Genomic DNA, 115,343 nt, shown 5'->3' with positions numbered 1-115,343 from the left:
CATTCACGAATATCATCTGGTGCGAACCGGGAACGCACCTGTTTGAATTATTTCCGGCCAACATGATTGTCGATCACTTTGCGTACCTCGCTCAGGTTATGGACATGCGCTACTCAGCCTACAGCCATGTCATTAAAATGGGGCAGACAAAGCATCATATCGAGGAAGACGTCTTTGTCTCCATTGCCGATCTGGAGAAAAGTCTCGACGTGTTATTTGTGCAGGTGTAAGCAATCGCAATAATCAAACAGCTGTAGAGCGCAGCTTTGCCAAAAGTTTTTCTTGATTACTTACCGTATTGCGGGATCGGGTAAGCGGTGCCCAGCGTAACGATTTACATAAACAGTAACTCTGACAGGACTCCTAGCCTAAGGTCAGGTGGTCAGTAGGCTGGTTTTATGAAACCAGACCACAATTATGTAAAAACCCTATCGGGAAAGCGTAGTTATTTTGTCAGACCAACGGTGGTCGATAAAATGACAACGATTATGGAAACCATGCAACACAACCACAGCCACACGGACACTTGTTTTAGCTGCGCGGAAGCCTGCGAACGATGCGCCACTGCCTGCCTGGAAATGGGCGACAAAGATGGCAAAGGGCACGACATGACGACCTGCATAAAGCTCTGCCGCGATTGCGCGGATATTTGCACACTCTGTGGGCGGTTAGATGCTCGTGGGTCTGAATTTTCCCGCGATTTCATGGCTTTATGCGCCGAAGTATGCGAAGCCTGTGCCGAAGAATGCGAAAAACATGCGGATCACTTCGCCCACTGTAAAGCCTGTGCCGAAGCCTGCCGCAAATGTGCTGAAGAGTGCCGGTCCATGTCGGCAAATGCGTAAAATGACTTCCCGTGTAGTATAAAAACATTGATTAGTAGTACGCAAACGGCTACTAATCAATGTTAAAACACGCCTTCGATCAAGGGCATAGCCCGTATTCCTTCGTTCAGGTAGGGGCAGACCCCAAACGACGTTATGACTAGGACACTTCTCATTTTTTGGTTCATAGCGCTGGCTGGTGCCGCTCATGCGCAACATCAGCACCATGACGGCATGAAAGTGCCCACTCCCAATACGCCAGCGAAAGCAAAAACGCCCGGTAAAATAAACGCTGATACCACCAAATCCATGGATCATTCCGGGCATGGCGGTATGAATATGAGCCAGCACAAAGACATGGACATGACCGGGTCAATGGGTGACATGAAAACCCTGAATCAGGGCCTGACAATGGACACGACGATGGGCATGACGCATTCGTTGTCGCGAAACTTGCCGATGAATCGGAATGGGTCCGGCACATCGTGGCATCCTGACAATACACCCATGTATGCCTACATGAGCCAGCCAACACCCAAAGGCTGGAGTTACATGTTGCACTATGCCATCTACCTGCGATATACAAGTCAGAATGGCAACAATCCTGACGGTCGTGGTCGTGGGCAGCAATTGGGTGCACCGAATTGGTTTATGGGTATGGCACAGCGTAAAGTTGGGCAGCGGGGCTTGTTTCAGGTGCGCGCCATGCTGTCGCTCGATCCGCTGACGGTTAGCAACGGTGGGTACCCGTTGCTGTTTCAAACGGGCGAAACCTACAAAGGTCAGCCGCTGATAGACCGACAACACCCGCACGATCTTGTATCGGAGCTTTCGGTGAGTTATAGTCATGCTCTTAGCAAAGATGTTGATCTATACGGGTACGTCGGTTATCCAGGCGAACCTGCTCTTGGGCCGCCTGCCTTTATGCACCGCATTTCCTCGTTCAACAACCCCGACGCGCCCCTGAGTCACCACTGGCAGGATGCTACCCATATCTTGTTTGGGGTTGCTACGGCGGGTTTCCGGTACAAATGGGCTAAACTGGAGGCATCAACCTTTAAAGGACGTGAACCCGACGAGAACCGCTATAACTTCGACGTCCCCAAATTTGACAGTTATTCTTATCGGTTATCGATCAATCCATCGCCTTCGTTTGCTTTTCAATTCTCGCAGGGATTTCTGCACAGTCCTGAAGAAGCACATCCCGAAGAAAACATCACCCGAACAACGGCATCCATTTTGCACAGTAAAGGACTGGGACCTGGTAGCTACGTAACGTCGGCGGTTGTTTGGGGACGCAATAGTCACGATGGCGCTGGTGAGAGTTCGTATCTGGCTGAAAGCAGCCTGCAAATGGATAAAGTTGCTTTTTATGGTCGCTATGAAAATGTTAGAAAATCAGCGGAAGAGTTAGGGATTTACCAGCCGCCATCAGGTGAAATTGGGCAGATCACCCGCGAGCAATCGTTCCTAATCAATAACCTGACATTGGGTATGAACTACCGAATCATTCAGCAGCACAATACGGACCTGGTGCTGGGAGCCCAGGTAACGGCCAGCATGCCCGATCGTTTTTTACAATCTCTTTATGGAAACATGCCCATTTCGGGAGAAATCTACCTGCGCCTGACGCCCAGCCTGATGACCATGAAAAGCATGAACCATTCGGGGCATCGTCAAATGAAGGGAATGAATCACTAAGCAAGCATCTGATTTGTTAAGCAAGACCACTCCAGACCGGGCACCATTTGTCATAAATTGTCGTTATTCATTCACCATAAACCACATACAACTATGTTGCGTAACCTGTTTCTAACCGCCCTGACATCCTTACTGCTTTTGGGTAACCTGTTCGCCAGCGCACCAACCCGCGACGATAAGGAAAAAGAAGTTAAAATTAAGACATCGGCCATTTGTGGTATGTGTAAATCCCGTATTGAACGGAATCTGTCTTACGAAAAAGGTGTCAAAGAAGCTGATCTCGACGTGAAGTCTAAAGTCGTCACGATCAAATACAATCCGGCCAAAACGGACGTATCCAAACTGAAAGCGAACATCAGCAAAACAGGCTACGACGCGGAAGAAGTAGCGGCTGACGAAGCTGGGTATAACAAACTGCCAAGCTGCTGCAAAAAAGACAGCGGTATGGCTCATCAATAAACGTGCTGACCCAAACAAACAGCCCCACGTCTCATAAGACATGGGGCTGTTTGTTTGTAGGGAAATCAGCTTTACTTGAATGCGTTGATTAGCTGGGTAGCCGCCAGGGTCTGTGCCTGTTGGGCTTCGGGAACAATGGCGTACATACCAAAAAACTCGTGCGTTACGCCAGTATACAGTTGATACGTGACCGATACACCCACCGATTGGAGCTTGTCGCGCAGTAACATGCCTTCGGTTTGCAGCGGGTCAATTTCAGCTGCAATAATGGTTGTCGGTGGCAAACCGCTGAGGTTAGCGACATCGACCAGCGAAATCAGCGGACTATCGCCATCAGCTGGCGTGCGGAAATAGTTGTCCGTAAAGTACTGAATCAAAGGGCGGTTCAATGGTTTGGCGTTGGCGTAGCGGTTGTACGATTCCGTGAAGAGATCGTTGTTCGCTACCGGAAACACCGACAAGATATGGATCGGAAGAGCCAAACCGCGATCACGGGCCATCATCGCGACAGTGATGGCCATGTTACCACCAGCGCTCTCGCCGGCAACGGCTACTTTCGCGGGATTTCCATTAATGGTAGCTGCATTATTTTTTGCCCACTCATAGGCGCGATATGCGTCTTCGTGCGCCGTTGGAAATTTGAACTCAGGAGCCAGCCGATAATCGACGGACATAACGATTGCGCCAGTTTCTTCGGCCAGCGCCAGCGTTGAGTATTCATACACTTCCGGACTGCCGATCACCCAGCCTCCGCCGTGGTAATACACAATAACCGGCATTGGGGCCGACCCGTTGTTGGGGGTGTAAACTTTGACTCGTATCTGAGCGTTGTCAGCCCCTGTAATCATCCGTTCGCTGATGGTGACGTTGGCTTTTGGGCGAGGAATATTATTCTTGTCAAGCAATGAATTGACGGCGTCTTTGAACGATGGCTGTTTTCGGGCATCCTGTGGAGAAAGCTGGTTGAGTGGAGTGGGAGCCAGGCGGCCTAGCTCCTCAATAACGGCCAACATTTGGGGGGTGATGGTTGGTCCCCAGTCGGGTTTAGGGCTGTTGGACTGAATACTCTGACCGGGCTGTGGCAACCGGTGGTCCTGACAGGCAGTTAATGAGAACGTAGCAAGTAAGGCAAGAAATGCGTACTGTAGAGTCTGACGGCAATGTGTTTTTGTTACTAAAAGATTTTTCATAAAACGTTGTTTAATTTAGTAGAACAACTTGTAATATATTCTACTGTTTTAGTAGATCTTTTAATTGGTTAACTTATTTGTTAATCGGTAATTTTTGTCGGGTGTCAAGGTTGCCAATGAGGTCGTGATTTCAGGTTGAAAGACTTTTACTGAAACCGGCTGGATTAAAAGGACATTTGCCAATCTTTGGGGACAATTTCGCTACTCATGCGCACACATCTGGTTACTGCTCTCATTACCCTGCTTACCCTGATTGTATCATCAAAAACGCAGGCGCAGCATACGCCCAAAAACTACCAGAAATACCCTTATTTGCTCTATCTACCGAAAGACTACAACACTACCAAAGACAGTTACCCTGTAGTCATTTACCTGCACGGCGGGTCGCAGCGGGGGCAGGATTTGAGTAAGCTGAAGATATACGGACTCCCGTACCTGGTCGATAAAGGCCGTGAATTTCCGTTTATTATTGCCTCACCTCAATGCCCGGATGGAAAATTCTGGTCGACCGATAACTGGTTCGATTCGCTGTATACTGAGCTAACAACGACGTACCGGGTTGATCCAAAGCGTGTCTATTTGACCGGTATCAGCATGGGTGGCTATGGTGTCTGGCAAACCGCCGTAAACTATCCGGATAAATTTGCAGCCGTGATGCCGCTGTGTGGGGGCTGCGATGATTCGACCCAAATTTGCCGGATCAAACACATGCCAATCTGGACATTTCATGGAACGGCCGACGAGGTAATTCCAATCTCGGAAACAGAGCGATTGGTGAAACGGTTAACTGACTGTCAGGGGCGGGTGAATTTTACCCGACTGGAAAAAGAAGGCCACAGCATTCAATACTTGTATGAGGATAATGCGCTCTATGCATGGTTGCTGAAGCAGCATAAATAGCTTGAATCTGGCACTTGAAAAACCTACACACTCCATCCATGATCTACAAAAATACCCTTGATTTTGCCCGCCAACTCGATCAGACCGACCTGCTTCGTTCGTATCGCGACCGCTTTCACATTCCCCAACGCAATGGACAGGATCTGATTTATCTGTGCGGAAATTCGCTTGGCTTGCAACCCAAAACCGCCAGGGCGGCTCTGGAACAGGAACTTAATACATGGCAGAATCTGGGTGTTGAAGGCTGGTTTGACAAAACAGAAGCCGCCGAACAACCGTGGCTACGGTATCACGAAACCTGTAAAGAGTTACTGGCGCAGATTGTTGGGGCACAGCCCAGCGAAGTTTGCCCCATGAACGCCCTAACCGTGAATCTTCATCTGTTACTGGCCTCCTTTTATCGGCCCCGCATGGATGGGCTAGGCGCTAAGAAATACAGGATCCTGACGATTAAAGGTGATTTTCCGTCGGATCAGTACGCGCTCGAAACCCACGTGAAACTGCATAATTTCCAGCCATCTGATGCGATTATCGAAGTCGCTCCACGACCCGATGATGGTCTAATTCACACGTCCGATATTCAGGCTGCTATTGCCGAATATGCCGACTCGCTGGCGGTGATCTGGATGAGTGGCCTCAATTATTATACGGGTCAGGTCTACAACATGGCTGCCATTGCCGAAACAGCGCGAACGCATTGCGTTCCTATTGGGCTCGATCTGGCACACGCCATTGGTAATGTCCCCCTGCGACTGCACGATTGGGGCGTTGATTTTGCTACCTGGTGTTCGTACAAATACCTCAATGGTGGCCCTGGTGCCGTATCGGGCGTGTTTGTGCATGAAAAACACCACGCTCAGAACTTACCTCGACTGGCCGGCTGGTGGGGCTATCGGGAAGACAAGCGATTCGAGATGACGCCCGGTTTTCTGCCCGCTCCCGGTGCGGATGGCTGGCAGGTCAGCACGCCCAATATCCTGGCCTTATCGCTGCACAGAGCGGCCATTGCCATCACGGCTGAAGCCGGTATGGCAGCGCTCCGGCAAAAAAGTGAACAACTGACGGGTTTTCTGGAGTATATACTGAACCAGTTGAAGGAAGTCATTATTCTGACACCCGATGACCCGAATCAGCGGGGGTGCCAGCTGTCGTTGCTGGTTCGCAAAAACGGCAAAGGCTTATTCAATTACCTGACAGAGCAGGGCATCATTGGCGACTGGCGCGAACCGGACTGTATTCGTCTGGCGCCAACTCCTTTGTACAATACCTTTGAGGAGGTTTGGCGTGTCGGTGAGGCTCTCAAAGCGTACTATGCAGTAGAGCAACCACAATAGTCAGGTAGAATAGGTATCAGGCAGATTTGGCGGAAACAGCTTTATTCGCTGCGAGACGGGTCAGCCGTTGGGGCGACAAAGGAAATGTTTCGTTTCAGACCCTCCAGTTTGGTCCGCTTAACGGCCGACCGGCGGAATATTTCCCGGAAAACATCTTCCGTAATTTCTTCCCAATCGGTTTTAGTCAATTTGGCTAAGTCGGGGTGAGGGTCGAAGGCGGGTGTTTTATGGGGGCGGGCAAAGCGGTTCCAGGGGCACACGTCCTGGCAAATATCACAACCAAACATCCAGTTGTTAAATTTCCCCTGGACTTCAGTTGGAATGGCTTCTTTCAGTTCAATGGTAAAATAGGAAATGCACTTACTACCATCGACCACATATGGACCAACAATGGCATCGGTCGGGCAGGCGTCGATGCAACGCGTACAGGTACCGCAGTAATCGGTTATGGGACCGTCGGGCTCCAGTTCCAGATCAAGAATCAGTTCGCCGATAAAGAAAAACGAACCGATCTCTCTATTGATCAGATTCGTATGTTTGCCCACCCAGCCAAGCCCGGCACGTTTGGCCCAGGCCTTATCCATTACCGGTGCCGAATCAACGAAAGCACGCCCGCCTACCTCGCCAATTTCGTCATGTATAAAAGTCAGTAAATCTTTTAGTTTGTCTTTTATAACAAAGTGATAATCGGTGCCGTAGGCGTATTTGGATAATTTCAAATCATCATCACCTTCAGGAAGTTTCTGCTCGGGATAATAATTAAGTAGTACCGTTAGTACTGATTTTGCATCATCGACCAGCAACCGAGGGTCCAGTCGTTTGTCGAAATGATTGGCCATATAATTCATCTGGCCATGCATCCCATTTTTCAACCAGGTTTCTAACCGGGGCGCTTCATCTTCCAGAAAATCGGCTTTAGCCACCCCGCAAAAGTCAAAGCCTAAGGCTGCGGCTTTCGCTTTAATGAGTTGCGTATAATGGCTGGCTGGCGAGTGCATGACAAAATAAGTAGGCTGCTTTCGTTTTCCATCGAAAGAGAATTGTCGCGCTCAGCGAATTCAAATCCATAATCGTGAAAACGTCTGGAACGGTACGAGCAAAACAGATTTATTAACCAGATAAATCCTGCAAGTAAGTCAAATTACATAAATCCTAGGTCATGTATCGTGCCAAGTTGGCAGGAGATGCGGTTTTGGCCGGTCTTTTGCCCATCTTTGCTTATGAATTTCTGGAAGAGAAATAGAAGCTCAGTAATGGAAAATAAAGACATTTTGGATGATCAGGCATCCAGCGATACGCAACAACCTGACAACCTGACAAATGAAGAGGCTGTAACGGTGAATGGTGGAGAGCCAGCCGAAGCCGATGAAACGACGTCAACAGAAAGCGTCGTGGCTGAAGCCGCACCAACGGACACCAATAAAAGTGCTGGCGAAGTAGCCGAACTGAAAGATAAATATCTCCGTTTATACGCTGATTTTGAGAACTTCCGTCGGCGTACAGCAAAGGAAAAACTCGAGTTGATTAACAATGCCAATGAAGGCGTATTGAAAGCGCTGATCCCGGTTGTTGACGATTTCGAACGGGCCATGCAATCCATCGACAATACAAACGATGTGGCGGCTTTGAAAGAAGGCGTTTCGTTAATCTATACGAAGTTGGTCAAGACGCTTGACGGAAAAGGCCTGAAACCCATGGTTTCCAAAGGCGAAACCTTCGACGCTGACCTGCACGAGTCTGTGACACAATTCCCGGCTCCCAGCGAGGATCTGAAAGGAAAAGTTATCGAAGAAATTGAAAAAGGATATTACCTGAATGACAAGGTCATTCGGTTTGCAAAAGTGATTGTAGGCAGTTAACCTAATGAGTGAATGAGTGAATGAGCGAATGAAGGCTTGCGTCAGCTATGCACTCATTCGCTCATTCACTCATTCACTCATTCAAAAATATGGCAACGAAGCGCGATTATTACGAAATACTAGGCGTTGATAAGAACGTCTCGACAGAAGACCTCAAGAAAGCCTATCGTAAGATGGCGATCAAGTATCACCCAGACAAGAATCCTGACGACCCAACCGCCGAGGAGAAGTTCAAGGAAGCGGCCGAAGCTTATGATGTCTTGAACGATCCTCAGAAAAAAGCCCGGTATGACCAGTTTGGCCATGCTGGAATGGGTGGTGCAGCCGGAGGTGGATACGGCGCTGGCGGCCCATCGATGGAAGATATATTCAGCCAATTTGGCGATGTCTTCGGCGACGATTCGCCGTTTGGCAGTTTCTTCCGGGGCGCTCAGGGTGGTGGCGGTGGTGGTCGGCAGCGCGTTCGTCGCGGCTCCGATCTGCGCATCAAACTGAAGCTGAATTTGCAGGAAGTTGCCAACGGGGTTGAGAAAAAGATAAAAGTAAAACGTCACGTCACCTGTAACACCTGTGGCGGCAACGGGTCCAAAAACGGAACGGCTGTACAGACATGTTCGACCTGTAGCGGTACGGGCCAGACGCGCAAAGTGGTCAACACTATGCTCGGTCAAATGGTCTCAACGAGTACGTGCCCAACCTGTAATGGGGAAGGTAAACTTGTTACCGACCGTTGCGACGCCTGTTTTGGTGAAGGACGTGTCTTGCAGGAAGACGTTATCCCCATCAAGATTCCGGCTGGCGTGGCCGAAGGCATCCAATTGTCGGTTGGTGGCAAAGGCAACGTTCCCCCACGGGGCGGTGTGGCCGGCGATTTACTGATCGTGATTGAAGAAGAGGAAGATGCTGACCTCAAACGCGACGGTAATAACGTTGTATTCGATTTATACGTCAACTTTGTGGACGCGGCCATCGGGACCAACGTCGAAGTGCCGACCATTGATGGGAAAGCCCGCATCACGCTTGAACCCGGTACACAAAGCGGCAAAATTCTTCGTTTGAAAGGGAAAGGTATCAAAGAATTGAACGGCTACGGACGGGGCGATGAACTGGTTCATGTCAACGTCTGGACGCCCAAAATGCTATCGGCCGAAGAGCGCGGTATTCTTGAGAAACTACGCAACTCGCCGAATTTCCAGCCAAAGCCCAATAAAAATGAGAAAGGTTTCTTCGACAAGATGAAGGATTTCTTTCACGGATGAGAACTGATGTGAATTGGTTTGATCATGATTACAACACTAACAAAAAAGCCCCTATCTGGGGCTTTTTTGTTGATTGATGGTATGTGTTTGGACTTGTAATGATAGACTAGCGTTGAAAATGGATACTTTTTTTCTGATTTGTGCTCAAAAGTCTACAATCAGTTATGGTATAAAATGACTCGCTGGCAGAATGGTCTAGCCAAAATGGTGAAGGCGTGGATTTCAGCTGAATTGGTATAATCGAACTCGCTCCGTTCTACTGATTTTCCATAAGAAAACACACTTCCTTAGAAAAGGAAATCCCCAATAAAAATGTGCCAGTTGATTCATAGAACCACAACCAAGTCGAAGAATCTGCGATTGATGTTTATACATAATGCCGGTGTTGTACTATTTTCGTCGCCTACCTCTCCTACACTCATATGCATCAAACACTACTGCTTTGTTTATCCCTACTCCTGGCAATTTCCCTGTTTGTCATGCTGGGCCAGCGGTTACGAATTTCGGCGCCTATTTTCCTAGTTATTAGTGGGCTGGTCGTTAGCCTGATTCCGGGTGTTCCGCGTATCGTCGTTGATCCTGAGCTGATTTTTTTAATTTTTCTGCCGCCCTTACTTTATGAAGCGGCCTGGTTTACGTCCTGGAAAGAGTTCTGGCGGTGGAGACGCATCATTGTCGTGCTGGCTTTTGGGCTGGTTATCTTTACGGCTTTTGCCGTCGCCTATGTGTCAAGTGCCGTTATTCCGGGATTTACGCTCGCGTTAGGCTTCCTGCTGGGAGGCATCATTTCGCCACCCGATGCTGTCGCGGCCACGTCTGTTTTGCGAGGAGTGAATGTGCCGAAGCGGGTAATCAGCATTCTGGAAGGCGAAAGCCTGGTAAACGATGCGTCCAGTCTGGTGGTGTTCCGGTTTGCTTTGGCGGCAGTGTTGTCTGGTTCGTTTGTCTGGCAGAAAGCCGCCACCGGTTTCGTCATGGTTACGCTGATGGGGATTGTCATTGGACTGGCAGTCGCTTTAGTGTTTTACGTTATTCACCGATGGCTACCCACCACAACCCGAATCAGCATTCTGCTGACGTTCATGGCTCCGTATATTATGTACCTAACAGCCGAAGAATTTCACTATTCGGGGGTGATGGCCGTGGTGAGTGGCGGGCTGTTTCTGTCAAATCACAGCCACCAAATTCTGAACCACAGCGCCCGAATTCAGGGCACAGGGATGTGGTCGACGGTTACTTTTGCGTTGAACGGACTGGTCTTCATGCTGATTGGTCTTGAGCTACCCGTTATCATCAATGGGCTGGATGGCTATTCAAAGACAGAATCGATTCTGTACGCATTGCTGATTACGTTTCTGATTATCGTGACCCGGATCGTGGTCGTCCTGTTTTCATCTGTTTTCACCCGGATAATTGGCCGTGTGATTTCTGTCGCCGACCGCAGTCCCGGCTGGCGTGGGCCGGTTATCGTTAGTTGGGCGGGTATGCGCGGGGTGGTGTCGCTCGCATCGGCGCTATCTATTCCGTTGACCTTAACCAATGGCGAGCCTTTTCCACATCGGAACCTGATCCTGTTTATTACGTTTGTCGTTATCTTATTTACGCTTGTTTTTCAGGGCCTTACCTTGCCAATGATTATTAGAAAGGTCAATTATAAAGATCCGGATCATCGGGCTCCCGAGGACCAGCAAGTATCGGCCATCCGGCTTAAATTGCTGAAAGTTGCTTTAAAAGAAGTAGAGGAGAAGTACGCCATCGAAGCCATCAATAATGAACTGGTGAGCAACCTGAGAAATCGAATGGAAAACGACTTGCATTCCATCACAAGGCACCTGGGTTCGCTGGAGCGCGACGGGGTGCAGGTAGATCAGTACAATAAAATTCTGACCGACATTATTACCGCCAAACGCAATGCGCTACTCTATTTTCGTAGCCTGGACGAGTTTGACGATGAGGTGATTCGCCAGGAGGAAGCCCGCCTTGATCTGGAAGAAGAAAAAGTAAATCACCCCATTCATTAAGCGTAATGCATAACAAAGCCCGGACCACATGGCGTAGTCCGGGCTTTGTTGTGAGCAATCGTTTTTATCAACCAAAGGCATTGATGTGCTTCTGGAAGATGGCTTCATACTTATTGGCGGCCGCCGTTTGCTTGGCTTCCTTGCAGGCTTCTACAATCGTTTGGAGAATGTAGAGATCCGAATCAGGGTTGCCGAAGCGGCCATTGCCACTTTTGTCGTACGTCAGCGCCTGATCGGCACGCTTGGCCATGATGTCGGCAATTTCAAGGGCTTTCTTGTTATCGCCTACCTCGAACAGGAACCGCACATAATTTGACGAAATCTGGTCGTACGGGATTGACTTGTCCGGAATAACCTTCAGTGAGTAATTGAGTACCTCAAGCGCCTTGTCCTTTCGGCCCTCCCGAATGAACTGATCGGCCAGACGGAAGAACGCAATGCGCGCCGAAATGACAGGTGGTCCTTTGTAGGTTTCATCATAGTATACGTCCGGATTATCGAACTCGCGCCAGAATGTCTTCTTGGTCATGTTGGTATACATGATGTCGGAATTGACGTACCCATCTGTTGCGCCCGGTACCGCAACCGGCATAAGCCGATACGCATAGCCTTCCAGTTGCATGTAGTTTTTCAGGCTCAGGTAATTGTCGCTCGCCAGCGTGCTCGAAAAATAGATAGGCCGCTTCCAGTTATTGGTCGCAATCATGTCGAGCATAATCAGGTCAGGCTTATAGAGATCTTTCTTGCCAATGGTCCACTGTAGGGTGTCCTTCATGAGCGGGCGCAGCGCAGCGGGTACAAATTTCGCATTGTCAACAGCCGCTTTGTCAATCGGCAGGAACAGCACCGACGAAGGCAGAATACTCGTCATATCGCCGTTCGTGAGCGGCACCTGAACCGCCGGGCTACTGGTTTTAATGAGGCTGATGTATTGCTTAAGGTCAATGCCGTTTTTCACACCCGGCACTTCATAAAACGGCACAATGTCGTTTTTGCCTTTGTTGAAATTGTCGAATTCGAGCGAAATAGGCAGAGCCTCCGACTCATACGTCTTGCGCTTCATCTGCTGAATGTACCACTCAGTACCCAACAAGCTCAGGTTACATACCCGAACATCACGCCGGAATCCCTCCACTTCCTGTACGTACCAGAGCGGGAACGTATCGTTATCACCACCCGTGAAGAGGATCGCGTTTGGCGCACAGGAGTTCAGCAGATTCTTGGCAAAATCAACGGATTGGTAACGTTTGTCGCGGTTGTGGTTATCCCAGCTTTTCGCGCCCATCATCACGGGAACCAGCAAACAAAGACCAGCCACCAGACCATTACGAGCTACGTCGGATTTCAGCGTATTTCGCAAGCCTTCGGCAATGGCCATGACGCCCAGCCCGAGCCAGATCGCAAAGAAATAGAACGAACCGACATAGATATAATCCCGTTCGCGGGGCTCCGATGGGGGCGAGTTCAGGAAAACTTGCAGGGCAATTCCCGTGAATAAAAAGAGCAGCCCAACAATCAGGAAATCACGCCGACGGCGGAAATACTGAAACGTAATTCCGAACAGACCCAGAATAAACGGCAACATATAAAAGTTGTCGCGCGCTTTGTTATGAACCAGCATATCGGGAGCGTTCTGGTCCGTTGACCAGGGCAGTAGGTAGCCTGCGCCTTCTTCGTCACTCTCGCGACCCGCAAAGTTCCACATCAGGTAACGCCACCACATATGGCCTAGCTGGTAGCTGAACAGGAATTTCAGGTTGTCGCCCATTGTTGGTTTCTGCCCTTCGGCTAGGCCAAGCATCTGGCGATACAAAGCGGGATGGTTTTGCTGGCTGCTATACACACGCGGAAACAGCATCTCGTCGCCGGGCGCGTAAACGTACTCGGGTTGGTGATCGAAGACAACATATTTGTTTCCTTCTTTTTTCCACATAGCAGCACCCGGCTTCTGGTCGATGGGGCGGGCCGTGAACACAGGGCCGTATAACAACGAGCGGCTGCCATATTGCTCCCGACGCAGGTACGACAGAAAGTTGAGTTCGTCGCTCGGGTCGTTTTCGTTGATGGGCGGGTTAAAGTCAGCCCGCACCAATACCTGCATGTAAGAGGCATAACCTATCAGGACAAACGCCAGCGCCAACAGGGCCGTGTTCAGCACAACCCGTTTCTGGCTAGCCGACCAGATGATGCCGTACACAATGGCACCAATGAACACCACCGTGAAGAAAATGGCACCCGATGTAAAAGGGAGTCCGAGGATATTCACAAAGAACCGCTCAACGGCAAAGGCCATACCTGGCAGACCCGGAATAATACCGGCGTTGATGATGCCCAAGATAAGCAATCCGATGCCAAACGCGGTGACACCGCCCCAGAAGGTTGGCTTAGGGTACTTCTTAAAGTAATAGATCAGGGCCAGGGCGGGTAGCGTGACCAGGTTCAGTAAGTGAACACCGATGGACAAACCGGTCAGGTAAGCAATAAAAATAAGCCAGCGGTTGGCCGCAGCTTCGTCTTCAATGCGTTCCCATCTGAACGCAGCCCAGACAACAATGGCGGTAAAAAATGACGACATCCCGTACACCTCCGCTTCGACCGCCGAGAACCAGAACGTATCGGAGAAGGTGTACGCTAAAGCGCCCACCGCGCCCGTACCGATAACCAGTAAGGTATCAGCCGTGGTATACTCACTCTCTGGCTTGCTAAGTAGCTTCTGGGCCAGCATGGTAATGGTCCAGAACAGGAAAAGTATGGTAAAGGCACTGGCTAAGACCGAGGCCATGTTGACCCAGTAGGCCACGCTGGTCAGGTTCCCGAAGGAAAACATCGAAAAAATTCGGCCCAACAGCAGGAAGAACGGCGCACCGGGCGGGTGTGGAACCTGGAGCTTGAAGGAACACGCAATGAACTCGCCACAGTCCCAGAAACTGGCTGTCCGTTCGACGGTCATCGCAAAAGTAATGAGCGCGACGGCGAAAGCGAACCAGCCTGTCAGGGTGTTCAGGCGTTTGAATGACGGCATACAAATGAAGATTAAACGGACTGCTTTTGTGTAAGTAGTGGCCCATTCAGGCCCGGCCAAATCCAGGCCGGGCCAAAATTACGCAAAAAGAAGCCCGGCTGAGGCAGGACGGGCTGTTAAAGTTTGTTAAGGATAATCGATGGCTGTCAGTCAGTCGGAATTGATAAGAAACCCGGACCACTACCGACTATTGGTCAAGCTGCGTTTCCCCACTCATATAAGCCAACTTGAATAGTCTGGGTCGGGGGCTTTGCCGATAAGGCAATTTGTTGAATACGACGCACAGTCGCAGGCGTAAAGAACTGTTCGTCAGTAGTAAGGTTGACCCGGGCCGGTACATTCTCAAACACATATAGTTGTCCATTCATATCAAGAATATAGCGGACATGGGTTTCGAGTAACGTATCATTCGGCCAGTTCATGGCCTTCTTCTCTTTAGATTCGTTTCCCATCTGTCAAATGTTGGTTCGTAAACCGTAATAATTTTCAGCAAAGGCCGTGAAGGATAGCTACATTGACTATGTAAAGGTCGTTGGTTTTGAGTATACCCCAAAATTAGACAACTTGGCGCTGTATACTTCGAGTCAGTGCATGACTTGATAATTCAAATAACTCATCCCGTACTTTGTGTTGTATATCCTCAATCATGTCTACTATAAATCTCCCCGCGGGCTGCTTTCAGTGTATTCTGCATCAGCGAGCAAATTGTCATCAGGCCCACGCCACCGGGAACGGGCGTAATGAAGCTCGTTTTAGGGGCCACCTCATCGAATTTTACGTCGCCCTTGAGTGAGAAACCACTCTTTTTGCTGGCGTCGCGCACCCGCTCCAGGCCTACGTCGATAACAACGGCACCCTCTTTCACCATGTCGGCTGTGACAAATTCGGGCTTGCCAAGCGCGGCTACCAGAATATCCGCAGAGCGGCATATCTCGGCCAGGTTCTGGGTGCGGCTATGGGTAATCGTAACGGTGCAGTTGCCAGGATAGGTGTTCCGCTGCATCAGAATAGACATGGGTAGGCCCACAATCTGGCTCCTGCCCACCACTACGCAATGCTTACCGGCCGTTTCGATATCGTAGCGTTTGATCATTTCCAGAACACCCTGTGGTGTAGCCGAAATGTAAGCCGGCAGGCCTTTCGCCATGCGGCCAATATTGATGGGATGAAAACCATCCACGTCTTTAGCCGGGTTAATGGTTTCCATCACCCGGTCGGGGTTGATGTGGTCGGGGAGAGGGAGTTGCACGATCAGCCCATCCATATCGGGGTTCTCATTCACTTCCCGAACCTTATCGAGTAATTCGGCTTCGGTCACCGACGGGTCGAACCGGATGAGCGTTGAGTGCATGCCGACCTCTTCGCAGTTCTTCATTTTAGAGGCAACGTAAGTTTCCGAAGCCCCGTTGTTGCCAACCAGAATGGCCACAAGGTGCGGAATCTTACCGCCCTGCTGGTTGATTTGCGCGACCTCTGCCGCGATTTCCAGTTTGATTTGTGCCGAAAGAAATTTACCGTCAAGGAGTTGCATAGAGTTGTCTTTGCGTTGGTGGCGAAACCGTTGGGCCCTTACGTTTGCTAAAACGAAACGTAAAGTTTCATAGAATGGCGCAAAGGTCGCAAAGATTGGGAAACTACCCGTACTTCAGCTGCCATTCCTTTTTCAGTTTCTTGTAGTCTTCATCTTCCCGTGCTTCCAGATACTTCCCGTAGAAAATACGTGCTGACTCCGCTTTGATGGGGTCTTCCTCGCGGGGAAGCTGCTCGCGGCCATGCGCGCCCGATTGCCCTTTCTTATCATCGGGTACTGCTCCGTCGTATTTTTGGCCGGTTTTATGATTGGCGTAACGCCGGGACCGGGTGTAGCCCATCTGTAAAAACTTTCTGGCCATGTCCATGCCAATGAAGTCTCCGTTCTGTTTGTAGTCGAGAAATAGCTGGTAGATTTTCTCAGACGATTCCCTGGCTATTTCGGGAGTTTTAAATCGCCAGTAGGGTAGTATTTCATCTTTGTAGGGCCGCACCAGCAGAACGCCCATTTCGCCTTTTCCCACCCGGTAAAGTTCGGGTTGTTCGCGAAGGTTCAGGGTACGGTAGTCGAGGTCGTAATTAAAGGCGCGGTCGTTGGTTGCCATTGAACAGAACGAATAAGGTCTTATTCGACATAACAACTAAGCAGCGCAAATGGCTATTATTTTGACAACCGGGAGTCGAATCGGAAGGGCTCTTTGGTAGTAATAACCACCTCAGCCATACGGGGATGGGCTGGATTAATCAAGAAATTGTATTCACCAGCCACCACGGCTGACGGGACTTTCAGCAGTAAAAAGCGATTGTCCGATAACCATTGCTTGGTGATAGCCTTGAGGGCCGTTGGTGCTAGTGGCTCGTTCCAACCCTCAGGTAACTCGTTTAAGGGGACGCTCAGTAATGAATCGTCGGGGACACGAATCACGAGCAGTTGGTAGTGGTCCGGTATAAACGAGACCGGGCTATGACCAGTACTTCCAGGGCGGCCAGTGAGCGGGAGCCAGCGATGTACAATACAGACGTTCCGACATCATTCCAGCAGCCATCGGTTAGGCGGGCACCTGTGCCAGTCAGGTCATCGGCCCGCCGGACATTCGCTAAACGGTATACGTCCATTAAACAAAAACGCCCCAGTCAATCCGAACCAGTTCATCCTGAATGGCCCGAAACCCAAATTGAGTATCTAACAAATCGATTGGCTTTTTGCCGCCAAAAATAGGGCTTGGGTGATTCATCCATCCTTTAAACTTGTCCGGATTGCCAAACACCTCTGCTCCCTGTTTGTAGAGATTAGCCAACTGTAAGGCATTTTCAGTTACTTCCTGAGGAAGTAACTTCTCATCCGTATATCGCTGCCACGTACGGGCTGAGATATGCAGGATAATGAATAATTCTGCCTGGGCGATGCCGAGATGGCGGGCCATGGTTGCAATCGCTTTCTTTGATAAGCCCCGGCGGCTTACTTCCATCAGATCAAACACAGATTGAAGGGGTGGAGCATTTCTGGACCAAAATAGTAATTGATTGTGGTCGTATTCATAAAAACAGCGTCATGTGTCGTTATATTTACGACACATGACGCTGTTTGATTCTGAGCATACTATTTATTTCCTTCAGGCATAGGCAAACCCAATACCGATTCACCGGATTGCTTCCTGTTGTAGCGCCTACGGAGCCAGCCACACCATTTTTGATTCGGGTTCGTATTGAAACAGCGCTCTCACCTGTCCGCTCCGATTAAGTTGCAGGTAATCCATTGCCAGTACCCGGCATTCAATGACCGCAAAATTGGCACGCCCAGCTTCGCTTTCTTCAGCTGATGGCAAGCCAGCGCCCAAATGAGCAGGAAAGCCGGGGTAAGGAGCGGGTTGCTCGCTACCGGGTCGGTACTCCGACAGGTAGTTTTTTCGATTGCCAGCGCCTATGGTTTGCCAATGTTCATCGGCCACATAGTCATCTGTGTGAAGACGGGTTTCGACCGTCAGCCGGAGTTGCACCTGCGATTTTTCATCCCAAAATAATAAGGTGCAGTCGGGGAAGGCTTCAAATTGCATCACTTTGGCTGCTCGTACGTCGGTATGAAACCAGACATACTTTCGATCGGCGTCCACTTTTCGGAGCACCACCGTTCGGGCATCGGCGCCGGTGGCGGTGCGGGAGGCAACAGTCATTGTTTTGAAGCCGGGAGCGGTCGTCTCGCCTGAGCTGTTGTCGAGTACGGTTACAAGTTGTTGCCAGCTTTTTTGTTCAAGAGTAGGCAAGGTAAGCGAAAGGCCGGGGTAATTGGAGGTTTCGGGGGCAGGCATTTGTAAAGGAATAGGTAAAGAAGAGCGTTGGTAAGGCTGATAAACGAATCGTGGTCGTCAATTGTTCGGGTCTGCCAAAGTGGCTGACTCGGAGATGCCACAAAATTTGACTTAATCCATAAAATTGAATAACCGGCAAGGGTGTTTGCTGGTTTATTCAATGTATCAACAGGCCGTCAACCGACGCGTTTATTTCTTGTATGTGTTTCCATAAGTCACTCAATGCCAGTGCCTCCGAGTTGGAGGATCGTTATCAGGCTGCGTTGCCGCCTTCCGCTGGTTTTCAACCGATCTACCACGCCAATGCGTATAATTTACCAGCCTGGCCCATCGTAACCAGACAGGAGCCGGGCAAACTACAGCTTATTCGTTGGGGGCTTATTCCAAACTGGACCCGAAGTCAGGATGCCGCCGAGGAAATTCGTACTAAAACGATCAATGCCCGCTCCGAAACGATTTACGAAAAGCCATCTTTCCGCCCGGCCGCTCAGGCCGGCAGACGGTGTCTGATTCCGGTAACGGGCTTTTTCGAATGGTACACGGAGAAGAGCAAAAAGTATCCCTTTTACATCAGTACCAGCGATCAAAAAATCGCATCCATTGCCGGTTTGTGGGACGAATGGCCAGATCCCGAAACGGGTGAGTTAATACCAACCTACACGTTGCTGACCACCGAAGCCAATCCGCTACTCGCTGCAATTCATAACACAAAAAAACGAATGCCTTGCGTGTTGACGCCCGATGCTGAACAAGCCTGGCTACACGATGATCTGACGGAAAAAGAAGCCCTGGCGTTGCTTGCCCATCAATACCCCGCGAGCAGAATGCACAGCTACAGCATCAGCAAGCGCATTACCTCCCGAACGGAGCCAAGTGATGTACCAGAGGTCCTGGCACCAGCCAATTACCCAGAACTAAGCAATAGTACTCAATTATTTAGCTAAGTAACCTGACCCGCCTGTCCATATGGCCGTCCGTTTGTGTAGAATAAGATTTTATCAGGAAATTTGTGCCGATTTTTGGTCAACTAAGTTGTCTTTGTAAACCCATTAAAGGGTTCTTACAAGGCAAAATACCTTTATTGCTGATTATAACCTGACTATGAAGAAAATAGTACTTTCTGTATGTGTTGTCACTGCTTTGTTAACGGCCCCAACTATCGTTCGGGCGCAGTTTCCAACGATGCCGGGTGGCGCCCAGCAACCGGCGGCCGTCATCCCCGGCACGTCGAGCGATACATCACCTCGTGGCAACGCAAAGCTTACCGGTGTGGTGACAGATTCGACAACGGGTAAGCCCGTTGAATTTGCCAGTATTGCCCTGATTAACGCCGAAACGAAAAAGCCAATCGACGGAACGGTGGCGGATGACAAGGGTAAGTTCACCCTCACCAAATTGCCACAGGGCGACTTTCAACTCCTCATCTCGTTTGTCGGGTATCGCAACAAAACCATCTCAAGCCTTAAACTCGATCGCAAAGGGGATATTAATCTGGGGAATATCAAACTGGGCGCTGATGTTCGTACACTGAAAGAGGTTGAAGTGGTTGGACAGGCTTCGTTAGTCGAGGAAAAAGTGGATCGCTTAGTCTATAACGCTGACAAAGACATTACGGCCAAAGGGGGCGACGCAACCGATGTCATGCGTAAAGTGCCGCTGTTGTCCGTCGACCTGGATGGTAACGTTAGCCTGAGAGGCAGCAGCAACGTGCGGGTGTTGATCAACAACAAACCTTCCACCATTGTGGCCAGCAGCGTTGCCGACGCGTTGAAGCAGATCCCGGCCGACATGATCAAAACCGTTGAGGTTATTACCAGCCCATCGGCAAAATACGACGCTGAAGGGTCGGCGGGGATTATTAACATCATCACCAAGAAAACGACCCTGCAGGGCTTTACGCTGAACATCGATTCGGGAGTAGGTAACCGGGGAAGTAATCTGGGGCTGAACGGGAACCTGCGGACGGGTAAAATGGGCTTTAGCCTGAGTGGTTTCGGACGGGCCAACTACAACGTAATCGGAAATTTTGCCAATACACAAAAAACATTTGGCAGCACCGGAACGACCACTACCGACCAAACGGCGGATACCCGCAACCACAGCCTCTTTGGGCAGTATACCCTCGGTTGGGATTATGACATCAGCAAGACCAGCTCGATTACGGCCAGCCTGCGGTATGGCGCCCGGAATAACTACCAGAATCAGGACAACTTCTTCACCCGCACGCTCTCGCCAAGCTCCTATTTTCCCATCGTGTCGGACCGGAATGTGCTGACCAAAGATCTGTCTGGAACGGTCGATGCAAACATCGATTATACCCGCACTTTTGCCAAACCACAGCAGGAGCTAAGTGTGTCGGCGCAGTTTAGCCGTAACAATCGTAACAACGATTTCACGGCCGATATTCTGAATACGACTGATTTTTCGACCATTACGGCCCGTCAGCAGAATCTTAATAACAGCTTTAACCAGGAATCGACGATTCAGGGCGATTACCAGACACCGATTGGCAAGAATCAACTGCTCGAATTTGGGGGCAAAGGCATATTTCGGCAGGTCCAAAGCGCCTTCAGCTACCGGCTGGGCAGCGGAACAGGCGAATTGATAACCGATCCGACACGTCCCGGCAATACACTGAACTATGACCAGAGCATCGGTGCCGGTTATGTATCGTATACCCTGACCACCAAGAACAAGTACACCATAAAGGCGGGCACGCGTTACGAACACACGGTGATCAACGCAAACTACAGCCAGAATCAGCCGGGTGAGCAGGGGGGAGCTGCTGGTCAGGATCTGGGTATTCCAAGTTACAGCAATCTGGTGCCTAGTATCAATATTTCGAAGTCGTTGAAAGGCGGGAAGACGATCAAGCTGGCGTACAACCGTCGACTGCAACGGCCGGGAATTCAATTCCTGAACCCGAACGTGAACACCTCGAACCCAACCAATATTACAAAAGGGAACCCCTTGCTGTCGCCCGAGTTAACAGATAACCTTGAGTTTAGTACGAGCGCTTACATCAAGAGCGTTTACCTGAACGTGGCCTTATTTGCCCGACAAACGAACAACTCCATCACCAGCGTTCGTGATACGATTACGACCGGTGCCGGACAAGTGACCAACCCGACGCTGGCGCAGGCGATCCAAACGACCTACCTGAACATTGGTCGCGAATCGGCGTACGGAACAAACGTTTTTGGTAACGCCACCTTCTTCTCGAAGTGGCAGATTGGCGGGGGCTTCGATCTATATTATTCCTACCTGACCAACAACAATGCGGGCTCGGTGTATAATGCAACTAATTCGGGATGGGTGACGACAGGCCGTTTCTTCACCAACTTAACACTGAAAAACGGTTGGGGTGTTCAGGGCTTTGGCTTCATTCGGGGTAAGCAAATTCAGCTACAGGGCTACCAGGGCGGGTTTGCTTTCTACAGCATTGGTCTCAAGAAAGATCTGAAAGACAAACGGGGTAGCTTCGGCATTGCGGCCGAAAACTTCTTCAGCCATCCGTTCACTATTAAGTCGGAATCGTCGTCGCCTATTTTTGCGCAGAGCAGTACCACAAACCTGTACAATGCGGGCGTACGGGTCAACTTTAGCTATAAACTGGGTAAGCTCAGTTTCGATGCCCCACAGCGTCAGAAGAAATCGGTTAACAACGACGACGTGAAAGGTGGCGAAGGCGGTGGCGATCAGCCACAACAGCCAGCACCGACGGGTGGTGGCGCTCGCCGACCTCGCTAAAGTCAATTAAGCTGGTCGATACAAATCGGCGTTGGAAAATCAGGTTAATCTGGTTTCCAGCGCCGGTTTATTATTTAATCCCGTCTATAATTGGGCCAGAAGGACGGGAGAAGCAATTGCAGGGACCCTGCCAGCCTGCACCAAGCAGGCTTTCGTCATGCCTACAATCAGTTTTAAACTGCTTTTTTGGGAGTAAAATCACATGAAAAAACTACCAGGTAATCCATTTATTCTGGCGCTGACCGCCCGCAATCTTACAGTAGCGATTCATCAGCATTCAGCCTATCAGATTGTACTGTCCAACGACGAGCCATTTGATTCTACCATTGATGGGCAGTTCCATAAGGCGATCAATGGCTTCCTGATCAAACCCCAGGTCACCCATCTGTGCGTCGCTGAAAATGGAACGCTGAACGTTTTAAATATAGAACCTTATTCCAGCGTGGGTTTGGAGCTTTCAAACTGCTTTGAGGGCGACCGGGGCTACGTTGTGTTTAATTCGAGGGCGGAGGTACGCCAGTTTTTTCAACTCGAAACCAATTCATTTGAAATCAGCACCATTATCAACGCCCTGCTGTCAAAAGTAGCGACTACATCTTACGATGAACGGGTAACCAAAATGGTTGATTACATCCGGACTAATTACTTCGAACGGGATATCTCGCCACAGACGTTTACGGATCTGGTTTTTCTCTCTCCCTCCCGATTAGCATCCTTATTTAAAGAGCAGACTGGCAGTAGCTTATCCAAATATTTGTTGTGGACCAGGTTACGTCAGGCTATTTACATCACCCTTTCAGAAAAGGATAGGGGGCTAACCGATATTGCCTACGACACTGGATTTTATGATTTACCCCAATTTAATAAGTATATGCATGAAATGTTTGGCATGCCACCCATCGCTTTGAAGCACAATAGTGATCTGATACAAGTCTATTAGCCTGTATCCGCCCACCTTTGTCATGTAATCGTTCAGACTAAACAGAACAGAACATGAAAACGATCGCTTATCAGGAGTTTGGCGGCACCGCTGTATTGCAAACCATAGATGAACCGATGCCTACGATCCAGGCAGACCAGGTGTTGGTAAAAATAAAAGCAGTTTCAATTAATCCGTTGGATTGGAAACTTAGAAAGGGAGAGATGAAACTCATGTCCGGCTCGAAATTTCCTAAACACACCGGAACTGATTTTGCTGGTATTATTGACGCAGTCGGTGCATCAGTCACCAACGTCAAAAAAGGAGATGAGGTTTTTGGCACGGTGAAAAACAACATGAAGGAAGGCGTACTGGGCGAATACGCGGCTGTGCCGTCTACCCTGGTTTGGAAAAAACCGGCTGCTATCAATTTCGTTCAGGCTGCGTCTATTCCTACCGTGGGGGCTGCTGCGTTGATGGCTTTGCAAAAGATAGGTAAAACCACGGCCCAGTCCAGGGTTTTAATCAATGGAGCCGCTGGCGGTTTTGGCATGTTTTTACTGCAGCTATTAAGACTTGACGGGGTAAACATAACGGCAGTGGCGGACACTCATGCCCTAAGCTTTGTCAAACAATGGGGAGCGGATTCGGTAGTCGATTATAGCAAGGAAAATGTACTTACTAAAGGCGATACGTATGACGCGATAGTGGATCTTTCCGGAAAAATGGGGTATGAAAACGCCCGGAAGATCATGAAAGCTAAGTCCGTATTTATTAATCCGATCCCCAGCCCGGTTGACATTCTGACAACGCCCATCAAAAATTTGTTCAGAAGCAAAAAGCAAATTGTATTGCTGAGCACACCGGATAAAGAGACGATCGATCGTTTAGTGAAGGCTATCGACAACGGGTTGGAAATCGAAGTAAGTAAGGTATTCCCGTTTGCACAAAGTAAAGAAGCGTATGCGTACGCTGAGAAAGGCGGGTATGTTGGTAAAGTAGCTATCGAAGTAAACTAGCACCATTCATTTCAAACAGATTAAGGTAAGAATGCTACGTGTGCCGTACCTAACCTAAAAATAATCGTACACGTTACTACGCTTATTATAGCGCCACAGTTAATCTGGTCAAATCACCAGATTAACTGTGGCGCTTTTCATTTATTCTGCTTCCATTTCAATTAATAATTAATCACGAAACTTTACCTGTGGCTGAGCCGCTGCTTCGGTAGTAACACAATCGGATCGCCGACGCGGCAACGCGAACTTTACTGGATTGACAATATTCATTCGCGGTTTTACCCGTCAAAGACTCCTCCACTGAACAGAGTTTACAAACGATAATCGACTCTTTTGAAAGGGCTATCCCCAATCTACAGCAGAAAGCCTGTCCACTTTGCGAAGCTGAATACCACGAACAGTGTAGGCTGTGCGGTTCTGCCTAGTTCTTACCGCCACTCACCGACGAAGCTGGTTGTTTTTCAGAAGCTTTCTTGGCCGCTTTGGCAAAGTCACCGGCTTTGATGATCGAAATTTTCGACGGGTCGATGTGTTTTTTCATGGCGGCATTGACTTGTTCGGGTGTGAGGCTTTCCATTTTCTTTTCGAAATCGGCGTCCCAGTTCATGGTCCGGTTCAGGTACAGGTAATTGTTAAGCGTACCCGCCAGCGAAGGGTCCTGCGCCCGCGATACCATCCGGGATTGCAGTAAACCCGAGCGGGCGGCTTTAATTTCATCCGCCGTAAATCCTTCCTTAACCACTTTGTCCATCTCTTCGCGGAAGGCTTTTTCCAGCCGTTCGGCATTTTCCGGATTGTAGATGGCGTAGGTCATAAACATCCCTGTTTTATCGAGCGGATTGGCCGATAACTGCGAGCCGACACCATAGCTGATGCCTTCTTTCTGACGAATACGCACGGCCAGCCGTGAATTGAGGAAGCCGCCCCCCAGCATGTAGTTGCCAAGAACAAGGGCCGGATAATCGGGATCATCATCGCGCAGAGGAATGTTGACACCGGCTACCATGAAGGCATTGGCTTTATCGGGAGCTTCCAGCGATTGGGGAGTTGGCTTGATATCGTTATAGTTCGACACCAGGCGGCTAAACGGCTTCTTCGCTTTCCAGGTACCCAGCTCATCCGTCACTACTTTCCGAACGGGCGTCTCCTCGAAATCACCAACAACGGCCAGCGTTGCGTTTTGGGCACCGTAAAAATCCTTGTGAAATTGTTTCAGATCGTCCAATTTCAGGGCCTTTACATCGGCTACGTCTTCGTCAGGTGTGGAGGTGTACCGGACGTCTTCTTTCGGGTACGGGTTCATTTGGCGCTGAAACGCCGTAAAAGCAAGCGACTGAGGTTCTGAACGTTGTGATTCGATCTGAGCGAGTTGTTCCTGCTTCAGTTTCTCAAACTCGTTGGCGTCGAAGGCCGGGTGTTTCAGCATGTCGCTCACGATCCGGATAACGGCAGGAAGGTTCTCTTTAGTCGTTTTAATGGTTACGTTCACCTGATTACCACCACCAAAGACGCCCACCTGCGCTTTCAGTTTGTCGAGTTCATCTTTAATCTGCTGGCGGCTACGGGTCGTGGTGCCTTTGTCGAGCATGGAGGCTGTAAACACCGAAATTGCACTCTTGTTCATCAGGCTCTTCTGATCCCCATACCGCAGGGTCATACGGGCGTTTACTTCGTTGCCCCGTGTCGATTTCGGCAGGAAAGCCAGTTCAATGGTATTCGGCTGTTCGGAACGGCGGGTACGGCCGTCGATGTTGGCGGGCGATGGGTCAAAGGCTTCACCCTGGGCAACCAATGCCCGGCCTTTGTAGTCTTTCACCAGGGCCGCAATGTCAGGCGCATTGGGTACGTCGACCCGGTCGGGGGTTTGCTCCGGAATGAACAGACCAACGGTGCGGTTGGAGGGCTTAAAGTAGTAATCGGCCACGCGCTTTACGTCGGCGGGAGCTACTTTTTCGAGGGCGTCACGGTAGAGGAACCCCAGCCGCCAGTCGCCCGTTGCGATGTATTCGCTCATGGCCAGGCCCACGCGCTCGGCGCTTTTAAAGCTCAGCTCAACATCTTTTAGCAGCTTGGCTTTGGCGCGTTCAATTTCTTCTTTCGAGGGCGTCTTGATCGCAACGGAGTCCAGCGTCGACAGCAAAGCCGCTTTAGCATCGTCCAGCGATTTATCTTTCAGCATTTCAGCTGCGAAATACACATAACCCGGATCTTTGGTGGTGAACGAATAACCGTATTGCTGCGAGGCTTTCTTGGTTTCAACCAGGGCTTTATATAAGCGGCCTGATGGCTCGTTGGTCAACAGTTCAATCACCACATCCATGGTTGGATAGTCGGGGTGGGAACCGGGCATAATGTGGTACAAAGCGGACACTACTTTCGTGTCGCCCACACGCCGAAGCGTCACCATGCGTTCCCCATCCTGGGTAGGCTCCTGGCTATACGTCGGCTGCAATACCCGCGTCGGGCGGGGAATAGCCCCGAAATACTGGTTGATCATGGCCAGTGTTTTGGACTCGTCAATTTTGCCGGCTACGACCAGGACAGCATTGTCGGGCTGGTAAAATTTCTTGTAAAATGCCTGCAGATTTTCGATAGGCACTTTCTCAATATCCGTCCGGTTACCGATGGTCGAGTTGCCGTAATTATGCCATAGGTAAGCCGACGAAACAACGCGCTCATTCAGGACGTTCTGCGGGGAGTTTTCGCCCATTTCAAACTCGTTCCGAACCACAGAAAACTCGGTAGCTAAGTCTTCTTTTTTAATGAACGAGTTTACCATCCGGTCCGATTCGAGGTCGAGGGCCCATTTCAGGTTCTCGTCGGTAGCCGAAAAGGTTTCGAAGTAATTCGTGCGGTCGAGCCAGGTCGTTCCGTTTGGTCGGGCGCCGTGGGAGGTAAGCTCCTGCGGGATGTTGGTGTGTTTGGTCGACCCTTTGAACACCATATGCTCCAGCAAGTGAGCCATGCCTGTTTCGCCGAGGCCCTCATGACGCGAACCAACGAGGTAGGTAATATTGACCGTAATCGTGGGTTTAGATGGGTCAGGGAAGAGGAGGACTTTCAGGCCATTTTTCAGATTATACTCCGTAATGCCTTCAACAGATGCACCTTTGGTAATGCCTTCGGGTAGGGCTGCGGCTGCTTTGTTGTCCTGTGCCGAAGAGAACGTCAGGCTGCTGGCGAACCAGGCAGCGGCCAACAAACCTCTTTTGGTAAGGTTGTTTTTCATAAAAATACAGTTAGTTGGGTTGTCAATAAACTAACCGTATAGTTACGCAGAAAGGAATTGTTTAACAACGGGTATTATAACGTGTTAACAAAAATTAGGATGAACGGTAGACAGGTCTATTCACCCTTCGATCCAGTGTCGAAAAGCAGCGGCTTTTTCTTTGCTAACCAGCAACTCCAGCGCTTCATGAGGGGGCTTCAGTGCGATCTGAAGTTTACTGTTGTCGAGCGGCCGATAGCCCGCAACCGCATTGAGATGAACCAGGCACTGGCGATTCGCCCGGAAGAAGCAGGCCGGATCGAGGAGTTCTTCCAGTTCATCGAGCGTTTTGTAATCGGTAATTAATTTCCGACCGTCGTTGGTGTATAGGTAGATGAGTTCATTGCGGAGAAAATAGGCTGTCTCTTCCTGGGTAACCGACATAATTTGTCGGAGGTAGTGCCCCGTGAATCGCCGTTTGTATTGTGGGGTAGTAGGTCTTTCGAGTATCTGGCTGAGGAACTGCTGAAATTGTTCACTGAAACCAGTCATGCCGTTTGCCACCCAACGATGGTATTTGACCAGTGCTGTTTTCAAGTCGTTGGGATCAATGGGTTTGAGCAGGTAATCAATGCTATTCAGTTTAAAAGCCCGGATGGCATATTCATCAAAAGCGGTGATAAAAATAACCGGCACATCGAGTCCAACCTGCTGAAAAGCCTCGAAACTCACGCCATCAGCAAGCTGAATGTCAGCGATAACGAGGTCCGGGGTTAGTCGGGCTGTCGAGCGAATCGTGTTGAAATAGGCACAAATGCTCTGAACGCTGGCAAGCGGTCCATCGATGGTAGCTCCTGGCTCCAAGACACGAACCAGTTTCTGTAGTTGCCGGGCAATGAGCGGCTCGTCTTCAATTAACAGAATCGTCATGGGATATTCGGTTTACGCTAATCGGTATAGGGGCGGCTGGTGCTTATAGTTATTCGGGAGCCTTCGCGTCTAACGTAAACCGAAAGCCAAAACCGAGTACTACGTACTCAGCCAACCTCCAACAATGGTAATCGGACGCAAAAAAACGTATCTGTATCGTCAATGTCGACGGGGCGGTCACTCAGGTATGCATACAACAATTTCAGGTTTTCGAGCCCCTGTTTATTGGCCGTTTCGACTTGTCGCTTGCGTTGAATCGGGTTTGTTACGGACACATAACCATCGCCGGCGCTGATGGTGACCGTGAGTGGTCGGGCCTCGCTAATGATGTTGTGCTTAATGGCATTTTCGATTAAAATCTGCAGCGTGACAGGCACAATTTGCTGGTCAAGTGCCTTATCATCGATTTGACATTGAATAATAAAGGCGCCGTCAAAGCGGGTGTGCAGCAACGAAATGTAGTTTTTGATAAACTCTAACTCCGTTTCGAGCGGCACCAGCGCCTTTTCTTTGTGTTGTAACACATACCGGAATACTTTCGATAACTGGTGTAGAAACTGCCGCGCCAGCACCGGGTTGTCATCGATCAGGCTATCGAGCGAAGAAAGACTGTTAAATAAAAAGTGCGGACTAATCTGGTTTTTTAAGCTGTCAAGTTGCACCTGCACTTTCTCTTTTTCCAATTGAGCCGTTCGAATGGCATTTTCCTGCCATCGTTTTAATAAATGGCTGGCCATGAAGCCCAGACAAATGACCGTGTTCACCAGGAAAACCATTACCCCAACGATGATAAAGGTAAACTTATTGATCATGGATAGCACGGGTGTAAAGAGCTCTGTCGCAATAAAGTACCCACAGGTTACGTAAACGGTCTTGACAATAGACCAGCCACCCAGAACCTGAACGATAATGCGCCAGCGTACATTTTTCTCGAATGGTAGCCGCTGATTCAGCCACTCATTAAAGACATAATGAAAGATCCAGATCAGGTTTAACATCACAAAGGATAGCAGGAACAGGAAGGCCTGTAACTGCCAGGTGATGCTGGGAATGAGCCACTGGCGGGCGATAATGCCTCCCAGCGCGATCCAGAGTAAGCCAATTTCGACGTATTTGTTAAACTTTATTTTCATGACTGGCGATGATCATCCCGTCCGACATTTCAATAACGCGATCCGTTCCGGCGGCAAAGTCGGGATCGTGGGTAACAGCAATAATGGTTTGCCCTTTTTGGGCAAGGTCACGAAAAATTTCGAAGACATTTTCGGTATTGGCCCGGTCCAGGTTGCCCGTTGGTTCATCGCCCATGATAATGGTTGGGTCGTTGATGAGGGCCCTGGCAATGGCCACCCGCTGCTGCTGCCCTCCAGATAACTTACTGGCTGGTTTGCGGGCGTAGTCGGCCATGCCAATCAGGCGTAATTTGTCCATTGCACGCTCTTCAATTTCCTTGTCTGAGTATTTGCCCAGTTTCAAACCAGGCAGCATGACGTTTTGTAAGACCGAAAATTCGGGTAGCAGGAAGTGAAACTGAAAAACAAAGCCGAGGTGTTCATTGCGAAAATGAGCGAGAAAATCCTGGCTGCGCCCCGTTACTTTTGTGCCCGCCATCTCAATCTGACCATCGTATTCGGTATCCATTGTCGAGAGCAGGTACAGCAGGGTCGATTTGCCACAGCCCGACTTTCCTACAATAGCCAGAAATTCACCCGCCTGCACATCGAACGTCACGTCGTTCAACACCTGAAATTTTTCCGGGTCGTAAAAGTATTTATTGAGTTGCCGGGCAGAAAGAACAGTGGCCATAGAAAGATGTATGATGTATGATGTAGGCTATAAGATGTATGGCTTGAGAAATACATCCTATATCCTACCTAAATAACTATCCTCTCAAGATAGACACCGGGTCGACCTGGGCGGCTTTTCGGGAGGGGAAATAGCCTGCCAGAACGGTCGTAATTACGCCGAACAGGAGACCCATACCGTAGTATTTAGGTGCAAAAATGACTGGAAACGTTTTGATGCTCAGAAAATCACCTGCGTCAAAGGGAGTGATCGAGAGCAGGTAGCTCAGCCCGAAACCAATTCCCAGTCCCAGCAATCCACCCGACAAACCGATAAAAGCGGCCTGTAACAGAAAAATAGCGATGATATCCCGGCCCTCAAAACCCGTAGCTTTCAGAATCGCGATGTCCTTGATTTTGTTAATGACCGTCATGTTCATGATGTTGTAAATGCCAAACCCGGCCACAACCAGCAACGTAATGGAAACGACGTAAGTCAGCATGTTGCGGATCTTCTCGCCCGCCAGAATCGCGGTGTTGGCCGTAGCCCAGTCCTCTGTATAATAGCCGTACACGGCTCGCAGCCGTTTTCCGAAGGGAAGTGCCTGCAAGGGGTCAACCATTTTAATGTGAATGTCGGTGATGTAGCTCGGGTCTTTCTGCAGCATTTCCTGCACCGTCGACAGATTGGCGTAACTCTTGGTGTTATCGACGGTGCCAACTCCAAAACCAAACGTGCCGACTACGCGCAGAATACGGATGCCGCCCTTGGGCGTTGTCACCGTCACCTTGTCGCCCACAACGACATTAAGTTTTCGGGCCAGCACCGAGCCCATGATCAGGCCATCGGGGTTTGTCTTCAAGGCATTCAGATTGCCCGTCTTGAGCCGGGTGCTTAACTTATACAGCCGGTTTTCCCGGTCAATGTCCACCCCTGAAATCGTGCCGGAAAGCTGTATAGGACCATTATTGTAAAAGGCCTGCGTAGCAACCTGGGGCGATGATCCCAGCACGCCCGGCTCCCGCTCGATTCGTTCGGCAATGGCCATTCCATTTTTAATGCGGGCCTGTTCGTCTTTTGGTTTCTGATGGTAAATGACGTTGAAGTTGCCCGGATGAAGCTCATCGATGAGGCCCGGCCGCTGCGTGTTCACTTCGTTATACATCCGAATGTGTGGGCTGGCGTCCAGGGCGGAATCCTCCAGAAACTGGTTGACACCCTGCATAAACGAAATCATCGTAATGAACATCGCAATACCGAAGGTTACGCCCAGCATGGCAACGAGCGTCTGCCGCTTTTTGGCCAGCAGGTGCGTCTGGGCAATCTGGGAGGTGATGTGTAGATCCATCTTTCGTTAATGAAGCGTGATGAATGAAGAATACATAAACTAGGGCGCACGACTTATTCATCGTTCATAATTTGTCACTCATCATTCAGTAGTAGTTTACTCGTTTCCGTTAGTCCGCCTTTTACCTGGACCAGATCGAAGTTTTCGGCACCTTTCTGAAATTTTACTTTTTGTTTTTTGCCATCTTTTTCCACCAGCACGCTGTCGGCCCCGATGACGTAGGCTTTGGGAATGGTTAGCACGTGTGGATTCTCGCTGATGATAATGTTCGCTTCCACCGTTAAGCCGTAATACGAGTCGGGTTTTTCTCCCGTGAATTCGGCATCCACACGAAAGGATTGATCGGTGCGGTTTAGTTTTGGATACACTTTACTGACGCGCGCCCTGAACACTTTGTCTTTATACACATCCGCTTTAAGTATGACCGATTGGCCCACCCGAATCCGTCCGAAATCGCTTTCATCGACGGCCAGTTGAGCATACAGCTTCGTCCCGCTGCCCACCAACGCCAGTTGATCCCCCAACCGAACAACCTCGCCGGGATCTTTGTAAACCTCGTACACTTTCCCATCCACAAAACTGCGAACGCGGGTATTGCGGCCCGCCACTTCGCTGGTTACAAGTTGACTGCGGTTGTTGGCCACATCGAGCCGGATTTGATCCCGGTTGCGCTGGAACGTATTGAGTTGCGCACGAAGGCTATTGCGAGACAGGGTATAATTCAACTCGGCCCGTTCCAGTTCTGCCCGTGATGTGGCATTCTGGCTATATAATTCCTTGAACCGGTTGTAATTGATCGAGTCGTTGCTGAGCCGGGTTCGGGCGTTTCGTACCTGAGCCTCCAGTTCAGCCAGCACGGGCGATTTGGCCCCCAAATTTGCCCGTGCCTGCCGGTAGGCACGGGCCGCTGCCTGCTGACGGGCATCTTCGGAAGCACTTTCCAGCACGAACAACAACTGATTTCGATGAATCGAATCGCCTTCGTTGACCAAGCGTTGTTGTAACACGCCGGTAGCATCGGCCGTAACCGTATACTCATTGCGGGGATATACATTGCCCGAAGCATAGACGGCTTCTGTCAGCGCCCGATAGGTGGGCGTTGTGCCGTCGCTACTGGATGTACAGGCGGCATTCAGCAGGTAAAGTAAGAGTAAATAAACGTTCGTTTTCATGGAATGTGAATAACTGTAGCTCAGGCACTTCGTTTTGGATCAGGAATCAAGCGGGAGTAGGCCTGAAAAGCTGACGAAACGTTTCAGCGCTTAACGGATTGATCTACTGTCCGTTTCTAATCTGTAAGATGGTTTGGTTGATAAAGGCGTTTGACAAATTGTTCAGATACCGGTTCTGGGCCGTTAAGGCCTCGTTGAATACGTTGAGGTACTGATCGTAGGCGAACAAACCCGACCGGTATTTGATCAGCGCGATCTGCACATTTTGGTTGCTAAGGTCATAATTCTGTCGGTTCAGCTCCAGCGACCGTATGGCCTGGTTATACGTATTTCGGATATCTTCTGTATCGGTCTGCTGTCGATTGCGTTCATACATCAATTGCGATTCTGCCAGTTTTAGTTGTAGCCGGGCCCGTAGTAAATTGCTGGTGCGAAGTCCACCCGTATACAGGGACCAGTTGAACTGCAAACCGGTTACGCCAATCTGGTACCAGGGCTGATTGGCATTCAGGAAGTTGATCTGATTCCGTTGCGCCTGTTCCGTAAATCGACCATAGGCTGACAAGGTTGGCCAGCGTTGTAATCGTTCGCGATTGAGTTGTAATCGGGCCAGTTCGATGCGGGCCTGCTGAAGCGTTATCTGGGGGCGTTCAACCGGATTCGCCGGTATCGTAAAGCTAGTCGTTCCGAGTGAGCGGGTAGACAGGTCTTCCGTAAGCACCAGACTATCGGCGAGGGTTAAGCCAAGCAACAGCTTGAGCTGGTTGAGGTTTCGGGTATACGCCAGTTCATTCTGGTAAAGTACGTCCGCCGTTGTCAACTGCACCGAGCGTATCCGGTTGTATTCCAGGGGTTCAATCAAGCCCTTCGTTAGCCGCTGACTGGCAATTTGGGTCAGTGTATCCGCGGCTGACAGATTCCGCTGAGTAATGGCAATGGCCGACCGGGCCAGAAGGGCCGCGTGATACACACGAGCCGTTTGGGTCGAGATATCATCCTGCAAAACCAGCGTCTGATCATCTGTAATTCGCAGATTTTGTTCCACAATACCCAGGTCAGCGCGGGTTGGGCGGTTAATTATCGGAACCGTTACTTCGACTCCAGCGGCCAGCACATAGGGAAGACCGAATTGGAGCGTTCGAAATTCGCCTGGCTTGCCGCCCAAGAATTCAGCCGGAACAAGGGATACCGGCAGGGCGTAGTTATAATCGAAATTGGTAAACAAGCGGGCCTGGGGTAGCAGGGTCGCTTTGGTGGCTGTGCGTTGCTGGGCCTGTACCAATTGATTTTGACGGGCATTCACCAGGTCTGGGTTGTGCCGCCGGACAAACGTCAGGGCCTCCTGAACCGTGCTTATAACGGTTTGAGCAGTAGCCGTTAGTGAACAAAATAAGAAGACAGCAAGGGCAAACCGATTCATCTTTTTTCGAATGGAAACCCAAATGAAAGAAGTTTTGAAAAGGCAAAGTCGCTTGTTTTTGTGAAACGGAGAAAAACACCCGTAAAGCTGTATCGAACCTGAATAAGGCGCTTCTCAGTCGTTGAATGGCTGCTCGAATCGTACTGCCATTGAGCCAAAATTCGATCCTGCCAGTAGAAAAAGGCTCATGCCGTTTTTTAAGACTACTAAACGTAGTGTTTCCCGTTAGTCAGCATGACCACAAGACGATCATTTTTAAGAAATACGGGCAGCTGTGTGGCCCTGGCTAGTATGACTCCGGCCATTGCATTGGCCAATACACCGGAAACGCGCAGCGCAGCCGGCGATGATTTGTTCAAGCTGGGGATGGCCGGGTTTAGTTTCGTTAACTTCAAGCTCGAGCCAGCGCTTGAGATGATGAAAAAAACGGACGTTCACTACCTATGCATCAAAGATTTCCACCTGCCCTATGCCAGCACCACCGACGAAATTGCGGCCTTTCATGAAAAACTGAAGCAGTCGGGGGTAACAGGCTACGCCGTGGGGCCGATTTACATGAAAACGAAGCAGGAAATCGATAACGGATTCGATTATGCAAAGCGCGTGGGTGTCAACCTGATTATCGGTATTCCCAATCCGGAGGATTTGCCCTATATCGACAAAAAAGTGAAGGAGTTCAATATGCGCTATGCGATTCACAACCACGGACCCGATATCAAATTGTTTCCCAGTGCCACATCGGTGTATACGGCGGTGAAGGATCTTGACCCGCGCATCGGGCTTTGTTTCGACATGGGACATGACAAGCGATACGGCGATGATCCGATTGCGGATCTGGAGAAATACGCCAAGCGAATTTTTGATATTCACCTGAAAAACGTAACCGCAGCTTCTAAAGAAGGTACGACTTGTGAGCTAGGGCGCGGGGTGATTGACATACCGGCCTTCGTGGCCATGCTGCGCAAAACCAAGTACGATGGCTGTTGCAGTCTGGAATATGAAAAAGACATGAAAGATCCGCTGGCGGGCATTGCCGAATCCGTCGGCTACTTCAAAGGTGTATGTGACGCCACAAAACAAGGCAAACGAAAAGCCTAATTGGCGAACTCTATTATTAACCTGAATACAATGGAAACCTCAAGAAGAGAATTTATCAAAACAGCGGCTTTAGGTACCGCAGGCCTGACCGTTGGCGGGCTGGCAAATGGGATGTCGGCTAAAAGCTACGCTAAAATTATTGGAGCAAACGAACGGCTGAATGTCGCCATTGCCGGACTTGGTCGGCGCCTACCGGCTTACTATGAGCCAATTTCCAAAAAAGAAAGCAACGTCGAGCTGGTATATCTGTGCGACGTAATGAAAAAACAGCGCGAGGCCGCGGTGCAAAAATTCTCCAAGCACATCACCTACACGCCCAAGCTGGAAAACGATATCCGGAAGGTGATTGCCGATAAGAATGTGGATGTGCTGATCAACGCGACCCCCGACCATTGGCATGCGCCGGGTACCTGGATGGCCGTGCTGGCGGGGAAACACGTGTACGTGGAAAAGCCCTGTAGCCATAATCCCCGCGAGGGCGAAATTCTGGTTGAGTTCCAGAAAAAATACGGCAAAATTATCCAGATGGGGAATCAGCAACGCTCTGCGCCGGAATCCATTGATATCATTGGCCAGATTCACAATGGTGTGATCGGAACGCCTTACAAAGCGGTGGCCTTTTATGCCAATGCCCGTGGTGAAGTTCCGGCTCCTAAAAAAGCACCGGCTCCCGACGGTCTCGACTGGGACTTGTTTCAGGGGCCAGCCCCCCGCGTACCATACACCCACGACACCTGGGATTACAACTGGCACTGGTACGGCTGGACATATGGCACCGCCGAAGCGGGTAACAATGCGACCCACGAACTGGATGTAGCTCGCTGGGCGCTGCAGGTAGAATTTCCTGAATACGTCACGGTGGAAGCCGCGAAACGGTCATTTCCAGAAGATGGCTGGGCTGTATATGATACAATGGACGCAACCTTCCGGTTTCCCGGCAATAAGATCATCAAATGGGATGGAAAAAGCCGTAACGGGCATAAAACCTACGGCAGCGACCGAGGCACCATCATTTACGGGAGCAATGGCACCGTTTATGTGGATCGCGACGGCTATACGCTCTTCAGCCGCGATGGCAAGGTAATTAAAACAAGTAAATCCAAAGGGTCTGAGTCGGGTACGGCGCTAGGGGGCGGTGGCGATATGACGACGCTCCACATGATGAATTTCTTCGACGCCGTTCGGGGCAAAGCCAAACAGAATTCAACGATTGAGGAAGGAGCCAGAAGTACGCTGCTCTGTCATTTAGCGAACATTGCTTACCGTACCAACAAATCTTTTGCGGTTGATTCTAAAAACGGCCACATCCGCGATGCCGATGCGATGAAACTCTGGACTCGCCAGTACGAAAAAGGCTGGGAGCCTGGAATTTAATGGGTTTTCGTCCCGAACAGCCGCTGACTGTTTACGAGCAGGCTATTAACGTGAGTCTTTTCCTCGAACAGCCAAAGGCTGTTTGGGACACCTAAATATGAAGAAAGCCGAAACCCTAGGGTTTCGGCTTTCTTCATTTCTGGATAGGCCGCTTATAAATCAGCGATTGCCTTATGAATTTCGTCTTTCGTTTTTCCTGTCTTCTGCTGAACCTTGCCCCACATTTCATCTTCCTGGCCTTCCGTATAGGTTAGGTCATCGTCGGTCAAATCGCCATAGGCTTGTTTGATTTTCCCTTTCAATTCGTTCCAGCCGCCTTTGATGGTTGTCTCGTTCATGATTGTAGTGTTTATAACGTTGAATGATCCGTAATCACTCTGATTACCTAAATAGAACTATGACGGGACGAAATTGTTTTCTAAAATGTGATTGGCAATCCGATTTGAGTCTATGCTCAGGTTATACAGCACACCGGTGGCTGGCGTTGTAAAACCCAGAAAATACAGTCCTTTCAGATTAGGCTCGCTAAACCAAAGTCCTTTGGGGAAACCTCGCTCATTTAGAACGGTAGCGGCTAGGTCGGTTCCAAGAACAGCTGCCAGCCCCGGTCGGTAGCCGGTTGCCAGAATTATGGCATCGAATGGAAGCTCCCGTCCATCGGTAAAGGTGACCGTTTTGGCATGAATGCGCTCAACCCCTGGAAGAACCGTAATTTTTCCGGCCTTAATTTGGTCGAGGGTGCCAATGTCGATGACCGGAATCTTGCCCCGTCGCGTATCGTAAGAGGGGGATGTGTTGGTTTGCCCAGGCCAAAAGCCGACACGTCGCCCACCGTTAGCCGCTGTGATAGTCTGGCCATGAAGTCATAAAACCAATTTGGGAACTTGCTCAAAAAAATGGCGGTAGGCTGCGTCGGGCGGCCAAGTGTTTCTCGCTTAACAATGTTAACCGGGCCCCTAACTGAAATAAAGGGGATTGATTCATTCTCCAGTAAATCGAGGGCCAGCTCGGCACCCGTGTTTCCCATGCCAACAATCAAGGTATTTTCGTAGCGAAAAGGCGCTCCATTTCGGTATTCATGGCTGTGCCAGATAATACCCCGAAAGTCGCGCTGACCGGGTAGTTCAGGTAAGTTGGGAATCCGGTTGTAGCCCGTGGCTACCACAACCGCATCGGCGGTGAAAAGGTCAGTTTCGGTTTGGACCTGCCAGCTTTCATCGGCTGAGTGGCGCCGAATGCCAATTACTTTTTGGTTAAAAAGGGGCTTTATGGCAAAGCGTTCCGCGTAACGTTCGAGGTAATCAACTACTTGAAGACGTGACACATAGGTTGGATAGTCGGATGGAAAAGGGAAATGGGGTAACGCGGAGTATTCTTTCACGGTGTGCAGGTGGAGCCGGTCGTAATGATTTCGCCAGGACAGGCCAATGTGGTCACTGGCTTCCAGCACCGTAACCGGCAACTTGCGTTGCGCTAACTGGCCCGCCATCGCCAGCCCAGCCGGTCCCGCACCAATGATGAGTGTCTGCATGGGGTATACGGTAGTTGGTATATGGTTAGTGGTTTACGGTTTGGGATTTACAGTTTACGGTTAGTGGTTGCGCATCCGTGGCCTGTGTCCTCACAAGCCACCTTCGCATCAGCAATCACTTCTCCCAAGAAGAGTGGCCCGTGAGGACACAGGCTACGGATGCGCAACCACTAACCGTAAATCAACTGCCGTATACCCATCAACGCTACTTAATCCGCGTCCATATCTGGGTTTTTCCAAACAGCGAGATGCCTACATAACCACGAACTTCCAGCGTATTGGGGTCTTTTAGGGTCATTTTGCAGTTGTATTCCTTGCCATCTTCCGGGTTGTAAATTTTTCCATCACTCCAGACATTGCCCCCGTCGTACTTAAAGTTATACATTAATGGCATATTCATTAATGGGCGTGATCGCTTCGACACATCAGCGTTTTTCTCGTCGGTTCTGGGCTTCCCGGTAGCTGGGTCGGTGGGCTGACCCAACCACACAAGTTTCCCGAAATAGGTGCCTCCCTGTTTATAGATTTGTACATGCCCTTTTTTAGTGCCATTTAACCAGGTCCCAACAACGGCTTCGGAGTCATCAGCGGGAGCAAAAGCAGTCAGCGTAATAAATAGCGAGAATACAGGCAGCAGAAAACGCATCCGTTTCATAAGGCAGTGATTGTAAGTAAACAGTGATTTTTTTGTACTAACGTAAATATGGCTGAAAATTGTCTGAACCGCCCGGCGGCCCTACCGGATTTTCGCAATTGAAATGATTTCTATGATTTTTGTTTAACATTGTTCAGAATCGTCTGCTGGCTCGTCGGTGTTAGTGAATACAATTCAAGAGCCCATGGACAGATAGCCGTTTCGAAAATCAGACAAATCACTAAAAGCAGACCAATCCTGGTTCAGAAAATGTTCAAACGTGACCCCAACCGTAGTTACCCAACCGAAACCGAATCGCGGGTAATTATTCGCTTTCAGGACTGTGATCCGTTGCAGCACCTCAATAATGCCAAGTATTTCGACTATTATTTCAACGCTCGGGAAGACCAGGTGGCTAAGCTATATGACTTTAATCCAGGACAGTTGTTTCAGGAACTGAAAACGAGCTGGGTCGTCTACCAGCATCAAATTGCCTATGTTCGGCCCGCGCGGGTGAGTGAGTGGGTACGGATCTTGTCGAGGCTTATTTATGTGAATGAAGATACGACTGTGACAGAGTACATTATGACCGACGATGGTAAAACCCACCTCAAAAACGTACTCTGGATGACGTCAAAATACATTAGCGTTGCCACCGGCAAACGCATTCCGCACCATGAACCGGTGAAGCAATTACTTGAAGCAATCCTTGTCCCGAACATCGATTTTCTAAACCTGAACTTCAATGATCGCATTCATGAGATAAAGCAGCAGGTGTTGAAATTGCACACGATATGAGCCCGAGGCAGGATTTATACTGGATATGACGCCCCAGCCCAGTATACATTTTCCATTTTCAGCGTATCTTTCACCCAATGAAACTTCTCAATAACCTCACCGTACGCGTTCTGATAGCCATAACGCTGGGTATTTTGACTGGCTATTTCTTTCCCGAAACAGCCGCTAAACTCAAACCACTGGGCGATATCTTCATCAATTTGATCAAGATGGTTATCGCACCCATTATTTTCCTAACCATTGTGTTGGGAATCAGTAACATGGGCGATCTCAAGAAGGTTGGCCGGGTAGGGGGAAAGGCGTTGCTTTATTTCGAAATCGTGACAACGGGCGCACTGGCCATTGGACTGGTACTGGCGAATCTGATTCGTCCCGGCGATGGGGTAGAAACGGCGGCCGTTAAAGGAGGAGACATCAGCAAATACACCGAACAGGGGGCGGGTATGGACTGGACTGAGTTCTTCATTCACATTGTGCCCAGTAACGCCATTAAGGCATTTGCCGAGGGTGAAATTCTGCAGGTGCTTGTTTTTTCGGTCCTTTTTGGTGTTGGCCTTACCCGTATGGGAGAAACGGGCAAACCGCTTATTCTTACTTTCGAGCGGTTGTCCAAGGTATTTTTTAATATTCTGAGTGTGGTGATGGTGCTGGCTCCCATTGGCGCTTTTGGCGGCATGGCCTTTACTATTGGCAAGTATGGCTTAAGCACATTGTTGCCGCTGGCCAAACTTATGGGAACGGTGTATGCGTCCATGTTCCTGTTTGTATTCGTTATACTGAATCTGATTCTTCGGTATTACAAAGTCAGTTTATGGACTGTACTGAAGTTCATTAAAGAAGAGTTGCTGATCGTGCTGGGTACTTCGTCGTCGGAGTCGGCCCTGCCCCAGATTATGGACAAGCTGGAAACGATGGGTTGCTCCCGGTCGGTGGTAGGGTTAGTGGTTCCGGCTGGCTATTCGTTTAACCTCGACGGCACAACCATTTACCTGGTGATGGCAACGGTATTTCTGGCACAGGTTTTTGGGGTTAACCTGAGCCTTGGGCAGGAACTGACCATCATCGGCATCCTGATGGTTACATCGAAAGGGGCCGCGGGCGTAACGGGTAGTGGTTTTATCGTGCTGGCCAGTACGCTGACTGCCATCAAAGTAATTCCAGTGGAGGGGCTGGCCTTACTGCTGGGTGTCGACCGATTTATGTCCGAAGCCCGTTCCATTACAAACATTATTGGCAATACGGTCGCCACCATCTTCATCGCCAACAACGAAGGTGAATTTGACCGGGCGAAATACGAACAAATTGTCAAACAGGAAGACCAGGCCCCATTAGCGGAATATAAGTATTGAACTCAGTTCACTTTCTGATACTCAACCTGTGCTGGCGGCACCGCTAACACCTCACCAGTCAGGGTTTCGTGCATGTTCCGGCGGATGGTCTGGGCGATTTGATTAAGGGGTAGGTCATTGCAATCGATCCCAAACGGTTCTTCTATCTCGTCGCCAATCATTTCCACACCCAGCAGCGCATAACCCGCAAATGTAATCGCTACAATGGTGAAATACTGATAGGTTTCAACCAGAACAAGTGGCATGAGCAGCAAGTAAAGGGTGATGAATAGTTTGATGAAAAAGCTGTAAGAGAAGGGAATCGGGGTGTTTTTGATCCGTTCGCAGGAACCCGTAATATCAAGCAGCGCCTGGTGATACGACCGCATGGTGATCATATCGCCCTCGCTGATAACGTGTTCGCGTTTCAGCGCCTGTAGACGGCGCATCAACAGGGCAGCCGTCCGGCTCGGCACATGTTTGGCTTGTAGTAGGGTTTCCCGATCACCTGCTTCCGTTTCTTCCAGTTCATCAACCGAGATACCGGTTCGTAAGTGCCCTTTCAGAATCAGGGCGAAATTAGCCAGCGTACGGGCGAAGAAAAGTCGGTTGGCACGATCGTCGTCCGGTAGAAGCGAATCCAGCAGCACCGCCATGTTGCGGCTGTAGTTGACCAGCATGCCCCATTGTCGGCGCCCTTCCCAAAATCGGTCGTAAGCCGTGTTGGTTCTGAACACAAGCAGCAAACTCAGGAGAATACCCAGCAGCGAAAAAAAGGTCCCGTCTATTGGTACCTCAATATCAATCCAATTCTGGTCAATCAGCGTAATCAATGAACCATAGGCGGCCACGAAAGCCACACGGCGAAGGAGCACCTGGATCACATAGCTGGTTTGAAAATGGCGTAGGGCACCCAGCCAATCTTTGGCGTTGTAGATAACCACAGGGAAAAATTTAGAAAGATGACTGGTTGGGTAAACAATCGGTAACCAAGATACAAATCACCACTTTAAGTTTTTTAATAAAATCCTATAATTTCCCTTTTTGGCCTACACTTTATATTTATTTAAAGAATAAATTAAACCATTTGGTGGCGTCTTGTTCAAACCGACAAATACAACCTGAAACAGTACACGACCATGAAAAAAGTATTGCTGACTGCCGCAACCCTCATTGCCTTACTCTCGACCGGTGCCATGGCGCAACGGTACGGGTATCCGTCGCCGAACACGAATTACCCCGCGCAACCGGGGTACAGCCAGCAACCCGGCTATGGCCAGCCGAATTACAACTACGACTATGACGACTATCAATTCGATAGGCACCTCGATTGGTGGGATCGTGAGTTGAATCTGAGCCGGCGGCAGGAGCGTGAAATTCGCCGGATTCGGGAGCGCTTTACGCAGCAGACGCAGAACATAAATAGTCGTGATCCCCGTCAGCGTGATTTCTTCCGGCAGGCGCGGCAACGTCAGTTTTTCGACATGATGGCCGTCCTCAACACCCAACAACGCGACCGGGTCATCGAACGCATGCGGCCTTATGAACGCATGGCAGGACGTGGGCGGGGTAACGGCGGCTACGGTAATGGTGGCTATGGAGATAGCCGCTATTGAGATAGCCGCGGAACAGATAATGGACCCTATGGCTATTGATTGAAGAAGGGAGAGTTGGAAACGGTCGGCCAGATTGGCCGGCCGTTTTTTGTGCTTTTCCACTCACCATAAACTACAACCGTTTGAGCAACATTGCGTTGCAAAATCTGTCGTTGTTTCTTATTTTAGGCGGAAACTCATTTCGTAAACCAGTATGTTAAACCATCAACGAATCAAGCAAACCAGCGTGTTGCTGGCTGTAGCCGCCACAGCGGCTTTGGCCCAGCCCTCGCCCCAACAACCCAAAATGACCCAAAATCCATTTCTTTCGTCGTACACAACACCGCACCAAACGGCGCCGTTCGACAAAATCAAAAATGCGGATTACCTGCCTGCCCTGAAAGACGGCCTGGCGCAGGGACGTAAAGATGTTGATGCCATTGTTGCCAATACCGCCACGCCAACGTTCGAAAACACCATCGTTGCGCTCGAACGCTCGGGTGATCTGCTGGGTAAAGTAACCTCCGTACTTTTCAATTTAAACAGTGCCGAAACAACGCCCGAACTTCAGAAAATTGTGAAAGAAGCATCGCCGTTGTTAAGTGAATACGGCAATGATATTACGCTGAATGAGAAGTTATTTGCCCGAGTGAAAGCGGTATATGACCAGCGTGCCAGCCTGAAGTTAGACCCCGAAAGTGCGATGCTGCTCGAAAAGTCGTACAAACGGTTTGCCCGGAATGGCGCTAACCTGAACGAAAAAGGAAAAGAACGGCTGCGGGCTATCGACAAGGAGCTGTCGCAACTATCGCTGCAATTTGGCGAAAATGTCCTGAATGAAACCAACGAGTACACGATGGTCGTGACGGATGAAAAGGACCTTGCTGGTTTACCTGATTTTGCCCGTGATGCTGCTAAAGCGACGGCTAAGCAGAAAGGTAAAGAAGGCTGGGTATTCACGTTGCAGGCACCAAGTTATGGGCCGTTTATGCAGTATGCCGATAACCGGGAACTGCGCAAAAAGCTGTTCATGGCCTACAACGGTCGCGGTTTCCACGGCGACAAAAACGATAACTCAGCCATTATCAACAAGATTGTCAACCTGCGCTATGAGCGGGCTAATCTGCTGGGCTATAAAACCCACGCCGATTTTGTGCTGGAAGAAAGCATGGCTGGCTCCAGAGATAAGGTGCAGAGTTTCCTCAATGAACTGGTGACCTATGCCCGCCCTGCCGCCGAACGCCAACTGGCCGAGCTGACGACTTATGCGAAAGCCCACGGGTTTACGGATGACAAACTTCAGACCTGGGATAACAGCTACTATGCCGAGAAGCTCAAGAAGGAGAAGTACGATCTTGATGACGAAACCCTGAAGCCGTATTTCAAACTCGAAAACGTGCTGAACGGTGTCTTTACTGTAGCCAACAAACTGTACGGCGTAACCTTTAAGGAACGCACGGATATTCCGGTGTATAATTCAGAGGTGAAAACCTTTGATGTGTTCGATAAAGATGGCAAGTTTCTGGCTGTTTTTTATGGCGATTATTTCCCACGGGCCGGTAAGCGGAGTGGTGCCTGGATGAATGACATTCAGGGTCAGAAAGTTGAGAATGGCGAGAATATTCGACCGCACATCATCAACGTCTGTAACTTCACCCGCCCTACGGATACCAAGCCTTCGTTATTGACTTTCTACGAAGTCACGACGCTTTTCCACGAATTCGGGCATGGGCTGCATGGCATGCTGGCCAACGGAAAGTACGAGAGTCTGAGCGGTACGAGTGTGCCCCGCGATTTCGTGGAGTTGCCTTCGCAGGTGATGGAAAACTGGTGCTATGACCCCGAAGCGCTGAAACTCTTCGCCAAGCATTACCAAACGGGTGAAGTGATTCCAAATGAACTGATCGAAAAAATTCGCGCCAGTCAGAATTTCATGGCGGGTATGGCCAATCTGCGTCAGTTACGCCTGGGTTTGGTCGATATGTATTATCACGGCCAGAAACCGACCGGTGAGACCATTTCTCAAGTTGAGAGCCGGGTCGATTCCGTCGCTAATCTGTTCCCGCATGTCGATGGAATCGCCGTTAGCCCGGCTTTCTCGCACATTTTTGCGGGTGGTTATTCGGCGGGGTATTATAGCTATAAATGGAGCGAAGTGCTTGATGCTGATGCCTTTGAGTTTTTCAAAGAAAAAGGCGGTCTGGACAATAAAGCGGCTGCCGACAGCTTCCGTAAAAACGTCTTGGAAAAAGGCGGTAGCGAAAAGCCGATGGAGCTCTATAAGAAATTCCGTGGGCGCGAGCCATCACCCAAAGCGATGCTACGCCGGAGCGGATTAATTCTGTAGTCAGTATGTGTCAATAAAAACGGGAAGCCTGGTCATTAGGCTTCCCGTTTTTGTTATTGGCTATCGTTAATTAAATGATTGCCTGAATTCGAGTGGAGATACGTTGGTCTTGCTCTTGAATAGCTTATTGAAGGATTGCGGGTATTCAAAACCGAGTTGGTAGGCAATTTCACTGACCGACAGCGAAGTAGTCGTCAAGATCTGTTTTGCTTTGTCAATCAACTTGTTATGAATATGCTGCTGCGCGCTTTGTCCCGTTAGCTTTCTTAATAGATCACTCAAATAAGTGGGCGACACATTCAGTTTATCCGCCAGGTACTGAACCGTCGGAAGGCCCAGTTCCTGCACCTGCTCGTGGTCAAAATAGTCGGATAAGATGCCTTCCAGCCTGGTCAGCAAATCATGGCTGGCGTTTTTTCTGGTAATGAACTGCCGGTTATAAAAGCGGTTAGCATAATTGAGTAACAGCTCAATTTGCGACACAATCACATCCTGGCTGTAGTGATCGATTGTGGAGCGGTATTCCTGTTCGATCTGTTCAATGAGCATCGTCATCATAGCCTCTTCTTTGTCCGAAAGGTGCAACGCTTCATTGACGGCGTAGCTGAAATAACCGTACTCTTTAATATTTTTAGCTAACGCATACGACTGGATAAAATCGGGATGGACAACCAGCCACCACCCGTTCATAGCCATATCCTCGGGCGTAACCGTTGAGATGACCTGTCCGGGTGAAAAAAAAGTCATGACGCCTTCATCGAAATCATAATAATTCTGCCCGTACTTTAACTTCCCGGTGAAGTTCTTTTTGATACAGACCGAATAGAAGTTGTAGATAACGCTCTTGATAGTTTCATCGAAATGGCATTTTATATCACTCATATCAATGACGCTCAGCAGCGGATGCTCCGGTTTTGGTAAGGCCAGTAGGCGATGCAAATCGGAAACTGAATTAATAACGTAGGGTTGAATCGGTTCTTTTCTCATTGAATGAAAGTAACGCGGATCGCACAGTCGCAGTAATAGCTGGCATGTTTACCCAGCACTCAGCCAGGCGGACCAGAGGTCCATGTTACGTAACCAGTTTATTGGTCAATTGATTGCATACCTGATGCGTCATATCGTTCGCCCGTCGATGTTCCCAGGGGAACAATGGCTTCCAGTTGGTCCAGCTCTTCGGATGTTAAGCTGATATTGGCTGCTGCGATGTTTTGTTCTACGTACTTGACCCGTTTTGTGCCGGGAATTGGCAGATGGCCTTTGGCAATCACCCAGGCGATGGCTAACTGAGAAGTAGTCACCCGTTTTTCGGTAGCTAACCGGGTCAATTCGTTGACTAACTCAATATTCTTGTAAAAGAATTCGCCCTGAAAGCGGGGAATGCCCCGTCTGAAATCATTCGCCGGGAAATCGTCCGGACTTTTAATCCTATTTTCGCCCGAAATAAAGCCTCGTCCTAGCGGTGAATAAGCAACAAAACCGATACCCAGTTCCTGAAGTGTATCCAGAATCCCGGCCTCTTCAACACTTCGTTCAAACAGCGAGTACTCGGTTTGAATAGCCGATAACGGATGAACCTGGTGTGCTTTCCGTATGGTGGCCGAAGAAACTTCGGAAAGCCCTATGTAGCCTACTTTTCCCTCTTTCACCAGGTCGGCCATAGCCCCAACGGTGTCTTCAATGGGCGTGTTTGGGTCCAGACGGTGCAGGTAATACAGGTCGATGTAGTCGGTGCCCAGGTTTCTGAGCGAGCGGTCAACAGCTTTTTTTACATAGTCGGGTTTGCCATTGTACTGCCAGGTGAGTTGTTCGTTATCGTCAATCTCGAAACCAAACTTTGTGGCAATAATGTACTTGTCCCGGTTTCCTCTGATGGCTTTAGCGATTAACCGTTCGTTTTGCAGTGGGCCATATAAATCGGCTGTATCGAGGAAGTTGCCGCCTAATTCCAGCGATCGGTGAATGGTGGCGATGGATTCCGTTTCATCGGCTTTGCCGTACACATCGTTACCGGCGATCTGCGTCATACCCATACACCCTAACCCAATGGCGGGCACCACGAGTCCCTGAGAGCCTAAATTCGTTTTTTGAAGCGTGTTCATACCTTGTCTTTCTGTTTTTATTTTCTGGAACAAAGGTCAGGGAGGCCAGAACCGAAACAGTAGCCAAACTACGTATTGTTGTATCCAGATTTAGGTCGTATAGGGGTATGAACTGAAGACCCTAGTAAACAAAAAGCCGGACTCGACGTCCGGCTTTCTGCGTTATTTATCGGCCACCACGGCCAGCTCATGCGGTTGAGTCTGGTATTTGTAGAGGTACTCGATCAGGTCAGCCACCAGCCCTGTCCAGCCGGTTTGGTGGTTAGCGCCTAATCCCATACCATTGTCGCCGTTGAAGTACTCATAGAAGAGATACAGGCCCTGAAAGTTCGGGTCGTCCTGCATCTTTTTATCGGCACCGAAGGCCGCTACCCGACCTGATTCGTCACGTCGGAAGATGTTGAGCAGCCGCTCGATGACCAGCAGTGTCGCCTGCTTCACACTCATTACGTGTCCCGAATTCGTGGGGTACTCGATTTCGAAATCATCCCCGTAATACTGATAAAACTTCAGCAGGGAGTCGATAAGCAGGAAATTGACCGGGAACCAGATCGGGCCGCGCCAGTTTGAATTTCCACCAAACATGCTCATTTCCGACTCGGCCGCTACATAACGCACCTGAAAAATTTCGCTGTTCAGCTCAAACTGGTACGGCATTTTTTCGTGGTATTTCGACAACGCCCGAATACCGTAATCGGACAGAAATTCGGTTTCATCGAACATCCGTTTCAGGATCATCTTCATCCGGTGTCCCCGTAGCAGGCTTAGCAGGTGCGTTTCGCCCTTACCCGGTTCGTGCCAGCGCGACACCAGCGAGGCCAGATCGGGGCGGTTCGTGAGCACCCATTCAACCCGGCGTTTGAAATCAGGTAGTTGCGACAGCAATGATTCATCCAGAATTTCGACCGCGAACAAGGGAATTAAACCCACCATCGACCGGATTTTCAGCAGGCGGGCATTATGATCAGGCATGTGGAGCACGTCATAATAGAACTGATCAACTTCGTCCCATAAGCTGATATTCTGTTTGCCCAGATTGTTCATGGCTGAGGCAATGTGCAGGAAGTGCTCGAAAAACTTACTGGCCATGTCCTGGTAGGAGGGGCGGGTAAGGGAAATTTCACACGCAATCCGCAGCATGTTCAGGGTATACATGGCCATCCATCCAGTCCCATCGGCCTGTTCTATGCGTCCGCCCATAGGCAGGGGCTGGCTCCGGTCAAATACCCCAATGTTATCCAAACCCAGGAAGCCACCGCCAAAAATATTGTTGCCCGATACGTCTTTCCGGTTGACCCACCAGGTAAAGTTTAGCAGCAGCTTATGAAATACCCGCTCCAGGAAGTTTACGTCGCCGACACCGTTATGTTCTTTATCAATCTCATAGACCTTCCAGGTCGCCCAGGCGTGAACCGGTGGGTTGACATCGCTGAAATTCCACTCATAAGCCGGAATCTGGCCATTCGGATGCATGTAATACTCGCGCAGAATAACGGCCAGTTGCCGCTTGGCAAAGTGAGGGTCAAGGCGGGCCAGCGTCAGGGTATGGAAGGCCAGATCCCAGGCCGCAAACCAGGGATACTCCCATTTGTCGGGCATGGACAGGATATTGGCTGTGTACATATGCCGCCAATTTTCATTTCGCGCGTAGACGCGCCCCTGAAACGGAACGGGCATTTTTGGGTCACCCTTCAGCCACTCATTTACGTTGTAATAGTAGAACTGCTTGCTCCAGAGCATGCCCGCGTAGGCTTGCCGCTGAATAGCCAGCAATTCGGGGTCGGTGACGTTCTTTTGTAAGTCGGCGTAAAAGGCATTCGCTTCATCGACCCGTTTGTTCCAGATGTCGTTGAAGTCAGCGAATGGCTGCGTAAGTGTTGTCTGATCGCTGAACCGCAACCGGATACTTATGCTCTCGCCAGCGGGTACGTTGCGGGTGTATTGGGCCGAGGCTTTAGTACCAATCTGGTTGGGATTAATAAATGATTTTTTGCCACCCGATACAACATAGTTGTTAATGCCATCTTTGGTGTATTTCGACACATTTGGTCGCCCATACAACCGCTCGGAATTGGTATCGTTGTCGCAGAATAGTAAGGCGTCGGCCTCTTCGCAGTAGAGTTTATATTTACCCAACTGCTTGTGATTCACTTCAATCTGATTATTGGCAATGCCATGCAACATAGGTCGCGCATTGTATTGCTCATAGCCCCACGACCAGGTATTGCGAAACCAGATGGTCGGCAGCAGCGTGAGTGGAGCCTCTCCGGCTGAACGGTTGTATGCCGTAATTTTCACCAGCCAGTCGTTCTGCGTATCTTTTGCATATTCGATGAATATGTCAAAATATTCATCCTGATCAAAAATGCCGGTATCTGTAAGTTCAAACTCAGGTTCCTGCCGCCCTCTTCGTGTCGATTCAATGACCAGACGATTGTAGGGGAACTCCTGCTGTGGATACTTATACAGCATTTTCATGTACGAGTGCGTGGGTGTGCTATCTAAATAATAGTACAGTTCCTTCACGTCTTCGCCATGATTGCCTTCGGGGCCGTTCAAACCAAAAAGCCGCTCTTTAAGGATATTATCTTTGTGGTTCCAGAATGCCAGCGCAAAGCAAATATGCCCTTTGTTGTCGGAAATGCCACCAATGCCCTCTTCGCCCCAACGGTAAGCGCGGGAGCGGGCCATGTCATGGCTGACGAAGTTCCAGGCATCCCCGTACGGGCTATAATCTTCCCGGACAGTTCCCCAGGCACGATCGGAAAGATAAGGCCCCCATTTCTTCCAGCCTTTATTATCGGCTCGTTCGTAGATACGTTCGCGTTCAGCAGTAGGCATATGAGTCAGTAAATATCAACTTCTACGGTGAGTGTTGTGAGTAGTGCGTGCTCAAAGCTGTCAAAGATAGTATGCACGCTGAGTATTCTTAAGAAAATCTTTTGGCTTTAGTCTTTTTCGTAAGACAAATCTTTTGCCAAATTATATAGAAACAACTAAAAACTTCGGTCAATGTTATGGCGATGTTAAATAAGATGTAACCAGGTAAAAAGACGTGTCAGGTATTAGTCATTTAGACGTCCTTTTTTTTTAATATGTCACAGAGACGGTAACTGAAAGTGCTTGTATCATTAGGTTGAAGGGCTCATTGTCAGGCTATTGCTTAATGAATGCAAGATGGATTTTTTGAGTTAGCTCCCCAATTTTAAGAACAAAGGTGAATTGAAAATACAGGTAATCCGCATTATTCCGTTTTTTGCATCATGAATGCACAGCCCAATAATCCGCTGCACGGCAAAACACTTGAAAGAATACTAACCGAGTTGGTGGCTCATTATGGATGGGCGACCTTGGGGCAGAAGATCAGGATCAACTGTTTTATGAATAACCCCAGCATCAAATCGAGCCTGACGTTCCTGCGCAAAACAGACTGGGCACGAAAACAAGTGGAGGAACTCTATTTGCAGTTATACTCATAGAACGTTATCGGTCCGGCAAAGTCAGAGAATTACTTTCAGTATCTCTACGTCCTGTGTTTGAGTGATTCATCCGTGCCTGGGTGATTCTCCCGTGTCTGTGTCCTTACAGACACGGGAGATCCGATCAAACACAGGGCCGGTATAAATTAACATCAACGCCACGTCTAGCTATTCGGCAATCAATTTAAGAATGTCCTCCAGGATGGCATCAGTCTGGCTGGGGCGTTTAGCATTGGCATCAATGATCTGCCCATTTTTGTTGATCAGGATGTAGCGCGGGATACTCTGAATACCAAAATACTGCACGGTGCGCGACTTCCAGCCGCCTTTTGACAAACCCTGTTCGCCAGACAACTGGAGGCTATTCAAGGCCTTTTTCCACACGTCTTCGGTGTCGTCGATAGATAGGTAAAGAAACACGGTCTGCTCTTTTTGCTTCTTGGTCAGGCGTTCCTGAAGTTGCTTGGAAAACGGAAATTCGGCCCGGCAGGGACCACACCAGCTCGCCCACACGTCAAGGTAAACGACTTTCCCTTTAAACGCATCGAGTGCAACTAATTCCCCTTTCTCATTCGTAAAAGAGAACGCATTGGGATCGATCGCTTTCTTCTTGGATGCTGCCGCGACCGGCTCGTCCTTACGGGCCATCACCTCACCGCAACGAGCTTTCACCGCAGCAATATAACCCGCAGCGTTTGGGGTTTTACTGAGCATATCGAATACAGTCCGAACAGACGACGGGGGGACTCTATCACAGTTTTCGACCAGCACCCGCGCCAGCGCATACTGGTAAACGTTCGCCGTCAGGTGCTGGCGGGCAAACGTAGCTTTGTCGGTCAGGCTGGTCTGAATATCCGTCGGAGTATATTTTGCGAAATTGCGGGCTTTTGAATTGAAATACGTGACGTAGAAAAATAGAAAATTCTGATACGGTTCGGCCGGAAGCGCCGTTTCATCGTTCACAGAGAGGGTGGCTAAATCGTCGACCATGACCGATGGCAGCGACATCACATTCGGCTGGGCGGTTTGGCTATCACCCCGAAGTATGGGATAGGCCAACAGCAAATGCCAGTAGTTCCAACGGATACAGGCGTTAATGTATTGCTGAAATGGTTTCGAAAACTGATCAGCCTGAGGATAACTTTTATAGAACGTAGACTGGGCTTTACGAGCGTCGAAAAGGCTCATTTCCCATGCGTCCAGACCAGTGGTCTTGAGTTTGGCGTATTGGCTGGTTGCGTCAAAATCAGGTTTAAATTTTGTATTGAACTCCGCCAGAAAGGCTTTTTCGGACGCTGTCGTAACCAATGCTTCGGGTTTGGTACCCTGGTAAATGGACTGGGAAAATCCCGGTCCAACGCTTATCAGCCACAGGAGTAGGGTAAAGTGAAATACCTTCATAAATAGTTAGCGGAGGGTGAAACGGTAGGGTGGTCTTCCCCGAAATATAGGCAAACATCATTCCAACTTTTCATTACTTTTTTACAGCTGCCAGCACCCGCTTGATCAGCTCATTTGGGCTACCGTTATGCCAGCGCCATACGATCACGATGTCATGTTCGGGATCGACCCATACCGTATTTGAGCCTGCGCCAAGGGCTGCATAACTGCTGGCGGGGGCGTCGGGCCAGGCTTTCTTGCCCGTAGAGCTAGTGCCTGTGTTTAGCCACCACAGGTAACCATAGTCGGGCCCAACCGGACTGGGCGTTGTTGCCTGCTTTACCCAATCGGCGGAGACAATCTGGCGGTTTTGCCAGCGCCCCTGCCGCAGAAAAAGATACCCGAAACGGGCTTCGTCGCGGGCGCTGATGCGCAGGCCACCGCCCCAGCGGGTTCCGCCACTCACCGACGGCATCGACTTGCCATCAACATCGGCCATCGCATTAGGATAAGGAATGTACTGCCAGCTATCCGACGCGCCAATTGGGTTCATGATCTCGTCGCGCACCACCTCGGGCAGTGGTTTTTTCCATAACCGGAGCAGCGAAAGGGCCATCCGATTGATACGAACATCATTGTACTCATAATAAGCGCCGGGCTTTTGAAGCGTGCGAGGTTTGCGTTCGCCTTTCCCAAACGCTTCTTTCCCGACAAAGTCACTGTTCTTTCCCCAAAGCGATCCTTCCCATTCGCTGGTTTGCTGAAGATGATTCTCCCAGGTAATGCCTTTATTTTGGGCCGATTCATAGCCGCCATCGTGGATCAGGTTGGCCACCGGATCGTGAACATTGGGAATCATGCCCCGCTCAATGGTAATGCCTGTCACCGTCGACAAGACACTCTTGGCGACGCTGTACGTTGGGTCCGGGCGTTGAGTATCGCCCCACTCGGCCACGATATACCCATGCCGCAACACGATGCCATTGGTTGCCGCCCGGCTGGTTGGCATGGGGCCGAGGAGCTTACCGAAAATCTCTTCCTGGGTCGAGAAGTCGGGTGCCATTTGGGTTGTTTCCTGCGTTTTGGCGAAGGCCACGGCTTCATCGAGTAAGGCTTTATCCATGCCTGCTTTTTCGGGAGCAAGGTGAGCCCAGTTGTCGCCTTTGGGTGGGTAATAGGTTGTTGAGGTGGAAAGTTGCCGGTGGCAGGCTACCATCGTTGATAGCGCGAGCAGGGGCACCAGCACCCACATGGGTAATGCACTGTGTTTCATTGGGTAAAGGTTGTCAGATTATGATAAGTAGCTGACTCTCCCTATCGAAAAGTAGACGAACCAGCTATCCACCGACGAAGGTAATTCGCAGCGTTCGCTTTTTGCTCGTTTCTGACGGCTTTTATTCCTGTCAACGTTGCCGAAAAGAAAATGCCTTTGCCTGCGTGTGGTAGCGGATAAAAAAGCGCATAGTTAATCCGCTTCACAGCCATACAGGATAAGGTTTACCCAAAACCCAGCCTAGATTTTCGAGGGTGAAAGGCCGTACGTCTTTTTAAAGGCGAAGGAGAAATGGGAGAGATCTTCAAAACCGAGTTCCAGATACACATCGGAAGGTGCTTTGCCTTTTTCTTTAATCAGATAATAGGCTTCCTGGAGCCTGCGTTGCTGGATCCACCGGCTGGGAGTGCTGTGAAAAATCTTTTCAAAATCCCGCTTGAATGTGGCCAGGCTTCGGCCTGTCAAATAAGCAAATCGCTTCAATTCTACGTTGAAGTGAAAGTTTTTATTCATGAAGCCTTCCAGATCTAGTTTGCCCGGTTCCGAAAAATCGAATAGAATATCTTTTAATCCCGGATTTGCCTGGAGCAGAATCAAGATCGCTTCGTTCAACTTTAGCGCCTGAAGGTTTTCGTTAATGGGCTGTTCGGCCTGCAAATAAGGCAACAGGGAGTCCATGTAACTTTTATACAGCGCATTAGGTGTCAATTCCAAAATGGGATTCCCTTCCTGATGTGGCTCCGCGGTGTAGCCATAGTCCAGGCTGAACTTACGTAACGTTTCCTGATCCAGATAAATAGACAGCGCCTTGAATTCACCATCGGCGGGTGGTTGCTTAACGAATTTAATCAGCTGATTGCGTCGGCTGAACCGGAAATCGCCTTCCCTAAACGTGTAATCATTATGGCCATCGTTCATGGTAAGCGTACCGGCAATCTGGTAGCTAAAAATATGTTCGGGTACGAATTGTTCGCCTTCCCGACTTCTGGTGAAATAGCAGGAATAGACGATTTGTGGAAGCCGGTCAATTTTCTTGAGTTCAGGCATGTTTAGCGAGCTAGGGTATCTGGTAAACAGCAGGGTTGCCCAAATTCGTTACAACCCTGCTGATTTAGTGTTACTTAAATTTGAGGCATAAACCGCGTAAAGCCTTCCCGGATGACGTTAATATACGCCTGGTCGGGTAGTTCAGCTCTGGCCGTCAATCGTTTCTGAAAGTCAGCATTGCCCACAGCATACCGAAGTGTGTCGGTGCCATCGGTGGCAGCCATATAAATGGTTTCGGCAACATCGTCGGCGGTTACCAGCCTGGCGGCCACCATACCCGCAAACATCTTGCCTGCGGCTTCGGTAAACGGGGTGTAGTCGGCCAGACTGGGGTCGTGTGCAAATTGTTCACGGGTGACCTTGCTGAAGTTCGTTTCGGTACCTCCCGGTTCAATAATCTTAACGATAATGTTGAGCGTAGACAGCTCAAAGGAGAGCGCTTCTGAAAAGCCTTCCAGCGCAAACTTCGAGGCTGCATACAGCGAAATCAACGGTAAGGTAAACCGACCCGCGCCCGAACTGATGTTGAGAATCAAGCCCGACTTTTGCTGGCGAAAATGAGGGAGCAGAGCCCGAATCACGTTCATAACCCCGAATACATTCACGTCGAATTGTTGTTGGATCTGCTCTGGCGTAATGGCCTCAAACACCCCGTTCTGCCCGTACCCGGCGTTATTGACAACGGCGTCGATCTGGCCAAACCGGCCAATTCCTGCCTGAATGGCACTGTCAATGCTGGCTGGGTCCTGTACATCCAGTTTAGTAACCAGCACATTTGGGAGTTGAGTTAATTCTTGTTCTTGCTGCGGATTTCGCATGGTAGCAATCACGTTCCAGCCTTCGGCTGCGAATTTTTTAGCGGCTGCTTTCCCTATACCGGAGGAGGCTCCGGTTAGGATAATGGTTTTATTCATGGTCGTCGTTTGTTTATTAGGTAGTGAATACGCCACTCTAGCGATTGATCATCGCCTGCCCTTGTTCCGTATCCAGAAAGTTAATGGCATCGATATGATCAGTAGACAGACTTACCGATTCCCAGGCCTCAAGCTCCGCTTTTCTGTTGGCGTCGGCCTGTTTAAGAATGGCGACCGCTTCACTGCCCAGGATCAGGTGCACGGGCGGCTTAGGCTGCCCAATCAGGTTGATCATCGCGGTGGCGGCTTTGGCTGGGTCGCCCATGGGTACAAAGGAGCCTCCTCTGATGAAGTCAGCGCGTTGATCAACCGTATTTTCGTAGCCTTCTACGGGCGCAGCATAGCTCATGGAATCGCCAGCCCAGTCGGTTCGGAAGCCGCCGGGTTCTACACTGGTTACGTGGATGCCCAGAGGAGCTACCTCTTTGGCGAGCGCTTCGGTAAAACCGCCCAGTCCAAATTTAGCGGCCTGGTACATGGTCAGGCCCGCGTTGCCAACCCGACCGCCGACGGAACTGATTTGCAGGATATGGCCAGAACGTTGCCTGCGCATAATGGGCAAAACAGCGCGGGTTATGTCGATGGGTGCGTAGAGGTTCGTCTCCAACTGACTACGGACTTGTTCGTCGGTGAAGGCTTCGGCGGCCCCGATAATGCCAAAACCAGCATTGTTCACCAACACATCAAGTCGACCGAAATGCGCGACAGTCTGCTCAACCGCAGTGTGAATTTGCGCTTTGTTGGTTACGTCCAGTTGGATGGTCAAGAGCTGATTCGGGTATTTTTCGGCAAGAGCCGACAATTGATCGGGGTTGCGGGCCGTTGCGGCTACGTTGTCGCCTTTAGCGAGTACAGCTTCGGTTAAACTGCGGCCCAGGCCGCGTGAACTTCCGGTAATAAACCAAACAGTTGTCATTTTTATGTGCTTTTTGTTTTGACAAAGGTCGGTCCTGACTCTCCGGGCTGCTTTGTTGTAACGCTCAAAATTGGTTTGTTGAAACGTTCATGACGAGGGTTGGTTCGCTGGAAATGACCAGCGATTGGGTCAGAGTCCTGCCCATCAAGCTGAAAGGAGACCGATATGGCCGTTCCTGCCGGAGAAGGGGCGCCTTCTCCATAACGGCTGATTTTGGTAATGACTGAATTGTTGAAAAGAGACGTGTACCGCATTGTCGCTTCTTCAGCCAATTTCATTATTATTCCTGAACGAGATCTTGTCTGGGCCAAGCTAGAACGGTGCGCCTTTGCGACTTGGCCCAGACAAATTATGCATCTACTCTGTACTTTGGTCAAGTAGTAGTTGTCGGGTTACTGGCTCCGTAGCGGTCGATTGTTACTCGTTAAGTAGGTCAGAACTCGGTAAAGGCCGAGAATAGGGGATAAACCGTGTCGCCATTGACAAGTCCGCCCGGACCGTGAGACTGATAATAAGTAACCGACGCAACCCCAGCTTTTGCTAGGGCACGAAGGCTCTGGCGCGTCCATTCAGCTCCAAAATGAGTGGTTTGTCGCCCATCAGCAGGGGCGTTCAGGCGTTCCAGGGCCGTTTCCGCCACAGTTGTGTAGCGGGGGAGTAGTGTAATGGGCGAAATATGAATTGGCTTGCCTCCGCTGAATAATCGGGCCGAAAACACCGTCTCTGGTTGTCCAGCTATGTTTTCCTCCAGCGTCAGATCGTCATACGCATGAACCTGCGGGTTAATCGAATAAAAGACAAAATCGACCAGACTAAAATCAAAGCGATGCCGGTTCAGTTCGGCGAAATTGTCGTCGGTGCCCCCGCCTATCAACAGATTGGGCCATTCCGCGCGCAATACCGGAACCACCGTCTGTAATAGTCTATCGGAGGTCGTTAAGGTGGCGGCATCGAGGAGCAGCATCGAGCGAACGGATACGGCCTGTCTTTGCAGGAAATTCAGTAATTGCCTTAGTTCTGTCAAAGGGTCGTTCCCGAAAAATACGGTTAACTCAAGCGGAATGTCCAACTGTTGGGCATCCGCTACGGCATTTGTCAGGATTGCCTCCCAGTGGGGAAGGCGAAAGAAAACATCGGCCCGCAGGTGCGACAAGCCTAACCGCCGGAGCAAAGCCGCTTCGGTCGGGGTCAATGGCGGGCCACCAGCCCATTGGCCAACGCCAAGACGAAGGCGATCTGGTTTCGGTGCCGCTACGGACTGAACCGGGTTTTTGGGTAATAAAGCGGTTGGCTGGTTCGATAGGGCTTGGGCCGATGGCCTGAAAACTACGCGCTGGCGAACCTCGTCACCGGCCTGAACCGTTACCGGAAACGGTCGGGTAAGTGGGGTCGAATAAGTTTTAAACGAAGCATCCGTCCAGTTTCGCTGATCTTCCGTTTCGAACACATCACCCGAAAAATCAAGTTGCCAGACAGTGCCGGAAGCGGGTTGCCAGCGCATCGTCCGAAGGTTCAGAAACGGTTGGTGTGGGCTGATTGTCGTTGGGAAATGCGCATCCGTTACCGTGCCGTCGGGGGCAGTCAATTCAGCCGGTTGCCCTAAAACGCCCTCAATTGGATGCAAAACGCAGAGGCCAATTCGGTTTCGCTGAAAAGTCACCAGCGCTTTTCCGTAAAAGTCGACGGTAATAACGCCATGCTGATCACCCAGGATGTCAACATGCCCCGCTATTTGAATAACGGGGTCGCTGGTATGCCAGTCATACTGAATCCGGAAGGCATCGGCATGCTTGTCAATCACTTCATTGGTAATCGTCAGCGCGGCCGTGAGCCAGTTGTGATCCCGAATGGCAAAATAGATCATTCGGATAATTTCTGCATCGCCCTGATTCAGGTAGCGCAGAAAACCGTTTTCGTACTGAGCGCCGATGGGACCGGCTTGCAGGAAGTGGGGCATGGGTAATTATAAGCGGATTTCTGGTTTGTAGGGTACGACGGACAAAAAACGTAGAGGATGAACCGTTGTAACCGCAACTAAAACAATTTCCGATGAAAAAACTCCTTATGCTTATTGGATTGCTGCTTATACAGAGCCTCGTTTGGGCGCAGCAACCGTTTGCCAACGGACGACTGAAGGTGTCAGCCAATAAACGTTATCTGGTTCATCAGAACAATACTCCTTTTTTCTGGCTGGGCGATACGGCCTGGGAACTGTTTCACCGGCTCAACCGCGAAGAGGCTGATCAATACCTCAAACGTCGGGCAGAACAGGGCTTTACAGTGGTGCAGGCGGTAGCGCTGGCCGAATTCGACGGCCTGAAAGAGCCCAATCCCTATGGTGATACGCCCTTGCTCAATAATGATCCGACCACGCCCAATGAGGCCTATTTTAAACATGTCGATTTTATTGTCGACAAAGCAGCTCAGTATGGTATTGTGATTGGTTTCCTGCCAACCTGGGGCGACAAGATATTTAAAAATACCTGGGGCCAGGGTCCTGAAATTTTCACCGTAGCCAATGCGAAGGCATACGGCCGGTATGTTGGTAATCGGTATAAAAACCGTGAGAATATCGTCTGGATTCTGGGTGGTGACCGCAATCCCCGCGAAGGATCGCAGGATTTGGCCATCTGGCGGGCAATGGCTGATGGCATTGAGGAGAGTGTTGGGGGAGCCGACAAGGCGTTAATGACCTACCACCCGCAGCCCAATGGACAGGAGGGAGGAGCCTCGAAATGGTTCCAGGCCGATGATTGGTTCGACTTCAATATGCACCAGAACGGGCATTGCCGGTTTACACCCATTTATGACAATATCAGCATGTCGTATAACCGCCAACCCACCCGCCCAACGATGGACGCTGAACCGATTTATGAAGACCATCCGGTCTGCTTCAATGCCAAAGATCTGGGTACGTCCAACGCGTACGATGTACGCTTATATGCCTACCTCGATCTGTTTGCGGGGGCGCATGGCCATACGTACGGGTGCCACGACATCTGGCAGATGTACAGTGCCAAGCGCCCATCCGTCAATGGGCCTCACTTCTTCTGGCCGGAAGCGATGGAGCTTCCGGGTGCCAATCAAATGGCACATGTGCGTCATCTGATGACATCTCGGCCGCAACTCGACCGGGTCCCCGATCAGTCCCTGATTGTTGAAAATAACCTGAGTGCTGCCGAACGCATTCAGGCTACGCGGGGAACCGACTACGCCTTTGTGTATTCAGCAACTGGCAAAGCATTTACCGTGAATCCGGGTAAGGTTTCGGGAAAAAGTTTAACAGCAACCTGGTTCGATCCGCGAACGGGCAAAACTCAGTCGGCTGGCCATTTCAATAATCAGAAGGCACAGCAATTCAAGCCACCCACCCAGGGCTATGGGCAGGACTGGGTGCTGGTGCTTGACGATGACACAAGGAACTATCCTCGTTTGTGAGTTAGTCCTCGTTTGTAAAGCGGTTGGGATGCAGGCATTTTGACCAATAATCAATGATCGCCTGTAGCTGCAGGCGTATCTCACTAATGCTATCCCTTTTTTCGAAGAAACCCTGAATTGTCAGGTCATACGCTTCTTCAACCATATGCTTGTAAACGGGATGGGTAAAGAAGATAAAGGGGATGGCTCGTTTCCTCAACTGAGCGTCTTCTTCAATCTGTCGACGTAGTTCCAATCCGTTTATTCCCGCTAAGTTGACTTCGGAAATAATTAGAAAAGGGCGCTGTTCGGTTGTTTTTAAATAATCTACCGCTACCTGTCCATTCGTAAAGAATAAAATAGAGCTTAATGGGGCAATTTCTTCTAAGATAGGCTTGAGAATAAGCTGGTCGTCTTCATCATCATCGATAAAGATGATCGGGCCATTTACTTCCATTGTATTAAGATTGGTGGTTGTATAAACTTGTATACGAACACAACCAAAATCGATATTGGAAAAGCTATTTAAGTTTATCCAACGGCCTACAAATCGTCCTGAGTGGCGAGCCAGTGTATTCGTTCGAATCAAAACCTTGTAAACTATTTCCTTATCCGGAAGTTAGCTTAGTATAGAATTCCACTCGTCGGGGTATACATGTATGGACTGCCCGACAACGATTGATTTCGCCACCTAACCATAGTTCGGTTGATGAACCCTTACGAACTTACCGATTGGCAACGCATTCTGTTCGGAGAACAACCCCCCCTGTTTTTACTGGAAGTTTTAGGTCGGTCACTGGTGATGTTTTGCGTTATTTTTCTGGCCCTGCGGGCTACGGGAAAGCGTACTGTCCGGCAGCTATCGGTTATTGAACTAGTTCTGATCATTGGTCTTGGATCGGCGGCTGGTGATCCCATGTTTTACGATGATGTTGGTCTACTGCCTGCATTGGCTGTTTTCCTGATTATTATCATCAGCTATCGGCTTTTAGCCAAACTGGCCTCAAAGTCCGTCAAACTGTCGGATTGGGTAGAAGGCAAAGCCGTGCTCATCATTGAGGAAGGGGTATTTGCCATTGCCGAATTTGCCAAGGAAGATATGGGGCAGGATGAGTTTTTTATGGAGCTTCGATCGGCCGGGGTCGAGCACCTGGGTCAGTTACGGAGAGCCTACGTGGAAAGTAGCGGAAACATCAGCCTCTATTATTATGAAGACACCGACGTGAAGCCAGGGCTGCCCGTCCTGCCCGAGTTATTCGCCAAACGATCAGCGAAAATTGAGCAATCTGGTACCTACAGTTGCAGCTTTTGTGGTCATGTTCAGCACTTGCCTTCGTCTGTATTGAATCAGGTTTGCCCACGCTGCAAACGGAATGAATGGGTTAAGGCGTTGCATACCCGGCGAGTAACCTGAGTAGAAGCCCTGTTCAGGCGCATACACTCATAATTCACATTAAACTACCGTATCGGAACCAACAATATAGTTTAGACGACGCTTATACACTGTAGCAGGTCGTTTACCCACTGAACCAGATAGAAACGCCTGTTTGACTTATGGCAAAAACTGGAGGAGATCTATTAATTGAACGGTTGATTGAATGGGGCGTCGATACCATTTTTGGTTTGCCCGGCGATGGTATAAACGGCCTTTTTGAATCGTTGCGTACGCATCAGGACCAGATTCGCTTTATTCAGGTACGTCATGAAGAAGCGGCTGCCTTCATGGCCGCCGGGTATGCTAAATTTACAGGAAAGCTGGGCGTTTGTATGGCCACCTCCGGTTGTGGCGGGCTCCACTTGTTGAATGGGCTCTATGATGCCAAATACGATGGCCAGCCGGTGCTGGCCATTACTGGCCATACGTACCACGATATCAGTGGCTCCATGTACCAGCAGGATGCCGATCTGACGAAAGTATTTCTGGATCTAGCTCCTTATAATGAGCGCATTATGGGGCCGGATCATGTGGTCAACGCTGTCGATCAGGCAATCCGAACAGCACTGGGCCAAAGCACCGTATCGCACATATCCTTTCCGAAAGATTTTCAGGATTGGACCGTTGGGGATGATACGCGAACGATGCCCAATGTTAAGGGGCATACGGATGTATTACGGGTGAGTACCGCTATATCGCCCGTCCTTGATCAACTGAAGCGGGCCGCTGACCTGATCAATGCCGGTAGTAAAGTCGTTGTCTTTGCGGGTCGTGGAGCCCTTCATGCCCGCGACGAGGTTATCCAACTGGCTGAAGCCGTGGGTGGACCTATTATTAAAGCGCTGTTGGGTAAAGGGGTGGTCCCCGATGATAACCCGTACACTACCGGAGGGTTGGGCCTATTGGGCACCGCTCCTTCGCAGGATGCCATGGAAGAGTGCGACACGCTCGTCATGATTGGCACTCACTTCCCCTATCTGGAATATTATCCAAAACCCGGACAGGCAAAAACCATACAAATCGACCTCGATCCCACGCATATCGGGTTGCGAACGCCGGTCGATGTGGGCTTAATTGGCGATACCAAAACCGTTCTTCAGGCCCTCTTGCCGCTCATTAACCACAAGGAAGACCGCAGTTTCCTGGAAAAAGCACAGGAACGAATGACCTTCTGGCGCGAGCTGATGACCGAGCGGGGTACCCAGACGAACATTCCCATGAAACCACAAGTGGTGCCCCACGTAATCAGCCCGTTGCTGAACGATGATGCTATTGTCACCTGCGATTGTGGAAATAACACGACCTGGGCAGCCCGCCACATTCAGATGCGGGGCACCATGCAGTTTTCAACGTCGGGCTTGCTGGCGACAATGGGATCGGGTTTACCGTATGCTATCGCGGCTTCAGTGGCCTACCCTGGTCGGCAGGTGGTTGCGCTCGTGGGCGATGGCGGCTTTACGATGCTGATGGGCGAAATGGCGACGGCGGTTAAATATAAGCTGCCCATCAAAGTGTTCATATTCCATAACAATTCGTATGGGCAGATAAAGTGGGAGCAGATCGTATTGGAAGGTAACCCTGAGTTTGGGGTTGATATTCAGTCGATTGACTTTGCCGCCTACGCCCAGGCTTGCGGAGCCACCGGGTTTACGCTGGATGATCCGAAAAATGCAGACGATGTCATTCGCCGGGCACTGGCTCACGACGGCCCTGTCATTGTAGATGCGATTGTGGATCAGAATGAACCGCCCATGCCTGGAAAAATCACAACCGATCAGGCTATCGAGCTGACAAAGGCACTGGTCCGGGGTGAACGTGACAGTGGCGATATCATCAAAAACATTATCGGTAATCAGGTTCGCGAGGCCGTTGCTACCACTGGACGAAGCTTACTTACGGTGTTGCCAGGTATCGGGAAATAAAGGATATTCCTTTCTAAACGGGGCTTTGTGAAAGCGCTGAAAACTGGTTTAGTCAACTAGTTGCCCACTATTCCCTGATTGATCTGAAATAATAAATCGCCCAAATAGTGCCGGTATTTTCCATTCTCACTGGGTTTCAGTCCGGTTAGGATGGAAAATATCGGCGCTTATTTAGTACAAATAGGTGATTGCGTATCCTTGGCTAACTCTAATAACTTTCTAAGGTTTGGTTAACTCCTTTTTAAGCTTAAAATTAGTGTTTTGGTCTACTCAACGACCGACTAAATGCTTGTCATTATGCTTGAATCCTTATTCAGTGCTCCCGTTATTCCAATCGATCAACTCTGGACGGTTGAACGAGGGGCACCCAATTTGATCTTGTGGGCAGTTCCTGCCATGATTGTGCTGACCGCAATCGAAATGATTGTTACCTACATTCAGGAGAAACCCTACTATGATAAATGGGAAACCGTTGGCTCCGTGCTGGTTGGGCTGGGGTCGCTGGTGGTTGGGGCGGGCGTAAAGCTGGGCTTACTGTATGGTGTCGTTTGGGTCTATAATCAGTTGCCCTGGCGGATGGAGCTTCAGTGGTGGACGCTGATCCCCTGTTATCTGATCTTCGACTTTTGCAGCTACTGGGCACACCGGGTATCGCATGGGCAGCGTTTTTGGTGGGCAACGCATGTGGTACATCATTCGGGAGAGCATTATAACCTGAGTGTTTCATTTCGATTAAGCTGGATTCAGAATCTGAAGATCATCTTTTTTGTACCCGTCGCATTGATAGGTTTTCACCCGATAGTATTTTTTACAGTTAGCCAGTTAGCGGTACTTTTTCAATTCTGGGTGCACACAGAGTACATCAAAAAACTGCCCCGATGGGTTGAATATATTTTTGCAACACCGTCCAATCACCGCGTTCATCATGGTTCGCAGGAGAAGTACATCGACAAAAACTTTGGCGCAACGTTTATTTTCTGGGATCGGATCTTCGACACCTACCAACCTGAAGAAGAACGCCCGATTTATGGGATTACGACCAATATTGACCAGAAGGCCAACCCATTTCACATTAATTTCCATGAGTTATCCGACATTGTTCGCGATGTAAAAAGTGCCAAAGGATGGCGGAACAAGTGGTTCTACGCCTTCGGAAGCCCGATAAAAGTAGCCCAGCAAAAACAGCGGATGACCGAACTGCGGGTTGAAGAGACGGAACCGGTTGCCTGATCGGTGGCTAAATTGGCCTAAACGAAATGGGTTTGATGCCATACGGACAACGTGTCTGTATGGCATCAAACCCATTTCGTTTGTCAACCCTGCTTTTATTATTTAGTAGGGATTAAGGAGGGTGAATGTCTTAATCGCCTGGCTCACAGTTGATCGTGAATGAGTTTTGTCATCCCGGCCGGTCCGCCGATGCGGCAGGAGGGATGACAAAAACGGCTATTTATTACTCACGTTGTTGATAATCGATTTGATTACTTCCAGTGGAACGCGTGCCCAGTCGGGCCGGTGAGTCAGCTCATACGATAAGCTGGGAATTGCCTTTTCGAGCAGGTAGGTTTCGATCATCATTTGCTGCTCGGCGGGGTCAGCCGGAACAAACGAACTCCCCTGAACAGTCTCCAAATACGCTTTAATGAAGAATCCCCGCATGTAGTGCACCCAAAACGTAGCATAGGGAAGCAACCGTAATGTCGTATCGCCTTCCGGCACCTGGTTGTTATTCAGGAAACCTTCATACGTCACGTAATAAAAGGAGTGGATCATGCTGGCTACATCCCGTAGGGGCGAACGTTTCAGCCGTCGTTCGCTGTAACTGCGGGCCGGATCGCCACCGAAATCCTGAATGGCGATGTCTTTGCCAGTAACCATGATCTTTTCCAGTTTCAGATCGCCGTGAATCCGGATTTTAGCCGTATCCAGCTTTTTAGTGTAAATTCGCCGGAGGGTTGTCAGCACTTTTTCCTTCTGGCCCTGTAACTGCTCCACATCCTGTCTGACCATGTCGGGTAAGGATTTTAGCGTATTTTTCTGGAGTTGAAAACTCTCCCGAACCAGCGACTGCATGCCCGAGAAGAGAGAACGCTGGTAGTGCAGGGAAAAGTCTTCCGGAGCAAAGTCCTTGACTGACTTGCTGGATGCCAGGGCCTGGTGCATCTGTCCAATCCGAATGCCCAGCAGTCGGGCCTGTTCGGCGGCCCGCTGCCCCAGCAGTTCCCGCGTCTCGAACGGAAGGTCGTCGAAGGCGATGGGTTGCGTTAACGTGCCACGGGGCGCACTCAGGGCACTATCCAGTTGCTCTTTGTCACGGGCCAGAATTCGCTCGATGAAGTTATTGATCCGTTCCAGCACATACCCTTTTCCATCACCATGATTATCGGCCATTTCCTGCATGGTTCCGAGCATAATTGGCTTGTCAGTCGTGGTTATTTCGACGGAGCCGGAGAAGGCAGGAACAAATTTGAACTGGGCCGTCTCCGACAGAAAGCGTATCATCTCGGTATCGGGGTTGACCAGAACGTCCAGCTTACGGTATAGCTTCAGCACGAATCGTAAGTCGTAGCTGATCGACGCATAGCCGGGGCCATTTGGCATCAGTTTCGATTTGATCTCGGGGTGTTCCTCCACATAGGTGTCCAGCGCTGGTATGCTCTCGAATTGAAGCCCGGCTGTTTTGCCCGAACTCTTCTGAATCATGTTCTGAAGCAAAGCCTGTTGCACGTCGGTCATGTAGAGCCCGTCGCACAGAAGCCCTGTTTCCTCGCCGACTTCCAGAGTGGCGATGACAGACTCCGGGCAGCTTTCCCTGAGTTTGGTTGCAGCCGTATCTTTGGCAAACCCAACCACGAGCTGGTACAATTCGGGCAACCCCCGCTCATAAGTGACTTCGATCAGCAGCACATGCGCTGATCCATCTGGTAAGGAAAGCGGGGCGTGATTGGTTATGGAAATCTCGTGCAGCGTCTGATTCTTGCCGTTAAACCACTCCGTTTTGGGTAAATAATCCGGTAGCACCACCGTTTCCAGCTCTTGCCGGGTGCGGTTATTCAGCAAGGCATCCCAGCTTTTGGCCCGAACCAAAGGCAGCGTAGCGGAGTCGATAGCTTCGACGCGCTGTTTCTCCAGGGCAAACCACTGATAATCGTGGGGAGCCAGGGTAAAGAAGTACGACTCCGTTTCGGCTACGGGCGGGAACGCATTTTTACTGAATACTTCAACCGGTACATAGCCTTTAAAACCTTTGAGTTCTATTTCAGCGGGCTGGGCATATTTGGATAAGTTGATAACAATCAGCAACGTTTCGTCTTCGTACGAACGGGTGAAAGCCAGTACCTTGGGGTTCTCAACGGTCAGAAAGACAAGATCACCCCGCCCGAATGCCTTGTGCATTTTTCGCAGGTTGATCATCCGCTTCATGAACCAGAACAGCGAAGACGTGTTGCGACGCTGGGTTTCTACATTCACGGATTCATAATGGTACTCCGGGTCGAGAACGGTCGGTAAATAAAGTTTTTGGGGATTGGTGCTCGAAAAACCTGCATTCCGATCCGGTGACCACTGCATAGGGGTCCGCACCCCATCCCGGTCGCCCAGGTAAACGTTGTCGCCCATCCCGATTTCGTCGCCATAATAAATAACGGGCGTACCGGGCAGCGAAAACAGCAGGCTATTCAGCAACTCTACTTTCTTGCGATTGTTGCCCATGAGCGGAGCCAGGCGGTGCCGAATACCAAGGTTGATTTTGGCTTTGGGGTCTTTTGCGTAGGTTTTGTACATGTAATCCCGCTCTTCGTCGGTCACCATTTCGAGGGTTAGCTCGTCGTGATTTCTGAGGAAAATGGCCCATTGGCAGTTGTCCGGAATAGCGGGGGTCTGGTCGAAAATATCGGTTATCGGGTAGCGGTCCTCCATTTGGAGCGCCATGAACATCCGGGGCATAACTGGGAAATGGTAGTTCATGTGGCACTCGTCGCCATCGCCGAAGTACGAGGCCGAATCTTCAGGCCACATATTGGCTTCGGCCAGGAAGACAACCCCCGGAAAATGATCATCGATGTGTTTGCGTAGTTTTTTGAGGAAGGCATGGGTTTCGGGCAGATTTTCGCCGTTGGTGCCTTCGCGTTCGAACAGGTACGGAACGGCATCCAGCCGAAATCCATCCACGCCCAGTTCGCACCAGTAGTCGATCATCTTGAACACTTCACTCTGTACCAGCGGGCTGTCGTAGTTCAGGTCGGGCTGGTGATAAAAAAAGCGGTGCCAGTAGTATTGCTGGGCTTCGGGGTCCCAGGTCCAGTTGGAGGCTTCGAAATCCTGAAAGATAATGCGGACATCTTTAAACTGAGTCGGGTCGTCGGTCCAGACGTAATAATCTCGTTCGGGCGATCCTTTGGGGGCTCGACGAGCGCGCTGAAACCAGGGGTGCTGATCGGACGAGTGATTAATGACCAGTTCTGTAATGACTTTCAGGTTGCGCTGGTGAGCCTCTTCCAGAAAAAGTTTAAACTGCTCAATTGTCCCGTAAGAGGGGTTGATGGTGTAGTAATCGGCAATGTCGTATCCATCGTCGCGCAGGGGCGACGGGTAGAAAGGCAACAGCCAGATGGCCGTGACGCCTAATTCCTGTAAGTAATCCAGCTTTCCGAGCAGGCCCTGAAAATCACCGATTCCATCACTATTGCCATCGCTAAAGGCCTTAATGTGTAATTCATAAATAATGGCGTCTTTGTACCAGTGGAGATTTTCATCTAATGCTGCGTTATTTTTTTCCATACGTGTTGAGAATTAAGAAACAGGTTGGGTAAAGCGACTGTATAAGGGTAAGCTCAGCCTGTTTAGGTGAAACATTACGCAATACGGAAGGTTTAGATAAAATGTAGAGTAACTCTGGTGATGGACAAGAGTTGGCGACTGGCGGGCTTCGAACCAATGCCGCCCAAAAAAGTACCTGATGGAACACAATCAACCTACGTGTCAGGAGTATGCTTACCCTGTGGTAAGTATTTTAAGCAGTTTCTAAGATTTGCTTAAGCCAGTTCTAATTCCACACTGCTTTATTTGTTGTCTTACACTGGGCGCTCAGTAAGCGCAAATCGCATGAACACATTTAACCGATTGCTTATCGTTTCGTACCGATTACCCTTCACGTTTCAGCAAACAGATAACGGGGTTGTATTGGTCCAGAATTCGGGTGGGCTGGTGTCGGCCGTGCTGTCGATGGCTGAGCGAATGGGTCAGAAACAAGACGGTGCCGCCACCAAAATTCATTGGGTTGGTCATGCCGATGCCTCCCTTCAGCACATCGAGTCGTCGGCGTTTGAGAATGAAACCTTCGTGGCACACCCGGTTTTTATGGACGAGGCCGTTCACAAGGGTTTTTACGAGGGATTCAGTAATGACCTGATCTGGCCGTTGTTTCATTATTTCACGTCGTTTGCCTCCTTCCGGGAAACGGATTTCGATAGTTATCAGCAGGCCAACACCCGTTTTCTGGAAGAGCTTACGGCCCTTATTGAGCCCGGTGATCTGGTCTGGATTCACGATTTTCAATTGATGTTATTGCCTGATATGGTTCGGAAAGCGATGCCGACGGCCACCATCGGTTATTTCTTTCATATTCCCTTTCCGACCTACGAAATCATTAAACTATTGCCCCGTACCTGGCGGCATGCCTTGTTGAATGGTATTCTGGGTGCCGACGTCATCGGTTTTCATACGGCCGATTATGTTCAGCATTTTATGCAAAGTGTATCCGATGTGCTGGCGTTACCCATTATCGGCCCTCGCATCGTGTTGCCCGATCACTCGGTCGTGGTGAAAGACTTTCCTATCAGTGTCGATTTTACCAAGTTCAACAGCAGCGGACAGGATGCGGCCGTGATCGCTATGAAAGCCCAGTATCAGACCTTGCTTCAGCAGGACAAGATCATTTTCTCCGTCGATCGGCTGGATTACACGAAGGGAATTACGTATCGGCTGCAAGGATATGAGCGGTTTTTAAGTCAGAATCCGGATTGGCATGACAACGTTACGTTTGTAATGACCGTTGTTCCGTCGAGAGATCAGATCGGGCATTATCAGGAAATCAAGCGGGAAATTGAAGAAACTGTCGGGCGCATCAACGGACTCTTCGGAACCATTGGCTGGCGACCCATTGTGTATTCCTATGCATCGCTCACCTTTACCGAACTAATGGCCCTGTACACGGCCTGCGACATTGCCCTGATCACCCCCATTCGGGATGGCATGAATCTGGTTTGTAAGGAGTTCGTGGCCAGTCGGCAGGATCAGCGAGGGGTGTTGATCCTGAGTGAATTAGCGGGAGCCGCGCAGGAGCTACCCGATGCGCTGATCATTAATCCGACCGATACGCAGGAAGTCGCCGATGCCATCAAACAGGGGCTGGCCATGGCTCCCGACGAGCAGGAGCAGCGCATGGCTCGTATGCGGATGCATCTGCAAAACCACAATGTTTTCCGGTGGAGCAATGATTTTCTGCGGGCGTTCGATAATTTGCTGGGAAATCAAACCGATCTGGAAACGGACTTGCCTATTCAGCCCTTTATTGCTGCGTTTAGTGAGGCTCGTCAGCGTTTGCTGCTGTTTGATTTCGACGGAACGCTGGCGCCACTCGTCAACGACCCAGCCGATGCCCGCCCATCGGATGCGCTAAAAGACGCCTTTCTGACCATTGCCGAAAGCAGTGATCTGGTCGTCATCAGCGGGCGTAACCGGGCCTTTCTGGAAAAGACGTTTGCCGGTATTCCGCTGTATCTGGTGGCCGAACACGGGGCCTTTCTGAAAAAGCCCAATCAGCCCTGGGAGCGGCTCGATTTATCCGATAGCGACTGGGTCGATTCCGTTCGGGCCCTGATGAATGAAGCTGTCGAGCGATTCCCCGGCTCGTTTATCGAGGAAAAAGAAACCGCCATTGCCTGGCATTACCGGATGGCAGATGCCGACGATGTAGAAGGCCAAGCTGTTGAACTCGCCACCCAGCTTCGGGGAACAGCCTTCTCCATTCCCCTGACCGTTATTCAGGGCAGCAAAGTGGTTGAGGTGAAGCCAGCACAGCACAGTAAAGGAACTGTAGCACTCAAAATTGTTGAACAAGCCTCTTACGATTTCATCGTCAGTGTGGGCGATGACACTACTGATGAGGATATGTTCCGGCAGTTACCCAACTGGGCTTATACGGTAAAAGTGGGTTCGGGTATGTCGTTTGCCCGCTACCGGCTTGCCCGTCAACAGGATGTCGAAACGCTGCTGCAACGCATGAACGACGTGCTGGTGAATGCTTGATCATTGTCTTGCATTCTCCGCATTTTGAGGTCTATTAAATTGGGTACGTTATGAAACTATTAGTCGTTGAAGACGAGCCAAAGACGCTTCAGGCGATCCAGCAAGGGCTGGAAGAAAGCCAGTTCGAAGTCGATATTGCGTATGATGGGTTAATTGCCAAGCGGCTGGCATTGAAAAATAACTACGCCGGAATCATCACCGACCTCATATTGCCGGGCCTTAACGGCTATGAGCTTTGTCGGCAGTTGCGGGCAGAAGGCATTGCGACGCCAATTCTGATGCTGACGGCGCTGGGCGAAACGGAGGATAAAATCTCGGGGTTCGATGCAGGTGCCGATCAATACCTGACCAAACCCTTTCACTTCGCTGAACTCCTGGCGCGGGTGCGCGCACTCACCAAACGGGGTACGCAGGTGACCATGACGGCCCAGTACTTACGGTACGGTGGTATTGAGATGAATTTGGATGCGAAAATGGTTACCCGCGACGGGCAACCCATTGACCTTACTGCCCGTGAGTTTGCTCTGCTGGAGTTTTTGATGCGCAATCAGGGGCGCGTCTTATCGAAACCTGCTATTGCCGAACAGGTGTGGGATCTGAACTTCGATACGGGCACGAATGTCGTAGAGGTGTATATCAATTACCTTCGTAAAAAGATTGATAAAAATTTTTCCAAGAAACTGATTCATACCCACTTTGGTATGGGTTATATGCTACAGGAGGAATGACCATTCGCAACCGCCTGGCGTTACGGTTTACAGGACTGGTGTCCAGCATTTTGCTGCTGGCGTTTGTAAGTATCTATGCCTTCTGCTGGTATTTTATTTCGTCAGATTTCTACCGGCGACTCAACCGGAAAGCCCACACAACGGGCGAAATGCTGATTCACCACCGGCTGGATGCTCAATTGATCAAACAACTTATCCGAATCCGGAAAGATCAGTTACCTAACCAGAAGATCGTTGTGTTCGATAGCCGGGACTCGGTCATTTTCTCAACCGACGAACAGGGGTCGTTACCCATAGCCAAATCCGTATTGGCGGCTATTCGGAAGAACCAGCGAAAAGACTTTCCCCAGGGTGAATATTATGTATCAGGTTCGCAGTTCAGGGCGTCCAGTGGCCAGTTTATCGTCGTTGCCAGTGCCGAAAATGTGTATGGCGACGAGTTCTTAAAACGGCTGATCTGGGCCTTTACGGCACTCTTTTGCCTGATTGTCGGCATTACGGCTTTCTCTGGCTGGTTTTTCGCCAGTGATGCCCTGCGGCCGATGCAACAGATCGATCAGACTGTAAGCGACATATTTCCCAATAACCGGGATGAACGACTGGTTGTGAAAAAGGACGATGATGAGATCAGCCGATTGTCGGCGACCATCAACCGGTTGCTGGATCGGGTTGCGGATTCATTCCGGTCGCAGCGGCTGTTTGTTGCCAATGTGTCTCATGAATTGAAGAACCCGCTTACCCAGATAAGCTCGCAACTGGAAGTCAGTCTGTTGAACCAGCGGGAGCCCGAAGCGTATCGGCAAACGATCCGATCGGTGCTCGAGGATGTGCGCGAACTGGCAACCTTAACCCACGAGTTGCTGCAACTATCGCAGGTGAATCAGGAAGATGCAGGCGCATTATTGAAGGAAGTTGTGCGGATGGACGAAATTCTCTGGGACATTCGTGACGAAGTGACCGCCATGAATCCACGCTATCAGGTGACGATATCCTTTGGAGAACTGCCTGAAGACCCGGAACAGTTGACCGTGCAGGGAAACAAAACGCTGTTGATGACGGCGCTCAAAAACCTGACCGAAAATGCCTGTAAGTTTTCGGATAATGGACACGCTTTAGTCAACGTCAGCTTTGAAGAAGAGGTCCTGGCGATTCAGGTTCAGAACACCGGCCCGGCCATTCCGGAAAATGAGCTGCCCTTTATTTTTGAACCTTTTTTTCGAGGGCGCCAAACGGCCGATCTGAGAGGGTACGGTGTTGGATTATCGCTTGTCGAGCGAATCATTCGCCTACATGCCGGTCAGATAACGGCGTCTTCGCTGGACGGCAAACCAACTATATTTACCCTGATACTGCCTTTGCTATCCCTGACTTCTAAGTAGATTCTAAGGAGTTTATCAGCGTTTACTAAGCAACTGTTTGCAATTTTGAGTTTGTATTATTCAACTCTGTTCTAGCATTAAAGCTATAGTATGGCCGCTCAAGAATTGCTTCACGCGCAACCTGCTTCATTCATACCGAATCCGGTTCGGCAGAGCAAGGGCCATAAACGATCCGGAAGCTCGCCCGAGGATCCCTCCCGAAAACCGGATTGGTTGTTAATTTTTATGGGCGTAGTTTTCCTGCTTACGCTTCTGATCGCCTGGTTGGTCAACATACCCAATTTGTTGCGCTAAACGTGGCCGTTGATCGGTATATAATGAGCCATGACTCCGGTTGGTTCTTACGGGTCCCTACGGGCTTTAACCCGTGTTGCCTTTCAATTTGAATACGAGCTATAGCCCGTAGGGACCCGTTAGAACCAACCGGGACAAAGCTAAACAGACTGAATATTGGTTAACTGATCAAAACGGACTGATACATCTCCATGTTCTTGATCACCTCGCCCGTGCCTTTGACAACGGCTTTCAGCGGATCTTCGGCAACATGAACCGGCAATTTGGTCTTCGACGATAGTCGCCGGTCGAGCCCATGCAACAAGGCTCCGCCACCCGTCAGATGAATGCCATTGGTATAAATATCTGCCGACAGTTCAGGAGGAGCCATTTCCAGCGCCTTCATCGTTGCCTCTTCGATTTTCGATACTGATTTTTCCAGCGCGTAGGCAATCTCGCTATAAGTCACTTTGATTTCTTTCGGAATGCCCGTCATCAGATCACGCCCGCGTACTTCATAATCGGCCGGTGGATTGTCCAGCTCCGAAAGAGCCGAGCCCACCTCCATTTTAATCTGTTCGGCCGATCGTTCGCCGATAAACAGATTATGTTCACGACGGATGTAATCGACAATGTCGCGGGTGAAAACGTCCCCGGCTGTTCGGATGGATTGCTCGCAAACAATGCCGGATAACGCAATCACCGCGATTTCGGTAGTGCCTCCGCCAATGTCAACGATCATGGTTCCATTAGGCTGGGTAATGTCGATTCCGATGCCAATGGCTGCGGCAATAGGTTCAAATACCATGTATACCTGTTTGGCACCCGCATGCTCGCAGGAGTCTTTGACGGCCCGTTTTTCTACTTCGGTGATACCCGATGGGATCGAGACAACCATCCGGTGGGAGGGCGAAAATAGTTTTCCACTACTTTCAAGCAGTTTGATTAATCCGCGAATCATTAGTTCGGCGGCTGTGAAATCGGCGATAACGCCATCTTTCAGGGGACGAATCGTTTTAATATTTTCGTTCGTCTTTTCGTGCATTTGCATAGCCTTATGGCCGATGGCCAATACCTTGCCACTTAATCTGTCCATGGCAATAATCGAAGGCTCATCCACCACAATCCGATCCTTGTGAATAATCAAGGTATTCGCTGTGCCTAAATCTATTGCAATGTCACTTGTCAGGAAATTGAAGAAAGTCATAATCTGGTAACGTTAAGATGTTGTTGCCAGTACAGTTTTAGATTTGTTTTAGAGTAAACGGGATGAATAAATTCGGTCAGCCAGCCACGCGGGCCACCTGATCGCAGGCCCTATTCCAACAAAAATGGGAACGATGAGGGTTGGAAACCAACAGGATGAATAGGTATATAATGTACTTGTAATATAGTCTGGTGAACCTGGAACTTTATTTAAATTGACATGAGCAGAGTTTAGGCTGCTATTTGTTGAATCAAGCGGAAACAAACCGGGTATATTTGAGTTTATAATATAAATAAAACATAATCTCAACGACATGAAAATTGCAGTAGAAAAGGGACAGGATAAAACATTGCTGGCTGACGGACGGCAGACAGTTACGATCACTCATATTGATGAAGGGTCGAGCGAATACAAAGGAATTCCATTCTTTGCGGTTCGATTCGAAAACGAAGACGGGTATATCTCGCATCGGTTTTATCAATCGTCGGCAGGAATGCCTGCTATTGTCAATCTGTTTGAGATGGCCGGGATTCCGGTACAGGAAGGCAAAGACCTCGACACGAAACAACTTGTGGGTAAAGAAATGACGATAGAGGTAGGCGAACGTTCCTACACTGATCCGGAAAACCACAATGAGCGGACACTGAAGCAGGCTGTCAATTTCCTGGCTAGTTAAGCAAGTAGCCAACGGCTCAAAACCGTTTGAACGAAATAAAGCCCTGGCGTCGTGTCAGGGCTTTATTTATAGTTAGGCCTGGCTAACAGGCTTACTCAACATGGGTTGTGCCATCGCTTCCCGAACAAACCCTTCTTTCAGATGCTCGTAGAAAGACACCGGATCAATGAGCGATGCGGCTCCCTGGGCCATAAGCCCACCCAGCAGTAATTGAAAAATAGCCGAGTGCCGATCCGTCATTTCCAGTACCAGAATCGCAGCCGTGAAGGGTGACCGGACAACGCCCGTCAGGAAGCTCACCATACTGACCATAATGACCAGATTGGTATCGCTGGGCGTAACTCTCGCGAGTCGGGCGAAGGCATCGCCCAGAATGGCTCCGGCGCTGAGTGAAGTGGCAAAAATACCCCCTGCTGCCCCGCTGCTGTAACTCAGGGCCATACCCAAAAAGCGTACGACGAAAAGGTACCAGGGCGTCTGGTGATCGTTTTGAAATAATAGCCGGTTGATGATTGGCTTTCCGGTGCCCACCGCGTCTGTACCTACCCAAAAAGCAATAGCCGCCAAAACGAGCCCGCATGTGGCCACCCAGGCGGCCTGCGTTAAAGGTGTACCAAACCGACGACGATAGCCATTGACCCACAATAATGTTTTGGCAAAAATAGCTCCCGCCAGTCCGCAAAGCATGGCGGTAAAGACAACAATACCCAGAAACCAACCCGTCGATGCGGTAACTTTTGGAAATCCCAGATACAGATAAGGGCCCTGAATAGCTTGTGCCGTCATACCGGCAATGATCACCGCCGTGAAAACGGCCGTTCGGAAGCGGGTTATGTGGGTTTGAGTAAGCTCTTCGACCACGAAGACAATGCCGCCCAGAGGTGTATTGAAGGCGGCTGCCAGTCCGGCGGCACCCCCTGTAACGAGGGCAATCTGTCGGGAAAGCTGCGGCCATCCGGCCGGTTGCAATCGATTGATAGCACGAAAAATGGCGGCTGAAACCTGAATCGTTGGGCCTTCCCGGCCAATCACGCCACCGCCCAGCAACAGAACAACACTACTTAAAACCTTCACGACGGCTACCCGCAGACTTAACAAATAGCCCGTACGACCATACGTTGTCGGGCTGGACAGCTCAATACCCGCCATTACTTGTGGAATACCGCTGCCCCGTGCGGCAGGAGCAAGTTTGGCTACCAGCAACCAGGCAAGAACGAAGGCCACCGGTGTCAGGATAAATACCAGATAGGGCTGTTTCTCAATCCAGGTAAAGCTGGTTTGCTCAGCCCAGACGAATATTTCTTCGTAACCCACCGCTACCAGGCCGGTTAGCAGGGAGGCCACCCAAAAGGGTAAACTTTGTAAAATAATCCGGCGGACACGCTCCGTGTATAGCCGTTTAATGACATGTTGATCAAGCCAGGCCAGCACCTGTGCGTATCGGGAGGGTCTATCCGCCATTTATCAGAGAAACACGATTAGGTACTAAACGTCCGAAACGTATATATGATTAATGGTATCCCAAAATCTAATGGAATTCTAAGGAGTAAACGGGTATTACACTATCAACAAGCCCTGCTCCCGAAGCTTTCCCCAAACGGCTGATCGGGTAAAGGCATCGAAGTTACCCAATTCGCACCTGTCGAAATTGGCTTTCAGTTCAGCCAGCGAACACGGTTCATGCTGACCAATGAGTAGCCGGGGTAGGGTATCCATCAGCCAGTACCCCACGGACACAGGCGCTTCGAGCAGCCATTGCCCCTGTTTGCTATAAAACTCCAATTCGGCCATCTCCACTAGGTTACGTCCCTGCTGAAGTTCGAAAACGTCCAGGCTGGGCAAGTGGCCCGGCCAGATAACGAAAGCGTTTGGCCTCGGGTCTTTCTCCGGGTTCTGGCTAATGGCTTTCTCGATGTAGCGGGGTGGGATGGAGGTAGTCGGAACTTTGAACGTGAACCATTTTTGAAGCGGTAAATCGAAGCCCACATCATGCATGTAGTTGAACAGGGATTTTCGCAATCCCTCCGCAAACAAATCATGGTCGGCTCCGGTTGGGTCGCTGTGCTCCAGATCGTTATCAGCGAAGACGGCAAAACGATCTGGAGTAATGGTTGGGCCAAGGCGCATGACATCGAAACTCGCCGGATCAACTCCAACCGGGCTATGAGCCGTCATGGCAAACCGATGCCAGAAGCCCGACTGAACTATGCCGTTCATAAATAACTGACGGACCATCTCCAGAGAATCGATGGTTTCCTGCATGGTTTGTGTCGGAAATCCATACATCAGGTACGCATGAACCATGATACCCGCCTGGGTGAACGCTTCGGCCACGCGGGCCACCTGAGCTACCGTTACCCCTTTCTTCATGCGCTCCAGTAATCGGTCCGAGGCAACCTCCAAGCCACCCGATACGGCAATGCAGCCCGATGCTTTCAACAGCGTACACAAGTCCGCCGTGAAGCTGGATTCAAACCGGATATTCGTCCACCAGGTCACGGTTAATTTCCGGCGGATAATCTCCAGCGCCAGATCGCGCATGAGCGCTGGTGGAGCGGCTTCATCGACAAAATGAAAGCCATTTTGCCCCGTCTGCTCAATGATTTCCTCGATTCGGTCGCACAGGAGCGAGGCTGTAACCGGTTCGTAGCGTTTGATATAATCCAGCGTAACATCACAAAATGAGCACTTGCCCCAATAGCAGCCGTGTGCAAGCGTTAATTTGTTCCAGCGGCCGTCGCTCCAGAGCCGGTGCATGGGGTTGACGACTTCAATAACGGACAGGTAGTCGTGCAACGGTAGATCGCGGTAGTTGGGTGTGCCCGTTTCGCGTTGAGGAACATCTCTTTCCCGAGCACCATTGAAATAGGTAACTACGCCTTCGATTCGGGCATAAACGCGCTTCAACTGAGTTAGTTCCCGTTGACCCGACAGATAGTCGAGCAGCGACAACAGGGGTGCTTCGCCATCATCCAGGCAGATAAAATCAACGTAATCGAAGACGCGGGGCTCCGTTAGTGACCGCAATTCAGTATTGGCGTAGCCTCCCCCCATAACGACTTTGATGGCTGGGTGGTGTTGCTTCAGGTACTTGCCACAGGTGAGAGCGCCATATAAATTGCCCGGAAACGGAACCGTTAAACAGACAACATCGGGGTGCCATTGCTGAATTTTCTGTTCCAGTAGCTCAACCAACTTGGAGGATACGCGTGTATAGGGTGCCTGTAAAGCATCGTGTAGTTCATCGAAGTGCGTAGCCGAGCGTCCCAGTCGTTCGGCATACCGGCTGAATCCAAAATGCGGATCGACGGCTTCCTGAATGAGGTCACTTAGATCTTCCAGATAAAGTGTTGCCAGATGCCGGGCTTTATCGTGAATGCCCATCGTCCCGAACGCCCAGTCCAGCTCTTCCAACTGGGCAAATCGTGAAGCTTCAGGCAGATACGTACGGTCACAGATGCTGTGGGCAAGGGTTGGATTTTTGTTCTGTAGAAACCGAATTACGGGGTCAATGGTGCTGATGTAATCGTTTTGCAGGCGGCAGATCCGGTAACTGTTGTCGGTCAGTTCGGCATCGCTGGCTTCCAGTTCCGCAAACATCGACGCCAATCCCGTCGCCGAAAACAAGTTTAGGATAACCTCAATCCCCAAATCTGCCTGATACGATCTGATTCCTTTGGTTTGCAGGAATCCTTTCAGATAAGCTGTGGCCGGGTAGGGCGTGTTTAGCTGCGTAAAGGGCGGGGTTAGTAATAAAAGCGTCTGATCCACAGCGGTATACATTCTCGGACAAGGTCATGGTCTATCCCGAAAAGGAATAACCTTGTGGTTTCGGCATTGGTTCGGCGGGCTTGCCAATAAGTCGATGGGAAGGAATTAATGATTCCAACGTAAGCCGCGGGTCGTAAACTCAATATGTCGTTTACCCTGGCCCTCAAACTCAACATCCACGACCATTTTACGTGCCCCTTTCATCTGATTAATCAACATTTGGGCTGAATCAAAAAATACGATGTTAGCCCGACCATTCTCGGCTGCAGACAGTGAATACCGGACGGGCGGTTTACCATCGAATCGAATGCTGGCGTTTCCACCCTGGAAACTTCGGTTGAACTGCCCTTTGGAGACCTCCAGATAGCTATACGTAAGACTGTTTTTATGGCGAAGCGTTAACGTCACAGTTGAACCGCCCGTATAAGGAAAATCGAAGTTCAATACTGTCGGTGAAGTCAGGACTGCTTTATTAACGGTCTTCCCGTCCTTGTCTACTTTGTTTTCATACGTCCAGGTTGTGGCGCCAGTAGCAGGGCTATTTTGCTGACTTGATTTGGGGGATGAAGACGGCTCATTGGAGGGCGCGCCTGCTGAGTTTTCGGGCTGCTGTCCAGTAGAAGGGCTGGTTTTTTCCTGACTGGCCGATTTTTCATTATCTGTGCAGCTCAGAACAGACAGTAGAGTAACTGCGTAAATAAGTCGTTTCATGCCAGATCAGTAGGAGGGTAAGTCAGGATAGGCAAAAAAACGATGGCTCATTGACCAGTGTTACATAGCGCCTGTGTCTGAAGTCTCGGGTATGTAACACTGGTCAATGGGCCATCGTTTAATGTACCCGTATTTTCTGCCCTGGCCGAAGCCGTGAGCCTGAAATGTGGTTTTTACGCTTTAAGGTTGACACCGACATGCCATACCGGTCGGCAATGGAGCTGAGGGTTTCACCCGACCGAACGCGGTGTAATACGGTCCGTTTAAATTTCGGTCTCGAACTGCTTTCGGATGATGATGACGGCCTTCCTCCGCGTAGATAATCCCAAACGGAACCCGTGAGCAGGAAGTGATCAGAGTTGATTGTATTTTCGGGGAAGGAGTAGATGTTCAGCGGGCTAAATGGGTTCCCTTCGTAGCGCGTCTCGAAGTGAAGGTGCGGCCCCGAACTACGTCCAGTGCTGCCGCCCAGGCCGAGTTGGTCACCCGCTTTAATGAGCTGGCCTGGTTCAACGGTTTGCTTGGACATGTGCCCGTAGAGGGTTTCGAGGCCGTTATAATGCCGAACCAGCACGTAGCGGCCGTATCCATTACCATCCCAGCCAACCACGCGTACGATACCATCGAAGGCGGCATAAACAGGATCACCAGTGTCCAGATCGAGGTCCGTACCCGTATGCCAGCGGCCCCAGCGGTAGCCGAAGTTGGACGTCATCTTGCCTTCGTTTAAAGGTGCTGACCAAAACCGGTTGGCGGGTGGATCATACAGTTTGATGTCGACGGCTTCGTCGAACTCCAGTGGATTAATGTTGTACGGATCAATAGTGCGGGAATCCCAAACGGCGTAGTAGTCGGCAATTTTAACCCATTCCGTACCAACCAGTACCGAGTCAATGACTTCAACAACACTGGTTTCACCCTGTTCGATCTGGCTGGTATCCTCGCTGACAACGGGGTTTAATTCTTTTTTTGGCTCAAACTGGCTATTGAAGCGCAGTTGAGTTGTTTCCTGTTCAAATTGGTCGTCCGCTTTTTGCGGCTGTTCGACGACCGGAAGATTTGGGTTTTTCCCCGTTTTTGGGGTAATACGCAGGTTATTTTTAAATCGCCCGCGCTCCTGGGCCTGTGCCGTTACGGTCAAACACAAGCACCCAATGGCCAGCAGCCATCGTGTAGCGGTTTCTCTCATCGTATATAGATGAGTTTGTGGTTTGTGGGTTACGGTTGGCTGACGCCTGCTTTCGTTCGCGTCAGCCAACCGTAACCCACAAACCACAAACTCATTGAATTTTATTGTTGAACAATTTCTTCTCCCTGCATTTCCAGGGTCACCAGGTAACGTTCGGCGTCGAGGGCAGCCATACAGCCTGTGCCCGCTGCAGTAATTGCCTGCCGATAAATGTTATCCTGAGCGTCGCCACAGGCAAATACACCGGGAACACTTGTACGGGTACTTCCTTTTTCGGTCAGGATGTACCCACTTTCATCAAGGTCAAGGTATTCTTTAAAAATGTCGGTATTGGGTTTGTGTCCAATCGCGACAAAAAAGCCAGTTACGTCCAAAATACGCTCTTCACCCGTTACGCTGTTCTTTACCCGAACACCCGTTACATCCTCGTCGCCCAGAACTTCTTCGGTCGACGTATTATAGAGAATTTCAATATTATGGGCAGTCTGAACGCGTTTCTGCATGAAATGAGACGCCCGCATTTCATCCCGACGAACCAGCATATACACTTTCCGGCAAAGATTCGCTAAATAGCTGGCTTCTTCGGCGGCTGTGTCGCCGGCACCAACGATAGCAACGTCCTGGCCTCGGAAAAAGAACCCGTCACAAACGGCGCAGGCAGATACGCCCCGGCCGTTTAGCCGCATCTCGGAAGGAAGGCCAAGCCATTTTGCCGATGCACCCGTTGAAATGATGACCGAGTCGGCCGTAATCTCATGTTTATCGTCGACGATAGCGCGGTGGGGTGTTCCTAAACCTGGCTGTTCCGAAAAAATAACTTTGGTCACTAAGCCGTAGCGAATGTCTGTTCCAAATCGACGGGCTTGATTTTCAAGGTCCTGCATCATCTGAGGGCCTTGTACGCCATCTGGATAACCCGGAAAGTTATCGACTTCATTCGTGATAGTCAGTTGGCCGCCGGGCTGACCGCCCTGGTACAAAACTGGTTGCATATTGGCCCGTGAAGCATAAATGGCGGCTGTATAACCGGCAGGGCCAGAACCTATAATCAAGCACTTTACGTGTTCGGATGTCATTACAATGGGAGCGAAGTCGTCTGGAAATAAGAAAATAGCCTCGTAAAACAGGAGGGTATTCGGACAACATACACAAAATTGAAAAAAATCCCGCGGAAAGCAAAGAGAAGGAAGAAGTATGGTAGGGGAGGATGTATGATATAAGATGTATGGTGTAGGATATAGGGTGTATGTAGCTATATCCTACACTATACATCTTATATCATACATCCTCTACATCACTCGCCATTCGATCCGGCGGTTTAAACGCCTGTTCTCGTCGGAGGTATTGGGCACTAGCGGTCTGGTTTTTCCGTAGCCAACGGCTTTGATGCGGCCCGGCTGAATACCCGCCTTTGTCAGGTAGGCCACCACGGCCTGCGCCCGCTTCTGCGAAAGGGTCAGGTTGGCCGCTGCATCGCCTTTGTCGTCGGTATGGCCCGAAATTTCAATGGTAACGGCCGGATTTGTCTGCATAAATACCGCCAGCCGGTTAAGCTCGGTCAGGGATTTGTCGGCAAGATCGTAACGGCCATACTCGAAAAATAGATTGCTCAACGTCTCATTCGCCGACGAACCCCCAACAACCGGTTCCAGCGGTACGCTTAGAGACAGCCCTTCGCCTTTGGTTTTCTGGGTAAAATCAAACGACAGACTTTTAAAGAGATAACCAGGTACACTTACGTAAAGGGCGTATTCGCCCCCACTCGGCAGCACGGCTGTATAGTGTCCCGTTTGTGCGTCGGCTTCCACCCGCGAAACAACTAAATTGGTTTTCAAGTCGATTAGCTCAACCGTGGCGGCCAGCGGCTTTTTTGTTTTGGCATCGGCTACGGTGCCTTTCAGAAAGCTTACCGGCCGTATCCGATCCCGTAAGGATTCGGGCAGGTCGAAGGTGTAGAGCCGGGATTTTTGCGACACGCCGTCTTTTTGTTCTTCAAACGAATAATAGGCGCGTGTACCATTGGCGGCTACGAACAAGGACGCCTGGTCTTCGGCCGTATTGATTGGGTAGCCTAAATTGGTGGGTGCCGACCAGCCCGAAGCACTGTGATCAGCGATGAACAGGTCATACCCACCTAAACCAATATGGCCTTCAGAGGCAAAAAACAGGCTTTGTCCATTGGCGTGCAGGAAAGGAGATGCCTCGTTGGCTGGGGTGTTGATCGGTTCGCCCAGATTCAGCGGTTCGGCCCAGTTGCCGTCGCTGCCAAGCTCACTGCGCCAAATATCCCGACGCCCTTTGCCGCCCGGCCGGTCGGAAACAAAGTATAACTGGCGACCATCAGCCGAAAGGGCGGGCTGTGATTCGTAGAAGTGCGTATTGACGGCGGGCCCCAGGTTTTCCGGGTTAGACCAGTCACTGCCGGTTTTATGGCTCACGTACAGATCACAACTGCCGTAGCCTTTTCGCCCCTGACAGGCCGTGAACACCAGCGTGCGTCCATCGGCCGAAAGGCTGGCTGTTCCTTCATTTTCAGGCGTATTGATGTTCGACGCCAGTGATACCGGGGGCGTCCAGGTTTCGCCATTAAAGGTGGCGGTCATCAGATCTTCATCGCCTTCCGGTTTCAGGGCCGTAAAGACCAGTGTCTGTTCATCGGCTGTCAGGACCGGGAAATATTGGGAAGGGGTCGTTTGCAAGACGGCCGACAGCGGCTTGGGGTCAACCGCCTGGGGATGCTGCGTGGCTTCCAGGCCAAAGCGGGCAGTTTCCAATTGCCGGGCAACGCGTTTTCCCTGAGCCGATTGAGGAGCGAACTGTGTCTGGTATTTTTCGAGATAAGGAATCGCTTCACTGTAGCGCCCCAGCCGAAGCAGCGTATTGCTCAGGGCCTGATAGGCAGCGCCAGAAGCGGGGCTGTCCGGTTGAATCCGGATGGCCGCCCGGTAGGCATTCAGCGCTGGTTCAAACTGTTTGGTGAATTCATGCAACTGACCCAGCTTGATGTAAGCATCAGAATACGTAGGATCCAGTTTTATGGCCTGTTCCATAAATGGAATGGCTTCACTCGCTTTCCGCTCCCCGAATAGCTTAATGGATTGGGCATAAAGCTCTTTCGCCTTTGGGTTCTGCGAAAAGGAGGGGAATGAAAGAAGCAGTAAAAGTCCCCAAACCCCCAAAGGGGACTTTGAGAAAAAATTTATGACACTGAAATAAGCCCCCTTTGGGGATTTGGGGACTTTTACGGAATATCCAGATACTTGTGTGTCTGCAACGAGATTTGCCATTGCGGGTGATCTTTTACGTACTCAACGATGCGAGGTAGCATTTCATTGGAACGACTCCATTCTGTTTGCAAAAAGAGTTTGCAATCGGGGCGAAGATGCGGTGCGAACGACTCGGCAAAAGCGAAGTCCGACTGATTATAGATGATCACTTTTAACTCGTCGGCTTGGGTATAGATGGCTGGATTTGGCTTTTTGAATTTCTTGGGCGAAAAGCAAATCCAGTCCCAGGAACCCGTAACTACCTGGCACACGCCCGACGTTTCTATATTAGTCCGAAAACCAGCCGCTTGCAACGAAGCCGTGAGGTCGGTCAGGTCGTGCATGAGCGGCTCGCCACCCGTAATGACCGCCATTCGGCCGGGGTACTGCAAAGCCCCCGCAACAAGGCTATCGATGCTTAGTTTCGGATGGACACTGGCATCCCAGGACTCTTTTACGTCGCACCAGTGGCAACCTACATCACAGCCACCGAGCCGGATAAAATAAGCGGCTCGCCCTGTATGGGCGCCTTCTCCCTGAATCGTGTAAAACGCTTCCATCACCGGCAGGGCTGCCGCCGTGGATTCGGCCACCGTGGATTCGGCCACCGTGGACACGGGATTTGTCAGTCTATTTTGTTGTTTCTGTTCCAAAATCATAAGACAAAGATACGCAGTTCCAGTCTAACCCGTAAGGATTTAAACGCCCTATCGGTTCCACTCTTTGTTGACTAGCTGATTTGAAATAACCCTGTTCCTGTTACCTTTGCGCCATGATTTCCCAACGGGCCACGCATTCTCCCTTTCGACATCGTCGCCATCATCGCGGCTGCTAGGCCTGCGCGTTAACAATGACCTGTTGACACGCTGAACAGTCGACTCACCAAACCAATTGACTGTCCTCTTTTTCATGTACTTTTGCCCCCTGATTGACTAAAGTACAGTTGGACCAGGCAGAACGGCTGTTGGTTTTACGCAGAAATCAATCAATTACGTGATGTATGAACTGCATTATACATCCAATATCATACCTCTCTGAATGTCATCTGTATTACGCATTGCACTGCAAAAATCCGGTCGGTTGAGCGAAGATTCGTATCAACTTTTTAAAGAGTGTGGCATCCGTTTCGATTATGGTACGGGTAAGCTCAAATCTGTGTCATCGAACTTTCCGGCAGAGTTTTTATTCCTCCGCGACGACGATATCCCCGGCTATGTGGAAGATGGCGTAGCTGATCTGGGTATCGTTGGGGAAAATGTCTCGGTTGAAACCGGGCGACCCGTAACGACGGTTCATAAACTGGGCTTTTCGAAATGCCGACTGTCTATTGCCATTCCCCGAGGCACCGACTGGACGGGAATTCAGGACTTGCAGGGTAAAAATATTGCTACATCGTATCCCAATTTGCTGGGCCATTATTTGGCAGGGCAGGGGGTTAAGGCCGAGATTCACGAAATCAGCGGATCGGTTGAAATCGCGCCTAGTATTGGTCTGGCCGAAGCCGTTTGCGATATTGTCAGTTCGGGTAGCACGCTGTTAAGCAACGGGTTAAAAGAAGTTGAAACAATTTTTCGGTCCGAAGCGATTCTTATTGCCCGGCCTGAACTCGATGCCGACAAGCAAGCTCTGGTTGATAAACTCCTGTTTCGCATCAAGTCGGTGCAGGCGGCTAAAAATAATAAATACATTGTCCTGAACGCACCCAACCATGCGCTGGACCAGATTACGGCCTTACTGCCCGGCATGAAAAGCCCGACCGTAACGCCCCTGGCAACCGAGGGCTGGAGTTCCGTCCATTCGGTGCTGAATGAAAATGAATTCTGGGAAAATATCGAAGCCATTCGGGCCGCCGGTGCCGAAGGAATTCTGGTCATCCCAATTGAAAAAATGATTTATTAAAAAAATGATGGATGATGAATGATGAATGATTTAGTCAGCGGCTACTGTTCATCATTTATCATCCATCATTCATCATTTATGAATATTATCTCATTCCCCGATCGTGCCGAATGGCCCGCGCTCCTGGCTCGGCCGGTGCAGTCAACGCAGCAGATTGAAGCGGCCGTAGCGCCTATTTTGGCACGGGTTCGCACCGGGGGCGACGCGGCTTTGATCGAGCTGGCGCAGACGTTTGATAAAGTCGATCTGTCGGAGGGTGGGCTTGAGGTGCCTCAGGCCGAACTCGACGCGGCCGAAAGCCAACTGAGTGACGAGCTGAAAACCGCCATTGGACAGGCGTATCAGAACATCCGGCTTTTTCATGAGCGGCAAAAACAACCCATCGAAAAAATTGACACCATGCCGGGCGTTACGTGCTGGCGCAAAAGCGTAGGTATCGAAAAGGTAGGCTTGTATATTCCCGGTGGTACGGCTCCGCTCTTTAGCACGGTGCTGATGCTGGGCGTTCCGGCGCAACTGGCTGGCTGTCGGGAAGTTGTTCTTTGTACCCCAAGTAATCACCCCGCCATTTATTTTGCGGCTAAGCTCGTCGGCATCACGAAGGTATTTCGCATCGGCGGAGCGCAGGCCATAGCAGCAATGGCTTACGGAACGGAATCGGTACCGCGGGTGTACAAGATTTTTGGGCCAGGCAATCAGTATGTTACAGCCGCAAAAATGCTCGTGGCCAAAGAAGGTATGGCTATCGACATGCCCGCGGGGCCGAGTGAAGTGGCTGTCTATGCCGATGATTCAGCCATACCGGCATTTGTGGCGTCGGATTTGCTTTCCCAGGCCGAACACGGTGCTGATAGTCAGGTGTTGCTGGTGTCGACGAGCAAGAAACTCATAACAATGGTTAATCTGGCCTTGCCAACTCAGCTAAGTAAACTACCTCGCTGGGAACTGGCCGAAAAAGCGCTGGAAAATAGTAAAGCTATTTTGGTCGATACGGAAGCCGATGCCATCGATTTACTGAATGCCTATGCCGCTGAGCACTTAATCCTGAGCGTTGAAAACGCGGAAGCAGTTGCTGAGAAGATCATCAATGCCGGCTCTATTTTCCTCGGCAACTACACCCCCGAATCGGCGGGCGATTATGCATCGGGAACCAACCATACGCTACCGACCAACGGCTTTGCCCGCGCCTACAGTGGCGTTTCGCTGGATAGCTTCGTTAAGAAAATTACTATTCAGCACATCAGTCCGGAGGGGTTACAGTTGCTGGGGCCGGTCGTTGAAGCAATGGCCGAAGCTGAATCGCTCGAGGCCCACAAACGGGCGGTGAGTTTGCGATTGGCGAGCCTGACGGAAGTAAATCCGGTTTGAGTTTATTATCTTGCTGAATATACGGTCAGGAAGTCATGAGCCAGTTATTGATTGAAATGGACTCCGAGGAAGACGAAGCGTTGCTGATGCAGTTGTTGCCTCGGTTGAGTGGGCGATTGGTAGAGAAAAGGAACACCGCTCAAACACAGTTTAAAAGAGATTCGTTAAAAGGAGTATTTGCCAAGTTGACGCAGAGTGGCGTGGCCCAGAAATATGGCGATCCTTCCGATTGGCAGCGAGAGATTCGCAGTTGGGATCGCCTGCTTGATGGTCTCCAAGGTTAGTGAAGACATAATGGCTGTCAGGTCAAAGGCTATGTCCTTGTCAGTGCTTCCTCGGTCCGTGAAGACGCGGACCAAGGAAGCTCACTCTATTTAACTTAACTTGACACTCACGGTGAGGATACAGCCATCGCGGGACAGTTAGGTTTTATAATACCTAACTAGTCAGTTTCTTAGAACTGGCATTACTCGAAACCAACCCATACTAACGCCCCTCTAGTCTACAGGTCATTTCGCTGACGTCGGTTCTTTAGTTTGTTTACCTATGCTTGATCTCACGACGCTTCGCGCCGACACGCCCGGCGTTCAACACGTCACCCATTTTAATAATGCCGGAGCATCTTTGATGCCTCAGCCGGTCATCGACGCCATTACCGCTCACATTACGCTCGAAGCCCAAATTGGTGGATACGAAGCTGCTGAAGTTCGGAAAACAGCCATTCAGGATTTTTATCAGGCAACGGCTGATCTACTGAATACGACCGCCGACCATATTGCCGCTGCTGCCAATGCCACCGATGCCTACGCCCGTGCCTTGTCGTCCATTCCGTTTCAGCGGGATGATGTAATCCTGACCACCACCAACGACTATGTCTCCAACCAGATTGCGTTTTTGTCCCTGCAGAAGCGGTTTGGGGTTAAGGTTGTTCGGGCAGCCCATGACCCGGCCACCGGTGTTTCGGTTGAAGACATGGCCGAAAAAATCAAGTCGTTACGGCCCCGCCTAGTGGCCGTAACGCATGTGCCAACCAACTCGGGATTAATCCAGCCCGTCGAAGCCATTGGGCAGTTCTGTCGCGAATACGATGTACTTTATCTGGTCGATGCTTGCCAATCCGTAGGGCAGTTGTTGGTGGATGTTCAGGCCATTCAATGTGATTTTTTGACCGCCACCTGCCGGAAATTTCTACGTGGGCCGCGTGGAATGGGTTTTCTGTATGTCTCTCATAAGGTTTTGGCGGCTAATATGGCTCCCCTTTTCATTGACCTTCATGGGGCTTCGTGGGAGTCGGCGGATACGTATAAGCTGGAGCCGACAGCCAAACGATTTGAGGATTGGGAGTTTGCTCATGCCCTGGTGCTGGGGGCCGCCGAAGCACATCGCTACGCCCTGAGTGTAGGAATTGGGGCTATTGCCGAACGGAATGCGGTTCTTTGCCGCAAGCTCCACACGAAGTTGGCTCAGTTGCCGGGCGTTCGTTTGCTGGACGAAGGCGACCGATTATCCAGTATCATCACGTTGTTCAGTGACCGGAAGTCGGCTACCGATCTGAAAACTGCTTTGTCAAACGAGCGAATTAATACCTCCATTAGTACGCACGGCGCAGCCATTCTGGATTATGATCGGAAAGGCATGAAAACGGCAGCACTCCGGATTTCGCCCCACTACTTCAACACGGATGAGGAGATTGAGACATTGGTGGAAACCCTGAACCGGACACTAATATGAAGCACCTTGCCGACCTTCTGCTCCTGGGCGATCCCCGCTTGTATGAAACCTGCGCGCCCGTTCTGGAAGCCGAACTGCCGCTGGTATCGGACTGGGTGGCCGACCTGCATAATGTAATGGAGGAAATTCGGGCCAAGTATAAGTTTGGACGGGGCATCGCGGCTCCGCAACTGGGAATCATGAAACGGCTGATCTACCTCAATGTAGACCGACCTATGGTTATCCTAAATCCCGAATTCGTGTCGGTCAGCACCGAAACCGATGACCTTTGGGATGATTGCATGAGCTTCCCTAATTTGCTGGTACGGGTTCGGCGACACCGGCAACTGACCATGAACTACCGGGACGAACACTGGCAACCTCAATCCTGGAACGTTACGGATTGGGCTATGTCGGAGTTGATTCAGCACGAATTTGATCATCTGAACGGCATACTCTGTACCATGCGGGCCATTGATGAACGATCCTTTCAGTGGCGGCCAACGCCAGTAACCAATTTATAAGTCATTGGTCCCACTAATTAACTGATTGAAGGCTAGTGGGTTGCTCCTTCAAAAGAGGTAACCTGACCTGAAACCACCCTTCCTGTTCTTCAATAACCAATTGCGGCTGATTCAGAAGCTGATACTTGACCGCAATATTCGATAAGCCCACCCCATTGGATTCGACCCGAAGGGTTTTTCGTTGGAGGCTGTTTTCCACAATCAGTTGCTGGTCAGCGGTTGTCCGAATACGGATTAGTAATGGCTTCTGCGCAATCACTACATTATGTTTTACCGCATTCTCGACCAGTAACTGCAAGGTCAGCGGAGGTAAGAGCGTTTCATAATACGCTTCATCGACCTGAATATCCAGCCGTACCGAACACCCAAAGCGCGTTTTAAGTAGGTGAAAATAGGAGTTGATAAACCGAAGTTCAACCCGCAGGGTGGTCAGTTCATTTTCGTTGCTGCGTAACAAATACCGGTATACGTTAGATAACTCATCGACAAACTCACCCGCCTGAGCAGGGTTTTCGTCGATCAGCGACGAGAGTGTATTTAACCCGTTGAACAAAAAATGCGGGTTGATCTGGCTTTGCAAGGCCCGCATCTGCATTTCAGTTTTTTCCTGCTGCACGCGTTGTAGATTGAGGTCGGCTTCCAGTGATTCGCGGTGCCGCTGCTCGCGCTCGCGTTCCAGGTCTTTCTGCACAACCGCCTTATGCACAGCTTCCTGCCGGTGGCGGAACGATATCCCCAAGGCGAAGAAAATAAGATCCAGCACCACGCCCGTCTGCACAAATAAATCGGGGTGTTCCCAAAAGGGTAGTTGCTGATCAAGCACGGGAGAGCGAATCAGTAAAAATGTGGTGATGGAATGGTTGATCAGCAGCGACGCCGTTCCGGCCACAAAAAACCGGGCCACCATGTCCTTGGAGCGAAAGAAGGAATAAACGATGTAGCTACCAACGGCCAGCAGCGCAAATCGTATGGGCTGAAGCAGGATTTGATGTAAGGGTGTTTGCCAGAAGTCGGTGAACAGGTAGATATAGGTTTTAACGACACAATAAAAGACCAGCAGCCACTGCACTCGGGTTACCCAACGCAGAAAGGAGGGCCGTTCCTGCAGATTTAGGAAAATCTTTGCCAGCTCCAGATAGAGGATATACCCAGAATAGGAGAGGAGCAGTTTCTCGAAGTTAGCAATATTTTGGGGCAGGTAAAAATGATTGATCGTAAAATAGACTGCCCAGGTAAGGGTGTATAAGGTATAGATACCGTAGATGCGCTCCCGGTACATAAACCACTGAACCGTATTGGTCAGTAACATGGCCAAAACCATACCCAGAAAGAGCGGAGACAAGGCTTCGTAAGTCATCAGGTAGAAAAGGTCTCAAGAGGATAGACAAATTTATTGAAACCAGTTTTAATAAATTTAATCGCTCTATCGAGCGGAGTGAGATTTATGTGGACGGCAATTATTGAGGTTAAACAAAGCCTATTTGTTTTTAAGCGTTTTCATAAACTACCCTTGATTTAATGCTCAGTCAGAACAGGATAAGGCCAGCTACTCAAATAGAATAAATCACTTCATGGATCTTAAATCGCATCTCAACTGCCTAAAAAGGCAGTTTGTGTAAACATGCCTGGTTCAGGGGTGGGGCTAGCTGTACGTTTGCAGCGTTCCTCAAAAAAAACAGAAACAACAATCAATCATGCAAACGATTACTCGATTCGCCACGTTAGCCCTGGCCGTTACCCTCTCGGTTGGCCCTGCGTTGGCCCAGCAACCCGTCCGGCGTACATCCACGAAACCCGCAGCTCGTCCCGCTGCTTCGGCTACCCGTACCGCACAAACGTCGGTTAAAAAAACAGCGCTTGCCCCGGCCCCAACGGGTGCGGTAAAAACAGAAGCACAAACGTCCGCAACTAAACCCACTTCTGAACCCGTAGTGTCCCGGCAAACAGAGGCTCACGCGAAACCGGTTGCTCAGTCGGCACCGGCCCGACCCCAACTAGTAAAGGGTACCAATGGGCGGCACGTGTACCTCAATGCCGGTGTCGGACTAGCCGCTTACTATGGTGGTGGTTTACCGCTGGGAGTCTCGGCTGAAGTTGACGTAAAAAACAACTTTTCGGTGGGTGGCTCGATCGACTATTTCCGATATAACTATGGCTATTATTCCGGTGGCTACACGTTTATCTACGCCGGTGCCCGCGCTTCCTATCATCTGGGAGAAGCCCTGAATGTACAAAACTCCGAATTTGATCCTTACATCGGCGCGTCGCTTGGGTTTCGTCATGCGGGTTACCATGATTCGTACGGTTACAGCTACAGTGATTATGGTAGCGGCTACAACAGCGGGTTATGGATTGGCATTCATGCGGGAGCCCGCTACCTGTTCAGTCCAAAAATTGGGGCCTTTGCTGAAGTCGGTTATGGTGTTTCGGCTTTGAAGGTTGGCCTGACGGCTAAGTTTTAATACACAAACTAGACGATTATCAACAGGTCAATCGACAACAGATTTTTTATAAGCCTCGCTGGACTCTCTCCGGCGAGGCTTATTTACATGGTGAATAATGACTTCATTTAACGTTGCGGCACTCAATTTTTTGACTAGCACTAGTTGACTAGCACTAATTGATACCCATTACTCGCGTTATTCTTATTAATTGCCCGACTTGGTCGCTTATTCAACGCCCAGAAGGCGTCTGTAAAACCTGATTATGCCGGTAAACTGATGTTGTTTAGCCGGGAAACTGGTTAGGTCTACCGGAAGGCGGTATATTTGTGGGTAAAGGTTTATGCGGACTGGTTGCTGAGTAAAGAAAGCAATTTCGTCATTCACTATAAACCATCAACTTAGTCAATTGAACGTACCGTTGTTTCCGATGTTTAGTCTTACCAATCTCCTCCGCCCGCACATTCTGAGCCTGACGCCCTACTCATCAGCTCGCGATGAGTACACGGGTAAAGAAGGTATATTTCTGGATGCCAATGAAAATCCACTGGGCTCCACAACAACCCAGGGTGATTACAATCGCTATCCCGACCCGCACCAGGGAGCCATCAAGCATCGGCTGGCACCCATAAAAGGCGTTCGCCCGGAGCAGATTTTCCTGGGAAACGGGTCCGACGAACCCATTGACCTGCTGGTTCGGGCCACCTGTACGCCCGGCGGTCAGGACTCCATTCTGATCATGCCGCCAACCTATGGCATGTACGAAGTGTCGGCCGCGGTGAATGATGTTAATATCATCAAAGTGCCCTTAACGCCCGATTTTCAGGTAGATACCGAGGCTGTGTTGGCCGCTATAACGGACCGGACCAAGCTCATCTGGCTTTGCTCACCCAACAATCCATCGGGCAATTTACTCCAGGCTGATGCCATCCGCACCATCCTGAATGCAGCCAGTCAATCGCTGGTTATTGTCGATGAAGCGTATATTGATTTTGCTCCGACGCCGTCCTGGACGGGCGAACTGGATAACTACCCGAATCTGGTGGTGCTGCAAACCTTTTCGAAAGCCTGGGGGCTGGCGGCTCTCCGGCTTGGTATGTGCTTTGCATCGGAAGAATTGATTGGCGTCCTGAACAAAATAAAGCCACCGTACAACATCTCGGCCCCAACGCAGGCCCTCGCGCTGGACGCGCTGCTGCATGAAGAGGAAAAGAACCAAATGGTGGCACAGATCATGGCCGAACGGCAGCAGTTAGCCGAGAAACTGCGCTCACTGCCAACGGTGCAGGTTATTCACCCGTCAGACGCTAACTTTCTGCTGGTACAATTTGCCGATGCCAACGCTACGTTTGCCTACCTGATCGACCAGCAGGTAATTGTTCGGGACCGTTCGAAAGTAAAATTATGCGATGGTTGCCTGCGAATTTCAGTGGGTACAACGACCGAAAATGAAAGCCTGATTGCGGTGCTCCGGCAGATGCCAGATGCCCCATTGCCGACAGATTTACCCATCGGAACCGGCGATGAAGCCACCAGACCGGAACTTGTTTCGAATGCCTGACCTTAGCTAAGGCGAGTCCGTTCCGTCTGTTACTTCGACCGGCAGGGAAAGTCAAAGGTTATTTCCTATCGTAATTATGAAAAGATTCGTATTGATTTCGTCACTGGCCCTGTTGGGTTGGGTAATGACATCCACTGTTGCACAGGCGCAGTATAACAACTGGTCGGTGGGGGTTCGGCTTGGGGAACCATCGGGTATCAACGTTCGTAAATATTTTGGCAACAACCGCGCCTTCGACCTCAACATTGGTACTTATGGTGGGCTCTATGGCACCAAACGCAGTTATGGCCCCGGCGATTATCGAAGCGTTGGGCTGACCGTTCAGGGGCATTATCTCTGGCATACGGCCGTGACCAAGAGCGAAAGTATTCGGGCGTATTACGGATTTGGGGGGCAAATAAACAACCGCCGGACTTATCCGCTCCGGCTCAATGGCGAATACCAGAAAACACTCTCACTGGGTGGTTCCGGTATTGGTGGCCTGGAGTTTTTTCCGGTCAATAAACCGTATTCCATCTTTCTGGAAACGGGGGCCTACGTCGAACTCCTACAGTCCCCGTTTTTCCTGAGCCTGAACACGGGTATTGGACTTCGGTATAATTTTTAAAGGAGTTAGGAGCGAGTAGTAGAAGGGAGAAGAGCTGACCGCACCTCAAAAACATCCATGTTTAAAATTTATAGCTCTTCGGCTGGGTCGGGGAAGACATACACGCTCACAAAAGAGTATCTTAAACTGGCTCTGCGGCCAGATGTGGAGGATAGCTATTTCCGGCGGATTCTGGCAGTAACGTTTACCAATGCGGCCGCCAACGAAATGAAAAATCGGATTCTGGAAAATCTGTCCGGCATCGCCGGGACAAAAGAATCCCCTCTGTTGACTGAACTGGTGGCCGAACTGTATGGGGCGCAACCAGGTACCGATTCGTTCGATGTAGCCAAAGGGGCCTTACGCAAAAAAGCGTCCGGCGTTTTCCGAACCATTCTGCACCGCTACGCTGATTTTAGTGTAACCACCATTGACTCCTTCACGCAACGGATTGTCATGGCCTTCACCGACGAGCTGGGCCTGCCTTACTCTTTTGAAGTAGAGCTGGAAACCGATGAAGTGCTCGAAATGGCCATCGACAACCTGATTGAAAAAGCGGGTACCGACGAGATGGAGGAGATTACAGCCATTTTGAGCGAGTACTACACCAATACGGCTGCTGAAGGTAAAAGCTGGAACCAACTCCCCGAACTGCTCAAAGAATTTGGCCGCAACCTTACATCCGATCAATTCTATGAGGCTGTCAACGCGGCTCAGGAACTGTCGCCCGGTGCGCTGCGCGTCATTCGGACTCAGTTGCTTACCCATAATCAACAGGTTGAGGCCGAGATTATTACCCATGGCCAGCGAGCCTGGAAATGCATAACCGAGGCTGGTTTAGACGAGAAAGATTTTAGTTACGGAGCCAGTGGCGTCGGCGGTTTTTTTAAAGCCATTGCAGAAGGCAACGCACAGCGGGATGCGGGAACCCGAGTCCATAATGCGCTGAACAATGGCGACTGGTACACCAAAAAAACACCCTTACCCGTTCAGGGCCTAATCGACGGTATGGCCAGTGAGTTAGCTGACTGTATTACCCACATTCTTCGCGTTCGCGATGAACGGGGCCTGCAGGTCACATTATTTGATTGCCTGTTGCCGCATTTGCAGAAGCTGGCGTTGCTGAAACAGATGCGGGTTGAATTTGATGAGCTACTTCGGAAAGATGGCCGGGTACACATCTCCGAATTCAATAAGAAAATTCTTAGCATTGTCGCGTCCGAGCCCGTCCCATTTCTGTATGAACGGCTGGGCACTAAATACAACCATATCCTGATCGACGAGTTTCAGGACACGTCGCGGCTTCAATTTGCCAACCTGCTGCCGCTGATCGAAAACGCCCTCGGGGCCGATCATTTCAACCTGGCCGTTGGCGATGGAAAACAGGCGATTTACCGATTCCGCGGGGGCGATATGGACCAGATTGTTGCCCTGCACCGGAAAGATTTGGACACGCTGAAACAGGCGCATAACCCCGGTTCCTGGACGGCAGATCGTATTGACATGCTGGACGGGCATTTGCAGGAAGCCCTGCTCGATACCAACTGGCGAAGTGCGGAGCCAATTGTCCGGTTCAACAATGACTTCTTCGAGTTCACCGCCCGTAAGTTCGAAAGCCAGCATCCGAAATTAGCGGAGGTGTTCGATCCGGGAAAACAATTTCACCAGAAAGCCCAGCCAAACGCACACACGGCCGGTCATGTTCAGATCGACTTTGTCGCCAAAGATGTCGAGGCCGAGAAAGATATAACCGCACAGATGCTCGAAAAAACGATGGCGCATCTGGATAAAGCGCTGGCTGACGGCTATTCCTATGGCGACATTGCCATTTTATGTCGCAAAAAATCGCACGCAAAAGCCCTCGCCAACGAGCTGAATGCCAGACGGATTCCGCTGGTGTCGGCGGACTCTCTATCGCTGGAGTTTTCAGATCCCGTCAAGTGGCTGGTGACGCTGATGCAACTCCTTCAACGACCCGACCAGAAGCTCCTTCGTTACGAATTGCTATATCTGTTTCACCGGGTAGTGCAGGGTATTTTTCCTGACGATGTGTTGACTGGGAAATTGAGCGCCGTTGCCGAACGCGATATCGACGCCACCTACGCGTACCTCGCTGAAGCAGGATACCCGCTGGACCCTTACGTGATGGGGCAGCTCAATCCATACGAACTGGCTGAGCGATTGACTGCCCAGTTTGGGCTGTTTAACCAGGCGGAGCATAACCCATTTCTATTCCGTTTTCTGGATGAGGTACTGGCATTTAACCACAAACGAAGCGGCCACCTGAGTGATTTCCTATTGTACTGGGAAGGCGTCAGACAGAAGATTTCGGTGGAAGGAAATGCCCGCAATGCGGTGAGCATTCAGACCGTTCACCGATCGAAAGGACTTGAATTTCCGGTAGTTATCATACCGTTTGCCAACTGGAAAGTGGAGCCAATCAACGATAGCACAATCTGGCTCGACCTGTCAGCAATTCGGACCGATGCCCTCACGCATGAAAACGGGGCGGGTCAGCTAACCCGCTTGTTGTCGGCTCCGGCCCATACGACCAGCAAACTGCGCGGCACGCCGAAGGTAATTGCCGATCAGTACGAAGATGAGTTCACCCGTACGTTTCTGGAAAACATGAACCTGCTCTATGTGGCCTTTACCCGACCAACAGACCGGCTTTATGTGATCAGTGAAGCAAAGGATTTTACCAAAGGGCAACAGAATACCATTAGCCACTGGCTGCATGCGTTCCTGCGCGACAGTGAGGTGGCCCGAAACTGCGGCTGTGCCTGGCAGGAAGGGCAACTCAGTTACCAGATCAGCCTGTGTACTGATTCGTTTTCGCACCAGAAAGAGGAAGGACCGCTCGATGAAATTGTGCTGGAAGAAATTGTGAGCGGGCACCGGGGGCAGGACTTGCAGTTGCGCCGACAGGCCGACCGTATGTTTGACGTAGCGACATTTGAACGCACCCGCGAGCGGGACCGAAAACTCTGTGCGGCCCTGAGCCTGGTAAGAGGTCCGGAAAGCATTGACACCGTGTTGCGCCAACTGGTAAGCGAGGGCCTTGTTCGCCAGGCTGAAACGGCGGAGTTAAAACAAAGCCTGATGACTCTCGTCACGCATCCCGCCCTGTCATCCTTGTTCGATGCATCGCTTCGGATCGATACGGACCGCAGTATATTGAGCAATAAACGCGTGCATGGCGCCCCGCATCGCGTTGTGCATTATCCGGATGGGCATATCGTACTAGTTCAGTATGAGTCGGTGCCGGTCGCATCCGAATTGAATGACGTGCCTTCATCGGTGGCAAACCCAATGGATTCGTTGAAGTACTTTACCAATTTATACCGGGAGATGGGCTTTCATGAGGTAGAAGGGCGGCTGGTCTATTTATCAACTGAACCGAACGTCGTGAAGGTGGTTTAAACAATGTATGATCGTTAACGCATGAAGTATTCGCCAAAGTTGGTTACAGAAAGTACCCTTGTTCTTATTCTCAGTTCATTTTTCTTTGTCCATGCTTCATTTGCACAAACACCATCGCCTTACGAATTAAAGACAGGCCGGGAAATTGCCTTGCTAGGCGCAGGTGCCGCCATACAGGGGGGCTTGTTTGCGCTCAATTCGACGATCGATCCACTGACTCCTGCTGAGGTTTCTGTCCTGAATCGGGCCGATATTAATTCGTTCGACCGGAAAGCGACTTACCAGTGGTCGACGTCGGCTGCCAGGCTAAGTGATGTTACGCTGGCGGGCAATGCGGCCGTTTTTGGCTTACTCGCGCTGGGTACCAAACCAATGCGGCAGGACATTAAAACGGTGGGCATCATGTTTGTGGAAACGATAGCGTTTGCCAATGGCTTCGAGCGAGTGGTAAAGGCTGTCACGCAGCGTCCGCGTCCATTTGTTTATAATCCGACTGTGCCCCTGGAGGAAAAATTAACGCGGGATGCCCGGCAGTCGTTTTTTTCGGGACACGCCACTCATGCCTTCGCTACGGCTGTTTTTACGGGCGAAGTGTTTCGGCACTATTTCCCGAATTCCCGGCTCAAGCCCGTTGTCTGGATCGGATCGCTCGGTTTGGCAACGGCTACCTGTTTGCTTCGGTATGAAGCCGGGGTGCATTACCCAACCGATTTGATTGCCGGAGCTGCTGTTGGCTCGCTGGTGGGCTGGGGGATTCCCAAGCTCCACCAGGTCAAAAACCAGAGTTCGCTGGGTCGCCGGATGGATATACAACCCTGGAGTACGGGTTCCGCTAATGGAATTTACATGCGGTTAGCGGTGTTTTCCCGTTAACTTTACCCCTCTGTTCGCTGGCTTATCAATTGGCTGGTGTTTTCTGACTAATGACAAAAATTACCGATCATATCAAGGCTGCTAACGGCAAACCAATTTTTTCCATTGAAGTTATTCCGCCCATTAAAGGCGATAATCTGAAAAGTCTGCTCGACAATATCGAGCCGCTGATGGAGTTTAAGCCACCTTTTATTGACGTTACCTACCATCGGGAGGAGTACATCGAGCGGCCCTTGCCCGATGGAACCATTCAAAAAATTGTAACGCGTAAACGGCCCGGTACCGTAGGGATTTGTTCAGCCATTATGCACCGCTTTGGCGTTGATCCGGTGCCGCATGTGCTCTGCGGTGGTTTTTCCCGTGAAGAAACGGAGGATTTTCTGATTGACCTCCACTACCTGGGCATCGACAACGCCCTCGTTCTACGGGGTGATCCAGCCAAGCCGTTTACGACCTTTAAGGCTAAGGAAAATGGCTACATGTATGCCAGCGAGCTGGTCGAGCAAGTGGCCAATATGAACAAAGGAATTTACCTGCACGAAGAAGATACAGCCCTGGCCCCCAGTAGCTTCTGCATTGGTGTGGCCGCTTACCCAGAGAAACATTTTGAGGCTGCTGACCATGACACCGATTTCCAGTACCTAAAACAGAAGATAGACAAAGGGGCGGATTACATCGTGACGCAGATGTTTTTCGACAATAAAAAGTTCATCGACTTTGTCGACCGTTGCCGGAAGGAAGGGATTAATGTGCCCATCATTCCGGGTCTGAAACCGCTCAGCACCCGCCGGCAACTTCAGGTTTTACCCAAGCTGTTCCACCTCGAATTGCCGGCCGATCTGGTCCGTGCGGTGGAAGCCTGCGAGAACGATCAGCAGGCCCGGCAGGTTGGTATCGAATGGTGCATTCAGCAATGTCGCGAACTGATCGCCTATGGCGCACCCGTGATGCACTTTTACACCATGGGTAAGTCCGATAACATCATGAAAGTGGCGCAAGAGATCTTCTGATTTTTCTCTTACACAGGAGCCGTGCTGTTTTAATAAGAATGGCTCGGCTTATGTATAAAGAGTAGTTTTCTACATTATTCGGCGAGGTAATTGCCAATGCCAACAACAACCGTCGATAGCACAACCAGCGTGATACCAAGCGTAATGGTGCGCATGGTAGGTTTGTTGGCACCGCGCCATTCGTGCAGGTAGAGCCCCCAGAAACTACTGAAGGCAATGATAAACGCCATGTGGAGCGTCCAGCCCGAGAATCGGTATTCGCCCATTTTGCTATCGCCCATGCCGTAAAAGAAGAACTGGAAATACCAGGTAAAGCCCGCCATGGCGCAGAAAATAATATTCTTGACAATAGGCGTGGATATGTTACCGTAGTCGGTATACGTACGGTTGCGGATGTTCAGGTAGATCGTCCAGATAGCATTTGTTGTTAGGCCGCCCAGCAGAATGATCACCAAGGCGGCATTGTTCATATACAAAGGATCCGTCCCGTTTTTGACCGCCAGATCGGCAATCGGTTGGCCGGCTGTAAGCCCAAACGAAAAGCAGGCACTCATAATACCCGAGAAAACAGCGACCAGCAATCCTTTCCGAATATCGAATTCGGCGATGACGGCTTTTTTTTGTTCATCCGATAGAGAGCGTTCTTTCATCATACCGGCAATGCCGCAAATCGAGATACCCAATACACATACGCCCAGCCCAAGGATGATAACCTGACCGGACGTTGTGCCGATCAACTGCCCAAACTGGCCTTGCCAGATGGGTGGCACCAGCGTTCCGAAAACAGCGCAAAGCCCCAGCGTTACGGCCATCCCGAGCGATAAGCCTAAATAACGCATGGCCAAGCCAAAGGTTAAGCCACCAAAACCCCACAGAACCCCCCAGAAATAAGTCCATAGGATTGTTTCGCGGGGTATCTGTCCCAGTACGCCAAATAAGTTCGTTACCGTTAGCGAGCCTAGCAAGAGGGGAGCGGCTAACCAGGAAAATAAACCACCGACGAACCAGTAGCTTTCCCAGGCCCACCCACGAACTTTCTGATACGGTATGTAAAAACTGCCGGAGGCAAAACCACCCAGCGCATGAAAAAAGACACCTAGGAATACAGCCACTTTATCTACGTTTTTTCAAATTTATGCTGTGCATCGTCAAAAGCTTTCCTGTGCTCACCTGTTTTGTCAAGTAAATCGAGCTCTTAAAAAGAACCTTATTTTTTAATAAGACTAACAGGAGAGTACATGAAGCAGGAGAAAAGGGAAAAAGCTTACTTTGTCTAAAACACGATTTCTGAAGATACTACTTACTAAATATTTATGAATACGACGCAAGCGTTCAACTATGTGAGCTACCTCTGGGATGACAAAAAGGCGGCAGAACTGGCTGGTGACGAAGTCGCCCTGTTTATATACCGTTCCAATCTGCTCGGAGCCGACCTGCGCTTAACGAATTACGCCGGAGGGAATACGTCGGTTAAACTAATGGAAACTAATCCTTTGACGGGTGAGCCAGTAGAAGTAATGTGGGTTAAAGGATCCGGTGGGGACATTGGTACACTGACTAAAAAAGGATGTGCCAATCTCTACGTCGAGCGCTTGCATGCGTTGAAAAACCGCTACCGTGGGCTGGCTTTCGAAGACGAAATGGTTGGTCTCTTCGATCATTGTCTCTTCGATCCGAAGTGCGCGGCTCCTTCGATCGATACGCCGTTACACGGGTTATTGCCCTTCAAACATATTGACCACCTGCACCCCGATGCACTCATTGCGATTGCGGCCAGCCGGGATGGTGAAGCCATTATGCACCAGATCTGGGGGGACCAGCTGGCCTGGCTACCCTGGCAGCGGCCCGGTTTCGACCTGGGCCTGAAACTGGAAGAAACCGTTCGGAATAACCCAAATCTGCGTGGAGTGATTCTGGGCGGACACGGGTTGTTTACCTGGGGAGATACATCCTATGAATCGTATATCAATACACTGGAGGTGATTGAACAGGCGTCCGAATACCTGGCCGCTAATTATGGCAAGAAACGCGCTGTATTTGGTGGGCCTGCCCGCGAGAATACCGATGCGGATACGCGTAAAAAACAGGCAGCCTCGTTAATGCCTGTCCTACGTGGACTGGCGTCGGGGCATCGGCGGATGGTGGGCCACTTCACCGACGACGAGCGCGTACTGGAGTTTGTGAATTCAACGGATTTGTCCCGTCTGGCCCGCCTGGGAACCAGTTGTCCTGACCACTTTCTGCGCACGAAAATTCGTCCGCTGGTTCTGGACCCAATCCAATTATCGTCGGCTGATAGTGACGCTTATCTGGAAAAAGCCTTTGCCGACTACCGCGACGATTATGCCGCCTACTACGAGCGCAACAAGCACGATAATAGCCCCGCCATCCGCGACCCGAATCCGGTGGTAATTCTGTGGCCAGCCGTGGGCATGTTCACCTTTGCTAAAGACAAGCAAACGGCCCGCGTGGCGGCTGAATTTTATACTAATGCCATCAATGTCATGAAGGGGGCCGAAGCCGTCTCGGACTATGTTGGTTTGCCCGAGCAGGAGGCTTTTGATATTGAATACTGGCTGCTGGAAGAAGCTAAACTACAGCGGATGCCAAAGCCAAAACCGCTGTCGGGGAAAGTGGCGCTCATTACGGGTAGTGCCGGAGGCATCGGTAAAGCCATCGCGAAAACGTTTCTGGCCGAAGGAGCCGTCGTTATCATCAACGACAACGACGCCGATCGGCTGGCCTCTGCTAATGAGGAGTTTAAGGATCAATACGGAAAGGATGCCTACACGGCAGTTCAGTTAGATGTAACTAACTCCGAAACGATCGCGAACGCCTACAGTGCCGCTGCCCTGGCCTTCGGCGGGGTCGACATTGTCGTTAACTGCGCTGGTCTGAGTATTTCCAAGCCCCTTGAAGAGCATACTGAAAGCGATTGGGATTTGCTGTATGACGTGCTGGTAAAAGGTCAGTTTCTGGTTACCCAACAGGCTGTAGCCGTTATGCGCAAGCAAAAACTGGGCGGGGACGTGATCAATATTGTCAGTAAAAACGCTCTCGTATCGGGTCCCAACAACGCGGGATATGGGTCAGCCAAAGCGGCTCAATTACACCTCAGCCGACTGAATGCGGCCGAGTTAGGCAAAGATCACATCCGGGTAAATGTCGTGAATCCCGACGCTGTTATCTCCGATTCCAAAATCTGGGCTGGTGCTTGGGCCGAAGGCCGTGCCAAAGCCTACGGGGTGACCGTAGACGAATTGCCTGCCTACTATGCCAAGCGCACCCTGTTGAACGAAGTCATTTTGCCCGACGACATCGCCAATGCGTGCCTGGCGTTCGTAAACGGATTGCTGGCTAAATCGACCGGTAACGTCCTGAATGTCGATGGAGGTGTCGCCATGGCCTTTGTTCGGTAAAATAGGTTTGTGGTTTACGGATTGTGGTTGCTGGCGCGTCAAGAGCGCTGGCGCCAGCAACCACAAACCGTAAACTTGTTTTATCAACCCACAAATAAATTTGTGGGTTTGGACAATCGAATAGCCCACATTTTTTAACCGTTTCAACGGTTTTCCGGGCTACCCTATAGCATCATCTGGTAACCCATAGTGAATCATAAATCGGTGGTACTCATCCATAAATGTCACGTTACGGTGGTGTTCCTTCTGACTTAAAATGTAGGCTCTGACGCGTTTTACATGCGATTCACTAACTGAAAATGCACCATAACCGATTTGCCAGGCAAAATGCGCTGCGGTTAAATTCGTCTGATTAAATGCATGCGAACTGCCCCCTTTAATTTGCTTAACCACATCGGCAATAGACTTCTGTGGATTGAGCAAAAACAGAAGATGAACATGATCGGCCACACCGCCGATGCAGTCAACACAGCAGTTCATGGCGATAAGTTGATTGCGTAATTCTGAATGTACGGTTGGGCGAATAATAGGTTGAATAAGGGGTTGGCGGCCTTTCGTTGAAATCACGGCGTGGACCCAGATTTTAGATTTTGAATGGCTCATTGGTTGCAGGTAAACCGTTAAAACGGTTGTCAAGTGGTGACTAGTTGGTTTTGTGAACCCACACATAAATGTGTGGGCTGATAATAGAGATATGACGCAAATCCTGTAAAACGGATACATAAATCCTAAACCTAATGAAACTCGACCCTGAATCTATTGCTGAGTATAACCAAACGCAGTTGGAAGGCCATCAACGGAAACTATCCTACTGGACACAGGAGGTGGCTAAGGCAGAGCCGGTTATTCAGAAACTAATTGATTTCCAGATTGCTATTCCGAGTTGGGCGCTGGGAACAGGCGGCACCCGTTTTGGGCGGTTTCCGGGTGGGGGAGAACCCCGTAGTCTGGAAGAAAAAATCGCCGATGTAGGCCTTCTCCATGCGCTGAACCGCGCCAGTGGCGCAATTTCCCTGCACATCCCCTGGGATATCCCGACCGATCCCAACGCGATCAGGCAATTGGCGGCTCAGCACGGATTGCGGTTCGATGCTGTGAACTCCAATACGTTTCAGGATCAGCTCGATGCGCAGCAGAGTTACAAATTTGGCTCCTTACAACATACCGATCCGGCTGTGCGTCGGCAGGCTATCGAGCATAATATTGAGGTGATCCGGCATGGCGTGGCGTTGGGCTCCGATGCGCTGACCGTCTGGCTGTCGGATGGATCCTGCTTTCCGGGTCAGCTTAACTTCCGCAAAGCATTTGACCGGACACTGTCGAGTCTCGAAGAGATCTACGCGGCTTTGCCCAATGACTGGAAGCTGTTTGTGGAGTACAAGGCTTTCGAGCCTAATTTTTATTCAATGACCGTTGGCGATTGGGGCAGCAGCTTCCTGTATGCCAACAAACTCGGCCCCAAAGCCTATACCCTTGTTGACTTAGGCCACCATTTGCCCAATGCCAACATCGAACAGATCGTTGCGATTTTATTACACCAGGGTAAGCTTGGGGGCTTCCATTTCAACGACTCCAAATATGGCGATGATGATCTGACAGCAGGCAGTATCAAACCGTACCAGTTATTCCTGATTTTCACCGAACTGGTCGATGGGCTGGACGCCCGCGGGATGAACCATGCAACTGACCTTGGCTGGATGATCGATGCGAGTCACAACGTAAAAGATCCCCTCGAAGACTTGCTTCAGTCGGTAGAAGCTATACAAATTGCTTATGCACAGGCGCTTATAGTCGACCGCGAAGCGCTGGAAGATGCCCGGGAGGCCAACGATCCGGTACGGGCACAGGAGATTTTGCAGGACGCCTTCCGGACCGACGTTCGGCCTCTGGTTGCCGAAGCCCGTCGTCGGGCTGGTGCTTCCTTAAATCCGCTGGGTTTGTATCGGCAGTTAAATGTCCGCCAGCAACTTATTGGCGAGCGGGGTGCCAAAACTGTAACCACGGGACTGTAAATCAAGAGCGAAAGAGCGGTCTGCCGGTTTGGTGCATACGCACGCGTTACCACTCTTTCGCTCTTTCATTCTTTCACTCATTACTACATGAAACAGACTCCCGCTATTGCCGTCTTCGATATTGGGAAGACCAATAAAAAGCTGTTCCTCTTTGATGAATATTATCGAATTGTGTGGGAAAAATCGGAACAGTTTGTCGAGATTACAGACAACGATGGAGACGCCTGTGAGGATCTTGACCAGCTAACCAACTGGATAACATTGTCGCTGACGGAGGTGCTGGCCTTGCCTGATTTTTCCGTTCAGGCGGTTAATTTCTCAACGTATGGCGCTAGTCTGGTTTTGATTGATCCGGCCGGAAAACCGCTGTGTCCGCTGTATAATTACCTGAAAGCTTACCCCCCGACACTACTCCAGCAGTTTTTTCGTAAGTACGGGCCTGAATCAGAGATTACCCGACAAACGGCCTCACCCTCGCTAAGCAGTTTAAATTCCGGGCTTCAGTTGTACCGATTTAAATACGAGCAGCCCGACTTGTTCAATCGCCTGGGCTACGCGCTGCATTTGCCGCAATATGCCAGCTATTTAATCAGCCAATGGCCAGTTTCGGATCTGACCAGTATTGGGTGTCATACCATGCTCTGGGATTTCGACCGGCAGGTCTACCATTCCTGGGTTGGTAAAGAAAAACTCGATACCCGTCTGGCGCCAATTGTCCCGTCTGACTCGGCCCGTCTGGTGACTGTGAACGGTAACTCCATTCAGGTAGGCGTTGGTCTTCACGACAGTTCGGCGGCATTAATTCCCTATCTGGCATCGTTTCAGGAGCCGTTTGTGCTGATCTCAACCGGGACCTGGTGCGTGAGCATGAACCCATTCAACAGCAGTCCGCTAACTCCGGAGGAGTTGCAGTATGACTGTCTCAACTACATGCATTATAAAGGGCAGCCGGTCAAATCGGCCCGTTTGTTTGCGGGTTATGAGCACGAGCATCAGGTAAAACGCCTGGCCGATCATTTTCAGGTACCGATCGATGCCTATGTTCGGGTAGCATACGACCCTGACTTGGTCGAACAACTGCGTCAGCATGTCAGTCAGGTAACCACAGAAGAAGATGCCAAAGGAAAACAACTGCTTTCCATGCAGGGATCTTTGTTTGGGCAACGTGACCTGGCGGATTTCGCAACGTACGAGGAGGCTTATCATCAGTTGATGCTGGATATTGTTGCCCAGCAATTGATTTCAACGAACCTTGTTCTTGCCGACACATCGAACAACCGGGTAAACGTCAAACGGCTTTTTGTAGATGGTGGCTTTGGAAAAAACCCTATTTACATGAACCTGCTGGCTAAAGCCTTTCCCGACATCGACGTGTATGCTGCCTCGGTGGCTCAGGCGTCGGCATTAGGAGCCGCCCTGGCCATTCATTCTTATTGGAATGCTCAGCCGCTCCCAAGCGATTGCGTTGACCTAAAGAAGTACACCACGTCGGTGATTGCCTGAAAGGCCTTTTTATTGACCCTACCGCACATGAGAGTGAACCCGCTGGTTACTCGCCTTGTCCGGTTCACGGTTTGTGGCGGCCCGTCGCACGGTGGCTAGCGCGAAGCTATACAGGCGTCAGCCAACCGTGCGACGGACCGCCGTAAACCTCAAACTGTAAACCCTAAACGACAAGCCAATGGAAGAAATAGCGTTTACAATGAAATTGAAACCGGGCGTGGCGGCTGAATACCAGCGTAGGCACGATGCGATCTGGCCGGAATTAACGGCTGCTCTCAAGGAGGCAGGTATCCGGGATTATTCGATTTACCTCGATCATGCAACAGGAACCTTGTTTGCTGTACAGAAGCGCCTGCCAAACCATACCACCGAAGCGTTACCAGGATTGCCCGTTATGCAGCGCTGGTGGGCCTATATGGCCGATTTGATGGAAACAAATCCCGACAACTCCCCAGTCGCCGTTTCCTTAACCCGTGTGTTCCATCAGGACTAGTATTATTAAAAAGCAAACTAGCTACTTTTACATGGACAACGCCTTGCATCTTAGTCCAATGATTCCTTCTTTTGATCTGAAGGAAACCGCGCACTTTTTTGAGGATGTGCTGGCATTTCGTCGGGCAAGGCATGACGAAACATATAGCATCCTCCACAAAAATAACCTCACCGTCCATGTCCAACGGGCTGGAGCCGAGATTGGTGAACAGTCATTTTACCTGGAAGTAGACGATATCGACTTGCTTTGGGAGTTCATCAAATACAACGTGGCGTCACTCAGGGTAAAAGAACCCTTCGACCAGGCGTATGGTATGAGAGAAGCGCACATAATTATTCCCAGTACAAAAACATTGCTATTTATTGGGCAATTGATTAAGAACAAATTACATACGTGAAAATAATAACCCGCTCGCTTTCGCTTGTTATTCTCTGTTTGTTCAGCCTGGACCTGTTCGCTCAGCCAGCTAACCCGGCTATTCTCCGAAGTGAGTTGATCTACGAACAACCGCCCACGCCAGAATGTCATGCGTCGACCATTGCCGAAACGCCGAATGCACTAGTTGCTGCCTGGTTTGGGGGCGAGTATGAGCGTCATCCCAATGTAGGCATTTGGGTGAGTAGCCGGACCGGCACGGCCTGGTCGACACCAGTAGAAGTAGCCACCGGTGCGCAACCGGATGGAAAGCGGTTGCCGTGCTGGAATCCAGTTCTGTTTCAGGCACCTAAAGGTGAATTGATTCTGTTCTATAAAGTCGGGCCCAGCCCATCGACCTGGTGGGGACTGTTAAAACGATCCAAAGATGGCGGCAGGACCTGGTCGGAAGCGGAGCGACTTCCTGAAGGCATTGTAGGACCTATCAAAAATAAACCTGTTTTGCTGGCGTCCGGAGTTTTGTTATGCCCCAGCAGTTCGGAAGATCACAACTGGCGCGTGCATTTCGAGCAAACCAGCGACTGGGGGAAAACGTGGCAGAAAACAGCACCCATCAATGAGGGCGTCACTGACGGAGCAATTCAACCAAGTATTTTGTTTCATCCGAATGGACAGTTACAGGCCCTCTGCCGTAGTCAGAAAGTTGGGTTTATTCTCGAAACATGGTCAAAAGATGGGGGCAAGAGCTGGTCGCCATTGCAGAAAACAACCCTGCTGAATCCGAACTCGGGAACGGACGCGGTGACCCTGAAAGACGGTCGTCAGGTGTTGGTTTACAACCCGGTCGGGAATAAGGAAGGACATGGCGGAGCCCGCACACCCCTCGACGTAGCAATTTCCGATGATGGAAAAACCTGGAAAACGCTGGCGGTTCTCGAAAACGAACCCGGTGAATTCTCGTATCCAGCGGTTATTCAAACAGCGGATGGCCTTATTCACGTCACTTACACCTGGAAACGAAAGCGCATCAAACACGTTGTGCTCGACCCGAAGAGAGCGTAATCAATGCGGTTTCAGTCCGGCCTGTCTACCTTATTTTTTAGTCGGCAGAGCGGCCACGTCGCGTTCGCGTTCCGTCTGTTCGACATAAACGGCATAGTCCGCCGGTTCGATTTTGATACCAAAGTGATTGGCGTAGGCCTGTGTGAATTCAGCCCCGAAATACAAGATTGCGGCTGTGTAATAGATCCACGTCAGAATAACGATCAGTGAACCAGCGGCTCCGTAAGCCGAACTGGTGCTGGTTGTTTCGATGTACAACCCAATCAGGTAACGCCCCAGCATAAAAAGCAAAGCCGTAAACAAGGCACCCCAGCGTACGTCTTTCCAGGCAATCTTAGCATCGGGGAGCACTTTAAAAATAATACCGAAGAGGGCGGTTACCACCGACGTGCTTATCAGAAAATTGAGTGCCGTGATCAGAAGGTAGCCAATGCTGGGTATATACCGGGTAATAATATTACTCATAGCCAGAACAAGCCCGTTGATAATCAGGGACACCAACAGTAGAAAACCCAAGCTGACAACCAGAGAGGAAGAGAGCAATCGATCTTTCAGAATCTTCAGCCAGCCTCGCTTTGGTTTAGCTTTTACCCGCCAGATCATATTCACCGAGTCCTGAATTTCAACGAAAATGCTGGTTGCGCCAACAACCAGCGTAATAATTCCGATGGCCAGCGCTGTGTTGGTTTTACCGGATAAACCAACGTTTTTGATCATGTCCTGAATTTGCTTGGCGGCTTCATTTCCCACCAGCCCATTTATCTGGGAAAATATTTGTCCCTGAATCGCTTCCTGCCCCAGAAAAATACTGACCACCGAGATGATGAGCACCAGTAGGGGAGCCAGTGCGAAAACCGTGTAATAAGCAAGAGCGGCACTTAGCTTTAAACACCGGTCGTCCAGGAAACCATTAAAGGCATCCCGGATCACAATCCATAGGTCCGAAAAGAAAGTTTTTAGGCTCTTCGATTTCATATCCGTTGAGTTGTCTTACGTCCAACCACCAGGCGTCAGTGATTGATTTGTTGCATCGAGTAAGTAGCTGTTCTAACCAAAATACAGATGAGTTGTTAGCCATACACCCGGTAAATCCATACTACGGATCAATTTGTTGTCACTTCCCGGTGAGATGAATTTTAAACAACCACTGCTACATAGGGTTCTGAATTAAGTAAACATAACTTACTCGATGCATTATGAACCCTGCTGTAGAATTGTACCCGCCTGACCAGCGAACACCGTCTCTGCCCCCCATCCATTCCGTGAAATTAAGGGTCAACGGAAAAGTAACGGAATTACAGATTGCTCCCTGGACAACGCTGCTCGATGCCCTTCGGGAGTACATGGATCTGACTGGTACCAAAAAAGGCTGTGACCACGGTCAATGTGGCGCCTGCACAATATTGGTGAATGGAAAACGCATCAACTCCTGTCTCACACTAGCCATTATGCAGGAAGACACTGAAATTACCACCATTGAAGGACTGGCTCCGCAGGATGGCAGCTCGGCGGGGCAACTTCACCCGCTTCAGCAGGCCTTCATCGAACGGGACGCCTTTCAGTGCGGCTATTGCACGCCAGGGCAAATCTGCTCGGCGGTTGGGCTTATGAATGAGGGGAAAGCCAGAACAACGGCCGATATCCGTGAACTGATGAGCGGCAATATTTGCCGGTGTGGAGCCTATACCAACATCGTCGACGCCATTGAGGACGTCTTGAACCAGAAAACGGTATGAACAGCTTTACCTATACCCGAACCGATGCCATAGATACCGCTGTACGCGAACGGGCATCCGAACAGACCGCAAAATTCATTGCCGGGGGCACCAATCTCATCGATCTGATGAAGGAAAATGTGGAACGTCCCACGCGCCTGATCGATATAACGAAACTTCCGCTGACAACAATCTCCGATACCGTAGCCGGTGGCTTGCGGCTTGGTGCCCTGATGACCAATGCCGATACGGCTTACAACGAACAGGTCATACAGCGGTATCCGTTATTATCGCAGGCCATTCTGGCCGGAGCATCGCCCCAACTACGAAACATGGCGACCGATGGCGGTAACCTCCTGCAACGGACGCGCTGTTACTACTTTTACGATACGGCTACGCCCTGCAACAAACGGGAACCCGGCTCGGGCTGCTCGGCCATTAATGGCTACAACCGGATTCATGCGATTTTGGGTACCCATGACCGGGACCACACCGGCGGAATGGCCGAACCGTCCTGCATCGCTACGCATCCGTCGGATATGTGTGTGGCTTTAGCCGCTCTGGAAGCGGAGGTTCGGGTGAAAGGCAGCAACGGTGAACGCACCATCCCCTTCGCTGACTTCCACCGGCTTCCCGGCAATACGCCCCAGATCGATAATACACTGCAACCTGACGAACTGATAACTTCAATTGACTTGCCTGCCCGTGGGTTTCCTGAATTCCACACCTATCTGAAACTCCGCGATCGCGCTTCTTATGCGTTTGCGCTGGTGTCAGTGGCAGTTGGGTTGGAGATGGATCAGAGCGACGGTCGCGGTAACACGATCACCACGGCTCGCATCGCCCTCGGTGGCGTAGCCCATAAGCCCTGGCGCAAGCCGGAAGCCGAAACCCTGCTGGTAGGAAAACCGGCAACAAAAGAAAACTTCCAGGCTGCCGCCGAGTCGCTGCTGGCCGGTGCGCAGGGATTTGGTCATAATACATTCAAAATCGAACTGGCTAAACGCGCGATTGTCCGGGCGTTGGGACAGGCCGCTAAACTCGAACCGACCGCATGAGCACGCTACCAGGAGTGACCCCATCCATTGGAAAACCCATCAGCCGCGTCGATGGTGTAGATAAAGTAACGGGTAAGGCTAAGTATGCCGCCGAATTCAGTGTGCCCGATCTGGCCTATGGCGTCGTTGTATCCAGTGCCATTGCCAAAGGTAAAATTACCCATATCGATACGAGCGATGCGCTGGCACTCGATGGCGTGCTGGCTGTATTTACGCACGAAAATCGCCCTAAGCTAGCCTGGTTTGACATTAGTTATAAAGATCAGGATGCACCACCGGGTTCACCATTTCGGCCGTTGCATAACGCGACTATTAATTACAGCGGGCAACCTATCGCATTGGTCGTTGCGGAAACGTTTGAGTTGGCCCGCTACGCAGCCACGCTGATTCGGGCTGAATACAAAGAAGATACCCACGAAACCAGTCTGGAAACCAACCTGCACCAGGCTCGGAAACCAAAATCAGGTATCGCTTCGTTGCTGAAACCACCACCACCAAAACCCCGTGGCGACTTCGAAAAGGCCTATACGGAGGCCCCGGTAGCTGTGAACGGTCGGTATGTCCATGCCGCTGAGCACCATAATCCTATGGAGCTGTTTGCTACGACGGTTGCCTACGAAAAGGGTGGTAAACTGACCATTTATGACAAAACGCAGGGCGTAACCAACAGCATTCTGTACGTAACACAGGTATTTAACATCCCCTTTAAGGATGTTCGGGTGCTTTCGCCCTATATGGGTGGCGGGTTTGGCTCGGGTTTACGTCCTCAATACCAGTTGTTTATGGCCGTTATGGCGGCTCGTGAACTGAAGCGGTCGGTACGGGTTTCGCTTACCCGCCAGCAGATGTTCACCTTCGGTCACCGTCCCGCCACAGTCCAGAATGTAGCGCTGGGAGCGCTGGCTGATGGAACCATGAACGCGCTTTATCATGATGCCGTGGGAGAAACGTCGCAATTTGAGGATTATACCGAAGTGGTCGTCAATTGGGGTGGCATGCTTTATCCCGCCGAAAATGTCAAGATGGACTACAAGCTGGTGCCGCTGGATGTGTATAGTCCGCTCGACATGCGGGCGCCGGGTGGCGTAACGGGCATGTCGGCCTTGGAAGAGGCTATGGATGAACTGGCATACAATGCAGGTATGGACCCGATGGAGTTTCGGCTTAAAAACTATACTGACCTGGACCACAACCAAAACCTGCCGTATTCGAGTAAGGAGCTTCGGGAGTGTTTCCGGCAGGGGGCCGAACGATTTGGCTGGTCGAGTCGTAATCCAGTACCTCGTTCCATGAAAAAAGACCATAATCTGATTGGCTGGGGCATGGCAACCGGTATCTGGGAAGCAAATCAGATGCCGGCTCGTGCCGAAGCCGTCCTGATGGTAAATGGGAAGCTACGCGTGAGCAGCGCTACGGCTGATATTGGTACGGGGACGTATACTATTATGACGCAGATTGCCGCCGACACGCTCGGTCTGCCAGTCAGTGACGTGCTGTTTAAACTGGGCGATACCGATATGCCAATCGCGCCTATTTCGGGTGGTTCGTGGACGGCAGCCACGGTAGGCTCGGCGGTACAGGCCGCTTGCCAGGCGGTAGGAAAAACGTTGCTCAAACTTGCTAAAAAGATGCCTGACTCACCGTTCAAGGGAGTTAAATGGGAGGAGGTTACTTTTTCTGATAAGCACATGCGCCTGAAACGTGACCCGTCTGTTGCGCTCTCTCTGCAAACGCTCGTTGATCAAAATGGGGGCAAAGCTGTTCGGGAAACGACGGGCGCTCTGCCGAATATGCTGAAGCAGAGGAAGTACACGCGGAGTGCCCACTCGGCCGTATTTGTCGAAGTAATGGTCGATGAAGAGCTGGGTACGGTAAAAGTGACCCGTGCCGTGAGCGCGATTGCGGGTGGGCGCATTCTGAATCCGAAAACAGCCCGGAGCCAGATACTGGGTGGTATGGTTTGGGGAATCAGCAAAGCCCTCGAAGAGGAGAGCGTTATGGATCACAACTTCGGACGGTTTATGAACCACAATCTATCCGAATACCACGTGGCTGTGAATGCCGACATTCATGACCTTGACGTCATTTTTGTGGAGGAGCATGACGACATCGTAAATCCGCTGGGCGTGAAAGGCCTGGGCGAAATTGGTATTGTGGGTATGCCCGCAGCCATCGCCAACGCCGTTTTCCACGCAACGGGACGCCGTGTTCGCGACCTGCCTATTACGCTCGATAAGTTGTTGTAGTTTTAAAAAAGTCCAGCGGTATGTCAGCATGCTACAGGTCAGGCCTGGGCCATGCTGCCATACCGCTGAAATAAATCAGGCAGTCATTTTGCCTTCTAGTACGGGTCGTTTGTCCTTCGTTTTATTGAGTGTACTCAGGCTGCTCTGGAATTCGACCTGAACGTCGTCTTTGCCAAATCGGCAGGTGACGGTATCATAGTGAGCCGTTTCGATGAACCGCCAGATCATGACAAAGGTGTTGGCGTCCTGCCAACTGCCGCTGCCCGCTACTTTTCGGACGGGTCCTCCCGGCACAACCGTCGGGGTTAGCGACAGGGGAGCGACCGAAAATGTGGTTGTGCTATCCCGGTAGCGACCAACGCCACATAGCACCTGATGGTCGCCCTGGTCGTCCTGAAGTTTGAAAATGCACCCATCTTTCCCGAACGTCAGCGAGACATCTTTTACATGCAAGGAGTTCTCTGCGACGGCAAATGTCTTGCCGCTTATCTGGCTCGCTACCGTTGAACTAGCCTGTGAAGTGGGTGGGGTCAGCGCCAGGGTTGTCAATTTTTGCGTCAGAGCTGCCTGCTTAATTTTATCGGCAGATAGTCCATTCCCCTCAAGCGCAGGCAAGATATGATCCCAGACCGCATTGAGAATACCCTGCATATCTGCCGACTCGGACGTAATCGCGACAACGGCGTCTTCTTTTGGTAAGACAATGCAAAACTGGCCAAAGGCACCATCGCCCCGGTATGCATCGTGGCGACACCGCCAGAATTGATACCCATATCCTTGAATCCAGTCGTTTACACTGGCATCGCCTTTGCCACCCTTAGACTCTACTTCGGCGCGTGTTGCATCGGCAATCCAGTTTTCGGCAATCAGCCGTTTGCCATTCCAAACCCCTTTCTGTAGATAAAGCTGGCCGAACTTAGCAATGTCTTCGGTGCGCAGCCGAAGGCCCCATCCGCCGGTATTGATTCCATTTGGATCGACTTCCCAGTCCTCGCCTTCGATGCCCAGCGGCCCGAACAGGCGCGGTTTGAGGTACTCAACGACAGGCATACCGGTGAGCTTTTGCACGATGGCCGAAAGCATATAAGTAGCTCCGCTATTGTACACAAAAAATGTTCCGGGCTTATGGTCAACGGGTTGAGCCAGAAACGATTTTATCCAGTTGGTATCCGTACCGCCCCGAAGCGATGGCGTGGTATCTTTATCATGCCCCGTGGACATGGTCAGTAGATCTTTCACGCGCATAGCCGCCAGATTGGCGCTGATCGTAGCCGGAACATCCTTCGGAAAGAAGGAAACAACCTTATCCTCCACCGTCAGCCGTTTTTCGGCCACCGCCATGCCAACGGCGGTTGAGGTAAAGCTCTTGCTGAGCGAATACAACGTGTGTTTAAGGTCGGGAGCATAGGGAGCCCACCAACCTTCAGCAACAACCTGCCCATGCCGAAGGACCATAACACTGTGTACATTGAGTTTCTTCGCTTCGATAGTGTTGACAAAATCCAACAGGCCACCGGGCGCGACGCCTTGTTTTTCAGGCAAACTACGGGGCAGTTTACCTGACTTCGTTGGGACTGTCCAGGCGCTTACGGGTAAGGTAGTGGCAATGCTCAGGCCAACGGCCCCGAAGCCAAGTTGCCGGAGGAAATCTCTGCGGTTGAGGTTCATTGGTTCACAAAGGGTTTTTAGTAGCCTATCGTTCTCTAAATGGTTAGGTGACGTAGCGATAGCAAAAGTAGAGAATGGGGTGGGAGATACTATTCACGGTGAAAATTTAATCAAGCGCCGGTCGTACTCCTGATCGCTGACTGGTGTCGGTTGTTTATGTACTATCTTCATGGGATGAAGAAAACCTTACCACCATTTTTGGTTATCAGCCTGATATCCCTACTGTCTCCCTTTTATTCACTGGCTCAGTACGGAACTGAATCGGCCGCCGATGAGAAGCTTATTCGTGCCCTCCGACTACAGTCGAATGAAGCCATACAGGCGCGTGACCTTACCGGATTTGGAAAGACAATGCGGGCGGATATTGAAGTAACCCGGGGAAGCGGTCCTCATGTATCGGGTCGAGATTCCGTGCTGGCATCGGTATCCGTCCAGTTCAGGGATAAGTCGTTTCTGGGTTATGTACGGATGACGGATAGCGTACGGGTCAGTACGTCGGCTCCATTGGCTGCTGAACAGGGTCATTGGGTTGGCCGTTTCCAGCGGCCCGACGGTATCCAAACCCTAACCGGCGTTTATCTGGCCATGTGGCAAAAAGACAGCGAAGGCTGGCGAATTCGTTCCGAGCTGTTCGTCAGCCTGGCCTGTTCGGGCAGTGCCGCCTGCGGAAAGTGAATTGTAGCTTAGTTAGGACAATCCAGGCAGGTTTTCTAAGTCTTATCGGTGAAATCAGTTTCATAAAACTGACGTGAGCGGTTTCTCAAAACCGCGTACTGCTGGTTGAGTAAAGGAGGTTTTGAGAAACCTTCCCGTATCGGTTTTTAAGAAACCGGCACCACAAATAAAAGCTAGTTGGCCATACTTTTTAATGATAAATTATGACCAACTATCTCTTTAATCTCATCTCTCCTTCTGCTCTTTGGCCCAGACGTCTTTCAACGTTACGGTTCGGTTGAAAACGAAATAGGGCATACTGCTAACAATTTTAGCTCAATCTGGCGCCATTGAGTTTTGAGTAGATGGCACCAGATTGATATATATTCCTAACCCTTCTTTAGCTCTTTCGCCCAGGCGTCTTTCAGCGTGACGGTCCGGTTGAAAACGGGCCGCTCGGCGGTAGAATCAGGGTCGCTGATGAAGTACCCTTTGCGCATAAACTGCACGTTGGCTGGCGAACCCGACCGAATGGATTCAACCAGCGACGGCTCCACAAACGCACGGACGACTGTTAGTGAATCTGGGTTTAATAATTCTTTGAAATCCCGGTCGTCGGCGGCCGGGTTCTCGACGGAGAACAGACGGTCATACAGACGGACTTCGGCTTCTACGGCGTGTGGTACCGA

96 protein-coding genes and 1 pseudogene (2 of these 97 cut by a window edge) are annotated in these 115,343 nt (G+C 50.4%); 50 read left to right on the top strand and 47 right to left on the bottom strand.

Annotation, left to right across the window (positions count from 1 at the left end; genetic code table 11):
- From SD10_RS13810 to SD10_RS13800, 4 genes are all read left to right on the top strand, one after another.
- Window positions 1-230: the 3' end of a glycosyltransferase family 61 protein gene (locus SD10_RS13810; protein WP_046574371.1), read on the top strand. The gene continues 910 nt to the left of window position 1, outside the view; only the last 230 of its 1,140 coding nucleotides appear in the window; its start codon lies off the left edge, out of view; its stop codon occupies window positions 228-230.
- 168 nt (window positions 231-398) lie between these two features.
- Window positions 399-845, top strand: coding sequence for a four-helix bundle copper-binding protein (locus SD10_RS29135; RefSeq protein ID WP_394330467.1), 447 nt, complete (start codon window positions 399-401; stop codon window positions 843-845).
- 135 nt (window positions 846-980) lie between these two features.
- Window positions 981-2,525 carry a hypothetical protein gene (locus SD10_RS13805; protein WP_046574369.1) on the top strand — a complete coding sequence of 515 codons (1,545 nt, stop codon included), beginning with the start codon at window positions 981-983 and terminating at the stop codon, window positions 2,523-2,525.
- 93 nt (window positions 2,526-2,618) lie between these two features.
- Window positions 2,619-2,984: a heavy-metal-associated domain-containing protein gene (locus tag SD10_RS13800; RefSeq protein WP_046574367.1), complete on the top strand. Its 366-nt coding sequence runs from the start codon at window positions 2,619-2,621 to the stop codon at window positions 2,982-2,984.
- 71 nt (window positions 2,985-3,055) lie between these two features.
- Here SD10_RS13800 and SD10_RS13795 read toward each other — a convergent pair whose 3' ends face one another.
- Window positions 3,056-4,174, bottom strand: coding sequence for an alpha/beta hydrolase (locus SD10_RS13795; protein ID WP_046574364.1), 1,119 nt, complete (start codon window positions 4,172-4,174; stop codon window positions 3,056-3,058).
- A gap of 207 nt (window positions 4,175-4,381) precedes the next feature.
- Between SD10_RS13795 and SD10_RS13790 the strand changes: the two genes are divergently transcribed.
- A complete protein-coding gene (locus tag SD10_RS13790) occupies window positions 4,382-5,074 on the top strand; it encodes a carboxylesterase family protein (protein ID WP_046574362.1) in 693 nt (230 codons plus the stop codon).
- 38 nt (window positions 5,075-5,112) lie between these two features.
- Window positions 5,113-6,408: a kynureninase gene (gene kynU / locus SD10_RS13785; protein ID WP_046574360.1), complete on the top strand. Its 1,296-nt coding sequence runs from the start codon at window positions 5,113-5,115 to the stop codon at window positions 6,406-6,408.
- Window positions 6,409-6,449: 41 nt separating this feature from the next.
- Here the strand turns inward: kynU and queG are convergent, their stop codons facing one another.
- The gene (gene queG, locus SD10_RS13780) at window positions 6,450-7,406 is read right to left on the bottom strand and encodes a tRNA epoxyqueuosine(34) reductase QueG (RefSeq protein ID WP_046574359.1); all 957 of its coding nucleotides are present in this window, start codon (window positions 7,404-7,406) and stop codon (window positions 6,450-6,452) included.
- Between the two features lie 255 nt (window positions 7,407-7,661).
- On the opposite strand from queG, the gene SD10_RS13775 reads away from it, so the two are divergent.
- The 3 genes from SD10_RS13775 (at window position 7,662) to SD10_RS13765 (ending at window position 11,547) form a co-directional block, all read left to right on the top strand.
- The gene (locus SD10_RS13775; RefSeq protein ID WP_046574357.1) at window positions 7,662-8,267 is read left to right on the top strand and encodes a nucleotide exchange factor GrpE; all 606 of its coding nucleotides are present in this window, start codon (window positions 7,662-7,664) and stop codon (window positions 8,265-8,267) included.
- A gap of 89 nt (window positions 8,268-8,356) precedes the next feature.
- The gene (gene dnaJ, locus SD10_RS13770; RefSeq protein WP_046574355.1) at window positions 8,357-9,526 is read left to right on the top strand and encodes a molecular chaperone DnaJ; all 1,170 of its coding nucleotides are present in this window, start codon (window positions 8,357-8,359) and stop codon (window positions 9,524-9,526) included.
- A 422-nt stretch (window positions 9,527-9,948) separates the two neighbouring features.
- Window positions 9,949-11,547 (top strand): Na+/H+ antiporter, encoded by a 1,599-nt coding sequence (locus SD10_RS13765; RefSeq protein WP_046574354.1) that lies wholly within the window; start codon window positions 9,949-9,951, stop codon window positions 11,545-11,547.
- 67 nt (window positions 11,548-11,614) lie between these two features.
- Here the strand turns inward: SD10_RS13765 and SD10_RS13760 are convergent, their stop codons facing one another.
- From SD10_RS13760 to SD10_RS13730, 8 genes and pseudogenes are all read right to left on the bottom strand, one after another.
- On the bottom strand, window positions 11,615-14,569 hold the full coding sequence (locus SD10_RS13760; protein ID WP_046574352.1) for a glycosyltransferase family 117 protein: 2,955 nt from the start codon (window positions 14,567-14,569) through the stop codon (window positions 11,615-11,617).
- 194 nt (window positions 14,570-14,763) lie between these two features.
- The gene (locus SD10_RS13755; RefSeq protein ID WP_227699214.1) at window positions 14,764-15,021 is read right to left on the bottom strand and encodes a hypothetical protein; all 258 of its coding nucleotides are present in this window, start codon (window positions 15,019-15,021) and stop codon (window positions 14,764-14,766) included.
- The gene (locus SD10_RS30490) at window positions 14,988-15,122 is read right to left on the bottom strand and encodes a hypothetical protein (protein WP_394330466.1); all 135 of its coding nucleotides are present in this window, start codon (window positions 15,120-15,122) and stop codon (window positions 14,988-14,990) included. Before SD10_RS30490 ends, SD10_RS13755 begins: the two co-directional genes overlap by 34 nt.
- Before the next feature lie 87 nt (window positions 15,123-15,209).
- Entirely contained in the window at window positions 15,210-16,100 is an 891-nt protein-coding gene (locus SD10_RS13750; RefSeq protein WP_046574351.1) for a bifunctional 5,10-methylenetetrahydrofolate dehydrogenase/5,10-methenyltetrahydrofolate cyclohydrolase, read from the bottom strand.
- 103 nt (window positions 16,101-16,203) lie between these two features.
- The gene (locus SD10_RS13745; RefSeq protein ID WP_046574349.1) at window positions 16,204-16,704 is read right to left on the bottom strand and encodes a DUF4385 domain-containing protein; all 501 of its coding nucleotides are present in this window, start codon (window positions 16,702-16,704) and stop codon (window positions 16,204-16,206) included.
- A 56-nt stretch (window positions 16,705-16,760) separates the two neighbouring features.
- Window positions 16,761-17,215, bottom strand: a pseudogene (locus SD10_RS30485) (RES family NAD+ phosphorylase).
- On the bottom strand, window positions 17,215-17,580 hold the full coding sequence (gene parS, locus SD10_RS13735; RefSeq protein WP_148562443.1) for a type II RES/Xre toxin-antitoxin system antitoxin: 366 nt from the start codon (window positions 17,578-17,580) through the stop codon (window positions 17,215-17,217). Before parS ends, SD10_RS30485 begins: the two are co-directional and overlap by 1 nt.
- Window positions 17,581-17,766: 186 nt before the next feature.
- Window positions 17,767-18,405: a PNPOx family protein gene (locus tag SD10_RS13730; protein ID WP_046574347.1), complete on the bottom strand. Its 639-nt coding sequence runs from the start codon at window positions 18,403-18,405 to the stop codon at window positions 17,767-17,769.
- A gap of 200 nt (window positions 18,406-18,605) precedes the next feature.
- Here SD10_RS13730 and SD10_RS13725 point away from each other — a divergent pair, with 200 nt between their 5' ends.
- The 4 genes from SD10_RS13725 to SD10_RS13710 all read left to right on the top strand — a co-directional run bounded on the left by SD10_RS13725 (window position 18,606) and on the right by SD10_RS13710 (window position 24,093).
- Window positions 18,606-19,349, top strand: coding sequence for an SOS response-associated peptidase (locus SD10_RS13725; RefSeq protein WP_046574345.1), 744 nt, complete (start codon window positions 18,606-18,608; stop codon window positions 19,347-19,349).
- Between the two features lie 157 nt (window positions 19,350-19,506).
- A complete protein-coding gene (locus SD10_RS13720) occupies window positions 19,507-22,155 on the top strand; it encodes a TonB-dependent receptor domain-containing protein (protein ID WP_046574343.1) in 2,649 nt (882 codons plus the stop codon).
- Window positions 22,156-22,357: 202 nt separating this feature from the next.
- Window positions 22,358-23,095, top strand: a complete 738-nt coding sequence (locus tag SD10_RS13715) for a helix-turn-helix domain-containing protein (RefSeq protein WP_046574342.1) — start codon at window positions 22,358-22,360, stop codon at window positions 23,093-23,095.
- 53 nt (window positions 23,096-23,148) lie between these two features.
- On the top strand, window positions 23,149-24,093 hold the full coding sequence (locus tag SD10_RS13710) for an NAD(P)-dependent alcohol dehydrogenase (RefSeq protein WP_046574340.1): 945 nt from the start codon (window positions 23,149-23,151) through the stop codon (window positions 24,091-24,093).
- A gap of 421 nt (window positions 24,094-24,514) precedes the next feature.
- On the opposite strand, the gene SD10_RS13705 is transcribed toward SD10_RS13710, so the two are convergent.
- From SD10_RS13705 to SD10_RS13675, 7 genes are all read right to left on the bottom strand, one after another.
- Entirely contained in the window at window positions 24,515-27,322 is a 2,808-nt protein-coding gene (locus tag SD10_RS13705; RefSeq protein WP_046574335.1) for a M16 family metallopeptidase, read from the bottom strand.
- 120 nt (window positions 27,323-27,442) lie between these two features.
- Window positions 27,443-28,231, bottom strand: a complete 789-nt coding sequence (locus tag SD10_RS13700; protein WP_046574333.1) for a LytR/AlgR family response regulator transcription factor — start codon at window positions 28,229-28,231, stop codon at window positions 27,443-27,445.
- Window positions 28,232-28,338: 107 nt separating this feature from the next.
- Window positions 28,339-29,364, bottom strand: coding sequence for a sensor histidine kinase (locus tag SD10_RS13695; protein WP_046574331.1), 1,026 nt, complete (start codon window positions 29,362-29,364; stop codon window positions 28,339-28,341).
- The gene (locus SD10_RS13690; protein WP_046574329.1) at window positions 29,348-30,037 is read right to left on the bottom strand and encodes an ABC transporter ATP-binding protein; all 690 of its coding nucleotides are present in this window, start codon (window positions 30,035-30,037) and stop codon (window positions 29,348-29,350) included. Before SD10_RS13690 ends, SD10_RS13695 begins: the two co-directional genes overlap by 17 nt.
- Window positions 30,038-30,113: 76 nt before the next feature.
- Window positions 30,114-31,364: an ABC transporter permease gene (locus SD10_RS13685; RefSeq protein WP_046574328.1), complete on the bottom strand. Its 1,251-nt coding sequence runs from the start codon at window positions 31,362-31,364 to the stop codon at window positions 30,114-30,116.
- A gap of 74 nt (window positions 31,365-31,438) precedes the next feature.
- Complete coding sequence (locus tag SD10_RS13680; RefSeq protein ID WP_046574326.1) at window positions 31,439-32,536, bottom strand: efflux RND transporter periplasmic adaptor subunit; 1,098 nt, start codon at window positions 32,534-32,536, stop codon at window positions 31,439-31,441.
- A 103-nt stretch (window positions 32,537-32,639) separates the two neighbouring features.
- Complete coding sequence (locus tag SD10_RS13675) at window positions 32,640-33,956, bottom strand: TolC family protein (protein WP_046574325.1); 1,317 nt, start codon at window positions 33,954-33,956, stop codon at window positions 32,640-32,642.
- Window positions 33,957-34,190: 234 nt separating this feature from the next.
- On the opposite strand from SD10_RS13675, the gene SD10_RS13670 reads away from it, so the two are divergent.
- Complete coding sequence (locus tag SD10_RS13670) at window positions 34,191-35,054, top strand: sugar phosphate isomerase/epimerase family protein (protein WP_046574324.1); 864 nt, start codon at window positions 34,191-34,193, stop codon at window positions 35,052-35,054.
- A 30-nt stretch (window positions 35,055-35,084) separates the two neighbouring features.
- Window positions 35,085-36,428: a Gfo/Idh/MocA family protein gene (locus tag SD10_RS13665; RefSeq protein WP_046579505.1), complete on the top strand. Its 1,344-nt coding sequence runs from the start codon at window positions 35,085-35,087 to the stop codon at window positions 36,426-36,428.
- Window positions 36,429-36,580: 152 nt separating this feature from the next.
- Here the strand turns inward: SD10_RS13665 and SD10_RS13660 are convergent, their stop codons facing one another.
- The 3 genes from SD10_RS13660 to SD10_RS13650 all read right to left on the bottom strand — a co-directional run bounded on the left by SD10_RS13660 (window position 36,581) and on the right by SD10_RS13650 (window position 38,614).
- Window positions 36,581-36,766, bottom strand: coding sequence for a CsbD family protein (locus SD10_RS13660; RefSeq protein WP_046574322.1), 186 nt, complete (start codon window positions 36,764-36,766; stop codon window positions 36,581-36,583).
- Between the two features lie 290 nt (window positions 36,767-37,056).
- Window positions 37,057-37,959, bottom strand: a complete 903-nt coding sequence (locus SD10_RS13655; RefSeq protein WP_316933140.1) for a flavin-containing monooxygenase — start codon at window positions 37,957-37,959, stop codon at window positions 37,057-37,059.
- Between the two features lie 205 nt (window positions 37,960-38,164).
- On the bottom strand, window positions 38,165-38,614 hold the full coding sequence (locus SD10_RS13650; protein ID WP_046574321.1) for a DUF2147 domain-containing protein: 450 nt from the start codon (window positions 38,612-38,614) through the stop codon (window positions 38,165-38,167).
- Between the two features lie 249 nt (window positions 38,615-38,863).
- On the opposite strand from SD10_RS13650, the gene SD10_RS13645 reads away from it, so the two are divergent.
- Both SD10_RS13645 and SD10_RS13640 read left to right on the top strand, forming a co-directional pair.
- Window positions 38,864-39,391 (top strand): acyl-CoA thioesterase, encoded by a 528-nt coding sequence (locus tag SD10_RS13645; RefSeq protein WP_046574319.1) that lies wholly within the window; start codon window positions 38,864-38,866, stop codon window positions 39,389-39,391.
- 77 nt (window positions 39,392-39,468) lie between these two features.
- A complete protein-coding gene (locus SD10_RS13640) occupies window positions 39,469-40,740 on the top strand; it encodes a dicarboxylate/amino acid:cation symporter (protein WP_046574318.1) in 1,272 nt (423 codons plus the stop codon).
- A 2-nt stretch (window positions 40,741-40,742) separates the two neighbouring features.
- Here SD10_RS13640 and SD10_RS13635 read toward each other — a convergent pair whose 3' ends face one another.
- Window positions 40,743-41,663, bottom strand: coding sequence for a bestrophin family protein (locus tag SD10_RS13635; RefSeq protein ID WP_046574316.1), 921 nt, complete (start codon window positions 41,661-41,663; stop codon window positions 40,743-40,745).
- 195 nt (window positions 41,664-41,858) lie between these two features.
- Here SD10_RS13635 and SD10_RS13630 point away from each other — a divergent pair, with 195 nt between their 5' ends.
- Both SD10_RS13630 and SD10_RS13625 read left to right on the top strand, forming a co-directional pair.
- A complete protein-coding gene (locus tag SD10_RS13630) occupies window positions 41,859-42,335 on the top strand; it encodes a hypothetical protein (RefSeq protein WP_046574314.1) in 477 nt (158 codons plus the stop codon).
- A 193-nt stretch (window positions 42,336-42,528) separates the two neighbouring features.
- The gene (locus SD10_RS13625) at window positions 42,529-44,661 is read left to right on the top strand and encodes a M3 family metallopeptidase (RefSeq protein ID WP_082111595.1); all 2,133 of its coding nucleotides are present in this window, start codon (window positions 42,529-42,531) and stop codon (window positions 44,659-44,661) included.
- Window positions 44,662-44,727: 66 nt separating this feature from the next.
- Here the strand turns inward: SD10_RS13625 and SD10_RS13620 are convergent, their stop codons facing one another.
- From SD10_RS13620 to SD10_RS13610, 3 genes are all read right to left on the bottom strand, one after another.
- Window positions 44,728-45,648, bottom strand: coding sequence for a helix-turn-helix domain-containing protein (locus SD10_RS13620; RefSeq protein ID WP_046574313.1), 921 nt, complete (start codon window positions 45,646-45,648; stop codon window positions 44,728-44,730).
- 98 nt (window positions 45,649-45,746) lie between these two features.
- Complete coding sequence (locus SD10_RS13615; RefSeq protein WP_046574311.1) at window positions 45,747-46,763, bottom strand: aldo/keto reductase; 1,017 nt, start codon at window positions 46,761-46,763, stop codon at window positions 45,747-45,749.
- 162 nt (window positions 46,764-46,925) lie between these two features.
- Window positions 46,926-49,604, bottom strand: coding sequence for an MGH1-like glycoside hydrolase domain-containing protein (locus tag SD10_RS13610; protein WP_046574310.1), 2,679 nt, complete (start codon window positions 49,602-49,604; stop codon window positions 46,926-46,928).
- Window positions 49,605-50,026: 422 nt separating this feature from the next.
- On the opposite strand from SD10_RS13610, the gene SD10_RS13605 reads away from it, so the two are divergent.
- On the top strand, window positions 50,027-50,242 hold the full coding sequence (locus tag SD10_RS13605) for a VF530 family protein (RefSeq protein WP_046574309.1): 216 nt from the start codon (window positions 50,027-50,029) through the stop codon (window positions 50,240-50,242).
- Window positions 50,243-50,410: 168 nt separating this feature from the next.
- Here SD10_RS13605 and SD10_RS13600 read toward each other — a convergent pair whose 3' ends face one another.
- The 7 genes from SD10_RS13600 to SD10_RS13570 form a co-directional block, all read right to left on the bottom strand.
- A complete protein-coding gene (locus tag SD10_RS13600; RefSeq protein ID WP_046574308.1) occupies window positions 50,411-51,643 on the bottom strand; it encodes a TlpA family protein disulfide reductase in 1,233 nt (410 codons plus the stop codon).
- 73 nt (window positions 51,644-51,716) lie between these two features.
- Window positions 51,717-52,895 (bottom strand): serine hydrolase domain-containing protein, encoded by a 1,179-nt coding sequence (locus SD10_RS13595; protein WP_046574306.1) that lies wholly within the window; start codon window positions 52,893-52,895, stop codon window positions 51,717-51,719.
- A 240-nt stretch (window positions 52,896-53,135) separates the two neighbouring features.
- Window positions 53,136-53,942: a helix-turn-helix domain-containing protein gene (locus SD10_RS13590; protein ID WP_046574301.1), complete on the bottom strand. Its 807-nt coding sequence runs from the start codon at window positions 53,940-53,942 to the stop codon at window positions 53,136-53,138.
- A 74-nt stretch (window positions 53,943-54,016) separates the two neighbouring features.
- Window positions 54,017-54,856 (bottom strand): SDR family oxidoreductase, encoded by an 840-nt coding sequence (locus SD10_RS13585; protein WP_046574299.1) that lies wholly within the window; start codon window positions 54,854-54,856, stop codon window positions 54,017-54,019.
- A 37-nt stretch (window positions 54,857-54,893) separates the two neighbouring features.
- Window positions 54,894-55,772, bottom strand: a complete 879-nt coding sequence (locus SD10_RS13580; protein ID WP_046574297.1) for an oxidoreductase — start codon at window positions 55,770-55,772, stop codon at window positions 54,894-54,896.
- 2 nt (window positions 55,773-55,774) lie between these two features.
- Window positions 55,775-56,050: a VOC family protein gene (locus SD10_RS28765; RefSeq protein WP_052731182.1), complete on the bottom strand. Its 276-nt coding sequence runs from the start codon at window positions 56,048-56,050 to the stop codon at window positions 55,775-55,777.
- Between the two features lie 155 nt (window positions 56,051-56,205).
- Entirely contained in the window at window positions 56,206-57,729 is a 1,524-nt protein-coding gene (locus tag SD10_RS13570) for a hypothetical protein (protein WP_046574296.1), read from the bottom strand.
- 92 nt (window positions 57,730-57,821) lie between these two features.
- Here SD10_RS13570 and SD10_RS13565 point away from each other — a divergent pair, with 92 nt between their 5' ends.
- A complete protein-coding gene (locus SD10_RS13565) occupies window positions 57,822-59,210 on the top strand; it encodes a glycoside hydrolase family 140 protein (RefSeq protein ID WP_046574295.1) in 1,389 nt (462 codons plus the stop codon).
- Between the two features lies 1 nt (window position 59,211).
- Here the strand turns inward: SD10_RS13565 and SD10_RS13560 are convergent, their stop codons facing one another.
- A complete protein-coding gene (locus tag SD10_RS13560) occupies window positions 59,212-59,646 on the bottom strand; it encodes a response regulator (RefSeq protein ID WP_046574294.1) in 435 nt (144 codons plus the stop codon).
- Window positions 59,647-59,898: 252 nt separating this feature from the next.
- Here SD10_RS13560 and SD10_RS13555 point away from each other — a divergent pair, with 252 nt between their 5' ends.
- The 3 genes from SD10_RS13555 (at window position 59,899) to SD10_RS13545 (ending at window position 63,776) form a co-directional block, all read left to right on the top strand.
- Complete coding sequence (locus tag SD10_RS13555; RefSeq protein ID WP_046574293.1) at window positions 59,899-60,603, top strand: DUF421 domain-containing protein; 705 nt, start codon at window positions 59,899-59,901, stop codon at window positions 60,601-60,603.
- 140 nt (window positions 60,604-60,743) lie between these two features.
- A complete protein-coding gene (locus SD10_RS13550; protein WP_046574291.1) occupies window positions 60,744-62,546 on the top strand; it encodes a thiamine pyrophosphate-dependent enzyme in 1,803 nt (600 codons plus the stop codon).
- Between the two features lie 297 nt (window positions 62,547-62,843).
- Complete coding sequence (locus SD10_RS13545; protein WP_046579500.1) at window positions 62,844-63,776, top strand: sterol desaturase family protein; 933 nt, start codon at window positions 62,844-62,846, stop codon at window positions 63,774-63,776.
- A gap of 216 nt (window positions 63,777-63,992) precedes the next feature.
- Here SD10_RS13545 and treS read toward each other — a convergent pair whose 3' ends face one another.
- Window positions 63,993-67,325, bottom strand: a complete 3,333-nt coding sequence (gene treS, locus SD10_RS13540) for a maltose alpha-D-glucosyltransferase (protein ID WP_046574289.1) — start codon at window positions 67,323-67,325, stop codon at window positions 63,993-63,995.
- Window positions 67,326-67,649: 324 nt separating this feature from the next.
- Between treS and SD10_RS13535 the strand changes: the two genes are divergently transcribed.
- The 4 genes from SD10_RS13535 to SD10_RS13520 all read left to right on the top strand — a co-directional run bounded on the left by SD10_RS13535 (window position 67,650) and on the right by SD10_RS13520 (window position 72,255).
- Window positions 67,650-69,854, top strand: coding sequence for a bifunctional alpha,alpha-trehalose-phosphate synthase (UDP-forming)/trehalose-phosphatase (locus SD10_RS13535; protein ID WP_046574287.1), 2,205 nt, complete (start codon window positions 67,650-67,652; stop codon window positions 69,852-69,854).
- A gap of 50 nt (window positions 69,855-69,904) precedes the next feature.
- Window positions 69,905-70,582 carry a response regulator transcription factor gene (locus SD10_RS13530; protein ID WP_046574285.1) on the top strand — a complete coding sequence of 226 codons (678 nt, stop codon included), beginning with the start codon at window positions 69,905-69,907 and terminating at the stop codon, window positions 70,580-70,582.
- Window positions 70,579-71,961: a sensor histidine kinase gene (locus SD10_RS13525; RefSeq protein WP_046574283.1), complete on the top strand. Its 1,383-nt coding sequence runs from the start codon at window positions 70,579-70,581 to the stop codon at window positions 71,959-71,961. Before SD10_RS13530 ends, SD10_RS13525 begins: the two co-directional genes overlap by 4 nt.
- Before the next feature lie 90 nt (window positions 71,962-72,051).
- The gene (locus SD10_RS13520; protein WP_046574282.1) at window positions 72,052-72,255 is read left to right on the top strand and encodes a hypothetical protein; all 204 of its coding nucleotides are present in this window, start codon (window positions 72,052-72,054) and stop codon (window positions 72,253-72,255) included.
- Window positions 72,256-72,415: 160 nt separating this feature from the next.
- On the opposite strand, the gene SD10_RS13515 is transcribed toward SD10_RS13520, so the two are convergent.
- The gene (locus SD10_RS13515) at window positions 72,416-73,441 is read right to left on the bottom strand and encodes a rod shape-determining protein (protein ID WP_046574280.1); all 1,026 of its coding nucleotides are present in this window, start codon (window positions 73,439-73,441) and stop codon (window positions 72,416-72,418) included.
- A 313-nt stretch (window positions 73,442-73,754) separates the two neighbouring features.
- Here SD10_RS13515 and SD10_RS13510 point away from each other — a divergent pair, with 313 nt between their 5' ends.
- Window positions 73,755-74,117, top strand: coding sequence for a hypothetical protein (locus SD10_RS13510; RefSeq protein ID WP_046574278.1), 363 nt, complete (start codon window positions 73,755-73,757; stop codon window positions 74,115-74,117).
- Between the two features lie 72 nt (window positions 74,118-74,189).
- Here the strand turns inward: SD10_RS13510 and SD10_RS13505 are convergent, their stop codons facing one another.
- The 7 genes from SD10_RS13505 to SD10_RS13475 form a co-directional block, all read right to left on the bottom strand.
- Window positions 74,190-75,578 (bottom strand): chloride channel protein, encoded by a 1,389-nt coding sequence (locus tag SD10_RS13505; RefSeq protein WP_052731181.1) that lies wholly within the window; start codon window positions 75,576-75,578, stop codon window positions 74,190-74,192.
- A 96-nt stretch (window positions 75,579-75,674) separates the two neighbouring features.
- Window positions 75,675-77,900, bottom strand: a complete 2,226-nt coding sequence (locus SD10_RS13500) for a B12-binding domain-containing radical SAM protein (protein WP_227699213.1) — start codon at window positions 77,898-77,900, stop codon at window positions 75,675-75,677.
- Between the two features lie 93 nt (window positions 77,901-77,993).
- Window positions 77,994-78,599, bottom strand: a complete 606-nt coding sequence (locus SD10_RS13495; protein WP_046574276.1) for a hypothetical protein — start codon at window positions 78,597-78,599, stop codon at window positions 77,994-77,996.
- Window positions 78,600-78,717: 118 nt separating this feature from the next.
- A complete protein-coding gene (locus SD10_RS13490) occupies window positions 78,718-79,788 on the bottom strand; it encodes a peptidoglycan DD-metalloendopeptidase family protein (RefSeq protein WP_046574274.1) in 1,071 nt (356 codons plus the stop codon).
- A gap of 101 nt (window positions 79,789-79,889) precedes the next feature.
- Window positions 79,890-80,864 (bottom strand): thioredoxin-disulfide reductase, encoded by a 975-nt coding sequence (gene trxB, locus SD10_RS13485; RefSeq protein WP_046574268.1) that lies wholly within the window; start codon window positions 80,862-80,864, stop codon window positions 79,890-79,892.
- A 213-nt stretch (window positions 80,865-81,077) separates the two neighbouring features.
- Window positions 81,078-83,075, bottom strand: a complete 1,998-nt coding sequence (locus SD10_RS13480; RefSeq protein WP_046574267.1) for an OmpA family protein — start codon at window positions 83,073-83,075, stop codon at window positions 81,078-81,080.
- Window positions 83,030-83,713: a 7-carboxy-7-deazaguanine synthase QueE gene (locus SD10_RS13475; protein WP_394330465.1), complete on the bottom strand. Its 684-nt coding sequence runs from the start codon at window positions 83,711-83,713 to the stop codon at window positions 83,030-83,032. Before SD10_RS13475 ends, SD10_RS13480 begins: the two co-directional genes overlap by 46 nt.
- A gap of 379 nt (window positions 83,714-84,092) precedes the next feature.
- Between SD10_RS13475 and hisG the strand changes: the two genes are divergently transcribed.
- The 5 genes from hisG to SD10_RS13445 all read left to right on the top strand — a co-directional run bounded on the left by hisG (window position 84,093) and on the right by SD10_RS13445 (window position 88,555).
- Window positions 84,093-84,953: an ATP phosphoribosyltransferase gene (gene hisG, locus SD10_RS13465; RefSeq protein ID WP_046574262.1), complete on the top strand. Its 861-nt coding sequence runs from the start codon at window positions 84,093-84,095 to the stop codon at window positions 84,951-84,953.
- A 78-nt stretch (window positions 84,954-85,031) separates the two neighbouring features.
- The gene (gene hisD, locus SD10_RS13460) at window positions 85,032-86,321 is read left to right on the top strand and encodes a histidinol dehydrogenase (protein WP_046574260.1); all 1,290 of its coding nucleotides are present in this window, start codon (window positions 85,032-85,034) and stop codon (window positions 86,319-86,321) included.
- 35 nt (window positions 86,322-86,356) lie between these two features.
- Entirely contained in the window at window positions 86,357-86,605 is a 249-nt protein-coding gene (locus tag SD10_RS13455) for a hypothetical protein (RefSeq protein WP_046574259.1), read from the top strand.
- A gap of 262 nt (window positions 86,606-86,867) precedes the next feature.
- Complete coding sequence (locus SD10_RS13450; RefSeq protein ID WP_046574258.1) at window positions 86,868-88,052, top strand: aminotransferase class V-fold PLP-dependent enzyme; 1,185 nt, start codon at window positions 86,868-86,870, stop codon at window positions 88,050-88,052.
- Window positions 88,049-88,555 (top strand): peptide deformylase, encoded by a 507-nt coding sequence (locus tag SD10_RS13445; RefSeq protein WP_046574256.1) that lies wholly within the window; start codon window positions 88,049-88,051, stop codon window positions 88,553-88,555. Before SD10_RS13450 ends, SD10_RS13445 begins: the two co-directional genes overlap by 4 nt.
- A 13-nt stretch (window positions 88,556-88,568) precedes the next feature.
- Here the strand turns inward: SD10_RS13445 and SD10_RS13440 are convergent, their stop codons facing one another.
- Entirely contained in the window at window positions 88,569-89,912 is a 1,344-nt protein-coding gene (locus SD10_RS13440; RefSeq protein WP_046574254.1) for a sensor histidine kinase, read from the bottom strand.
- Between the two features lie 337 nt (window positions 89,913-90,249).
- Here SD10_RS13440 and SD10_RS13435 point away from each other — a divergent pair, with 337 nt between their 5' ends.
- The 6 genes from SD10_RS13435 (at window position 90,250) to metF (ending at window position 98,449) form a co-directional block, all read left to right on the top strand.
- Complete coding sequence (locus SD10_RS13435; protein WP_046574253.1) at window positions 90,250-91,017, top strand: hypothetical protein; 768 nt, start codon at window positions 90,250-90,252, stop codon at window positions 91,015-91,017.
- Between the two features lie 409 nt (window positions 91,018-91,426).
- Entirely contained in the window at window positions 91,427-92,557 is a 1,131-nt protein-coding gene (gene hisC / locus SD10_RS13430; RefSeq protein WP_046574252.1) for a histidinol-phosphate transaminase, read from the top strand.
- A gap of 76 nt (window positions 92,558-92,633) precedes the next feature.
- Complete coding sequence (locus tag SD10_RS13425) at window positions 92,634-93,164, top strand: hypothetical protein (protein ID WP_046574251.1); 531 nt, start codon at window positions 92,634-92,636, stop codon at window positions 93,162-93,164.
- Window positions 93,165-93,221: 57 nt separating this feature from the next.
- The gene (locus SD10_RS13420) at window positions 93,222-96,566 is read left to right on the top strand and encodes a UvrD-helicase domain-containing protein (protein WP_046574250.1); all 3,345 of its coding nucleotides are present in this window, start codon (window positions 93,222-93,224) and stop codon (window positions 96,564-96,566) included.
- A gap of 21 nt (window positions 96,567-96,587) precedes the next feature.
- Window positions 96,588-97,439, top strand: coding sequence for a phosphatase PAP2 family protein (locus SD10_RS13415; RefSeq protein WP_046574249.1), 852 nt, complete (start codon window positions 96,588-96,590; stop codon window positions 97,437-97,439).
- Between the two features lie 50 nt (window positions 97,440-97,489).
- Window positions 97,490-98,449, top strand: coding sequence for a methylenetetrahydrofolate reductase [NAD(P)H] (gene metF, locus SD10_RS13410; protein WP_046574248.1), 960 nt, complete (start codon window positions 97,490-97,492; stop codon window positions 98,447-98,449).
- A gap of 74 nt (window positions 98,450-98,523) precedes the next feature.
- Here the strand turns inward: metF and rhaT are convergent, their stop codons facing one another.
- Entirely contained in the window at window positions 98,524-99,561 is a 1,038-nt protein-coding gene (gene rhaT, locus SD10_RS13405) for an L-rhamnose/proton symporter RhaT (protein ID WP_046574247.1), read from the bottom strand.
- A gap of 201 nt (window positions 99,562-99,762) precedes the next feature.
- Here rhaT and SD10_RS13400 point away from each other — a divergent pair, with 201 nt between their 5' ends.
- Entirely contained in the window at window positions 99,763-101,868 is a 2,106-nt protein-coding gene (locus tag SD10_RS13400) for a bifunctional rhamnulose-1-phosphate aldolase/short-chain dehydrogenase (RefSeq protein ID WP_046574246.1), read from the top strand.
- A 159-nt stretch (window positions 101,869-102,027) separates the two neighbouring features.
- Here SD10_RS13400 and tnpA read toward each other — a convergent pair whose 3' ends face one another.
- Entirely contained in the window at window positions 102,028-102,471 is a 444-nt protein-coding gene (gene tnpA, locus SD10_RS13395) for an IS200/IS605 family transposase (protein WP_046579490.1), read from the bottom strand.
- 134 nt (window positions 102,472-102,605) lie between these two features.
- Here tnpA and SD10_RS13390 point away from each other — a divergent pair, with 134 nt between their 5' ends.
- The 5 genes from SD10_RS13390 to SD10_RS13370 all read left to right on the top strand — a co-directional run bounded on the left by SD10_RS13390 (window position 102,606) and on the right by SD10_RS13370 (window position 107,313).
- Window positions 102,606-103,880 (top strand): TIM barrel protein, encoded by a 1,275-nt coding sequence (locus SD10_RS13390; RefSeq protein WP_046574245.1) that lies wholly within the window; start codon window positions 102,606-102,608, stop codon window positions 103,878-103,880.
- Between the two features lie 87 nt (window positions 103,881-103,967).
- Window positions 103,968-105,383 carry an FGGY-family carbohydrate kinase gene (locus SD10_RS13385; protein WP_046574244.1) on the top strand — a complete coding sequence of 472 codons (1,416 nt, stop codon included), beginning with the start codon at window positions 103,968-103,970 and terminating at the stop codon, window positions 105,381-105,383.
- Window positions 105,384-105,561: 178 nt separating this feature from the next.
- Window positions 105,562-105,876 carry an L-rhamnose mutarotase gene (rhaM, locus tag SD10_RS13380; RefSeq protein ID WP_046574243.1) on the top strand — a complete coding sequence of 105 codons (315 nt, stop codon included), beginning with the start codon at window positions 105,562-105,564 and terminating at the stop codon, window positions 105,874-105,876.
- Between the two features lie 58 nt (window positions 105,877-105,934).
- Complete coding sequence (locus SD10_RS28760; protein ID WP_148562442.1) at window positions 105,935-106,273, top strand: VOC family protein; 339 nt, start codon at window positions 105,935-105,937, stop codon at window positions 106,271-106,273.
- 5 nt (window positions 106,274-106,278) lie between these two features.
- Window positions 106,279-107,313, top strand: coding sequence for a sialidase family protein (locus SD10_RS13370; RefSeq protein WP_394330472.1), 1,035 nt, complete (start codon window positions 106,279-106,281; stop codon window positions 107,311-107,313).
- 30 nt (window positions 107,314-107,343) lie between these two features.
- Here the strand turns inward: SD10_RS13370 and SD10_RS13365 are convergent, their stop codons facing one another.
- Entirely contained in the window at window positions 107,344-108,288 is a 945-nt protein-coding gene (locus SD10_RS13365) for a YihY/virulence factor BrkB family protein (protein WP_046574241.1), read from the bottom strand.
- 221 nt (window positions 108,289-108,509) lie between these two features.
- On the opposite strand from SD10_RS13365, the gene SD10_RS13360 reads away from it, so the two are divergent.
- The 3 genes from SD10_RS13360 to SD10_RS13350 are packed head-to-tail and all read left to right on the top strand — an operon-like array spanning window position 108,510 to window position 112,332.
- Window positions 108,510-109,049, top strand: a complete 540-nt coding sequence (locus SD10_RS13360) for a (2Fe-2S)-binding protein (RefSeq protein ID WP_046574240.1) — start codon at window positions 108,510-108,512, stop codon at window positions 109,047-109,049.
- A complete protein-coding gene (locus SD10_RS13355; protein ID WP_046574239.1) occupies window positions 109,046-110,086 on the top strand; it encodes an FAD binding domain-containing protein in 1,041 nt (346 codons plus the stop codon). Before SD10_RS13360 ends, SD10_RS13355 begins: the two co-directional genes overlap by 4 nt.
- Window positions 110,083-112,332, top strand: coding sequence for a xanthine dehydrogenase family protein molybdopterin-binding subunit (locus tag SD10_RS13350; RefSeq protein ID WP_046574238.1), 2,250 nt, complete (start codon window positions 110,083-110,085; stop codon window positions 112,330-112,332). Before SD10_RS13355 ends, SD10_RS13350 begins: the two co-directional genes overlap by 4 nt.
- A gap of 75 nt (window positions 112,333-112,407) precedes the next feature.
- On the opposite strand, the gene SD10_RS13345 is transcribed toward SD10_RS13350, so the two are convergent.
- Window positions 112,408-114,000 carry a serine hydrolase domain-containing protein gene (locus SD10_RS13345; RefSeq protein WP_046574237.1) on the bottom strand — a complete coding sequence of 531 codons (1,593 nt, stop codon included), beginning with the start codon at window positions 113,998-114,000 and terminating at the stop codon, window positions 112,408-112,410.
- A gap of 174 nt (window positions 114,001-114,174) precedes the next feature.
- Between SD10_RS13345 and SD10_RS13340 the strand changes: the two genes are divergently transcribed.
- The gene (locus SD10_RS13340; RefSeq protein WP_046579485.1) at window positions 114,175-114,675 is read left to right on the top strand and encodes a YybH family protein; all 501 of its coding nucleotides are present in this window, start codon (window positions 114,175-114,177) and stop codon (window positions 114,673-114,675) included.
- A 368-nt stretch (window positions 114,676-115,043) separates the two neighbouring features.
- Here the strand turns inward: SD10_RS13340 and SD10_RS13335 are convergent, their stop codons facing one another.
- On the bottom strand, window positions 115,044-115,343 hold the 3' portion of the coding sequence (locus tag SD10_RS13335) for a glutamine--tRNA ligase/YqeY domain fusion protein (protein ID WP_046579484.1). Its footprint extends 1,428 nt past the window's final position; only the last 300 of its 1,728 coding nucleotides appear in the window; its start codon lies beyond the right edge, outside the window; the stop codon is at window positions 115,044-115,046.

The organism is Spirosoma radiotolerans (assembly GCF_000974425.1).
In the GTDB taxonomy this organism is placed as follows: Bacteria; Bacteroidota; Bacteroidia; order Cytophagales; family Spirosomataceae; genus Spirosoma; species Spirosoma radiotolerans.
The sequence above is the reverse complement of the archived record's forward strand: the minus strand, read 5'-3'. Positions and strand labels throughout refer to the sequence as shown.

Coding starts and splice junctions, on each gene's coding strand:
- SD10_RS13600 (WP_046574308.1), bottom strand. CDS start 51,643: ATGAAGGTATTTCACTTTACCCTACTCCTGTGGCTGATAAGCGTTGGA.
- SD10_RS13700 (WP_046574333.1), bottom strand. CDS start 28,231: ATGACGATTCTGTTAATTGAAGACGAGCCGCTCATTGCCCGGCAACTA.
- SD10_RS13585 (WP_046574299.1), bottom strand. CDS start 54,856: ATGAATAAAACCATTATCCTAACCGGAGCCTCCTCCGGTATAGGGAAA.
- SD10_RS13660 (WP_046574322.1), bottom strand. CDS start 36,766: ATGAACGAGACAACCATCAAAGGCGGCTGGAACGAATTGAAAGGGAAA.
- SD10_RS13625 (WP_082111595.1), top strand. CDS start 42,529: ATGTTAAACCATCAACGAATCAAGCAAACCAGCGTGTTGCTGGCTGTA.
- SD10_RS13440 (WP_046574254.1), bottom strand. CDS start 89,912: ATGACTTACGAAGCCTTGTCTCCGCTCTTTCTGGGTATGGTTTTGGCC.
- SD10_RS13455 (WP_046574259.1), top strand. CDS start 86,357: ATGAGCCAGTTATTGATTGAAATGGACTCCGAGGAAGACGAAGCGTTG.
- SD10_RS13545 (WP_046579500.1), top strand. CDS start 62,844: ATGCTTGAATCCTTATTCAGTGCTCCCGTTATTCCAATCGATCAACTC.
- SD10_RS13535 (WP_046574287.1), top strand. CDS start 67,650: ATGAACACATTTAACCGATTGCTTATCGTTTCGTACCGATTACCCTTC.
- SD10_RS13525 (WP_046574283.1), top strand. CDS start 70,579: ATGACCATTCGCAACCGCCTGGCGTTACGGTTTACAGGACTGGTGTCC.
- tnpA (WP_046579490.1), bottom strand. CDS start 102,471: ATGAGCCATTCAAAATCTAAAATCTGGGTCCACGCCGTGATTTCAACG.
- dnaJ (WP_046574355.1), top strand. CDS start 8,357: ATGGCAACGAAGCGCGATTATTACGAAATACTAGGCGTTGATAAGAAC.
- SD10_RS13665 (WP_046579505.1), top strand. CDS start 35,085: ATGGAAACCTCAAGAAGAGAATTTATCAAAACAGCGGCTTTAGGTACC.
- queG (WP_046574359.1), bottom strand. CDS start 7,406: ATGCACTCGCCAGCCAGCCATTATACGCAACTCATTAAAGCGAAAGCC.
- SD10_RS13710 (WP_046574340.1), top strand. CDS start 23,149: ATGAAAACGATCGCTTATCAGGAGTTTGGCGGCACCGCTGTATTGCAA.
- SD10_RS13655 (WP_316933140.1), bottom strand. CDS start 37,959: ATGCAGACACTCATCATTGGTGCGGGACCGGCTGGGCTGGCGATGGCG.
- SD10_RS28765 (WP_052731182.1), bottom strand. CDS start 56,050: ATGAAATTGGCTGAAGAAGCGACAATGCGGTACACGTCTCTTTTCAAC.
- SD10_RS29135 (WP_394330467.1), top strand. CDS start 399: ATGAAACCAGACCACAATTATGTAAAAACCCTATCGGGAAAGCGTAGT.
- SD10_RS13390 (WP_046574245.1), top strand. CDS start 102,606: ATGAAACTCGACCCTGAATCTATTGCTGAGTATAACCAAACGCAGTTG.
- SD10_RS13415 (WP_046574249.1), top strand. CDS start 96,588: ATGAAGTATTCGCCAAAGTTGGTTACAGAAAGTACCCTTGTTCTTATT.
- SD10_RS13745 (WP_046574349.1), bottom strand. CDS start 16,704: ATGGCAACCAACGACCGCGCCTTTAATTACGACCTCGACTACCGTACC.
- SD10_RS13715 (WP_046574342.1), top strand. CDS start 22,358: ATGAAAAAACTACCAGGTAATCCATTTATTCTGGCGCTGACCGCCCGC.
- SD10_RS13605 (WP_046574309.1), top strand. CDS start 50,027: ATGAATGCACAGCCCAATAATCCGCTGCACGGCAAAACACTTGAAAGA.
- SD10_RS13345 (WP_046574237.1), bottom strand. CDS start 114,000: ATGAACCTCAACCGCAGAGATTTCCTCCGGCAACTTGGCTTCGGGGCC.
- SD10_RS13360 (WP_046574240.1), top strand. CDS start 108,510: ATGAACCCTGCTGTAGAATTGTACCCGCCTGACCAGCGAACACCGTCT.
- SD10_RS13450 (WP_046574258.1), top strand. CDS start 86,868: ATGCTTGATCTCACGACGCTTCGCGCCGACACGCCCGGCGTTCAACAC.
- SD10_RS13515 (WP_046574280.1), bottom strand. CDS start 73,441: ATGACTTTCTTCAATTTCCTGACAAGTGACATTGCAATAGATTTAGGC.
- SD10_RS13425 (WP_046574251.1), top strand. CDS start 92,634: ATGAAAAGATTCGTATTGATTTCGTCACTGGCCCTGTTGGGTTGGGTA.
- SD10_RS13385 (WP_046574244.1), top strand. CDS start 103,968: ATGAAACAGACTCCCGCTATTGCCGTCTTCGATATTGGGAAGACCAAT.
- SD10_RS13530 (WP_046574285.1), top strand. CDS start 69,905: ATGAAACTATTAGTCGTTGAAGACGAGCCAAAGACGCTTCAGGCGATC.
- treS (WP_046574289.1), bottom strand. CDS start 67,325: ATGGAAAAAAATAACGCAGCATTAGATGAAAATCTCCACTGGTACAAA.
- SD10_RS13400 (WP_046574246.1), top strand. CDS start 99,763: ATGAATACGACGCAAGCGTTCAACTATGTGAGCTACCTCTGGGATGAC.
- SD10_RS13800 (WP_046574367.1), top strand. CDS start 2,619: ATGTTGCGTAACCTGTTTCTAACCGCCCTGACATCCTTACTGCTTTTG.
- hisC (WP_046574252.1), top strand. CDS start 91,427: ATGTTTAGTCTTACCAATCTCCTCCGCCCGCACATTCTGAGCCTGACG.
- SD10_RS13490 (WP_046574274.1), bottom strand. CDS start 79,788: ATGAGAGAAACCGCTACACGATGGCTGCTGGCCATTGGGTGCTTGTGT.
- SD10_RS13480 (WP_046574267.1), bottom strand. CDS start 83,075: ATGGCAAATCTCGTTGCAGACACACAAGTATCTGGATATTCCGTAAAA.
- SD10_RS13365 (WP_046574241.1), bottom strand. CDS start 108,288: ATGAAATCGAAGAGCCTAAAAACTTTCTTTTCGGACCTATGGATTGTG.
- SD10_RS13340 (WP_046579485.1), top strand. CDS start 114,175: ATGAAGAAAACCTTACCACCATTTTTGGTTATCAGCCTGATATCCCTA.
- SD10_RS13670 (WP_046574324.1), top strand. CDS start 34,191: ATGACCACAAGACGATCATTTTTAAGAAATACGGGCAGCTGTGTGGCC.
- SD10_RS13630 (WP_046574314.1), top strand. CDS start 41,859: ATGAAAAAAGTATTGCTGACTGCCGCAACCCTCATTGCCTTACTCTCG.
- SD10_RS13620 (WP_046574313.1), bottom strand. CDS start 45,648: ATGAGAAAAGAACCGATTCAACCCTACGTTATTAATTCAGTTTCCGAT.
- SD10_RS13615 (WP_046574311.1), bottom strand. CDS start 46,763: ATGAACACGCTTCAAAAAACGAATTTAGGCTCTCAGGGACTCGTGGTG.
- SD10_RS13680 (WP_046574326.1), bottom strand. CDS start 32,536: ATGAAAACGAACGTTTATTTACTCTTACTTTACCTGCTGAATGCCGCC.
- SD10_RS13420 (WP_046574250.1), top strand. CDS start 93,222: ATGTTTAAAATTTATAGCTCTTCGGCTGGGTCGGGGAAGACATACACG.
- SD10_RS13705 (WP_046574335.1), bottom strand. CDS start 27,322: ATGAAAAACAACCTTACCAAAAGAGGTTTGTTGGCCGCTGCCTGGTTC.
- trxB (WP_046574268.1), bottom strand. CDS start 80,864: ATGACATCCGAACACGTAAAGTGCTTGATTATAGGTTCTGGCCCTGCC.
- SD10_RS13755 (WP_227699214.1), bottom strand. CDS start 15,021: ATGGGAAACGAATCTAAAGAGAAGAAGGCCATGAACTGGCCGAATGAT.
- SD10_RS13805 (WP_046574369.1), top strand. CDS start 981: ATGACTAGGACACTTCTCATTTTTTGGTTCATAGCGCTGGCTGGTGCC.
- SD10_RS13495 (WP_046574276.1), bottom strand. CDS start 78,599: ATGAAACGACTTATTTACGCAGTTACTCTACTGTCTGTTCTGAGCTGC.
- SD10_RS13790 (WP_046574362.1), top strand. CDS start 4,382: ATGCGCACACATCTGGTTACTGCTCTCATTACCCTGCTTACCCTGATT.
- SD10_RS13475 (WP_394330465.1), bottom strand. CDS start 83,713: ATGATTTTGGAACAGAAACAACAAAATAGACTGACAAATCCCGTGTCC.
- SD10_RS13355 (WP_046574239.1), top strand. CDS start 109,046: ATGAACAGCTTTACCTATACCCGAACCGATGCCATAGATACCGCTGTA.
- SD10_RS13595 (WP_046574306.1), bottom strand. CDS start 52,895: ATGAAACACAGTGCATTACCCATGTGGGTGCTGGTGCCCCTGCTCGCG.
- SD10_RS13640 (WP_046574318.1), top strand. CDS start 39,469: ATGAAACTTCTCAATAACCTCACCGTACGCGTTCTGATAGCCATAACG.
- SD10_RS13645 (WP_046574319.1), top strand. CDS start 38,864: ATGTTCAAACGTGACCCCAACCGTAGTTACCCAACCGAAACCGAATCG.
- SD10_RS13505 (WP_052731181.1), bottom strand. CDS start 75,578: ATGGCGGATAGACCCTCCCGATACGCACAGGTGCTGGCCTGGCTTGAT.
- SD10_RS13555 (WP_046574293.1), top strand. CDS start 59,899: ATGAACCCTTACGAACTTACCGATTGGCAACGCATTCTGTTCGGAGAA.
- SD10_RS13445 (WP_046574256.1), top strand. CDS start 88,049: ATGAAGCACCTTGCCGACCTTCTGCTCCTGGGCGATCCCCGCTTGTAT.
- SD10_RS13685 (WP_046574328.1), bottom strand. CDS start 31,364: ATGGATCTACACATCACCTCCCAGATTGCCCAGACGCACCTGCTGGCC.
- SD10_RS13520 (WP_046574282.1), top strand. CDS start 72,052: ATGGCCGCTCAAGAATTGCTTCACGCGCAACCTGCTTCATTCATACCG.
- hisG (WP_046574262.1), top strand. CDS start 84,093: ATGTCATCTGTATTACGCATTGCACTGCAAAAATCCGGTCGGTTGAGC.
- SD10_RS13560 (WP_046574294.1), bottom strand. CDS start 59,646: ATGGAAGTAAATGGCCCGATCATCTTTATCGATGATGATGAAGACGAC.
- SD10_RS13775 (WP_046574357.1), top strand. CDS start 7,662: ATGGAAAATAAAGACATTTTGGATGATCAGGCATCCAGCGATACGCAA.
- SD10_RS13610 (WP_046574310.1), bottom strand. CDS start 49,604: ATGCCTACTGCTGAACGCGAACGTATCTACGAACGAGCCGATAATAAA.
- SD10_RS28760 (WP_148562442.1), top strand. CDS start 105,935: ATGATTCCTTCTTTTGATCTGAAGGAAACCGCGCACTTTTTTGAGGAT.
- SD10_RS13695 (WP_046574331.1), bottom strand. CDS start 29,364: ATGAAAATAAAGTTTAACAAATACGTCGAAATTGGCTTACTCTGGATC.
- SD10_RS13500 (WP_227699213.1), bottom strand. CDS start 77,900: ATGTATACCGCTGTGGATCAGACGCTTTTATTACTAACCCCGCCCTTT.
- SD10_RS13570 (WP_046574296.1), bottom strand. CDS start 57,729: ATGCCCCACTTCCTGCAAGCCGGTCCCATCGGCGCTCAGTACGAAAAC.
- SD10_RS13765 (WP_046574354.1), top strand. CDS start 9,949: ATGCATCAAACACTACTGCTTTGTTTATCCCTACTCCTGGCAATTTCC.
- hisD (WP_046574260.1), top strand. CDS start 85,032: ATGAATATTATCTCATTCCCCGATCGTGCCGAATGGCCCGCGCTCCTG.
- SD10_RS13510 (WP_046574278.1), top strand. CDS start 73,755: ATGAAAATTGCAGTAGAAAAGGGACAGGATAAAACATTGCTGGCTGAC.
- SD10_RS13720 (WP_046574343.1), top strand. CDS start 19,507: ATGAAGAAAATAGTACTTTCTGTATGTGTTGTCACTGCTTTGTTAACG.
- SD10_RS13795 (WP_046574364.1), bottom strand. CDS start 4,174: ATGAAAAATCTTTTAGTAACAAAAACACATTGCCGTCAGACTCTACAG.
- SD10_RS13725 (WP_046574345.1), top strand. CDS start 18,606: ATGTGTTTCCATAAGTCACTCAATGCCAGTGCCTCCGAGTTGGAGGAT.
- SD10_RS13730 (WP_046574347.1), bottom strand. CDS start 18,405: ATGCCTGCCCCCGAAACCTCCAATTACCCCGGCCTTTCGCTTACCTTG.
- SD10_RS13650 (WP_046574321.1), bottom strand. CDS start 38,614: ATGAAACGGATGCGTTTTCTGCTGCCTGTATTCTCGCTATTTATTACG.
- SD10_RS13690 (WP_046574329.1), bottom strand. CDS start 30,037: ATGGCCACTGTTCTTTCTGCCCGGCAACTCAATAAATACTTTTACGAC.
- rhaM (WP_046574243.1), top strand. CDS start 105,562: ATGGAAGAAATAGCGTTTACAATGAAATTGAAACCGGGCGTGGCGGCT.
- SD10_RS13550 (WP_046574291.1), top strand. CDS start 60,744: ATGGCAAAAACTGGAGGAGATCTATTAATTGAACGGTTGATTGAATGG.
- metF (WP_046574248.1), top strand. CDS start 97,490: ATGACAAAAATTACCGATCATATCAAGGCTGCTAACGGCAAACCAATT.
- SD10_RS13565 (WP_046574295.1), top strand. CDS start 57,822: ATGAAAAAACTCCTTATGCTTATTGGATTGCTGCTTATACAGAGCCTC.
- kynU (WP_046574360.1), top strand. CDS start 5,113: ATGATCTACAAAAATACCCTTGATTTTGCCCGCCAACTCGATCAGACC.
- SD10_RS13580 (WP_046574297.1), bottom strand. CDS start 55,772: ATGACAACTGTTTGGTTTATTACCGGAAGTTCACGCGGCCTGGGCCGC.
- SD10_RS13760 (WP_046574352.1), bottom strand. CDS start 14,569: ATGCCGTCATTCAAACGCCTGAACACCCTGACAGGCTGGTTCGCTTTC.
- SD10_RS13590 (WP_046574301.1), bottom strand. CDS start 53,942: ATGCCTGAACTCAAGAAAATTGACCGGCTTCCACAAATCGTCTATTCC.
- SD10_RS13350 (WP_046574238.1), top strand. CDS start 110,083: ATGAGCACGCTACCAGGAGTGACCCCATCCATTGGAAAACCCATCAGC.
- SD10_RS13675 (WP_046574325.1), bottom strand. CDS start 33,956: ATGAATCGGTTTGCCCTTGCTGTCTTCTTATTTTGTTCACTAACGGCT.
- SD10_RS13750 (WP_046574351.1), bottom strand. CDS start 16,100: ATGCAACTCCTTGACGGTAAATTTCTTTCGGCACAAATCAAACTGGAA.
- SD10_RS13435 (WP_046574253.1), top strand. CDS start 90,250: ATGCAAACGATTACTCGATTCGCCACGTTAGCCCTGGCCGTTACCCTC.